Annotated in this window: 58 protein-coding genes and 6 pseudogenes (1 of these 64 running past the window's edge); 29 read left to right on the plus strand and 35 right to left on the minus strand. The window is 71.3% G+C overall.

What is annotated here, in order from left to right; all coding sequences use genetic code 11:
• The first annotated feature begins 554 nt into the window (after positions 1 to 554).
• From OG936_RS38055 to tpg, 4 genes are all read left to right on the plus strand, one after another.
• On the plus strand, positions 555 to 2,942 hold the full coding sequence (locus tag OG936_RS38055; RefSeq protein WP_331755419.1) for a Helicase associated domain protein: 2,388 nt from the start codon (positions 555 to 557) through the stop codon (positions 2,940 to 2,942).
• A 274-nt stretch (positions 2,943 to 3,216) separates the two neighbouring features.
• Positions 3,217 to 4,137: a hypothetical protein gene (locus tag OG936_RS38060; protein WP_331755194.1), complete on the plus strand. Its 921-nt coding sequence runs from the start codon at positions 3,217 to 3,219 to the stop codon at positions 4,135 to 4,137.
• A gap of 24 nt (positions 4,138 to 4,161) precedes the next feature.
• The gene (locus OG936_RS38065; RefSeq protein ID WP_331755195.1) at positions 4,162 to 4,713 is read left to right on the plus strand and encodes a hypothetical protein; all 552 of its coding nucleotides are present in this window, start codon (positions 4,162 to 4,164) and stop codon (positions 4,711 to 4,713) included.
• Between the two features lie 220 nt (positions 4,714 to 4,933).
• A complete protein-coding gene (gene tpg, locus OG936_RS38070; protein ID WP_406500272.1) occupies positions 4,934 to 5,455 on the plus strand; it encodes a telomere-protecting terminal protein Tpg in 522 nt (173 codons plus the stop codon).
• Here tpg and OG936_RS38075 read toward each other — a convergent pair.
• The 6 genes from OG936_RS38075 to OG936_RS38100 form a co-directional block, all read right to left on the minus strand.
• The gene (locus tag OG936_RS38075; protein ID WP_331755197.1) at positions 5,442 to 6,641 is read right to left on the minus strand and encodes a hypothetical protein; all 1,200 of its coding nucleotides are present in this window, start codon (positions 6,639 to 6,641) and stop codon (positions 5,442 to 5,444) included. The two genes, tpg and OG936_RS38075, sit on opposite strands and share 14 nt — an antisense overlap.
• On the minus strand, positions 6,638 to 7,381 hold the full coding sequence (locus OG936_RS38080; protein ID WP_331755198.1) for an ATP-binding protein: 744 nt from the start codon (positions 7,379 to 7,381) through the stop codon (positions 6,638 to 6,640). Before OG936_RS38080 ends, OG936_RS38075 begins: the two co-directional genes overlap by 4 nt.
• Positions 7,378 to 8,991 carry a Mu transposase C-terminal domain-containing protein gene (locus tag OG936_RS38085; protein WP_406500778.1) on the minus strand — a complete coding sequence of 538 codons (1,614 nt, stop codon included), beginning with the start codon at positions 8,989 to 8,991 and terminating at the stop codon, positions 7,378 to 7,380. The genes OG936_RS38080 and OG936_RS38085 overlap by 4 nt, the downstream gene beginning before the upstream one ends.
• 166 nt (positions 8,992 to 9,157) lie before the next feature.
• Positions 9,158 to 10,399 (minus strand): ATP-binding protein, encoded by a 1,242-nt coding sequence (locus tag OG936_RS38090; RefSeq protein WP_331755420.1) that lies wholly within the window; start codon positions 10,397 to 10,399, stop codon positions 9,158 to 9,160.
• 213 nt (positions 10,400 to 10,612) lie between these two features.
• Positions 10,613 to 10,909: a transposase gene (locus OG936_RS38095; RefSeq protein WP_331755200.1), complete on the minus strand. Its 297-nt coding sequence runs from the start codon at positions 10,907 to 10,909 to the stop codon at positions 10,613 to 10,615.
• Between the two features lie 128 nt (positions 10,910 to 11,037).
• The gene (locus OG936_RS38100; RefSeq protein WP_331755421.1) at positions 11,038 to 11,898 is read right to left on the minus strand and encodes a pentapeptide repeat-containing protein; all 861 of its coding nucleotides are present in this window, start codon (positions 11,896 to 11,898) and stop codon (positions 11,038 to 11,040) included.
• Positions 11,899 to 12,452: 554 nt separating this feature from the next.
• Between OG936_RS38100 and OG936_RS38105 the strand changes: the two genes are divergently transcribed.
• A complete protein-coding gene (locus OG936_RS38105) occupies positions 12,453 to 13,769 on the plus strand; it encodes a transposase (protein WP_331755201.1) in 1,317 nt (438 codons plus the stop codon).
• Positions 13,770 to 13,993: 224 nt separating this feature from the next.
• Positions 13,994 to 15,232: an IS110 family transposase gene (locus tag OG936_RS38110; protein ID WP_331755202.1), complete on the plus strand. Its 1,239-nt coding sequence runs from the start codon at positions 13,994 to 13,996 to the stop codon at positions 15,230 to 15,232.
• Positions 15,233 to 16,263: 1,031 nt separating this feature from the next.
• Here OG936_RS38110 and OG936_RS38115 read toward each other — a convergent pair.
• The 3 genes from OG936_RS38115 to mobF form a co-directional block, all read right to left on the minus strand.
• Positions 16,264 to 16,995 carry a hypothetical protein gene (locus OG936_RS38115; protein WP_331755203.1) on the minus strand — a complete coding sequence of 244 codons (732 nt, stop codon included), beginning with the start codon at positions 16,993 to 16,995 and terminating at the stop codon, positions 16,264 to 16,266.
• Between the two features lie 43 nt (positions 16,996 to 17,038).
• Positions 17,039 to 17,614, minus strand: coding sequence for a hypothetical protein (locus OG936_RS38120; protein WP_331755204.1), 576 nt, complete (start codon positions 17,612 to 17,614; stop codon positions 17,039 to 17,041).
• Positions 17,615 to 17,717: 103 nt separating this feature from the next.
• Positions 17,718 to 19,559, minus strand: a complete 1,842-nt coding sequence (gene mobF / locus OG936_RS38125; protein ID WP_406500815.1) for a MobF family relaxase — start codon at positions 19,557 to 19,559, stop codon at positions 17,718 to 17,720.
• 407 nt (positions 19,560 to 19,966) lie between these two features.
• Here mobF and OG936_RS38130 point away from each other — a divergent pair, with 407 nt between their 5' ends.
• Positions 19,967 to 20,272, plus strand: a complete 306-nt coding sequence (locus OG936_RS38130; RefSeq protein ID WP_331755206.1) for a hypothetical protein — start codon at positions 19,967 to 19,969, stop codon at positions 20,270 to 20,272.
• 89 nt (positions 20,273 to 20,361) lie between these two features.
• Positions 20,362 to 21,075, plus strand: coding sequence for a hypothetical protein (locus OG936_RS38135; protein ID WP_331755207.1), 714 nt, complete (start codon positions 20,362 to 20,364; stop codon positions 21,073 to 21,075).
• A 79-nt stretch (positions 21,076 to 21,154) separates the two neighbouring features.
• Here the strand turns inward: OG936_RS38135 and OG936_RS38140 are convergent, their stop codons facing one another.
• From OG936_RS38140 to OG936_RS38155, 4 genes are all read right to left on the minus strand, one after another.
• A complete protein-coding gene (locus tag OG936_RS38140) occupies positions 21,155 to 22,051 on the minus strand; it encodes a ParA family protein (RefSeq protein WP_406500816.1) in 897 nt (298 codons plus the stop codon).
• The gene (locus OG936_RS38145; protein WP_331755209.1) at positions 22,048 to 23,391 is read right to left on the minus strand and encodes a ParB/RepB/Spo0J family partition protein; all 1,344 of its coding nucleotides are present in this window, start codon (positions 23,389 to 23,391) and stop codon (positions 22,048 to 22,050) included. The genes OG936_RS38140 and OG936_RS38145 overlap by 4 nt, the downstream gene beginning before the upstream one ends.
• Positions 23,392 to 23,699: 308 nt before the next feature.
• Entirely contained in the window at positions 23,700 to 23,909 is a 210-nt protein-coding gene (locus OG936_RS38150) for a hypothetical protein (RefSeq protein WP_406500818.1), read from the minus strand.
• Between the two features lie 658 nt (positions 23,910 to 24,567).
• Positions 24,568 to 24,690 (minus strand): hypothetical protein, encoded by a 123-nt coding sequence (locus tag OG936_RS38155; protein WP_398635209.1) that lies wholly within the window; start codon positions 24,688 to 24,690, stop codon positions 24,568 to 24,570.
• Positions 24,691 to 24,791: 101 nt separating this feature from the next.
• Here OG936_RS38155 and OG936_RS38160 point away from each other — a divergent pair, with 101 nt between their 5' ends.
• Genes OG936_RS38160 through OG936_RS38175 form a run of 4 tightly spaced genes read left to right on the plus strand, consistent with a single transcriptional unit; the run spans position 24,792 to position 27,676 of the window.
• On the plus strand, positions 24,792 to 25,976 hold the full coding sequence (locus OG936_RS38160) for a pyridoxal-phosphate dependent enzyme (RefSeq protein WP_331755210.1): 1,185 nt from the start codon (positions 24,792 to 24,794) through the stop codon (positions 25,974 to 25,976).
• Positions 25,973 to 26,680 (plus strand): PAS domain-containing protein, encoded by a 708-nt coding sequence (locus OG936_RS38165; protein ID WP_331755211.1) that lies wholly within the window; start codon positions 25,973 to 25,975, stop codon positions 26,678 to 26,680. Before OG936_RS38160 ends, OG936_RS38165 begins: the two co-directional genes overlap by 4 nt.
• Before the next feature lie 49 nt (positions 26,681 to 26,729).
• Positions 26,730 to 27,209 (plus strand): RidA family protein, encoded by a 480-nt coding sequence (locus OG936_RS38170; RefSeq protein WP_331755212.1) that lies wholly within the window; start codon positions 26,730 to 26,732, stop codon positions 27,207 to 27,209.
• Positions 27,203 to 27,676 carry an asparaginase domain-containing protein gene (locus OG936_RS38175; RefSeq protein WP_331755213.1) on the plus strand — a complete coding sequence of 158 codons (474 nt, stop codon included), beginning with the start codon at positions 27,203 to 27,205 and terminating at the stop codon, positions 27,674 to 27,676. The genes OG936_RS38170 and OG936_RS38175 overlap by 7 nt, the downstream gene beginning before the upstream one ends.
• Before the next feature lie 143 nt (positions 27,677 to 27,819).
• Here OG936_RS38175 and OG936_RS38180 read toward each other — a convergent pair whose 3' ends face one another.
• From OG936_RS38180 to OG936_RS38190, 3 genes and pseudogenes are all read right to left on the minus strand, one after another.
• Positions 27,820 to 28,260: a hypothetical protein gene (locus tag OG936_RS38180; RefSeq protein ID WP_331755214.1), complete on the minus strand. Its 441-nt coding sequence runs from the start codon at positions 28,258 to 28,260 to the stop codon at positions 27,820 to 27,822.
• On the minus strand, positions 28,257 to 29,186 hold the full coding sequence (locus OG936_RS38185) for a hypothetical protein (RefSeq protein ID WP_331755215.1): 930 nt from the start codon (positions 29,184 to 29,186) through the stop codon (positions 28,257 to 28,259). The genes OG936_RS38180 and OG936_RS38185 overlap by 4 nt, the downstream gene beginning before the upstream one ends.
• A 113-nt stretch (positions 29,187 to 29,299) precedes the next feature.
• Positions 29,300 to 29,503 (minus strand): annotated as a pseudogene (locus tag OG936_RS38190) (prolyl aminopeptidase); the annotation flags it as partial.
• Here OG936_RS38190 and OG936_RS38195 point away from each other — a divergent pair.
• Positions 29,503 to 30,048 carry a transposase gene (locus OG936_RS38195; protein ID WP_331755422.1) on the plus strand — a complete coding sequence of 182 codons (546 nt, stop codon included), beginning with the start codon at positions 29,503 to 29,505 and terminating at the stop codon, positions 30,046 to 30,048. The pseudogene OG936_RS38190 and the gene OG936_RS38195 overlap by 1 nt on opposite strands.
• An 887-nt stretch (positions 30,049 to 30,935) precedes the next feature.
• Here the strand turns inward: OG936_RS38195 and OG936_RS38200 are convergent.
• Complete coding sequence (locus OG936_RS38200) at positions 30,936 to 31,736, minus strand: SAM-dependent methyltransferase (RefSeq protein ID WP_266993504.1); 801 nt, start codon at positions 31,734 to 31,736, stop codon at positions 30,936 to 30,938.
• 405 nt (positions 31,737 to 32,141) lie between these two features.
• Between OG936_RS38200 and OG936_RS38205 the strand changes: the two are divergent.
• Positions 32,142 to 32,381, plus strand: a pseudogene (locus OG936_RS38205) (IS30 family transposase); the annotation flags it as partial.
• Here the strand turns inward: OG936_RS38205 and OG936_RS38210 are convergent.
• The 6 genes from OG936_RS38210 to OG936_RS38235 form a co-directional block, all read right to left on the minus strand.
• Positions 32,329 to 33,006 carry an IS3 family transposase gene (locus OG936_RS38210; protein WP_406500882.1) on the minus strand — a complete coding sequence of 226 codons (678 nt, stop codon included), beginning with the start codon at positions 33,004 to 33,006 and terminating at the stop codon, positions 32,329 to 32,331. The pseudogene OG936_RS38205 and the gene OG936_RS38210 sit on opposite strands and share 53 nt — an antisense overlap.
• A gap of 5 nt (positions 33,007 to 33,011) precedes the next feature.
• Positions 33,012 to 33,158, minus strand: a complete 147-nt coding sequence (locus OG936_RS38215) for a hypothetical protein (protein ID WP_406500897.1) — start codon at positions 33,156 to 33,158, stop codon at positions 33,012 to 33,014.
• 119 nt (positions 33,159 to 33,277) lie between these two features.
• On the minus strand, positions 33,278 to 33,664 hold the full coding sequence (locus OG936_RS38220; RefSeq protein ID WP_331755217.1) for a DUF6009 family protein: 387 nt from the start codon (positions 33,662 to 33,664) through the stop codon (positions 33,278 to 33,280).
• A 126-nt stretch (positions 33,665 to 33,790) separates the two neighbouring features.
• Positions 33,791 to 35,359 (minus strand): phage/plasmid primase, P4 family, encoded by a 1,569-nt coding sequence (locus OG936_RS38225; protein ID WP_331755218.1) that lies wholly within the window; start codon positions 35,357 to 35,359, stop codon positions 33,791 to 33,793.
• Positions 35,356 to 36,432: a bifunctional DNA primase/polymerase gene (locus tag OG936_RS38230; protein ID WP_331755219.1), complete on the minus strand. Its 1,077-nt coding sequence runs from the start codon at positions 36,430 to 36,432 to the stop codon at positions 35,356 to 35,358. Before OG936_RS38230 ends, OG936_RS38225 begins: the two co-directional genes overlap by 4 nt.
• A 1,685-nt stretch (positions 36,433 to 38,117) precedes the next feature.
• The gene (locus tag OG936_RS38235) at positions 38,118 to 39,764 is read right to left on the minus strand and encodes a DUF2637 domain-containing protein (RefSeq protein WP_331755220.1); all 1,647 of its coding nucleotides are present in this window, start codon (positions 39,762 to 39,764) and stop codon (positions 38,118 to 38,120) included.
• 311 nt (positions 39,765 to 40,075) lie between these two features.
• On the opposite strand from OG936_RS38235, the gene OG936_RS38240 reads away from it, so the two are divergent.
• The 3 genes from OG936_RS38240 (at position 40,076) to OG936_RS38250 (ending at position 43,349) form a co-directional block, all read left to right on the plus strand.
• A complete protein-coding gene (locus OG936_RS38240) occupies positions 40,076 to 41,230 on the plus strand; it encodes a ParA family protein (protein ID WP_331755221.1) in 1,155 nt (384 codons plus the stop codon).
• Positions 41,227 to 42,627: a ParB/RepB/Spo0J family partition protein gene (locus OG936_RS38245; protein WP_406500819.1), complete on the plus strand. Its 1,401-nt coding sequence runs from the start codon at positions 41,227 to 41,229 to the stop codon at positions 42,625 to 42,627. Before OG936_RS38240 ends, OG936_RS38245 begins: the two co-directional genes overlap by 4 nt.
• 263 nt (positions 42,628 to 42,890) lie before the next feature.
• Positions 42,891 to 43,349 carry a hypothetical protein gene (locus OG936_RS38250; protein WP_331755223.1) on the plus strand — a complete coding sequence of 153 codons (459 nt, stop codon included), beginning with the start codon at positions 42,891 to 42,893 and terminating at the stop codon, positions 43,347 to 43,349.
• 115 nt (positions 43,350 to 43,464) lie between these two features.
• Here the strand turns inward: OG936_RS38250 and OG936_RS38255 are convergent, their stop codons facing one another.
• The 3 genes from OG936_RS38255 to OG936_RS38265 form a co-directional block, all read right to left on the minus strand.
• A complete protein-coding gene (locus tag OG936_RS38255) occupies positions 43,465 to 44,469 on the minus strand; it encodes a MerR family transcriptional regulator (protein WP_331755224.1) in 1,005 nt (334 codons plus the stop codon).
• Positions 44,470 to 44,472: 3 nt separating this feature from the next.
• Positions 44,473 to 45,144: a HEAT repeat domain-containing protein gene (locus OG936_RS38260; protein WP_331755225.1), complete on the minus strand. Its 672-nt coding sequence runs from the start codon at positions 45,142 to 45,144 to the stop codon at positions 44,473 to 44,475.
• A 264-nt stretch (positions 45,145 to 45,408) separates the two neighbouring features.
• Positions 45,409 to 46,017, minus strand: a complete 609-nt coding sequence (locus OG936_RS38265) for a carboxyl transferase domain-containing protein (RefSeq protein ID WP_331755226.1) — start codon at positions 46,015 to 46,017, stop codon at positions 45,409 to 45,411.
• A 169-nt stretch (positions 46,018 to 46,186) separates the two neighbouring features.
• On the opposite strand from OG936_RS38265, the gene OG936_RS38270 reads away from it, so the two are divergent.
• The 7 genes and pseudogenes from OG936_RS38270 to OG936_RS38300 all read left to right on the plus strand — a co-directional run bounded on the left by OG936_RS38270 (position 46,187) and on the right by OG936_RS38300 (position 50,115).
• On the plus strand, positions 46,187 to 46,480 hold the full coding sequence (locus OG936_RS38270; protein ID WP_331755227.1) for a hypothetical protein: 294 nt from the start codon (positions 46,187 to 46,189) through the stop codon (positions 46,478 to 46,480).
• 80 nt (positions 46,481 to 46,560) lie between these two features.
• Positions 46,561 to 46,737: a hypothetical protein gene (locus tag OG936_RS38275; RefSeq protein ID WP_331755435.1), complete on the plus strand. Its 177-nt coding sequence runs from the start codon at positions 46,561 to 46,563 to the stop codon at positions 46,735 to 46,737.
• Between the two features lie 305 nt (positions 46,738 to 47,042).
• The gene (locus OG936_RS38280; protein WP_331755228.1) at positions 47,043 to 47,282 is read left to right on the plus strand and encodes a hypothetical protein; all 240 of its coding nucleotides are present in this window, start codon (positions 47,043 to 47,045) and stop codon (positions 47,280 to 47,282) included.
• 11 nt (positions 47,283 to 47,293) lie between these two features.
• A complete protein-coding gene (locus OG936_RS38285) occupies positions 47,294 to 47,851 on the plus strand; it encodes a sigma-70 family RNA polymerase sigma factor (RefSeq protein ID WP_331755229.1) in 558 nt (185 codons plus the stop codon).
• On the plus strand, positions 47,844 to 48,500 hold the full coding sequence (locus OG936_RS38290; protein ID WP_331755230.1) for a hypothetical protein: 657 nt from the start codon (positions 47,844 to 47,846) through the stop codon (positions 48,498 to 48,500). The genes OG936_RS38285 and OG936_RS38290 overlap by 8 nt, the downstream gene beginning before the upstream one ends.
• A 36-nt stretch (positions 48,501 to 48,536) precedes the next feature.
• A pseudogene (locus OG936_RS38295) lies at positions 48,537 to 49,202 on the plus strand (zinc-binding dehydrogenase); the annotation flags it as partial.
• Between the two features lie 58 nt (positions 49,203 to 49,260).
• A complete protein-coding gene (locus OG936_RS38300; protein WP_331755231.1) occupies positions 49,261 to 50,115 on the plus strand; it encodes a class I SAM-dependent methyltransferase in 855 nt (284 codons plus the stop codon).
• 50 nt (positions 50,116 to 50,165) lie between these two features.
• On the opposite strand, the gene OG936_RS38305 is transcribed toward OG936_RS38300, so the two are convergent.
• Positions 50,166 to 50,699 carry an EF-hand domain-containing protein gene (locus OG936_RS38305; protein ID WP_331755423.1) on the minus strand — a complete coding sequence of 178 codons (534 nt, stop codon included), beginning with the start codon at positions 50,697 to 50,699 and terminating at the stop codon, positions 50,166 to 50,168.
• Between the two features lie 273 nt (positions 50,700 to 50,972).
• On the opposite strand from OG936_RS38305, the gene OG936_RS38310 reads away from it, so the two are divergent.
• The 3 genes and pseudogenes from OG936_RS38310 to OG936_RS38320 form a co-directional block, all read left to right on the plus strand.
• Positions 50,973 to 51,872, plus strand: a complete 900-nt coding sequence (locus OG936_RS38310) for a metallophosphoesterase family protein (RefSeq protein WP_406500821.1) — start codon at positions 50,973 to 50,975, stop codon at positions 51,870 to 51,872.
• A gap of 121 nt (positions 51,873 to 51,993) precedes the next feature.
• Positions 51,994 to 52,662: pseudogene (locus tag OG936_RS38315) on the plus strand (ATP-binding protein); the annotation flags it as partial.
• Positions 52,663 to 53,433: 771 nt separating this feature from the next.
• Positions 53,434 to 53,712 (plus strand): annotated as a pseudogene (locus OG936_RS38320) (helix-turn-helix transcriptional regulator); the annotation flags it as partial.
• Here OG936_RS38320 and OG936_RS38325 read toward each other — a convergent pair.
• The 6 genes and pseudogenes from OG936_RS38325 to OG936_RS38350 all read right to left on the minus strand — a co-directional run bounded on the left by OG936_RS38325 (position 53,672) and on the right by OG936_RS38350 (position 95,694).
• Entirely contained in the window at positions 53,672 to 54,910 is a 1,239-nt protein-coding gene (locus OG936_RS38325) for a cytochrome P450 (protein WP_331755234.1), read from the minus strand. The pseudogene OG936_RS38320 and the gene OG936_RS38325 overlap by 41 nt on opposite strands.
• A 169-nt stretch (positions 54,911 to 55,079) precedes the next feature.
• Positions 55,080 to 57,884 carry an AAA family ATPase gene (locus OG936_RS38330; protein ID WP_331755235.1) on the minus strand — a complete coding sequence of 935 codons (2,805 nt, stop codon included), beginning with the start codon at positions 57,882 to 57,884 and terminating at the stop codon, positions 55,080 to 55,082.
• A gap of 414 nt (positions 57,885 to 58,298) precedes the next feature.
• The gene (locus OG936_RS38335; RefSeq protein ID WP_323183773.1) at positions 58,299 to 59,087 is read right to left on the minus strand and encodes an alpha/beta fold hydrolase; all 789 of its coding nucleotides are present in this window, start codon (positions 59,085 to 59,087) and stop codon (positions 58,299 to 58,301) included.
• 264 nt (positions 59,088 to 59,351) lie between these two features.
• Entirely contained in the window at positions 59,352 to 74,390 is a 15,039-nt protein-coding gene (locus tag OG936_RS38340; protein WP_331755236.1) for a type I polyketide synthase, read from the minus strand.
• A pseudogene (locus OG936_RS38345) lies at positions 74,356 to 78,870 on the minus strand (type I polyketide synthase); the annotation flags it as partial. The gene OG936_RS38340 and the pseudogene OG936_RS38345, both read right to left, overlap by 35 nt.
• 117 nt (positions 78,871 to 78,987) lie before the next feature.
• Positions 78,988 to 95,694 (minus strand): type I polyketide synthase, encoded by a 16,707-nt coding sequence (locus OG936_RS38350; protein ID WP_406500884.1) that lies wholly within the window; start codon positions 95,692 to 95,694, stop codon positions 78,988 to 78,990.
• A gap of 260 nt (positions 95,695 to 95,954) precedes the next feature.
• Between OG936_RS38350 and OG936_RS38355 the strand changes: the two genes are divergently transcribed.
• Both OG936_RS38355 and OG936_RS38360 read left to right on the plus strand, forming a co-directional pair.
• On the plus strand, positions 95,955 to 97,169 hold the full coding sequence (locus OG936_RS38355) for a cytochrome P450 (RefSeq protein ID WP_331755239.1): 1,215 nt from the start codon (positions 95,955 to 95,957) through the stop codon (positions 97,167 to 97,169).
• Between the two features lie 141 nt (positions 97,170 to 97,310).
• Positions 97,311 to 98,042, plus strand: coding sequence for an alpha/beta hydrolase (locus OG936_RS38360; protein ID WP_331755240.1), 732 nt, complete (start codon positions 97,311 to 97,313; stop codon positions 98,040 to 98,042).
• 97 nt (positions 98,043 to 98,139) lie between these two features.
• Here the strand turns inward: OG936_RS38360 and OG936_RS38365 are convergent, their stop codons facing one another.
• On the minus strand, positions 98,140 to 99,759 hold the full coding sequence (locus OG936_RS38365; protein ID WP_331755241.1) for an IS1634 family transposase: 1,620 nt from the start codon (positions 99,757 to 99,759) through the stop codon (positions 98,140 to 98,142).
• Between the two features lie 374 nt (positions 99,760 to 100,133).
• Positions 100,134 to 115,343: the 3' portion of a type I polyketide synthase gene (locus OG936_RS38370; RefSeq protein ID WP_406500822.1), read on the minus strand. It continues 3,642 nt past the right edge of the window; the window shows 15,210 of its 18,852 coding nt (coding positions 3,643–18,852); the start codon falls outside the window, past its right edge; its stop codon occupies positions 100,134 to 100,136.

Raw genomic sequence — 115,343 nt, forward strand, 5'->3', positions numbered from 1 at the left:
GCGGCAAGCCGCTGCATAGAGTGCGAATTGCGCAAGCGCACTTCGAATTCCCCGCAAGCGGGGGAATGAATTCCGTAAACGGAATTCTGAAAGGGCGTCAATTCGCGCAAGCGCGATTCAGGGAGTCTCGCAAGCGAGACTCCTTGGGCTGGCTACGGGGTGAGGGTGCATCACGTGCGGGCCTGTGTAGCGACTGGGAATCCCAGCTGTCCCCCGCAACGAGGGTGACGGACCGTCGGTCTGATCGAGTGCCGGCCCACCGTAGTGACGGGCTCCGCTTGCGCTCCACCCGAACCACTCCCCCACCCTCGAAACCGGCCGCTCACGTTCACCAACACCTCGTCAGCATACAGGACAACCGGTTGTTTCGGGGTAAGATTCGGCCATGTATCACTCTGATGGTGAAAGTTGGGGCACGAGTGATGCATCACGTGTCATGACTGTGTACCGTATGGGACCAGACACCACATCCCCCGGGCCATACCATCGCGTCGGGATTCCCTTTCTGATTGCGCGCCACATTCCGAAAGAAGGAGCATTTCCCCGTGGTCATGATGAAAAGCGATCTGCACGCTCACCAGATTGAAACTGTTGACGCCATTAAGCGCGGCCTCGATATCCCTCCCGGAGGAATTCCGGTGAACGGCCTGCGTGGTCAGGTGATTTCCGCATGCGGCACCGGGAAGACCATCACTGCCGCTTTCGCTGCTCGCGAGATGCTGCCGAAGGGGCGCATCCTGGTGCTGGTGCCGACCCTGGATCTTCTGGCGCAGACGGTCAAGGAGTGGCACCGGGTCGGGCACAAGGGGCCGGCGGTTACGGTGTGCAGCCTCCAGGACGACCCGGAGCTGTGGAGCCTGAAGGTGCGCTCCACGACGAACCCCGTGCAGCTGGCGCTGTGGCACGGCACGGGGCCGGTCACCATCTACGCGACGTACGCCAGCCTCGGCGTCCTGGCGGAGGCGTTCAAGGGCGCCTACGGCCAGCAGCTGGCCCCGGTAGACCTCGCCGTGGTCGATGAGGCCCACAGGACAAGTGGCTCGATGGGCAAGGCGTGGGCGGACATCCACGACCAGGCCGTCATCCCGGCGCACCGCCGCCTGTACCTGACGGCCACGCCGCGGATCTGGCAGGAGCGGCCCAACTGGGAGGTCGCCGAAGGGGTCCGCGATCCGCTGCCGAAGGAGATGGCGGCGAGCATGGACGACGAACGAGTCTTCGGGCCCGTTCTCTACAAGCTCAGCTTGGCGTCGGCTGTCTCCCGCGGCTTGCTTGCGCGCTACCAGATCATCGTCCTGGAGCTCCAGGACCCGGTCGTCACCCCTGAGCGGCTGATGGGCGAGGAGCGGCGCAGCGAGGAAGTCCGCGGACAGCGGCTCGGGGCGCTCCAGGCCGCGCTCCTGCACACCATGAGCCAGCACAGCCTCCAGACGTGCATTACCTTCCACCACCGGACGATAGAGGCGCAGGCGTACGCGGAGGGTCTGGAGCGGGTGGCGGCGAAGCTGCACGCCGACCAGCCGGAGAAGTACCCCGAGCACATCTGGGCGGACTGGCTGTGCGGCGAGCACGTCCCGGAGCGCCGGCGGGAGGTCCTGGGCGGGTTCGGGTCCACGGCGCAGCGGGCTGTGCTTTCGAACTGTCGTGTCCTGGGTGAGGGTGTGGACATCAGGGCCGTGGACAGCGTCGCCCTGCTGGACCCGAAGGGCGCGCCGCACGACATCGTCCAGGCCATCGGTCGGGCGCTTCGCCAGAAGCCTGGACAAGGCAAGCTCGCCTCTCTGGTCGTGCCGGTATTTCTCCAGCCGGGAGAGAAGCCGGAGGACATGTTCACTTCGGGGTCGTATCGGCCTTTGGTGAAGGTTTTGGAAGGTCTGCGGGCTCACGATGAAGAGGCCGTCGAGTTGCTGGCTATTCCGCAGGAGCCGCAGAAGGACGTCGCGCAGCCGTCCGAGAACATTGGTGCAGCGCCCGAGGACGGTGAGGAAGAATCCCGCCTGTTGCTTCGTTTTGCGGCTCCCAGGGATCCGGTGATGGTCGCGGACTGGGTGTCCTTCAACGTGATCGACACGGAGAAGCAGGACTGGGCGCGCGGCTGGGCGTCGCTCAAGAAGTTCACCGAGCGCGAGCTTCACGCCAGAGTCCCATATGGGCACAAGGAGGGCGCGTACCCCCTTGGACAGTGGGTTGCCGAGCAGCGACGGGCCTACGGGGCGGGGCAGATGACCGGGCTTCGGGCGAAGCGGCTGGAGAAGCTGGGCATGGTCTGGAGCCTCGTGGATGAGCGGTTCCAGGAGAACCTGGAGGCCGCGAAGGCGTACTACGACCAGCACTGGACGCTGTGCGCGCCCCGGACAGCGACCGCTTTGGACCGGCCACTCGGGCAATGGCTGTCCAACCTCCGCCGCCCCGGCGCCCTGGACGAACACCCCGAATGGGAGGCGGCGCTGCGGGAGGTCGACGAGGACTGGAACCCGCAGTGGCCGGCGGACTGGCAGCGCCACTACGCCGCCGTGCGGGAGATGCTCGTGGAGGAGAGCGCGCTCGCCTACGTCGAACCCGGCGTCACCGTGCACGGCATGGACATCGGCCGATGGCTCCAGAAGCAGCGTCAGCACACCGTCTGGCAGGGGCTGATGGACGGGCAGCGTGAGCGCCTGGAGCAGCTCGGTGTCGTACCACTGCCCCCGGAGCAGAAAGCGCCCACGAAGGCGTCCAAGGGCGGCTCTGGGGCGTTCGATCGGGGTGTTGCGGCCCTGGCGCAGTACAAGGCCCGCACTGGCTCTGTGACGGTCCCGAGGGCCCACGTAGAGCAGCTGGAGGACGGCACGGAGGTCAAGCTCGGGGTATTTCTCAGTAACAGCAAGAGCAGGCGCGGGAAGCTCACCGCCGACAAGCTCCAGGCGCTCGCCGACCTCGGGCTGGAGTGGGCGGCGGCGTAGCGACGGGCGGTACAAGGTCTCCTCGGAGTGACATTGCCGGCAGCCTGCAACCGCAGCGTCTCCTGACGTGTCGTGAGCTACGAGGGCGAAGGCCGACGGCGGGCGTGCCGAGCCGACATGGATCCGATTCCGGTTCGCTGGTTCGCACCCTTTTGGCCTACTGCGCAGGTTTACGATCTGTGCAGCAGACCGTGACCGACTGTTGGTCGGACGTATAAGCATGGCTTGCTGCTGTCGGCACGAGTGAGGGGGCGCCTTGGCAACGCTGGGCCACATGAAGGAACGCACGGTCGGCTTTTACGAGGTGGTCGTCCTCAAGGATGGCGAAGCCCGACGCATCCCCGAGCTGATGGACTGGGACGGCACACTCTCGGATCTCTCACAGGCACCCGTCGCAGCCCGAACTTTCGAAGCTGATTCACAGATGGTGGGCACCATCGCCACCTACGACATGCAGGACCATCTTCTCTTGCATCGTGTGAAGGACGCCGGCGAGTGGTTGTCTGTCATGAACTTCGACACAGGATCTTTGCGCGAGCTGGAACAGTCGGCGCAGGAGGGCTACCTGGACACGTCGGTGATCTGCTTCCTGCCCTTCGGCAACGTTGTGGGGATCATGCAGGGAGGTGTGTCTGCGCCGTCGCATAAGGCGCTGGAGACGTGGCTCAACGGGATCCAGATCTTCCCTGGCAGGCAGCTGCAGATCCGCCCGGTGGTAACGCATGCAGAGGTGGAGAAACTCAAGACCGCCTCTGGCGCGAGCCGGGTAGAAGTGAAGATCATGGCCAACAAGATGGGTGCTCTGAGCAAGCGTCGCGGTGGGCTGGCCCGGACTCTCCGTGTAGCCGGGGAATCGTACGGGGAGATCAGCGTGACCATGATCATCTCTGTGCCTAAGAAGAAGGAGCTCAGGGAGCACCGCGAACATCTCCTGGCTGACCTGGAGGAGATCTCCGATGTGGTCACAGGTGCCGAGCGGGCCCGGGCCCGGCTGGTCTTCTCCGAGCCGGGCGGGCCGGAGCAGACTCGGCTCGTCGAGCTAGTAGAACACAGCATTACGGCTAAAAAACGCGTACCGGCCACAGATGGAGAAGGTAGGTCAATCCGGATCATGTCAGCGGTGGATGCCATCCTGGGAGCAGCGGCCGAACACGAGGACGTTTTGCGACTCGCAGTGGATGCCGGGGGTTCATGACCTGGGCATAGACGAGGGGGGCCTGTGGAGGTACGCGACACCATCGCGGATCGGTGGGCAGAACATCTTTGGATCGACTACCTCGTAGCAGCGCTCGTACTCTGCGCTCACATTCTGGCGATCCGCACGACCGAATCAGGAGACTGGCTGTCGTGGATCGACTCATCGCAGCGAACTGACCTGTACGCCGCCGCTGCTGGTGTGGTGTCAGCAATCGGCGGACTGAGTGCCATCGCGATCTCCATCTACACCGCGGCGAACGGGGAACGCCTACGCGCTGTCCGCCGCCACCATCAAGTCGGCCTCCGCAGAAGCTGGCGCAGCCTGCTGCGCGGCACCGCGCTGGTATGCGCCCTGCTGCTGAGCGCACTCGCACTCGACAGAGACAAGGACCCCGCATCCGCACGGTTCATCTTCGAATTCGCCATGACCTTCGCGGCACTACGCTTCTTCCGCCTCATCTGGCTGTTCGACAGGATGATGCAGGTATCAGACGCGGACTCAGCCGAGCCTGAGCCAGTAGCCACACCAGTGCGGGACCCTGACTGGCTGCGCCGGCACCAGAACACATCGTGAACAAGGTGCTCGCTGTTGCCCAGCCCGGCCGGCCTGTGGCCCCGGGCTGGGCAACAGAACCTCAGATTGAGGGCGGTAGCTGAAGTCGGCTACCGCAGTCACCAGTACGCGGAAACAGATCGGCGCGGGGACGAGAATGTGGGATTTCTGGAGCGGTAGGTAGTCGGCGCGGCGAGCGGACGGGGTCTTGGGCGAGATCAACGAAGGATTAGAGCGGGCCTTGCGTACCCGGCCTGTGCCGGTCAGTGTCCGTGCCCGTCTGGGCTTCCTGTTCAGGGCCGAGAAGGGGTCCACGAAGAGGCTGGCGGCTGCTTTGGGAGTCTCGCAGCGGACCGTGCAGCGGTGGGTCACCTCCGGCCCCGGGATGCGCCAGCCGGGCCCTGTGCAGGCGCAGGTAATCGAGGATGCCGTCCGAGCACGGTGGCAGCCCCGGATTCGCGAGCGGTTACGAGCGGATGCCGAGGCCCGCGGCTTCTCCCTGCACACCCGGGCGCGGTTCGGGTTCGCGTCCGCGGTCGGCTCCTCCGATGACCCCCGTCGGCGGCTGATCACCCAGCGGCTGTCGGGCGCGGTCGCGCGGGAGCTGTTCGCCGCCCGGGACGCCGGTGCCGGCGAGGCGCAGCAGATGGTCATCCTGGCCCGCTCGCTGGGGCATGCCTACTTCCGTGACGGAGGAGGGCGCGCCCACGGGCTCCAGGTGGCCTTCTCGGATGTCGAGTTCGCCGACTTCACCATCGGTTGACCGGGTCGGTGGTCGAGGAGATCGGGTCCGCCGCAGGCGGTGTGCGGATGTACCGGTCTACCGGCGCGGTCGGGACGGCTTTCTGGGGTCGGGACAGCAGGGTCTCGTAGCGCTCGGCTTGCCCGCGTTCCGCCCAGTCCCACACGACGCCGCCGGTGCCGGCCGGCTGCGGGAGCGGAGGCTGGGGCTGGGGTGGGCGCAGTCTGGCGTTCTCGGCGAGGCGCAGGATGTGGGGGCGTTCGTCTTGACGGGCCAGCAGTTCCCGGCTGTCAGTGAGGGCGGCGAAGGATGCCGCGGCGCGCAGGAAGGGGCGGGCCCATGCCTGGATCGGGTGGGAGGCGCAGCCGTCGGTGTAGCGGGCGGGGTCGTGGAAGGCGAGGGTGGCCGCGTCGGGGCCGAGGTCTTCGGCACGGACGGTGAGGAGTTGCTGGAACGACGCGCGGGTGAGCAGCGTGGTAGCCAAGGCGGCGGCCAACCGGGGATGCGCGGTTGCCTGGTGGATTCTGCGGGTGATCTCGCGTACGGCTGTTTCGGTGAGGGGGCGTGGCGGCGGCCGGTGCCGCCAGTCGATCGGTGCCGGCGTGCACGGGCCTGTGCAGGGCTGGGTGCTGTCGTAGGAGACGAGGCGGTCCAGGGCGGGGATGGTCATCCATCGGACTGGGGACGCGGGCGGGATCTGCGCGGAGGGCTGGGGGCTGGCTGCTGCGGGTGTGCCTTCGTAGTAGTGGCTGCGGGCGGTGTCCAGGTTGCTGGTGACGGTGTGGGGCACGGGGTGCAGGGCCTGGTGGAGCGCGGTGGTCAGGTGGGGACGGTGGCAGACCAGGGTCAGGGGGATGCCGGTGGTGTCGCGCAGGCGCAGGAGGCGCCCGAGGCGGCGGACTGTGAGCCGGTGGGCGCGCAGGACGGTGAGCCGGGCGGCGGGCAAGGCGTCGATCCAGGCTGTGGCAGCCTGCCACGCGGGCTGTCGGCCCGCGTGGAAGCGGCCCGGCAGCAACGGCGGTTTGCCCAGGGCCACGAGAAGGTCATGGGCGAGAGCGGTGTCGCTGGTGGTTCCCGGCCCCGGGTGCAGGGTGATCCGGCCGGCGGCGGGATCGTGGGCTGCCAGGGCAGTGTGGGTGTAGGCGACGTCGTCGTACCGGTCCATAACCAGCGCGACAGGCGGCGGGGTGCGGCGGGTGGCGGTCATGCGAGGCGGCTGAAAGTCCAGCGCAGCAGTTCCTGATCCACCACGGAGCGTCCCGTGCGGGCCAGGGCAGTACGGGCATGGGCTGTCAGCTGGGCCCAGGCGCGGAAGTTGCCGTGCGCGGAGTGCTGGTCGGCAAAGGCGATGTCGTCGGGGTCGGCGTCGGCCCAGAGGGGGTGGAACAGCGGGATGACCTCGAGGACCTCGGCGGGGGTGAGGCGGGTGAAGTGCTGCCAGATGAAGACGCGGGAGGAGAGCATCGGTTCGCGGCGCAGCACGGTGTGGCAGCCCTCGCCACCGACGAAGATGATAGCGAGCTGGGTTGAGGGTTCGTCCCACAGGTAGCGGAAGTATTCAAAGGCCTCGCCGTTGAGCCACTGGGCTTCGTCGACGAGGAAGGTGCGGGGGCGTTCGGCCAGGGCGGTTTTCAGCAGGCGGTCGAACTCGCTGGGGTGGCGCGGTGGTTCGCCGGCCAGATCGAGCGCGGTGAACAGTTCGTATCGCACCGCGCGGGCCGTGGGCCGGGCACGAAATGTGATCTTGCGGACGTCCTCGCCGGGTTCGAGTTCGCGCAGGCATGTATTGACCGCAAGGGTCTTGCCGAAGCCGGCGCCGCCGTGGATGCACATCATCGCTCTCGCCGCGACCGTGTCGCCGATGTTCTCCCGAGCTGTGAGCAGGGCACGGGTGGTGACCACGGACGCGTCCGGCAGGTCGACGTACTGGTAGGTGGCCGCGGTCACGAGGCGTCTCCGTCTTCGTCGGTGGTGGGACGTGCGACCCGCCCGTCCAGGCCGTCCGGGGCGGAAACGCCATCGCTCCCGGCCGGGACCGGGGCGGGCTGGCCTGGCGTGGTCAGCGCAGCCAGGGAAGCAGGGGTACGCCACCCGGCCGGAGGCGCGGCGGGCGGGATGAGGTCCGGCAGCGACAACTGCGACAGCTCGGTGTCGGTGGCCCGGGCGAGTTCGGCCTCAGCCTGCCCGGTGGTCAGCGCGCCGAGTAGCCGGGGTGCCTCCGGCTGGTTCACAGCGGCGTAGCGCTCGCGCTGGGAAGCCTCCAGGTCCTTTTTCAGGCGGCGGCTGCGGGCGGCCCGTGCCCGCCGTACGGCGCTGACCTGTTCCTTGGTGGCCTGGTCGGCCAGATCCGCGGGGCCGAGGTAGCGGCCGGTGGCCGCGTGGTAGACCTCGATGCGGTGGTCGTGGTGGGGCATGAAGCGGACCCTGACCTGGATGCCGGCCTGGCCGGTCATCCACGCGCCCACATAGTCGCGTCTGCGGAAGCGGACTCCGCGGGTTGTCAGCGTGCGGGTGCCCGCGTCTTCCAGGGTAAACGTCCACAGATCCGCGGCCGGCACGTCCCGCAGCGGGGTGGGATCGTCCTGCCACGCCTGCAGTGGGGTCCTGCCCCGCAGCGGCTCGGGGCGATGCTCGGTGTTCCACCACAGCGTCCAGGCCAGCAGCCGGGCGGTGAAGTCCTCGAAGCCGAGCAGCACCTCGTCCTTCGGACGGGAAGGCCGCTTGCCGGGGCGCGGCTGGTGGACGTAGCCGGGCAGGGCAGCCGGCAGCATCGCCTCCACCGCACGGTTCAGCCCTTCGACCGTGCCCTTGAGATGAGGGGTGTAGGCGGGCAGGTCCTGAACCGTCACGTCCAGGAGATCGAACGCGGCCGTCACCGTCCTGGACAGGAAGTCCTTGCCGCGGTCCACCCGTACCTTCTCCGGCAGGCCGCCGAAGGGGCCGTAGGGGTCCTCGCGCAGGACCGCGGAGCGCAGCGCGGCCAGCACCGACTCCCGCGACGGGTGCACCGGGGTGACGGCGACGCCGGTGATCGCGTTGGTGGCGCAGTCGGTGAACCAGGTGATCCACGGCCTGCGGGCAGTGCCGTCGACCTCGACCAGCACCGGGGCCTGCATGTGGTCGCTCTCCCACACCTGGTTACGCCAGCCCCGCGGCCGGGCCAGGAACACATCATGCTTGCGCGCCGCCCGCTCCCCTCCCGCAAGCCCGGACCGCTCCCCCGGCGTCAGATCCCGACGGATCGCGCGGTGCAGCGTCGTCAACGACGGTGCGTCTGCAGGCGGAGACTTCCGAGCAGCGCGGAGGACCAGCTCGCGATGGACCGCCCGCACGTTCCCCTTCCACAGCGCCAACAGCCCACGGACTTCAGGCGTGATCGTGAACCTCGCACCGGCCCGGGGCGGAGCGCCAGGGCTGGCGGCCGCGGCCTCATCGCTCTCAGCGGCGGCCAGCCACCGCCACACCGTGCGCTCGGACACCCCCAGCGCGTCCGCGGCGACCCGTACATGGCCTGCTGTCAGCTTTCCCCCCGCCCGCAGTGCGAGCAGCCGCCGCACCGTCGGACCGCGCAGTGCCGTCCTCGATGCCGCAGGCAATCCGCCGCCTGCGCGGACGGCATCGCTGTCCTCCATGTCAATTCCCCTCGCGCGGGTGGGACGTCGTTTTCATGCCGGGTGCCGGGAGCGTGCGATCGCCCTCCTGCCCTGTGCAGGAGCGCTCCGTTCACAGCGGTGGCGCGACCCGCTGGAACAGCCGCCGCAGCAAGACCCGGTCAACGACCGGGTCAGCGGCGGTGAGCAGCGCGTTCTGCAGGTGGGACGTCAATGCGGCCCACGTGCGGAACGTGCCGTGCGCGCACGACTGGTCGATCCACGTCAGATCCGGGGCCGGGACGGTGCGCCACAGCGGATGGAAGCCGGTCACCACGGCCGTCACTTCCGCTGCGGCCAAGCGCGGAACCTCCTGCCACGCGCCGATGCGCGATGCCAGCTGCGGCAGCCGGGACACCGCCCGCTCGGTGCCCGCCCCGCACAGCACCAGCGTGATCCGCGTGCCCGGGTGGTCCCACAGGCTCTGCAGGTACTCCAGGCACGGCACGGGCAGGCGCTGCGCCTCATCTACCACCAGCACCCGTGCCTCACCCAGAGCCCCTGCGACCGCGGTGTCGGCCAGCGCAGACGTGTGCGGGAAGCGGCCCGGCAGCGCCAGAGCGTCGAACACCGCCCGCCGCATGCCGGCCACCGACGGGCGCACCGGCACCGGCACCCACGTCACCTTCCAGCCCGCGGGCACTTCGTGGAGCGCCATCCGCACGGCTGCGGTCTTGCCCCGGCCCGGGTCGCCGAACACACACACCGCGCCCTCGGCCGCCATCGCCTGCCCGACCGCCTCGGCCACCGCCCGCACCGCCGACGTCCACACCAGTTGCGCTCCCGCCGGCAACGCCACCCCCGCCACCGCACCGCTCTCCCCCGACGGCAGGACTGCGGACGCCGCCGTCGGCACGGAGCGCGGCAGCCGGAGCGCGGCAGCCTTCGCCACGTCATCCTCACGCGGCCCGGCCAGGGCGAGGTCAGCCAGTGCCTGCCGCGTTTGCTGCTCCTCCCGCTCCCGCCGCACCACCACGCGATCCGGCAGCACCCGGCCGGCCTCCAGGTCCCGGCGCACCACCCGGTGCAACGACGCCAGCGAGGGCACCTCTCCCCCGGCATCCTTCAGGTGCCGGTGCAGCACCGACACATTCCCGCCCGCCTGCGCCAGCACCTCCCACGCCTGGTCGGACAACTCCAGCCGCGCCCGCGGCCGCCGCCCCACACGGCCCTCCGACCGCGCCGCCACCAGCCAGCGCCACACCGTCCGCACAGTCACCCCACCGACCTGGGCGCCCGCACGCACGTGCGCCGTGGTCAACGCCCCGGCCGCATCGAGCTCCAGCAACCGCGCCACCAGCACCGGCCTGGACACCCTCAACCCCGCCGTAACCTCACCCCACACGCCCGACTCCCCCACCCCACGCCCTTCCCCCGGCGGACACCGACACCGACCACCGTGCCGCCGCGCAGCCATCGAAGGATCAGAAGTGCCGTTCCCGAGACAGCGGCACGGGGCGGGGTGTACCGCCCTGTGACAGCCACAACGGCAGCAAACACCGCCCCACGTCAGTGACCTCGCCCTTCCTCAACGCCTGACCAGCGAAAACACCCCGAACTGACATACCGTCACTGACACCAACCCACTGACACCAAACCGACACATCGCACGCAGCGCGGTGAGCTCGGCGCGTTCGTCGGTGGTCAGCCGGTCATCGCGCTCGCCGGCGTCGGCCTCGGCCTGCCGGATCCAACCGCGCAGGGCCTCCGGATGCACGCCGAGATCGACGGCCAGTTTCTTGATCTGCGGCTTCGGATCGGCGGTGCGGTACATCCGTACCGCACGCTCACGCAACTCGAGCGAGTATTTCCTGGGGGCAGCCATGGTCGATGTTCCTCTCATGAGAACCATCTGACCCTCTGTCACCACACTCCGCATCTCGGGGGAACCTCACTCGGATCGCTCGCCGGGGGAGAGTCGGGCGCCGTACCGCGGGCGGGAAGCCGCCAGGGCTACCGGCGCGAGGCAGGCAGCTGCGTATCGCTGTCAGTAAGGGCTGAGTCAACCTGCTTCCTCGTCAGGTGCCTCACGTCGCTCAGGTCCGCGCCGCTCAGGTCCGCGATGCTCAGGATCGCGTTGCTCAGGTTCGCGCCGTCCAGGTCCGCGTTGCTCAGGTTCGCGCCGCTCAGGTTCGCGCCGTCCAGGTTCGCGCCGTCCAGGTTCGCGTTGCTCAGGTCCGCGTGGTTGCTCAGGTCCACGTTGCTCAGGTCCGCGCTGCGCAGGTTCGCGCCGTACAGGAACGCGTCGCTCAGGTCCGCGCCGCTCAGGTTCGCGCCGTACAGGAACGCGTCGCTCAGGTCCGCGCTGCGCAGGTCCGCGCCGCGCAGGTACACGCCGCCCAGATGCGCACCGCCCAAAGCCGCCCTTGATTTGGTTGTGGTTGCGAGGTTGATGTTGGGGAGCTTGGCGTCGTGGAGATCCAGGAGGAAGGTGTCATCCCGGCTTGTATCGCGGTTGGCGAGGACGGTGAGGGCGGCGTGGACGTCGGCCGGGATGCCCTGGTCCTTCGCGGGGCGTTTGGCGGCGTGAGTGCGGATGTAGGCGGCGAGGACGTCGGCGATGGTGGGCTGGTCGCGGCGGGAGTCCTGCATGATCCGCTGCAAGGCGTAGATGCCGCCCAGCCGCACGTCCACCTGGTCCTCACCGAGGTTTCCCACCGCCGCCGTGTACCGGTCGGTGATCTGCCCCTCCTTGGCCAGCGCCCGGTCATCCCGCGCCTGAGTGTTGGCCTGCTGGGCCTGCTCATTGGCCTGTCTGGTCTGAACGTTCGAGTACCAGAGACCCACCACCGCCACGACAGCAGCGACCACCACTGTGAACAACTCGATCCGGCGCGCCCAGTCCAGGGCCTCCGGACGTCCCCCCGGATCGGGATCGGGATCGGGAGCAGGAGCAGGAGCAGGATCGGAAGCAGGAGCGGGGGCCGGGTCGGGGTCAGGGGGAGTGGCAGGGGCCGGGTCAGGGGGAGTGGGAGTGTTCGGTGGCCGGGTGGAGCCTGCTCCCCGGCGGGTGGACGTCCGGGCAGTGAGGCGGGTGGTACGGCGTAACCGGGGGCGGCGGGCAGGCGTGGGAGGCATACCTGTATTTGATCTCAACCCCCCACGCCAGCGCAGCGATTCGGTTCTATGGGGCCGGCACGGCGGCGGCCGCCCGCTCAACCGAGCGGGCGGCCGGTTCGGCCGTAAGTCCGGCCGTGACCGTCCTGACCGCTACTTGTTGCAGCGAACCGAGGAGGCGGTGTCGTTCTCGTTGCCGGTTTTGGCCCAGACATGGACTCTGCTGCGCAATTCGCTGCGGGGGTGGGGCGGGTCCGCGATGATCGTTCCTGAGGTCGCTTCTCTGTCTTGCGGCCGTGGAGGCGGTACGGATGTCGATGCGCCCGGTGGGGCTGCCGGAGATCCCGGCGCAGACCGTGATGGTGGCTCGGGCGGCGTTCCCGAAGGGGAGTCTGGCGATACGGGTGCGGGACCGCCTGGCGGAGGTCTTCACTGATGAGCCGTTCTCCGCCGCGTTCGGGGTGCGTGGGGCACCGGGCCTGTCACCTGGGGTGTTGTCGCTGGTGACGGTGTTGCAGTTCGCCGAGGATCTGACGGATCGGCAGGCCGCGGCGATGGCGGTGCGGGCGATCGACTGGAAGTACGCGCTCGGTGCGGAGCTGACGGACACCGGATTCGACGCCAGTGTGCTGTCCAGGTTCCGGACCCGGCTCGCGGACAATGGTATGGAGCGGGTGGTCTTCGACCGGCTCTTAGAGCACTGCAAGGAGGCCGGTCTGGTGGCGGCCGGAGGCAAGCAGCGTACCGATTCCACCCATGTGATCAGTGCGGTGCGGGACTTGAACCGCCTGGAGCTGGCCGGGGAGAGCGTGCGGGCGGCCCTGGAGTCCCTGGCGGTCGCGGCCCCGGTCTGGCTGGCCGGGCAGATCGACGTCACTGAGTTCGCCGAGCGGTACGGCCCGCGGGTCGACGGCTGGCGCATGCCGCCCTCGCAGACCAGACGTGACCGTCTCGCCCAGGTCTTCGGGCAGGATGCCCTCGCCTTGTGCCGGGCGGCCTGGGCCGAGGACGCCCCGGGCTGGATCCGGGAGATCGAGGCCGTGCACCTGCTGCGGCAGGTCCTCGTGCAGACCTACATCATCCGCAGCGACACGCGGGGACGGCAGGTGATCAGGAAGCGGGACGCCGACGACGGTGTCCCGCCCGGTCAACTCCGCCTGGCCTCCCCCTACGACCGTGACGCACGGTGGGCGGCCAAGGACGATGACCTGTTCTGGATGGGCTACAAGATCCACCTCACGGAGACCTGCACCACACTCCCCGGCGTCGACGCCGTAGCAGGGGCAGGGGTGATGCCGAATCTGATCACCGACGTGTACACCACCGACGCGACCGTGCCCGATGTGAAGGCGACCGCGCCGATCCAGAAGAACCTCGCCGAGCGCGAGGTGAAGCCCGCCGAGCACTACCTAATGGGCGGTGAAGCCGGTGGATCGCTACCCGTTACCCGGCCCATGAGGTCTACAAAAAGAGTGCGACCTCCGGCTTCACCTCGTGTTCGTGGTGGTGGTGGCGGTCGGTGCCGGGGAAGTCGTCAGGCACCCCCGGGATCCGATCCCTTGGTCAAGAGCCGGCCTCCGGTCCCGTCCGCTGCCACCACGGCGACCACGCCGCATCCAGTCCGATGATCGGATCGTTGAAGTTCTTGGTCCGAGCCGTTCGCAGGGGTCACCTCTCAAAGAGCCAGGAGCCGTACGAGCTCCCTCACAGACCGAGGGCCCTGTGGATCGCTGGGGTCACGAACGGCTAATCGGATGCAGGGCCATCGAGCCCTTCCATTAGGGAGACGCGTGCCCCCGCACGGCTGCGACCAGCAGCAACCCGCCCCGACCGAGAGGACCTCAACCACACGATGAAAGTGTTCTGCGGCATCGACTGGGCCAGCGACCACCACGACGTCGCCTTGGTCGACCACGAAGGAACCCTGTTAGGCCGGGCCCGAATCGACGACGATGCCACGGGCCTGCAACAGCTCCTCGACCTGCTCACCACACACGGCGACACCGCGGAAACACCGATCCCGGTGGCCATCGAGACCTCCCGCGGGCTGCTGGTCTCCTGCCTCCGGGCAACCGGACGGCCCGTCTACGCCATCAACCCGATGGCCGCAGCACGGTATCGAGAACGTTACGCGGTCGCCCGCAAGAAGTCCGACCACCTCGACGCCATGGTCCTGGCGAACATCCTGCGCACGGACAAGGCCGCCCACCGGCCGCTGCCCGCCGACAGCGAACTCGTCCAGTCCATCGCCATCCTCGCCCGCGCCCAGCAGGACGCGGTCTGGGACCGGATCCAGGCCGCCAACAAGCTCCGCTCACACCTGCGGGAGTACTTCCCCGGATTCCTCGCCGCCTTCGCAAACGCCCGCGAAGGACTATGCCTTCCGCTCGCCCGGACCGTCCTGACCGCGGCACCCACCCCGGCCCAGGCCGCCAGACTCACCCGCAGCCAGCTGCGGTCCCTGGTGAAGAAGGCCGGCCGCAAGCGCGGTATCGACGCCGAAGCGGACCGCCTCCGCGAAGCCTTCCGCACCCCGCAGATGAGACACCTGCCCCAGGTCGAGCAAGCGATGGGCCTGCGAACCGTCGCGCTGCTGCGGCAACTCGCGGCTACCTGCGAGAGCGTCGAGGAACTCACCACCGCGACGGTGGAGTCTTTTGAGACGCACCCGGACGCCGAGATCATCATCAGCTTCCCAGGGCTCGGATCTCTCACCGGCGCCCGGGTGCTCGCCGAGATCGGCGACGACCGATCCCGCTTCACCGACGCCAAGGGCCTCAAGGCCTTCGCCGGGGCCGCACCAGTCACCCGGGCGTCAGGCAAGAGCCTGTCCGTCATGGCCCGCCGGGTCAAGAACCAACGACTCGCCGCAGCCGGCTACCTCTGGGCCTTCTCCGCCCTCTCATCACCCGGCGCACGAGCCCACTACGACCGCCGACGCGAAGCCGGAGAACGGCACACCGCCGCCCAACGCAACCTGTTCAACCGCCTGCTCGGCTGCCTCCACCACTGCCTCACCAACAACGTCCCCTACGACGAGACCACCGCCTTCCCACCCCCACAGATCCCCGTCATGGCCGTGGCCGCTTGACGGAAAACTGCATCGGATGTCTTGACCGCCATCTGGACCGAGCCCCGAATATGCGGCAGAGAGCCCCGAATGTGCGGCAGGTCACACGAAATTGGCGCGAGGGCGGGTCCGGCGGGCGCGCGCCGCATCCCGGCCGGGCGGTGCGCAGCTGCTCGGGCAGGCGGTGCGCTGGGTGGGGCGCACCGAGGATGTGGTGGTGCGCGCGCCAGGCCGTACCGGTGCGCGCACCACGGTGCGGTGACCGGGAGTGCGGTGCACCACGATGCGCACCGGTGCGGCAGCCGGGAGTGCACGACATCGTCGGTGCGCGCACCGGTGCGCACGATGCCGTGCATCGTCATCGCGCGGTGCGAACCACCGAAGCGAGTGCCGCACCGGGTGCCGGGAGGTTGAGCACTCCCCCATCGGTCAGTGCTCGCCGGAGTGGAGTCCACTCCCATCCGATGGGCACCGCGGTGGACTCCACTCCCATCCGGTTGTTCGCCACAGTGGGCTCCACTCTCCGAGTGGGCTCCACTCTCCGAGTGGGCGCCACTCCCGGCCCGGGACATCGTCGGTCCGGGCACCGGATGCGCGATGGAGTCCACCGTCCCCACTCACCTCTGGGGGCTTCGGCGCAGACGCGCAACCCGCCACGGGTTCGGCCGGCCGCCGGGGTACTGCCGAGAGCGGCGCCGGACCGGCGGCGGCTTCGGGGACTGGAACAGCGCCGCACGCAGCCGGCTCGCGTCGGCGAGCTGCTCCAGGCGCTCGCGTCGGCGAGCTGCTCCAGGCGCTCGCGTTGCTCCGGCGAAAGATGCGGTGGGGTCGGCTTGACCATCGGGGCCTCCGTGCTTATGTGGGTCGCTCCCCGCACCCTCGCCGTTCTCCGCCGCCTTCAAGGCGAGCGCTCGGGCCGCGTCCCGACAGCTGGCCCGGTGACTTCTCCGTCCGTCCCGCCGACCGGTCCCGGCCGGTTCGCGGGGGCGATCGTCTGCGCACACGCCGACGCCCACGGACATCTGGTCCGTGGGCGTCGGTGCGTACGGCGGTCAGCTCTCCAGCATGGCCTGAAGGTCGTTCAGCGTCAGCTCGTTCGTGCCGCGGTCCGCCGCACTGCTTTGCGTCCAGGCGACGATCGCCGGGTGCGCATCCTCGTACGGGGTGCCGGCGGGCGTGGTCCCTCCGTCGTTTTTGGCGACCTGGGTGAGGTAGGCGGCCAGGGCGTGCGGGCCGCCGCCGCTGTAGCCGATGTTGTAACCGTGGGCGTTCTTCTGCGGCAGGATCGACAGGAGCCCCTTGTCCGTCCGGGCCCAGAACAGGCCGCGGCCGGTGATGAAGCTGCTGAAGATGTCGTCAGGGCGCAGTTCGAGCGGGGCGTACGTCTGGTAGCTCCACTGGTCCGTGCCGCCGGTGCCCACGTGCTTGAAGTGTTCGCCCACGACGGGCAGTCCGAACTCGGGGTCGTAGAAGGCCCGGCGGCACACGCAGCCCGACCCGGAGATGGCCGACGGGCTGTCCTTGTCCTCCGTGACGCACAGGTGGAACAGGGACGGGATCTTCGTCGGCTCCACCAGCGTGCAGTGCATCGCGTTCGGCTCGCAGCGCACCAGCCTGCTCAGCCACTCCTGGAAGTGAGGTGTCACGGTCTGGGACGCCTCGATGTCCAGCTCGGCGTTCAGCGACGACGAGGCGATGCCGAGACGGGTCTCGGTGTAGAGGACGAAGTGCAGGTAGCCCTTCTCCGGATCGGTCAGGTTCAGGTCGACGGGCTCGAAGGTCAACGTGGCACTCCAATGCGGGCTGCGGGCTGCTGGGGCGGCGGGGTCAGGAGACGCGGTGTTCGGGACGCAGGGCCAGGCCGCGGTTCAGGAACTGCTCGGTGTCGTCCGGTCCGAGTCCGAGGGCGCGGGAGACGGCGGTGCCTTCGTCGTCGTGGACGAAGGCGAGCAGGATCTTGCGGCTGGCGGGGTCGGCCATGGTCCGGCGGGCGGCTTCGATGGTGTGGGCGACGCAGCCGGTGGTGCCGTCTTCGACGATGTCCCGCCGGGTGCGCTCGTCCCAGACGTTGAGCTGGAGGTTGGCGCCCTCGGTGGAGCAGTCCTCCTTGGAGTCCGCACCGAGCACGCACCGCCCGAGCATCGCGGCGTGGGCGTGGCGCTGGAGGTAGACGACCTTCTTCAGTACCTCCGCGGTGTACTTCTCCAAGTTCTTCTGGACCATCTCCCGGGGCATGATCGCGATTCCGGGATCGGAGCACCTGGCCCGGACGAGAAGGTTCGACATGTTCTCGGCGAGGCCGTCGGCCATGCTGAGCAGGCTCACCAGGTTCACGTCGCCGCGCTGGCGGGGCGGGGGTAGTTCGTCGGGGTAGCTGTCGAGGGGTTCGTGCAGGTCGGTCAAGGATCCTCCCGTGCCGGGTGCCAACGTCCCGATTCTCAGCCGGGGTCGGCGGGGCTCGTGGGTGAAGTCACAGATCGGCCACGCGCTGGCCGGTTGGCATCCGTCAGTGGTCCCGGCCCGCTCCCCTGCCCTGATCGGGCTGTGTGGTGTGGTGCTGCTGCTGGCGGGCGGGGTCGGCCGCGTCCTTGGCCGGCTGCTTCGGCTGCGGTCCGTCCGCGACGATGCGGCTGCGGGCTTCGGCGGCCTGCGTGAAGGCGGCCAGCCGGGCGAGGTTCTTCGGTGTGTGCAGCCACGTCGCGGGATCGGTCGTACGGCCCTCCAGGTACTCCTCGGGCATCGCGGCCTGCTGATGGGCCTGGATGGCGGCGGCCCGCTGCGCCGGGGTGAGAGCGGCGTCCCGGTCCGGGTGGTCGACCGTGTGCGGTGCCGCCTGGCCGTGGTTCTGGTCGTCAGCGCGCGCGGCAGCCGATGCCGTCGCGGCCGGCGCTTCGTCCCGCACGGCGGAAAGGATCCGAGCGTCGCGGATCGCGTTCTGCAGGGCGAGGCTGGCGACCCGGGCCCGCTCGTACCGGCTCGACTCCCGCGGCGGCTTGCCGCCGGTGCCGGCGATCCACCACCGGTGGGGCCAGGCAAAGTCGGCGGTGTAGGTGAGCTGGTCCGGCGCCGGGGCCCGGCGGCCCTTCTGCGGCACGGTGAGCTGACGGGAGTGCCGGGACAGGGCCGCGTCGGCGATGTAGTCGTCCAGGCCGCGTGTGAACGCACGGCCGCGCAGGGTCTCCAGCAGGTGCCGGCGGGCTTCGGCCAGGACGTGGCGGCGAGGGAAGGAGTTGCGCACGGTGAAGACGATGGCGGCGACGTCGACGGCGGCGAGCGCGGTGTCCACCCTCGGGCCGACCCGGGCCCGGATCGCCTTCCCGGCCGCACGGCACCGCTCCAGCAGCCCGTCGACCATCGCCTTGCCGAACCGCAGGATCGCGGACACACGCCACCACGCGCGCAGCTGCTCCAAGGGCTTGGGGATCTTCTTTGCCCGTCGGGTGTCCTGCGCCGCCCACCAGCCCAGGCCATTGCGGCCGCGCTCGCCGGGCAGCCGCTTGTGCTCCTTGACGTACTCGTCGGTGATGCGCTCCAGCACCGGCGCCATCTGCTCGCGGCGGGTGGAGGACCAGTCGATGAGCTCCTGGTCGACGCCGGCTATCTCCATGACCGGGCGCAGGCCCGGCGTCACCTCCCGAGGCACGGTCGCCAGCCCGAGCTCCTCGCACACCTCCGTCGTCATCGTGAGGGTGTAGAGCGTTCCGGCCGCCACCACGTGCTGGTAGAGACGGACCGTGTCCAGCGCGTACCAGGAGCCGTCCGGGCGCTGCGCCCGGTTGAGGACCAGACAGTGATCGTGGAGTAGGGGAAAGCCGTCCCTGTTGTCGAAGTGCCGCCACTTCGCGATCACCAGGGCCGGTGCCTTCGCGCGCTGACGGCCCGACGACCAACGGGTCTCTGCGACCTCATCCTCGAGCCAGCGCAGCGCGGTGGCGATGGCTCGCTCGTGCGCCCGCTCGATGACGCGCCGGGTGTGGTCGTCTCCCAGCGCCCACAGCACGATCAGGGACGCCTGCGCCCGGAAGGTGTAGTCCAGCGCGAACAAGGGGGTCGCCTTGCGTCGCTCGATCTCTTCGACCGGCTGCCCCAGGACGGTCGCCAGCCGGGCCGTCTCCGGGTCGGCGCCGTCGTCCAGGAGCTCGCGCTCGATCCGGTCGGCGTCCGGGTGCCGGAGCTGCCCGAAGACCAACTCCATCTGCCGCTCGGTCACCGTCTGCCCGGCGGTGAGCCCGAGCGCGGCCAGGCCGCGCCCCATCCACACCCCGGGCGGAAGCCCGGCCTTCTCCAGGGCGCCCTTCAGGGACTGGCCGACCGGACGACGGCCGTCCCCGAACGCGACCCCGCGCACGTAGTAGCGCCACGCATTTCGCCTCTGAACTTTCGCAACACTCAGCATCCCGGCAGCGAACACCGGCTCTGACCTGGGCAAAAGGCCGATCCCGTGAGGCGGGAGGGTTCACCGGAACTTCACGGCCGATCCCGCCGGGCGGGCATCTGCGGCGACGTCATGCCCGCCCGGCGGACACCGCCTGGGGCCAGGCAAATGCTGCGCGACAGCCAGCCCCACCCACCTCACACGCCTCAAAAGCGCCAAGTAACCGACTCCAGCGGTATCCAGCGCACCTTCACGTACCGCTCCCCCGGACGACAGCCAAGGGCGTCCCACCCGCACTCGTCACCACCGACTCCACACCCGAGCGAGACACCCACCGCCCCCGGCAACACCGGGGGCTTCGTGCTTCCTGGAGGACCGACGTGCCGACCTACGAAGCCCTGCCCCGCTTCACCACCGACCTGGACCGCCTCACCACAGAACAGCGCCGCCGCTTCCGCCGGGCCGTCACAGCCTTCGTCCACGACCTGCGCGCCGAAGGACGCTTCCGCGCCGGCCTCCGCGTCAAGCGCGTCAGCGGGTTCCCCGGAATCTACGAACTCACCTGGTCCATGGGCACCGGCCCCGCCGGACGTGCCACCTGGGAGTTTGGGCCTGAGCGCCGCCCCGGCACCCCGCACGTGATCTGGCGCCGCATCGACACCCACTCCATCCTCACCGGCCCCTGACTGCCAAGCGTGACCGTCGAAGGGGACGGTGCAGCAGCGATCATGGGTTGCCAGCATCGCGCGGACTGGCCGTAATCGTTGGGCGGGACATGAAGAACTCCACCACCCTCCTGGACCCGCTGGCCGAGGGCGCGGTGATCGCCGTGTGTGCTCTCGCCGACGCCGCCGGACCTGAGCGGTGGAGTAGCGGAGCCGTCGAGGATGCGGCCACCGCGCTGGAGGTGCTTGCCGGGGCTCTGTCCGAGCTCAGTCCGGAGGCCGCTGAGCTCCTGGAGGTCATCCCGGCCGCCGTCGCCGCGCTACGTGAACGCGTGGAGCACGCACCGTCCGTGGCCACACCATCCGGTCAGGCCGACCGCGCAGAAGACCCGGCGGTGCTGAGCACCGGCCTGCGGCGGGCTCTCACCGTGCACGACCTCGCCGGGCATCGGGTCCACCAGCTCGGACCTGCTCTGCTGACCGTCACGCTGGACGCGGCCCATGCCCAGGCCCTCGCCCTCGCCGTACTCCTCGCTGCCCGTCGTGAACTCCCCCGCCAGGCGCCCGCCGTTGAGGACGAACCTCGGTGGGGTGCGGGGCCGGCGGATACGGCCGCGGCGTCGCTCGCGCTGGCTCTGTCTGCCTACGGGTCTGGGACGTACGCCCGGGTCCTCGCCTCCGGGCAAGTCACCGCTGGCCTCACCCCGACGGCTGCCCAGCAGGTGACCGACGCGCTGAACGCCCGCCCGGCCCCGGCTGCTCCGGTGCGGCCACGGCGCCGCGGGCTCGGGCACGGCTGGAAGGGCATCGACGCAGGGCGTTGATCTCGGCGGATAGCCAAAGGGCCCGGCCACCCAGAGAGGAGTGGTCGGGCCCGCGCACCGTTTCCATTGGAAACGGCGGTCAGGTCCGGTCGGGGAATCCGATGCTGGTCATCAGCTTCCGGTAGTCGACGGCCGGCACCGAGTTGGGCAGGAGGATGGGCAGAGGACAGCAGTCGTCGTAAAGCTTCTTGGCGTCGGCGGAGTACCGGATGTAGGGCGTGAGGATGTCGCCGTACAGGGCTTCTGCGAGTGCCGTTGCCTTCCTGGCCGATGCTTCGGTGTAGCTGGCGGTCGGGGTGCCGGTGAGGATCAGGTGGTTGACCGTCGGGCGGCCGGGTACCGACCGCCTGAGGCGGTTCTTCTCCCGGACGCGGTCCAGTTCTTCGAACAGCGGGACCAGCAGCTTGACGTCCTTCGGATCGGCCCGGACCGACGGGATGACGGAGTCGTCCTCGTCGAGCATGCGGATCACGGAGTAGACCATCTTCCCGTAGCTGGCGGGGAAGTCGAGCCAGAAGACGTCGTCCTCGTCGCCTTCGTATCCGAGCAGGATCTCAGCGAACCAGTCCTGCCTGTCCGCGTCCTCGGCGATGGCCGTGTCCGCGGTGGACATCTCCTTGCAGCTGGGTACGACACGCAGGCCCGGGATGTAGGCGAAGGCGTCGTCGTCGTATCCGTCACCGATGCGGTAGCGGGCTGGCAGCGCAACCTCGTCCAGGGTCGCGGTTCCGTGGATGAGGTCGAGGACGGTCTTCCGTCCCTTCATCGCCTCTTCGTCGTAGCCGAGGATCGTGGTCGTAGACCGGTTGGCGTCGAAGTCGAAGATGGTGCCCTGGTATCCACGGAGCGCTGCTTCGGTCGCCATGGACGTGGCGCTGGTGGTCTTGGTGGAACCTCCGCACTCAAGGATGAATGCGTAGATCTTGGGGTGGCGCCGCCCCCTGGGGCGGAAACGGGGTTCGACTGTGCGCGTCACTTGGTCTCTCCTGTGCTGTCCGAGCCAAGTTCCTTCTTCTCCCACGCGGTCTCCGGGGCGTACTGCGCGTGGTCCTGGAGGAGGTGGAGGTAGCTGGCCTCTCGGCTGCCCCACGAGTGCCGACGGGCGGCGGTGCGGAGTTCGGCGGCGGCTAGGGCGCTCGCGAAGGCGGCGAGGCGCTGGAGTTCGCCGTCACCAGACTCCTGGACGGCGTTGAAGTACGAGCCGGCGTTCTGGTCGTCGATGCTGTGGCGTTCGGCTCGGCGGAGCCAGACCAGGGCGCGCTGCTGCGCGGCGGACTGCTGCTGCGGAGCGAGCAGGGCGCCGGTCATGGCTTTGAGGAGGAGATCGCTGTCGGCGGCGTCGCCGACGTCGACGGTCTCAACGAGGAGCTGGCAGGCGGCGTCCCGGGCTGCGGCTGCGGTGCTGCGGTCTCGTTCGTATTGGTCAGCCGACGGTTTGGGCTGCTCCTTCTTCGGCGCCGTCCGGGACTTGGGGGCAGCGTTTCCAGTGGAAACGGCCGTCGACTTCGGGGCCGTGCCGTTTCCAGTGGAAACGGCGTCATCACTTCCGGTCGTGTCGGAGTCGGGCGCGTCCTCGGCCTGCCGTTGCCGCGCGAGGATCTGCGCCTGCGCCTCCAGCGGACGCATGCCGCCTTGGACCAAAGTCACCGCCTCCCGCTGGTCTTCGGCGCTCATCTTCTGGAGCTTCTCCGCGGTGCTGACAGCCAGAGTGCCGTCCCTGAGCGCCGCCTGGACTGCCGGCTCCAGCGCGAGCAGCTGCACGCGCTTCCACACGGTGCCCTTGGAGATGGCCCCCTTGGCGGTCTCCCCGACCTTCTGCGCGATCTGCTCGTACGACAGCCCGCTGCTCCGCAGGGCCTCGTAGTGCTCGGCTTCCTCCAGCGGGCTGAGCTGTGCGCGGCGGAGGTTCTCGATGAGGGTGATGAGCCGGGCGTCCGCGACCTTGTCGTCCATCAGGACGCTGGGGATCTTCTCCCAGCCCAGGGACTGGACCGCGCGCCAGCGGTGCTCTCCGAAAAGGATGACGTTCGCGGCGGTGATCTTCTCCGCCGTCTCCGGATAGCGCGTGAGCCAGATGTCCGCGGGAATGTGGGCGATGTTCTGGAGGAGGCCAACTTCCTCGATCGTGGCCGCGAGCTCCGCGACGCCCGACATGGCCCGCTGGTTGAACGGGTTGGGGCAGAGGTCCTTGGGGTGAAGTTCGACGGTGTCACCGCTGCGGTCCTTGCCGCCCCGATAGAACGCCGCTTCCTTGGACGGAGCCTCGGGGGCCTGCTTGGTGCTCGTGCGCTTGGGCCTCGGAAGGTTGGCAGCCATAGATTCTCCAGGACGACATGAAAGTACGGCCAGAGACTAGCCGTTTCCAACGGAAACGCTGGTCCCCTCGCGCAGCCCGAGCAAGGGCAGTCAGGGGCCTGCCTCGCGCGGGGAATGCCGTTTTCAATGGAAACGCTGGGCCCCGTTTGCGATCTGACGAAGGGTCATGAGCGCAGCGCTTGCGCCAGCCGGCTGCCGTTTCCATTGGAAACGGCGGGCAGACAGAACCTCAGAATTCTCCCAAAACAGAAAAAGCCCTGTCCCCGGCGCGTGCCGGGGACAGGGCTTCGGTGGTGGAGAGCTGTGGGTCAGGGCGTCCGGATTGCGGGCACCCTCCGGTGGCCGGTCACGCGCTCACCCCTTCGACGGCAGCGGCCAGGAGCGCGGCGACGTCGGCCTCGTACGGGGGTGCGCAGGGCGGCGAGCATCGCGCGGAACGCGTCGACGACGGCCTGGTCCTCGGGGGTGAGGGCACCGGGCGCGTGGCCGCAGCGGCGGAAGAAGGAGGGTCGCTTCATCGGGTGAGCTCCTGTTCGTGGGTGGTGTGGGTCCAGGGGAGGGTGAGGCCGTCGTCGGCGGCGCGGGGAACGAGGTGGCCGTGGAGGTGTTCTTCGCGATGGGGCTGTCTCACGAGACGCGCGAGAAGGCTTCGCCGGCGTCACTGAATCGAGTGAGTTCGCGGCCGGCGGATTGGCGGTCCTCGGCGAGTGGGCCGACCAGTCGACCGCCCGTGGGAGCTGGAGGGGCAGGGTCGGTCCGTACGGCAGTGACAAGAAGGTCGTGGTCCAGCTTGGCGAGGACGTCGATGGAGCCGAGCGGGTGCTGATGACATGGGTACGGGGGCGGCTTGCCGAAGCGGAGTCAGGCGGCGAGCCCCGGTCCGAGGCGACCTAGAGCGACCGATATGGCGTTCGCCGATCCGCCATCCTCGAAGGTCCGTGTGATCTTGCCGGACGGGCAGGAGTTCTCTGGGAGAGCGGCTGTGGCGTGAGGTCGCTCTGCTCGTCTTCGTGCAGCTAAGCGCCGGTTTCGTTGAAGTTGGCAGGCGCTACAGGTGAGGTGGTAGCGCGGATTGCCGACGACGGTGGCTTAGGCGATCTGCTTCAAGTCCTCGGGCTGTGCATTGACGCTGCCGGCCGAGCTGCCGGTGGCCGATTCCAAACGGGAGTCCCGCAGTCAGCGCAGTCGGAGCTGCTCACGGTCCCAGCCTGGACTGCTCTGCTGGGCCTCGTCGGCTTCGGTCGGCTCACGGTCGGCGCAGTGCGTCGCTCCCCGCGAGTAGTTAGACTCTCTGTTCACATCTGGATTAGACGTCTAACATGGAAGGGAAGGGTGCCTGCTGGGCCGCGAGACCCAGCGACACGACAGCACGTCGAGCGAGTGAGAAGCCGGAACCGCCCATGAACGCCGCACAGCACTCAGCCGTCGCCCTCCCTGACCTGTACGACCGGTCCGGAAGGCGCTACTCCCTGGACGATCCCCGCTGGCGGGGCGAGGACGGCAGTCCCCTCGCCGTCAGTGCACTGCCGGGCCTGCGTCCCGAGCAGATCGACACCGCCGAACGGTCCCTGTGGCGCTACCACGCGGCCCTGCCCGTCCCGGCCGTCCGCCGGGTGAGCCTGGGGGAAGGGTGTACGCCGATGGTCCCGGTCGACTGGGCCGGCCGGCGCGTCCACTTCAAGCTGGAGTGGTTCAACCCGACCTCCAGCTTCAAGGACCGGGGCGTATCGGTGATGATGTCCCACCTCGCGGCGCACGGCGCCGAGCGCGTACTGGAGGACAGTTCGGGCAACGGCGGTTCCGCGGTGGCCGCCTACGCCGCCGCTGCCGGGATCCGCGCCAAGATCATCGTTCCCGCCGCTACCTCGGCGGCCAAGATCCTCCAGGCCCGCGCCTACGGAGCCGAGATCGAGCTCGTGGGCGGCACCCGCGACGAGGTCTCGGACGAGGCGATCCGGCAGTCGGAGCAGATCCCCTACGCCAGCCACAACTGGCACCCCATGTTCATCCAGGGCACCAAGACCATCGCCTACGAAATGTGGGAGTCGCTCGGCTTCACCGCGCCCGACAACGTAGTCCTCGTGGCCGGGGCCGGCAGCAACATCATCGGGTGCGACCTTGCGTTCGGTGAACTGCTCGACGCCGGACAGATCGACAGGCGCCCGCGCCTGTTCGTCGGGCAGCCCGAGCACTGGGCGACCATCGCCGACACGTTCAACGGCATCGACCCGGCCGGCCGCGGCGAGCGGGTGCCGACGATCGCCGAGGGCGCGTCCATCGCCCACCCGGTCCGGCTGCCCGAGGCGGTGGAGGCCGTCCGCCGCTCCGACGGCGCCGCCTACGCCGTCCCCGAGGCGGAGATTCACGCCGCGGTCCGCGCCCTGAGCGCGCGCGGCTTGTACGCCGAGCCGACCAGCAGCGTCGCCGCGGCGACCCTCGATCACTTCATCGCGACCGGGGAGATCGCTCCGGACGAGACGACCGTGGTCGTGCTCACCGGTGCGGGGCTGAAGTCCGCCGAGAAGATGGCCGCGGTGTTCGCCGGACCCGGTGACGACGCCCAGGAATCGAGCAGCACGCGATGACCCACTCCACCGGGCGACCGGATGACGAACGCACTGACCAGCCCGCCGTACCAGAAGACGAGCGCTTCGTACCGGAAGACGAGCACCTCGTGCGTGAAGCCGAGCGCATCGCAGTCGCCGTCGGCCGCATGTTTCCAGGTCTGTGCGAGGTCGTCCTGCACGATCTGCGCCGCCCCGACAACGCCATCCGCACCATCGAGAACAACCTGTCCGGACGGCAGGTCGGCGACTCCGCCACCGAACTGGGCCTGCGCCGCATCGCGGACCCTGACTATCCCAGCGTCATCCAGAACTACAGCAACCAGTTCCCCGACGGGCGCCCGGCCAAGAGCACCTCGATCGGCATCAAGAACGCCGAGGGACGGTACGTCGCGGCCCTGTGCCTGAACCTGGACGTCAGCACGCTGTCCCCGCTGGCCCTGACCCTCGCCAACCTCGTCGCCCCCGATGCCGAACACCAAGGCGAGACCCTGGATACGCTGCGCGACCGCACCGGACGCGAACTCCGCTCGGCCATCGACTCCTTCGCGGCGCAGCGCTCCAGCACACCGCGCGGCCTCAACCGTGACCAGAAACGCGAGCTGGTACGTCGGCTGCACAGCGAGGGCTTCTTCGAGACCCGGAGCTCCGCACAACTCATCGCCGACCAACTCGGCGTCTCCCGGGCGACCGTCTACAACTACACGAAGCAGCCAGACCGATGAACGCCCTTGCAACCGGCCGCGACATGCCCCATGCCCCAGGGGCGCATCCATGACCAACTCCCCGACCCACCGGACGACCACCGCTGGCAGCATCCGCCTGGCCAACAGCACCGCCCTGATCGCCCCCCTCGGCCACTATTCACACGTCGCGGTCCACAACGGCGTCGCCCACGTGTCCGGTCAGCTACCGCTCCACGCGGACGGCACCCCCGCAGCGGACGAGCCGTTCGACACCCAGGTGCGGATGGTCCTGCGCAACCTCGACAACTGCCTGGCCGCGGCCGGTACGGATCGCGGCCACCTGATCTCCGTGACCGTCTACGTCACCGACATCGCCCAGTGGCCCGAATTCGACACGATCTATGCCGAATGGCTCGGCTCGTACCGGCCCGCCCGCGCGGTCGCCGGCGTGAGCAGCCTGCACTACGGTGCCGCCATCGAGGTCCAGGCCGTCGCGGCCGTGGACACAGGCAGCGAGGGAAGACCGAGCACGCGGCGGACGCCGCCGGACCGGAGGTCTATGTGCTGACCACCGGTGGCAGCATCGACAAGATCTACACCCTCCAGGGCGAAATGGAGATCGGGCCACCCGCTGCCGGTGCATTGCTCGAATGGGCAGGCGTCACCGGCCATTCGATCGTCCCCGTCCTGACCAAGGACAGCCTCGACCTCACCTCTGCGGACCGAGACCGCCTCGCCGAACTGGTCGACGGCTGCCCGCCCAAAGCGGCCGTCGTCATCACTCACGGCACCGACACCATGCCGGAGACCGGCCGATATCTGCTCAAGCGCATCGGCCACACCGACGCTAAGACCGTCGTCCTCACCGGAGCCGTGCAGCCGGCGGCCATGAGTCATAGCGACGCCGCCTTCAACCTCGGCTCCGCGGTCCTCGCCGCCCGAACACTCCTACCTGGCGTCTACGTCGCCATGCACGGAACAGTGTTCGACGTCGCAACCGTCCGGAAGGACAAGACACGTGGACGCTTCGTCTGACCCCGCAACGGAGCTGGGAAAGGGATGCCTGGGCGTGAGGTACTCGGGTGGGTCTGTCGGACCGGTTTGTACGGTACCCACTCGGGCACGAGGCGTAGTCGCGTCGGGGTGCCAGGCCACCGCAGTGGTTGAACCGCGAGGCATCACCGCGTGGTGTGCCGTTTGAGCGGGGTGACACGGCCGCCGTTGGCGGCGAGTTCTTGGCGGAGCTGGGTGTTGTCGTGATGGAGGGCCGCGATGGCGATGGCGGCGGCTTCCAGACGTCGGTTCGTGATCATGGATTCGCGGGTCTTCTCGGCGAGTTTGCGGCGGAGCTGGGTGATCTCGTCGTCGCGGCGGGCTTCGCCTGGCGTGGTGGCGCCGTGTTCGCCGACGTGATTGTCCCACTCGGCGAGGATGGGGGTGGCCCGGTTCATGGTGGCCCGGCTGACGTGGGCTTCTCGCCGAAGATTCTCCTTGGTGAGGCGCCCGTCGGTGTGCTGGGGCTTGCCGTCGAACAGCCGGCGCATCGCGGCTCGCAGGGCCGCGGCGGTCTTCGCGGAGACACCGTCTTCTGTGAGAGCGCGGTTGTGGGGTGCGGTCACGGCGTCTCCTCGTGGATCTTCGCAAGGACGGCTTCGGTCCGTTCCAGCTCGCGGCTGATCAGCGCCTTTCGAGCGGCGGGCAGGCCAGGGGTGTCCAGGAGCTTGAGCTGGGTGCGCCGGTGCGAGTCGTAGATCGGGACGTGCTCGGGGCCGATCATGCTGTTGTGACAGCGGTCGGGTCGGCAGCGGTTTTCCAGGGGGCCGGTGTGGCCCTCGGGGACGATCGCGTTCTCCAGGCAGACGGCCCCGGCGGGGTTCGCCTCGTCGAAGAGGCAGTGGTTCAGCGTGCCGAAGCGGATCGTGATGCGGGCCTTGTGCAGGAGGCTGTCCTCGACGCGCGCGTCGCCGCCGTGGGCGGCGACCGTGGCTTCGATGTGGTCGAAGGTCTCCTTGATGCGTTCGGCGCCGGGGCCGTATCCGATGTTCTTACCCATGGTGTGATCGCCGTAAAGGTCCTTGATACGCCGGAACTTCGCGACGTCGACGGCGGACTGGAGGTGGTCGGCCCAGGCCGGATCGGAGGCGGCATAGCCGCGGGTCGATCGGTTGGCCAGGGCCCGCGTGGCGATGTGTTTCAGCTGGATTCCCAGCGCGATCTCAGAGCCGGGGAACTGATCGGTCAGCATCGCCATGGTGCGGCGGAACATGTGAGGTCGGGCCTTGCCCGGTGGGATCTCGTCCAGCCCGGACCAGGTCCGTCCGGTGTTGGCGAAGCTGATGAATTTCTCCACCATCTGCGGGCCGTGGACAGAAAAGTCGTGGAGGCGGATGGGGCCGAAGACTCGATCCGTGTGGGCGGAGATGGCCTCGGCGACCGCGATGGCCTCGGCGACCGGCTCGGTGATCCACCAGTGCTTGCGGGGAAGGCCAGGATGGTCCTTCTGCAGCGTGGAGGCGATGGCGGGCGAGTTGTAGTGCTCGACCACGCTGCCACGGATGATCGCCTGGATTACTGGCGGGAGGGGGTTATTCCGACCGTGCGCTATTCCTGTCCTCTGGCTCTCTCGTGGGGCGAGGGGGCACGGCGCAGCGGTGCCAATCATCGTCCGGTCTTGCCGAACCGCGCGATCGCCTCCAGGATCGCGTCCTGCATCGCGGGAGTGCCTGTGTGTCCGGAGTCGTCGATCACTTTCAGCTCCGCGTCTGGCCAGGCTTTGGACAACTCCCACGCGGTCTTCAATGGGCTGCCGAGGTCGAGTCGGCCGTGGATCAGCACTGCTGGGATACCGGCCAGCCGGTGTGCTGACCCCCGTTCTCCTGGACCGCTCCGCGCAGGCCAAGGCCGCCGAGGGCTTCGACAAGAACGCCTTCACCATCAACTGGAAGACCCGCCAGGTCCGCTGCCCCGCCGGGAAGACCAGTTCCCACTGGAACCCGGTGAAACAGCACGGCACCGACGCCATCGTCATCACCTTCAGTGTCCTGACCTGCCGAGACTGCCCCTTCCAGAAGCAGTGCACCACCTCGAAGACCGGGCGCCGCATGCTCACCCTGCGACCCGAGGAACTCCACGAGAACCTCGCCCGGGCCCGCGCCGAGCAGAAGACCGACACCTGGAAGAACAAGTACGCCCTGCGCGCCGGCGTCGAGGGCACCATCAACCAGGCCCTCGACATCACCGGCATTCGCCGGGCCCGCTACCGCGGCCTACCGAAAGTCCGCCTCCAACACGCCTTCTCCGCCACCGCACTCAACGTGATCAGGCTCGACGCGCACTGGACCACAGACCCCCTCGATCGTCCCCGCCACAGCAGGCTCGAACGACTCAGCTACCGACTCTCCGCCTGAACGAATTGCGCAGCAGAGTCTCCCGCACACCCAAAGCGTCCGCCGCCACCCGAACATGCCGGGTAGTGAGCTTCCCCTCCCCACGCAGAGCCAGCAGGCGGCGAACCGCCGGCCCCCGCAACGCCCGCACCGCCACAGCAGGCAAAGCAGCCGACCCGCCACCCGACCCCTCCCAGGCCAGGTCCTGCTCTTCTCGTTCCACCCGTCGATCACACCAACCACCCGCCGGCCGGTGGATCAGAACTCACGAAACTGAGACAGCACCACCCCACATGCGATAAACCCCCACGACAGCGATCCCACACCGATCTCTCACCGCCACGACAGCGACCCCACACCCCGAAACCACCACCTACCAGCATCAACACACCCAGGCCCACTGTCTCTCACACCACTACCCCAAAACCGAGAGATCGCACACAGCTCTGCGCTCCTTCTACCGAGTGCTGCCGTCCTGGGTGAACGATTCGACGCCGGAGTCGGCGCCCGGGGCACAGCCCTGAATCAGGACGCGCACATCGGTCGGCATGCCGTACGTGCCGCGCGGGGCGCGGGCCGCCGACCTGATCTCCCGCCACGGGGGGCTGCTGACCGCCGGGGCTGCTGACCGCGACCGGTCGGGCGCTGACGAGGCGACCGTCGCCCCGTCACCGCCAGGACCCTGCCGTGCCCTCGCGGACGCACTCGTACTCCAAGGGCCCGTTCACCGGTCCGATGTACGGCGTGTGGCGCACCTACCGCCCAGGCGGGACCGGGGCGGCGGCCGGTACCGCGTCGGCCTTCTTGCCGGGCAACGTCAGCACAGGGAGGCGGACGTCCGGGAGGCCGCCGCGGCGAGGGGGCAGGGGCCTTGCTGGCTGCGCACGGCCTCGGCGGAACGGAGGCAGCTACCGCTTGGCGGCCACGAATCCCCACTGGTCGACCGGTTCGCCGACGACAGGCTCTTCAGGGCGCCACAGGCTGATCGAGCCGAAGCCCGGCTCCACCAGCTCGAGTCCGTCCGCGAAGGTCCCCATGACCTCCCTGGGACGCGAGATGTACGGCATGGCGCCGCCACTGGCGTACTCGTCGGACCCGGCCTGCGTCTCCGGAGTCTCGATGGTGTCGCACAGCATCAAGTAGCTGCCCGCGGGCAGCGCGTCCAAGTAGCTGCGGAGCAGCGCCGCGGCCTCGCCCGAGTCGGCGACGTGTCCCAGCGTCGAGAGCACCATTACGGCCACCGGCCGGTCGAGGTCCAGCGTCCGGGCGGCCTCGCGCAACACTGTCTTCGCGTCCGTCAGGTCCGCGTGCACATAGTCCGTCGCCCCTTCAGGCCGGCTGGTCAGCAGGGCACGCGCGTGAGCCAGGACGATCGGGTCGTTGTCCACATACACGATGCGTGCTGTCGGCTCGACGTCCTGGGCGACCTCGTGCGTCGCGTTCGCGGTCGGCAGACCTGTGCCGAGATCCAGGAACTGGCGCACCCCGGCCTCACCGGCCAGAAAGCGCACCGCTCGCGCCTGGAATGCCCGCGAGGCGCGCGCTATCTCGATGATCTGCGGGTACAGCTCCTCCATCGTAGCCCCGAGCCGACGGTCCACCTCGTAGTTGTCCTTGCCACCCAGCCAGTAATTCCACACCCGCGCCGAATGCGGCGTGCCCGTTTCGATTCCGTCCACCGGCGTCCGGATGCCTTGCTCGTCAGTCATCGGCCCTCTTCGTGTCACACATCGGTTGCGCGGACGGCACTCGTACCGCGCATGCCCATGCTTCCTCACCAGCATCGTCCGCACCAGCCCGACAAGGGAGTAACTCCCTTGTGGGGCACGGACGCAGAACGGGGCGCACCGGTCGAGGATCACCGGGGTGAGACCGGCGCCCGGAAGAGCTCGGCAGTTCGTTCGGGCGTCACCAGGCACTCGGACCGGCCTTGGCTTGAGCCGCCCGCCGAGTGATAGGCCCTTGTGCCGGCCATTCCCTAATAAGACCTACCGAGGCTCCAACCGGCAGACTCGGTGCCTGGTAGCCGCCAGCAGGTGAGCACTCTTTGTTCCCTGGACACCGAGTCCTGTTGACAGATCGTGCCCCTGTCAAGTTCAGCGTGTTGAAGCTTTTACTTCGCGGACCCGCACAGCCCGTGGCAACGCGGCACGAACGAGAATACGAATGGGTTGCTGCGGCAGTACTTTCCGAAGGGCACGGACCTGTCCCGATGGCAGACAGACGACCTCGCAGCCGTTGCACTCGCCCTCAACAGCCGCCCCCGCAAAACCCTCGGATGGAAGACACCCGCTGAAGCCCTCAACGAACACCTACTCTTGACTCAAGAAGCCGGTGTTGCGACAACCGATTGAGTCCGGGCTGCGAGCCCGCGTCCGAGTGATGTATCAACTCGCCTTGTGAGTGCGGGAATCCGTCCCGGTCGCGCTGCCACAGCGCCATCTCCAGGGCGTCCAGGACGAGCCTGGTCTCCTTGGAGGTGGAGGCGGACCAGCCGACGATGCGCCGGGAGAAGGTGTCCACGACGAAGGCGACGTAGACGACCCCGTTCCAGGTGGCGACGTGCGTGAAGTCGGCGACCCAGCAGCGGTTGGGGGCACTGGCGACGAAGTCGCGGTCGAGGAGGTCCGGGGCCCGCTCGGCGGCCGGATCGGCGATCGTCGTGATCACCTTCCTGCCGCGGACGGCGCCGGTGATACCGATCTCGCGCATGAGGCGCTCGACAGTGCAGCGAGCCACGGCATGCCCCTGCCGGTTCAGCTCGCGCCAGATCTTCCGGGCACCGTAGACACGGTAGTTGGACGTGTAGACCTCCTGGATCCGCTCCTTGAGTTCCTCATCGCGCAGGGAACGGGCGGAAGGAGTCTCGAGGCGTTTCTTGTGGGCGTAGTACGTGGAAGGGGCAATCTTGCAGTCGTGCTCGGTGAGCGTCCTGCAGATCGGCTCGACGCCGCCGAAGCGGTCCCGGTGCTCGTCGATGAACGCTACGAGCGTGTGTGTGGCCGGTCGAGCTCGGCCGCGAAGAAACTTGCCGCGGCCTTCAGGATCTCGTTGGCCCGCGGCCCGCCCGTCCGGCTCGCCGGCACGACGGCGGAGACGGCGGTCTCCACGGTGGTGGGCACGGTTTCCACGGGCGGCTCCCTCGCACGGTTCTGGCTCCAGGTAAGGCAACTTACCCGGAGCCAGAAGATCAAGCAGACTGTGGCCCCTGGCGTTTCTGTCCACCCCCCTGGCCAGCCTTGGCTAAGGCTCAGGTGCTGGTGGCTGATATCGCTGCGGCGGGGCCGCCTTGGGAGCGGGGGGTTTTATCGCCCACGCGCTTGGGTTCGATGGTGCGGGGATCGACGGCTTCGCCCGGGGCGCCTTCGTGGTAGGGCCCGTCGGGGTTGGCGTCGCGGTCGTGCGGGAGGAGGAAGAAGACGCGGCGGAGCTGAAGGCCGCTGTCGGGGTCGGCTTCTGCGTGGGCGTCGAGTTCGGTGTAGCCGACCATGCGGCCGTCGCGTTCGTAGCGGGGCTTGCCGCGGCGGCGGGCGGTCTTGTCGAGGGCCTGGCGTACGTAGTCGAGGTCGTCGGGGTTCTCCAGCCACACCACGGCGTTCTCGTGACGGAGATCGCTCTCGTTCAGCAGCGAGCTCATGGCTGCAGCCCCTTTTCGTTGTCGACGGCCAGTTGCGGGCCGAGGTGGATGTGGTGAGCACGATCCTTGGCCGGGGCACCGTGTCCATGGTAAGCCGGGTTGGCGGGTGTGTGTCGGGCGCTCTGGTCAGGCATGGTCGGCCTGGGGTTCGTCGTCGGTGAGAAGTCCGAGGCCGGGGTAGTACTTCTTGCCGCTCGACTTCATCATGTCGGCGGGTGAGGCGAGGGAGAGTTCCTGGCGTACGCGGGTGGCGAAGGCGCGGGCGGTGGCGGGGCGGATGCCTTCGCCGGCGCTGCACCAGCTGCTGTAGGTGGCATACAGCAGGCCCTGTTCAACGCGGAGGTCGCCCGGCGTGCGTTCGGCGGCGCGGTCGCCATTGTCGGTGGTGCAGCATTCGGTGAGGAAGCGGCCGATGTGGTCTTCAGTGGTGGCGTAGGCCTCGGTGGCGGTGCGGACGGTCGCGGGTCCAGTGAGAGGGTCGCGGGTGTCGAGGTAGAGCTGGGCGCCTTCGATGAGCCACTGCAGGATGCCGGGGCCTTCGCTCTGGACGAGTTCCTTGGCCAGGTTGTCGATCTTGCGGGCGGCGGGGACGACGCGTTCGAAGGGGATCAGGCGGATCCGGCGCCAGAAGGCGTGGCCGCCGGTACCGACTTCAGGACGGTGGTTGCCGAGCAGCCAGAGTTTGTGGGTGGGGTTGAAGCTGAAGAAGTCCTGGCGCATGCGGCGGGCCATGATGCGGTCGCCGCCGGTCAGGAGCTTGACCCGGGACTCGTCGAACTTGTCGTTGGGCTTCAGTTCGGAGCACACGACGATGCGCCGGCCGTGGAGTTCGGTGAGTTCGGTGGAGTGCTCGGAGAACTTGCCCTTCTCCATGAGGAAACCGGGCGGGGCAGCCTGGGCGTAGTCGCCGAGGATCTGGGTCATGACATCAAGCAGGACGGACTTGCCGTTGGCGCCGGTGCCGTAGAGGAAGGGCAGGACCTGGGCGCCGACGTCGCCTGTGACGGAGTAGCCGAGGAGCAGGTGGAGAAAGTGGATGGTCTCCTCGCCCTTGGCGTCGACGCCGAAGGTGTCGTGGAGGAAGCGGTGCCAGCGAGGGGTGGGCATCGTCTCGGGGGCGACGCTGGTGGCCCGGGAGTGCATGTCGGCTTCGGGGTCGGGCTTGTGGAGATGGCCGGTGTGGAGGTCGACGACGCCGGCCGGGGTGCACAGGGCGTAAGGGTCACCGTCCAGAACGTCGGGGTCCAGAGCGAGTGCCGGGGAGGCTTTGGCCTGGGTGAGCATGGCCTTGATGCCCGGGGTCGACATGGAGCGTCGGCGGTGGGAAGCGAGGTCGCGGTCGGTGAACTGGCCGGTCGGGTCGGTGGCGGGCATCTGCTCGGCCAGATCACCTGCCGCCCATACTGCGGCCTTCTCGCCTCCGGTGCGCTTCCAGCGGTACTGGTCCCAGTGGTACCAGCCAAGGCCTTCGACGTGGCGGAACTGGTCGCCGAACATCACCGCGAACAGTTTGGCGTTTCCGCGGTCGGTGAGCAGTCCAGGAAGCTGGCCCGACTGCGTTGGTGGCTCGTAGACGGCCGCGGTGGCGGTTCTCTGTTGGGCGGGCAGGCTGGGGTGTGCCGCCTGGACTTCGAGATCGAGCATCTGCTGCGCTGCAGCAGTGGCGTCGAAGCGTGGGCTGTCGGCGCTGCTCATGGGCGTCCTTTGAAATGGAGCGGCCGGCTCGCGCCGGCGGCCAGGGCAGAAGTGATGACGGCGAGGCTGTGACGTCCGCGATGCGGACGAGCGGCATTGGCGGCCGCGGTCAGCAGGTCGCGTGCCTGGCTTTCGGTGAGGTGACCGGAGGCGATCAGGCCGCCGGCGGTGTAGGCGGCGCGGTTGAGTTTCTCGGTGAAGGCGGTGCCCTCAGTGGCGGCAGCGCAGTCCTTCACCTGGTCGAGCAGCGGTTCCAGGAGCCGGTTGGCACGCTGATGGGCTGGTCGAAGGGCGCCGGAGCGTGGTGGCGGAACCGGGGCAGGTTCATTGTCGACCGGGTGGCCTGTGCGCTGGAGTTCGGTGGCGAGCCAGTCGGGCAGCATTGCGGGGAGCCGGGCTGCGCCGACCGGGCTGTATGTGCCGGCGGAGGTGCGGGTGGAGGGGGCCACGATGTAGCCGCCAGTGGACCGGACATCGACTTGCCAAGCGAGGGCGACTTTTGGGCTGGAGCCCACCGAGGAGCGGTAGCGCGGGCCTTCAGGGGGGGTCCGGTACCAGACGTGCAAACCGCCTGACGGAGTTCGCACGCGCAGGGTGGAGTCGTCGTCTGCTGGGCTCTGCTGGCTGCGGAGCGCAGCCAGCAGAGCGAGGGTGTCGAACCCAGAGGCAAGGCCTGCCAGGTTGACGCTCTCGTGGATCGGGATGCCTGGCAGGAGCCGGTTCCTGTCGGGGAATTCAGCGCTGTGAGCGTCGATGTCGAGGACGACAAGGCCTGCGGGGCCGCAGGAGACTCCGACTCCGAGCGTGGGGTGCCTGCCCCACCAGGCGTCCAGGAGAGCAAGGTTCGTGGTCGCTGCGTGAAAGCCGTGGCACCACCGGCCTGCAGATCGGCAGGGACAGTCCTGAGGGCGGTGAGGCTCGTTACGGCACGTCGGGCAGTTGGCGGCCGGGGTCTTGCGGCCCGGGGCCAGTGGGTGCACTGGCCAGCCGTTTCCGGCGCACCAGCAGGCAACGTCGTAGGGACTCGCAGTTCCTGAGGAGCGGGGAACGCTGGTCTCGCTGTGACGCGGCACGCTGATCGTCCTTGCCGAGGGGCCAGTAGCCCGTTTCAGTCCCTCAGGTAAAAGACCAGGTCAACAGCATTGCTACTGCCAGGCGAGGGACCGAAGGGACCGAGTTTTCCAATGAGGTCAGAGCCTACATCAGCCGCCCGGGCTGGGCTGGGACCGTTTCCCAACTTGGGTCCCTTCAGTCCCTTCGCCACCTGGGAAGTTTTGGAGTGCCTACTCCTTGGACAAAGCAGCTGATCAGGTCGGCCAGCCGGGCGTGTCGTGTCCTGGCGGGGGCGGGGGCGGGGGACTGACAGGGACTGAAGGTTTCGGACACATCTTGGTCCCTGTTCAGTCCCTCACGAAAAACCGCAGGTCACAGGCGTTTTGAGGCTCGACTGAGGGACTGAAGGGACTGAAAGTTGCAGTTATGAACTGCTCACGATGGAAGACCTCTGTCTCACGCGTCCGCATATACGCGCACCCGTGATGACTGGAACAAGGATTTTCGGTCCCTTCAGTCCCTTCAGTCCCCTGCTTACACAGAGCAGATCCCTCTGAGCTGCGCTTTTGTCGAGGGACTGAACCAGGGACTGAACCAGGGACTCAACGAGACCGATCCCCGCACAGACAGCTCTGAAGCGTGGAGACGGGAGCCCGGGAAGGCAGGCCCTGTTTCTCAGCGCAGTGAAAACGATGCCGCCGGGGTGAGGCAGGCGAGATGCTCTTCCCGCAGGGCGCTACTCCGCGGACCGTCTTCGCCTGGGGCGGGGGAGTGCGGGGAGTAGCTTCGTGGCTTGCGGGGAACTGGTGTACCGCCTTCGGCGGGTCGGTCATCGGAGGCACCGAGAAACGGCGTCCAGGTTGACAACGCCGGTCTGGACGCCGCCGGAGCCCAGGTCTGTGGCGGCGACGAGGGCCGCGGTGACAAGCCGCTACCAGGCATGGACGTCGTCGTACGCGTGAGGCCGTGCCTGTGGCGGGATTCCACCAGGGCCTTCGCTCAGTCCCGCCCGAAAACGGCCCGCCCAGGAGTCGGGGCGGCGCCCGCCGCCCCGACTCCTGGGCTCCTCGACCTGGACAAGCCCGTGTGCCGCTACTACGCGGGGCACAGCGTGATCCGGTTCATCGCCCCCTTACTCGCCTCCTGGCGAGGGCAGCTTGCCGGCGCGGCGGGCGCTGGTCTGGCTGACGATCCGCCCCGCCTCCGTGCTGCCCGCCTCCGTGCTGCCCGCGGCAGCTCCCTGACCGCGCACGCCCCCGCTGCCGGATCCGCGCCCGACGTGGACTGCCGACTGGGCACGTGTGTCAGACGATGCCGTGCCCACACACGTCCGAGTGGCCAGTCGGGGCTTCTCCTCACCTCCATGTCTGGGGGACGTTGGCGGTGTATGCGAAAGATCATCTGTCTGGCTGCCAGAGCGGCTGCCCTGCTCGTGTCGCATCTTGGACGAGCGGGAACCATCCGCGAGCTCTGCGGCCGGTCATGGTGAGGGGTGACCGATGTGCGGCTGGTCGGTCATGACCGACCAGCCGATGAGGCGCGGATCGGTCATCGGTCACGATCGGCGGGATCGGTCACCAGGCCCGTCGGCCGGTCGGTCACCGATGACCGGTCACCGGGGGATCGGTCACCGGCCGACGGGGGCGGACATGATGGTGGCCGACGACCGGGCACGGTCGTCGGCCACGCGTGGAAGGCGAGTCGGTCAGTGGCTGACCGACCGGAGGTGCGCCCGGCCCTGCTGCCGACGTTGCCCTTCGAGGTATTCGGCAGCGGCGTTCACACGCCGCTGGCCGGTCTTCGGGGACAGCCCGAGACGGCGGGCCACTTCGGCACCGGAGAGCTTCTGCCCCGCTTCCTCGGCCTCGGCCAGCCACTCGGCGACGGTCACGATCTGTTGCTGCACCGGGGCCACGTCCGGCTCGTCGGTCTGTTGCTCGGGCACCCGCGCGGCGGCCGCTCCGGTGTCGGTGACCGTGACCTCCCATGCGGCCGGCTCACTGACGGGAGCTTCCGCCGTCCTTGCCGAGGGGACATTGAGAGTGGTCTGCTGCGGCACTCTCCCGCCGGTACCGAGGTCGCCCGCCACCGAGGCGGTCAGCACCGGGACCGGGTCGATGGCGTCGGGCTGCGAAGCAGCAGGCGGCTCGGCCAAGGTTGTCGAGGCGAAGGATCGGCGGCCCGCCGAAGCGTCAGCACCTGCGCCTCGGCCACCGATTTTTTCGTCCCTGACGGCATTCAGCGCGATGTCCTTGGCCGGCTCCTCTTGCTCATCCGCCGACACGGGCGTCTGCGGAGCCTGCATCTTGAAGTCCTGCAGGATGGGCCGGAGCTGTCCCTCCGTAAGCACGCCGCCAGTGACGGGATCGACGACGCTGTACTGGGCTAGGAACAGTCCGAACTGCCTGGCGTTCGGCAGTTCTCCGAACTGGGTCAGGTATCCCTGGACGGCCTCGCTGTAGTCGATATCAGGGAGAACGGGCTCGTCCGCTACGAAGGGTGCGGCACCAGCGGACTCAGGCGAGGGCGTCGGCTCCGCATGAGGTGCACCAGCTGCCCCCATCTCGCCGCCGTCCAGAGCACGCTGGTGCTCACCCACCAGCTCGACCTGAGGATGGACCGCTTCGACGACTGCCTGGGTGGGGGCGGGGGGTAGCAGGGCCGGTTCGATGCCTGCGGCGGCGAGGCCGGTCGGACCGGTGTCGGCCAGTGGGACGCCGTACTTTGCCAGGCGTAGTGGCATCAGGGATTCGATGGGTGCTTTGCGGCGCCAGTTGCGGCCGAAGCGGGCTTGGAGGCGGGCCTGGTAGATGAGCCGGTCCTGTTCGAGTTTGATGACCTGTTCGTAGGACCGGAGTTCCCAGAGTTTCATGCGCCGCCAGAGCTTGAATGTCGGTACGGGGGAGAGCAGCCAGCGGGTGAGCCGTACGCCTTCCATGTGTTTGTCGGCGGTGATGTCGGCGATCCGGCCCACGGCGTGCCGGGCGGCCTCGACGGAGACGACGAACAGCACGGGGATGACCGCGTGCATGCCGACGCCGAGCGGGTCGGGCCAGGCTGCGGCGCCGTTGAAGGCGATCGTCGCTGCGGTCAGCAGCCAGGCCGTCTGGCGCAGCAGCGGGAAGGGGATGCGCATCCAGGTCAGCAGCAGGTCCAGGGCGAGCAGGACACAGATGCCCGCGTCGATGCCGATCGGGAAGACCAGCGAGAAGTTCCCGAAGCCCTTCTGCAGCGCGAGCTCGCGCACCGCCGCGTACGAGCCCGCGAAACCGATCGCGGCGATGAGCACCGCACCGGCGACCACGAGCCCGATGAGTATTCGGTGGGTGCGTGTCAGCTGCATCGCGGCCACCCGCGTTCCCCTCCCCGTTGCTCTGGTCCGATGTCCTGCAATGGCTTCTGAATGATCTTCACACTCTCATGCCCCTCAACCTCGGGTACGGAATCTCGATCGCATCTCGCGGAGGTCGACGACGGACGTGTTCCTCCCGAACCCGACCGGGGCGGTCATTCCGCGACGATGGCAGGACGGCCCTCAAGGGGGGAAGGCTTTATCCCCATTGCGCCCCATAGGGTACGAGACGCATTGGTTCGGAATCGTTGCCGCGCAACGACACGCACCGCTTGCACACCCCAACGCTCGCTGGTGAGTAAGGTAACCACATGACCGCCCCATACGATCCCGAAGATCGGGAAAAGGTAGTCGCCAAGCTACCAGCCGCGCTACGGCAGGAACTCAAGGTTCGCGCTGCCGAGTTGGGCGTGGACATCAAGGATGCTGTCACTGAAGGCGTCCACGCCTGGCGCTCCGAGACAACTCCCCGGCCCCTTGTCGACACATCGGGAGGCAGTTCGTTCTCCACGTACCTGCCCACAGGTTTGTACGGGCAGTTCAAGACGGACTGCAAGGACCGTGGCATCCCGTTCAACCAGGGGATCGCGCAGTCGATCCGGCTGTGGCTGGACGCGCATCCCTCTCCTCGCCGCGTGCCCCGCTCCACCGGAGCCCGCCGCATCATCTTCGGTAACCAGAAGGGCGGCGTGGGCAAGACCTCCACCTCAGCCGGGACCGCGCAAGCCCTTGCCGAGGCAGGGCAGCGGGTACTCCTGGTCGACTTCGATCCCCAAGGCCACCTGACGCGTCAACTCGGCTACCCGATGCTGGACATCGACGACCCGAGTCTTGCCAAGTTCATGCTGGGGGAGGGGAAGGGCGAACTGCGCAACTTGCTCGTCCCGATAGAGGAAGGCAGCTTCGGCGGCCGGCTCTTCCTGCTGCCGGCATGCAAGGACGCTTTCCTCCTCGACGCCAAGCTCGCCACGAGCCGGAGCGTGCGGATCAAGGAGACCGCCCTGGAGAAGGCCATGGAAGCGCTGGAGGCGGAATTCGACTTCATCGTCGTGGACTGCCCGCCGAGCCTCGGCTACACCATGGACACCGCGCTGTACTACTCACGCACCAGGGAGGGTGAAGAGCCGGACACCTCCGGCATCTACATCCCCGTCCTGGCCGAAGACTCCTCCGCTGACGCCTACGACATGCTGTATGACCAGATCCTGGACCTCGTCGAGGACATGAGCATCGAGATCGCCTTGCTCGGCTTCATCGTGAACCTTTACGACAGTCGTAAGGGTTACATCGCGACCTCGTCCCTGGACCAGTGGAAAGAGATCGGTGAACCCCCGGTCGTAGCCGTCCTTCCCGAGCTGAAGGAACAGCGGGAGGCCGTACGACTCAAGCAACCCCTGCTCACCTACGCGCCGGAATGCGATCAGGCCGAGGTGATGCGGAATCTCGCACGGAGGATCATCCGATGAGCGTTGCCGACCGACTGGGTACCGGTTCATCGTTCGGCGGGGTGCCTCGCGGCCGCAGCGCGCGGGGGCGAGCCAAGGCCGTGACCCAGGGAGATGTGCCCGCATACGAGCTTGTCCGTCTCCACCTGGACGAGGTCTCGCCCACGCCGCTCAACCCGCGTCGCAACTTCGGCACGGACGAAGAGAAGACACGGTTCGGCGAGGAGCTGCGCGCCGCGCAACTCGCGGCGTGCGTCGCCGTCAGCCGGGACGTATACCTGGCCCTGTGGCCGGAGCACATGTCTCGGATCGGGTCAGCAAACTACGTTCTGGTCAACGGGGAGCGCCGATTCCGAAGCGCTCACCACGTGGGCCTTGAGGCCTTGGACTTCGTCGTGCGCGACGACCTCGCCGTCTCGAAGGAAGAGTTCGTCAACCACCTCCTCAAAGAGAACCTTGAGCGGGAGGACTTCGACGTTGTCGAGCGCGCCCGCGGCGTGCAGGAGATGGTGACGGTCTGCAGCAGCGACTCCGCAAAGGGAGCCCAGGCGCGCGCCGCTGAGCGACTCAACAAGGACCGATCGTGGGTCACCAACCAGCTGGCACTTCTTCTCCTTCCGGATGAGATCCAACGCATGCTGAGCTCTGGTGACATGCCTGAGCGAGACGGCCGCGTCATGGCTCGCCACCTCAAGGACCACTCCGGCCTCGGAGCAGCTGAACTCATCGCGTACTTGAAGCACACCAAGGCGCGTGAGGCCGAGGAACGCGAGACCCGCAAGGCGATACTGAAAGCCGCGAAGAACTCTGCGCCAGGCTCGGACTCGCTATCCGTGTTGTCCGCGGACAACACAGTGCCATCTGGACCCTCGACGTTCGCGGGCGAGACCACAGCACAGGACGATGCCCCTACCGGCTCGTTGTTGTCCGCGGACAACAAAGGCGCCAGCTTGTCCGAGCTCGGGCCGTTGTTGTCCGCGGACAACACAGTGCCATCTGGACCCTCGACGTTCGCGGGCGAGACCACAGCACAGGACGATGCCCCTGCCAGCTCGTTGTTGTCCGCGGACAACAAAAGCGCCAGCTTGTCCGAGCTCGGGCAGGACACGCTCCACACGTTGTCCGCGGACAACAGCAGCGGGCTCGGAGGCGCAATCGAAGCGAAGTCAGCACCTCGGCCGCCGGCAGATGACACAAGCGGACCCTTGACGGGCCTAGAGACGGATACGCCCCCCGCGTTGTCCGCGGACAACAGCAAGCGTCCCTCTACCCCGCTTCCTCATCAGTCACGAGGCCTCGACCTTGGGTCGTTGCCATGGGACGACCCCGTGTGGTTCGCCGAGCAACTGCGCACCTACATGTCCGCCGACAACCGAAACAAGCTCGCTTCGCTCCTCCACGCGAGGAACGAAAGCTGACCTTCTCTGTTCCAACCGCAGTGGCGTCCAGCCAGTTTTCTGCTGGACGCCACTCTCATGTCCGAGCAGCCCGGCTGGGGCTTTCATCAGTACCCACGCATCGATTGTGTACGGCGCACTGCCGCTATCAAGAGACTGCAGTACACCCGCTACTGATCAACGCAGTCGCTGTAGCTGGGACGGTGATGGACGGGGCGATACCGCACTGGGCCCGCGCGGTGTGATGAACTGCCGTCCGTTCACCGTGGGCCAAGAGGGGAGACATGACCGCCGACGCGCCGGTCCGGCAACCGCCTGATCCCGTAAACGCCGCAGCAACGCAGGCCGAACAGGAGCGTCAGCAAGCACGCCGTCTCGGCGCGTGGTCGATCGCGTGGACGCTCCTGACCCTGGTGATCTGGGGATGGTTCGCCTTCCTGACGCTCGCCGACTACGGCCCCGAGTCCGGGGACAGGCCCATGTGCCGAGGCCCGCTGGTCGGCCCGTCGTCCGAGGACATCCTGTGCCGCGACCCGCTGCGCCAGTGGCCCGCGCTGCTGGGCCTCCTCGCGCTGGCGGTCATGGTGACCGCTTCTGCGGCGGCGACAACGGTGTACGCCAAAGTCGTCTCCCGCCTGGCACGCCGCGACGGGCCCGGCGTGCCAGGCGCAGGACTGACGGCCGACGGGCGGTGCAGTCACCCACGCGATCGGCCAACTGAGCGGCTCAGTCGGCCCCGGTAGCGCCCGAGTTGGCCCGGTTGAGCGTTGCGGTTGGCCCGCCAGATGGGTTGGGCGCTGCTGACCGGGGCATTTCCGGGGTCGGTCCGCGTACGCGGCACCCCAGGAGAGAGAGCCGTCACCGTGTGTCGCGTAGCTGGAGAAGGTACGTCGCAGTCAGCGCAACGGCACGCTCCCCGTCATGCGACAGCTCCACGAGGGCACGTGAGGCCGTCGTCCCCGGGATGCCCGCCAACGCCTGGGTCAGCCGTCCGCGTGCAGGCGCTTTGGTGGTGTCGTGGGCGAGGCGGTCGACGAGCCCGGTCGCGATCTGGCCCGCCGTCGCCTTGTCACTCGCCAGCACGCTCAGTGCATCGGCTGCATCGGTGTCGTTCCTTCCCTCCACGATCATGTCGATGAGCGTCGGAACCGCATTGACCACTCCACGTGTCCCGAGAGCCAAAGCCGCATACCCGCGGACCACGACGTCGGGGTTCGCGAGAGCGTCCCGCAGCTGCGCGGAAGCCTCATCACCGGGCATCTCGGCGAGGGACTGAACAGCACGTTCCCGCACCGCGGCCACCGGTGAGCCGAGGCCCTTCGCCAGCAGCGCCGGGCCGCCGTCGCCCGATCGCGCCAGCGCCCATCGAAGAGCCCCGGCGACGTTCGGCTCCGTCTCGCTCAGTGCCGCCTCGACCAGGGCCTCCACCGGCACCGGAACCTCGTCGACCGAGGAAAGGGCCGCGCGCTGGCGCGCGTTGGCGCTCTTCGCCCCCAGTGCCTGGAGGAGCGCAACGACCTGGAGGACGTCCTCCCAGTCGGCGGGGTCCGTGGCATCGATCCGGCGCAGCCGCGTGAGCAGCTCGGTCTCCGCCTCGATGCGTTCGCGCGTCTGACGGATGAGGTCGCCGACGAGAGCCGAGGGCGTGAAGCCGGGATCTTCGAGCGCGCGCCCGATCTCACGCAGCGACAGCCCCAGCGACCGCAGGCTCTCGATATGGAAGATCCGCCGGAGGTCCTTCCCGGAGTACTCCCGATAGCCGGAGCCCGTACGGCCCGAAGGCCGCACCAGGCCGAGCGACTCGTAATGCCTGAGCATGCGGGCACTGACCCCGGACCGTCGTGCCACCTCACCGATCAACACGTCCTATCGTCCCTCCTGACCGGACCCGCCGAGGGCCACGATGCGCTTGGCCTCCTCGATCGCGCACTCGAATCCGGCGTCCGGCTCACGCAGTAGCCGTTGTGTGGCGAGCGCGTGCGCGCACACGCGCGGGTCAGGGGCCGTCGTCGCAGCACGCAGAGCCGGCACAATCACTTCACCCAGCGCGACCAGCGCCCGGCTGAGACTCAGCTGCGTCTCCCGCTCACCGCGCCCGAGCTGCGTCGCCAACACCGTGGCCAACGCGGACGCCTCGCCTTCCGGCACGAGCACTACCGCGGCCCGCCAGGCGCTCCGCGCCACCTCGTCGTCGGCGTCGGACAGCAGCGCCCGTGTGATCGACGGCCACGCCTGCCGGTCCCCGATCTTGGACAGCGTGTGCAGCGCCTGGCTCCGTGCCTGCGCATGCTCCGAGCGGACTTCGCGGAGCAGCTCGGGAAGCGTCATGGACACCGGGTGGCGGGTGAGCGCCCAGGTCAGCATGTCGCGGACGAAAAACTCGGGCTCGATCGCGCATCGCTCGATGAGCTTGTCGACGAAGCTCGGGTCAGGCGTCGTGCCGACCGCCAGAGCCGCCCGCAGTCGCACGGACGAACGGCTGTCCTCCAGCCCCTGGAGCGCTCGTATCGCATCCATGTCCTGTCTCGTGATCGTCATCGAGACCACCTCCTTGGCAAGCAGTGAAGGCCCTGTCACCGTGTCAAGGTCAAACAGGGCCCGCTGCTCGATCACCAGTCACCTGCTGCGTCCCGAGCGTGCCCTTGAGCATCGTCCATCGTGAAGTTGCCGACCATGTGGCTGGTGTGCGCGGGGGGCGGGGGTACTCGTGCCGGCCGCGGGTGCATGACGTGGGCCGCACGGGCCTTCGCGTGGAGCCTGCGGTAGTCGGCTCCACGCACTTCCTCAGCGACGTCCCGCTTCCTACAGCGGGATGTTGCTGTGTTTGCGGGGCGGCAGTGTCACACGCTTGTTACGCAGCGCCTTGAGTGCGCGCAGGACGGTCAGCCGGGTCTCCGACGGCAGGATGACGTCATCAAGGCTGCCGCGTTCGGCCGCCATGTAGGGGGTCAGCACCGTCTCCTCGTACTGCTCGATCAGCTCCTCGCGCAGCTCGCCGGGATCTTCGGCGACCAGTAGGTCAGGGGTGAGCCAGGTGCGTGGCTCACGGAACTTCCAACCCGCCAGATCGTGCTCGGATGCCTCAGCACCGTCCGGGAGGCTGGCGGCCACCCAGCCACTGCGGAGCTTCTCCTGGAACTCCTGGAGGGTGACCAGGCCCCAGCAGTCGATGAGCCCGTCGGTATAGATGAACATGGCTCCGGCGCGGTAGCGCTCCACCGTCCGGCGCGAGACGCCCAGGCGCTCCGCCAGGGACTTGGTGGACCCCTTCGCCCGCGTGAGGAGGACTTTCACCTGAGACTTTACGGATTTCGGCGCGGGCCGGGTGAAGACCTTCCGCTCCGCCCGCGCGAGGACCTCCAGGACCTTGCCACGGCGCGGGGCCGGCTGCTGCTGTCCGTGATCGCTCATGCCTCCGGGGACCACGGATCACCTGCGGACAGATTCCGAAGTCCGCGCAGGTGGCGACGGGCGCTGTCGGCGGTGCGACTTTGACCGCTAGTTGGCGGATTTGAGCGATAGTTGGCGAGCCCAGACCCGTGGGCCGCCGCAGGACACGCTGGGGCACTTTGGAGACGTTATGGATTTGCTTGCGATCCTCGATGAGGCGGTGGCCGCTCTCAAGGCTCCTCTGGGAGAGGACGACCGAAGCCAGGGCTGGACCGATGATCTCCGGAGAGAGGTTCAGGAAGAGATTTCGATCAGCCGTTCAGTACTGCGCCGCCACGGATCCGGCATGGTGCGGTACCTACGTCCGCGCCTTGACGAGTGGATGAAAAGCGAGGAGATACGGCCGGGACGCCTCCAGCACCTGGTGTCGGATGTGCAGCGGCGGCTCGTGGACGCTCGCAGCCTGAAGCCAGCACACGGCTGAACAGCAACCAACCGCGGGGTACCCCAGTTGAATGACCAGATCGCTCGGAGGCCCACTTCGGCACCACATCAACACAGGAGATGCAGTGGCCCCATCGCGCCGTCGCGCCGCCGTCCTGGGCGGACCCGGCCATCGCGGAAGCGGTAGACCGGCAGAACCAGGCGATGCGTGAGCTGTCCCGCCGTGCGTTCCCCGAGCCCGAAGTCGTCCCCTATGCGACATCCCGCGAGTTCCCCGAACCTCCACGGAGCTGGTGATCCTGTGGCCAGGGGGTTCTTCCTCAGTCGCGACCACCACAGAGAAGCGACCCCCGGCAGGGAAAGTACCGGGGGTCGCTTCTGCGTCCTGAGCGTACGGGCCCACAGGGCCTTCTGAAATGTTCAGTGTGGCGCAACGTTGTTGTCAGTGGCTCAGGCCCCCGCGGACAGCGCCGGGGTTTTTTTCTGCGTCCAGCCAAGACGGGAAAGAACCCCTCTGACCAGGCATTGTCACGCGGTGCCCCTGCTTTTGCTTTAAGAGGCAGACGCGGAGCACACGGCACCGCCATTGTGGAGGAGTTCGGATGGACCCTGCTGCGGTCGTAACGGCGGTGACTATGGCACTGGGGTACCTCGTAAGGCTGCTCTACCGCTTGATCAAGGAGTGGTCGGAGGTCCGTAAAGCAGAGCTGGCCCAGAACGGGCTGTCGGAGCGGGTTCGATCGCTGCCGGCCGGAAGCAGGCTGGTGGAGAAGGACGGTGACCGACAGGTCGAGATCACGGTCGGAGGGCAAGGCCGGCCGAAGTGGAGCGAACTGACGTGACAGAACTACCGGTGACCACCACGACGGCCGGCGGCCAACGGAGAAAGAGACCCAGTGCGTTACCGCGGGACGACTTCGATGCCCTGTATATCGAGGAGATGCGGGGGGTCACCGTGCACCTTATGTACCGGGGCGCTACGCCCTACGAAGCCGCTGACGCTGCACATGAGGCGTTCATCGAACTGCTTCCTGACCGATGGCGGACGATCCAGTATCCGGCGGCCTATCTCCGGAAGGTCGCTTGGACGAAATACCTCCGCCAGCAACACCACCTGGAGTCGCCCAGGGATTCGGTACCTGACCGGCCGGGTGGTACGTGCCCGATCGCCGAGGTGATCCTGACTGACACTCAACAGCGGATCGTGAACGCGATCCAGCAGCTGTCGCCAGCGCAGCGGGAGGTCCTCGCGTGGCAGTTTGATGAGTTCGAGTACTGCGAGATCGCGGAGTTCACGAGCAAGACCGAGACGGCCCTGCGCACAAATGCCAAGCGGGGAAGGGCAATGCTGAAGAAGCTTCTATTGGTCGAAGGAGTCGGACAGAACGAGGGAGGCGCTTCGGGTGAGTGACCGGCTGGACAACCACGGTGAGGCCGATGACATCCTTGACGATTTTCTCCTTGCACACGTTGGCGAGCTGCGAAACACGATCGGCCACGCCCTCAACGTCCAGGCCGGGCTGGCGAACCTCCAAGCGCTGAGGCGTAAGGATGACGCTCACGTATATCAGGTCAGGCCTGTGGTAGTGAGTTCCGTCGAGGTCAAGGAGTCGGGTGAACCGGGCAGCGTGGCCGAGGGCCACGCGGTTCGAGAGCTTCTTACCACCCTGACGAAGGAGCGGCGCCAGGTCCGTGTATTCAGGGAGAGGATCGAAGCCCTTGAGGTCCGTCAGGAGGTCGGCAAGCTTCGCCTCACGCGCGCAGTCAGGCAGCTGCGCTTCTACGGCTCTTACCTAGGAACTGTCACAAAGGACTTCATGAACCCGGTCTCGGTGGACAAGGACCGGGTTCTCACGCAGTTCCGAGTGCATGAGAGGAGTCTCAAGACCATCAGGAGGCAGCTCGAGGCGCTGGTCGCCGATACGGAGGGTCGGCAACAACGGAAATGGAAGCTTCTGGTCCTCCTCATGGAGGAGCGTGAGGAGGCGCTGCTGGAGCTATATACGACCATCCAGCGGATCTTCGATAATTCCGACTTCTTGCAAGAGGTGGGCCCCTGACTCGACGTTGGGCATATCGGGGTACTACGGCAATGGTTGGTAATAGCGGGCAACGCCGTCCGGGTCGACCCGGCACTGCCGCTCGAACTGCTCGGCCCGCTCGGCTGCTCCGTCCTCACCGGCGCCGGAGCCGTGCTGAACACCTTCCGCGCCGGTCCCGGCGACACCCTCGTCGTCCTCGGCGCGGGAGGCGTGGGCCTGGCCGCGGTGATGGCGGCCGGCGCCGCCGGCGTACGGACCGTGGCCGTCGACGGGAATCCGGCGCGACTGGCCCTGGCCGAACGGTACGGCGCGATCCCCCTGCCCGCCACGACGGCCGGTCTGGCCGAGCGCATCCGACGGCGGACCGACGGCGGCGCCCAGTACGTCCTGGACACCACCGCCTTGGCCCCGCTGATCAACGACGCACTCCGCGCACTGCGCCCCACCGGCCTGCTCGGCCTCGTGGCACGCCTCCGCACCGCGCTGCCGCTCGAACCGGACACGCTCGACCGGGGCCGCGGCATCCGGCACATCTGCGAAGGGGACGCCGTACCGGGACTGCTCATACCCCGGCTGATCGGCCTGTGGCAGGCCGGCCGCCTCCCGTTCGACGAACTGATCCGCACCTATCCGCTGGCCGACATCGACGAGGCCGAACGCGACTGCGACGCCGGACGCGTGGTCAAGCCCGTCCTGCTGCCGGAAAGAGGAGACCGATGACCGAACGACCACCGCCCGCGACCCCCGCCGTCCCGACACGGACGGCGGGGACTCGGGCGTGGGACTGACCGCCCTCCTGGTCGCCGCCGCACGGGCGATCGAGACCCACCGCCACGACAGCCTGGCCCGGGACGTCCACGCGGAACACTTCGTGCGCGCGGCCGGGGCCTGCGCGGACTCGCCGGTGCGCATCGAGCAGGTCCCGGACGGGGACGGCGATCCGTTGTGGGGGAGGTTCGCCCGCTACTTCGGCCTGCGGACGAGGGTCCTCGACGACTTCGTCGCCCGGTCGGTCGGTGCGGACGCCCGCCAGGTGGTGCTGCTGGGAGCGGGGCTGGACACCCGCGCCTTCCGGCTGGACCTGCCGTCCCACTGCGTCGTCTTCGAGGTCGACAGGGCGGGCGTGCTGGACTTCAAGCAGCGGGTGCTCACGGAACTCGCGGCCGCCCCCAAGGCGAAGCGCGTCCCCGTACCGGTCGACCTGCGCGCCGACTGGGTCACCGCGCTGACCTCCGCCGGCTTCGACCCGGCCGCCCCGAGCGTCTGGCTGGCCGAGGGACTGCTCTTCTACCTGCCGGGCCCCGCCGAGACGTACCTCGTCGACGCCGTGGACCGGCTCACCGTCCCGGGCAGCGCCCTGGCCTTCGAGGCCAAGCTGGAGAAGGACCTGCTGGCGTACCGCGACAGCGCGATCTACACGGCGACGCGGCAACGGATCGGCATCGACCTGCTCGACCTCTTCGACAAGGGGCCGCGCCCGGACTCGGCGGGCGACCTGGCGGCCAAGGGCTGGTCCACCGCGATGCACACGCCCTTCGACTTCACCCGCCGGCTGGGACGCAGTCCCCTTCCCGAGCCGGACGAAGCGCTGGAGGGGAACCGCTGGGTCTTCGCGCACAAGCCCCGGGCCTGACGTCGCCACGGGACGGACGGCCGCCGCGGCCGTCCGTCCCCCCGGCCGTGTCAGACGGCCCGGACGGCCACCAACTGGTCACCCGGGATCCCGGCCAGGTCCGGCGCGTAGTCATCCTTGATGCCGGAGGCCCAGGTGGCCACGGTGACGCGGTCGTCGGCGTCCGGGCCGAACGCGTCGAAGAGCGCGTGGATCTTCGCCTCGGCGAAGCCGATCGCCGTCATCAGCGACACGAAGAGCGGACGCTCGATCAGGCCGTCCCCGTCCGGGTCGCCGAGGGCGGAGAGCGCCCGGGCGAACTCCTCGACCGTGGGCCCGAAGCGCTCGGGGTCGAGCACGAACGGACGGAACTCCTCGACGCTGATCACACCGTCGCCGTTGGCGTCCAGCTCCGTGGCCAGCGTCGTCCACCAGCGGCGGAACGAGGCCCGCAGGGCCTCCTTGGCGCCGTCGTCCGAAGCGACCGCCGCCTGAAGAACACGTCCCGTCATCAGGTCGAAGTCCTCGGAGTCGAGGACTCCGTTGCCGTTGGCGTCGAAGAGGGAGAAGAGCAGCTCGGCCCGCTCTGCAGCCTCGGTTCGCATGTCCGTCACCTGTCTCCTGCGGTCCGTCGATCCCGGACCTGGCTCGATGAGTGCTCCCTGCACAACCGCACCGGCGGCGGAACGTGACGGTCCGTCCGCCTCCGGCACCGGCAGGAGTGAAGAAGTCCGCGAGGCGCCCCGGGCGCCCGCGGCCGTGCCGAACGCTCCGGGCCCTGCCGGGCGTAGGGGTGCTGGCTTCCCGCTAGGGGTGTGCCGGATGCCTGCCGGTCGGTAGCGTCGGTCGCCCGGCCGTGTGCCGGTGACACGGACACGATGTGCCGCGGGCGGCCGTCGTGGGAGCGCGGGAGGTTACAGGTGGCCGGGTCCGAGGTCCGCCGGCTGCTGGCGATCAGCGATCTGCACGTGGTGTACGCCGAGAACCGTGCCCTCGTCGAGGGGCTGCGTCCGCAGAACGAAGGCGACTGGCTCGTCGTCGCGGGCGACGTCGGCGAGTACGTCGCCGACGTCGAATGGGCCCTCGACCTGCTGCGGCGTCGCTTCGCCAAGGTGATCTGGGCGCCCGGCAACCACGAACTCTGGATGCCCCGCGACGACGTGGTGCAACTGCGCGGCGAGGCGCGCTATCAGCATCTGGTGGCGCTGTGCCGCCGCCTCGGTGTGGTGACCCCCGAGGACCCGTACCCCGTGTGGGACGCCGGAGGCGATCCGGTCCTGATCGCGCCCCTGTTCGTCGGCTACGACTACAGCTGGCGGCCGGCCGGTGCCCGTACCAGGGACGAGGCGCTGGCCATGGCGGAGGAGCGGGGCGTCGTCTGCACCGATGAGTTCTTCCTCCACCCCGACCCGCACGCGCGCCGCGACGACTGGTGCCGGGCCCGCGCCGCGTCGACGAAGCGGCGGCTCGACGCGGAGCGCGACGGGCTGCCCACCGTGCTGGTCAACCACTATCCGCTGGTGAGGGAGCCGACCAGGATCCTCCGGCACCCCGAGTTCGCCCTGTGGTGCGGAACCGACCTGACCGCCGACTGGCACATGCGCTACGAGGCCCGCACCGTCGTCTACGGCCACCTCCACATCCCCCGGACCACCTGGCACGACGGCGTGCGGTTCGAGGAGGTGTCGGTCGGCTACCCGCGTGAATGGCGACGCCGCTCCGGCCCGCCCGCCCGGCTCCGCCCGGTGCTGCCCGCACCGGTCGCCCAGCCCTCCTGACAACACCCGGGCCGGGCGGCTCCACCGGCCGCCTTGATGCCGCGCCCACCGCCCGGGAGACCCTCCGCCGGGCCGCGCCCCGGCCAGGGCCCCGACCGCCGTTGTCGCGCGACGCGAACAGATGAAAGACTTGGCAAAGACCGGACGGGGAAGATCGACAGAAGGGCCGACGCGGCAACGGCGCGTGACGCGCTGCCGTGCGCCGGCCGGTGAACAGGCTGACCAACGGGGACACCGCGCGACGAGGCATCCGGTCTCGGAGCCGCGGGTGGAGAGGCTGACGCGCACAGTGCTCGTGCAACGCGAGGAACAACTGGCCGGACTGCGGGGGATGTACCGCGCCTGCCGGGAGCAGGGACGGGGCCAAGTGGCCCTTCTGAGCGGGCCCGTGGGCAGTGGCAAGACCGAGGTGCTGGAGGTCTTCGGCGAGTGGGCGGCCATGGTGGGCGGGCAGGTGCTGCGCGCCGCCGGATCCCGCGCCGAGCGCGACATTCCCCTGGGCGTGATCTGGCAGCTCCTGCACAGCGCCCCGCTGGAACCCGAGGCCCTCGCCCAGGCCGACGAACTCATCGGCACCGCCTTCGACCGCCTCACCCGGACCGCAGGGATCGTCGAGCAACTGCCCCCGGGCGACGACCTCTGGGGACGGGCCCTGCACGCCGTGTTCACCTCGCTGACCGGCCTGGGGGACGAGGTCCCCGTGGCCGTCGCCGTGGACGACCTCCACCACGTGGACGCGGCCTCGCTCCACTGCCTGCTGTACGTGGTCCGGCGGTTCCGTCGGGTACCCGTCATGATCGTGCTGGCCGAGACCACCACGCTGCGCCCGGCCCATCCCCTGTTAAGGGCGGAGCTGTTCAGCCAGCCCTTCTTCCGGCGCTACACCCTGCCGCTGCTCACCGCCGACGCCGTCGCCCGACTCGTCCCGCGCGACGCCGACTGCCGGGGCGGAACCTCGGCGCGCGAGACGGCCAGCGGCCTCCTCGGCGTCACCGGCGGCAATCCGCTCCTGCTGCGCGCCCTCCTGGACGAAAGCGCCAGTGGTACGGGACGGGACAGCACGTACGGGCCGGTGCCCGGCGACGCCTTCGACCAGGCGGTGCTGCGCTGCCTGTACCGGCACGAGCCCGTCGTCCGTCAGGTGGCGCGCGCCGTGGCCGTACTCGACCGGAGGGCGTCCGCCGAACTGATCGGCCGCCTCCTCGGCATCCCGCCGGACTTCACCGCACAGGCGATGCGGCTGCTGCGCGGCGCCGGCCTCACCGAGGCGGGACGCTTCCGCCATCCGCGGATCCTGGACCTGATCGTCTCCGACATGACGGCCGAGGAGCGGCAGCGGCTGCACCGACTGGCCGGAGAGACGCTCGACGAACGGGGCGCGGCGGCCGGCGAGGTCGCCCGGCACCGCCGTGCCGCCGCCTGGACCGATGCCCTGTGGAGGGCGCCCACGCCGTCGGAGGCCGCCGACGAGCCGGTGTCCCACGACCGGTCCGGCCCGGCCCCGGAGCCGACCCGCCACACCGGGCGGCCGCCGGGGGACGGTGACGGGGACGGCGACGTGCTCAGCGAGGCGGAGCGGCGCGTCGCCGAGCTGGCCGCCCTGGGGCACACCAACCGGCAGATCTCCCGCCGGCTGTTCATCACCGTGAGCACGGTCGAACAGCATCTGACCAGGGTGTACCGGAAGCTCGACGTCAAGCGGCGGACCGACCTGGCCGAGCGGCTGAACGCCTGCCGCGGCCGCCCGCAGGAGCCGACCCGGGAGCATGCCCCGGGCCCGCTCGCCCCACCGCCCCGGATCAGCGGGCCGCCACCGGGAACTCCGCCATCCCGCGGATGATGAACGAGCTGCCGCGCCGTATCCGGCCCGCCCGGCGCAGCCCCGGCATCCGGGTGGCCAGCGCCCGGAACGCGATCTCCGCCTCCAGCTTCGCCAGGTTGGCGCCCATGCAGTAGTGGATGCCCGCGGAGAACGCCAAGGTGTCGGCGCCGACGCTGCGCGTGATGTCGAAGGTGTTCGGGTCGGGGAAGACCTTCGGGTCGCGGTTGGCCCCACCGACCATGATCGCCAGCTCACCGTCGACGGGCAGCGTGCAGCCGGCCAGCTCAAGCCGCTCGTGCACGATGCGCCGGTACTGCTGGACCGGCGGGTCGAAGCGCAGGGTCTCCTCGGCCACTCCGGCCGCGAGCTCGGGCCGCTCGACCAGGAGCCGCCACTGCTCGGGGTGGGACAGCAGCGCGAGGACACCGTTGCCGATCAGGTTGACGGTGGTCTCACTGCCCGCCAGCGGCACGAAGGTCACCATCGGCACCAGCTCCGCCATGGTCATGGTGCCCTCGTCGACCAGCCCCAGCAGGCGCGTGATCATGTCGTCCCGCGGATCGGCCTTGCGCTGCGCGATGACGTCGACGAGAAGGTCCGTGATCTCCCGGATCGCCGTCTCGGTGCTCTGCGTCTGCTCGTAGGTGACCACACCCTCCAGCAGGGGCGTCATCCGGCGGCTGATGCGGTGGAAGTCGTCACGATGACCGTCCGGGATCCCGACGAGGTCGGCGATCAGCGCGACGGGCAGCCGTTGCGCGAAGGCCGTCATCAGGTCGAACGGACCGGCCTCGGCGAGGATCTCGTCGATCAGCCGGTCGCAGATCTCCTCGATACGGGTCCGCCAGCCCTCGGCCATGCGCGGGTTGAGGGTGGGCGTCGCGATACGGCGCAGCCTCGTGTGGTCGGGCGGATCGGCGCCGAGCATCGAGTTGTCGAAGCCGATGAACTCCGGGAGCCGCTCCCCGCTCGCCTTCCGGACCCCGAAGCGCCGGTCCCGCAGGATCTGGTTGGCGAGCGCGTGGTCCGCCGTCACCCAGGCGCCGATGGAGCTCTGGTGGAGAGGACCCCGGGCCCGGATCTCCTCGAAGTGGGGATACGGACTCTCCGGCACGCTCAGCACCTTGGCGTACGGGTCGCCCCGCTCGGCCTGGACGCGGATGAAGTCATGGAAGAAGGCGAGCTGCGCCCGCAGCTGTCGTTCGCTCGGCCGCATCGGTGCCCGCTCCTAACCCCGTCCTGCCATGGCGTCCCGCTTCGAGAACGTAATGACGGCCGCCCCCTACCGGACACCCCTAACTCCGACCCGGTCGTCCGCCGTCCCCCCGCCCCGTCGGCCGGCATCCGGCTGGCCGACGGGGCCGTGACGGGGGACGGGGGAGGGTTCAGGGAGGGGTGCCCGCACAGGAGAGCAGGCTGGTCGGCAGATCCGAGCGGCTGTTGATCCGCAACTTGCGGTAGACCCGGGTCAGATGCTGCTCGACGGTGCTCACCGTGACGAACAGCTTCCTGGAGATCTCCCGGTTGGTGCACCCCTGCGCCGCGAGCGAGGCGACCCGGCGCTCGGCGTCGCTGAGGTCCACGATGGCCGGATCGTCCGCCGGCGAGACCTCTCCCGGGGAGACGTCCGCCGGGCCCGTCTCCGAGGGGGGACCCTGCCGCTGCCCCGGCAGGGCCACCATCATCTGGCCGGTGAACTGCTCCGCCCGGCGGCCGATCACCTGGGCGTGGGAGTACTCGCCGAGGGCGTGCTGGGCGTGGCTGAGCGCCGCCAGGGTCTCGGCCAGCTCCAACCGGTCCCCGGAGGCCTGCAGCAGATCGACCGCCTCCCGCAGGATCGGGGGCCGGCTGCGCAGCTCGCTGGAGGCGGCGAGCACCCGCAGCGTGATGCCCCGAGTGCGGGCGTTCTGGGTGCCCAGCCGCGCCGTCTGGTCGGCGGCCAGGGTGCCCGCGGACAGCCCGCCCGCCAGCCGGGCCGCGGCGAGGTCGGTGCGCCACGGCACCAGTCCCGGAAGATCCGAGCCCCAGCGGCGCATCAGGTCGCCGCAGGCCTCGAAGTCCTCCATCGCGGCCTCGTGTCTGCCGCAGGCGAGGTAGTAGTGGCCGCGGGCACGCCGGTAGTGCAGTCCGACGGTGGTCTGGAACATGGCGTCCGGCACCGCCATGTTCAGATGGCTGAGGGCCTGTTCGTTCTCGCCCGCCCGGGTGGCGGTCATGATCAGGACGGACAGCGGGATGCCGATCAGAATGCCCAGACCCCTGGGCAGAATCTGCCGCAGACACGTGCGGGCACAACGCTCCGCCGCGGCCAGGTCGCCCTGACGGTAACTCACCATCGCCCGCAGCCCGTAGAGCACGGCCCGCCAGGCGGGCGCCGACCGCCGTCGTGCCTCGTCGAGCAGACGGTCGCACCAGGACGCCGCCGCGTCCAGACAGTCCGCGAAGAGCAGCGTCTCGAGGGCGATCATGATGGGGTAGAGGGTGTGGTCCTCCAGGCGGCAGCTGTGCAGCAGCGCCTTGGCGTCGGCCACGACGGTGTCGGTGTACCCGGACGTGTACACGGTGTGGACGATGCCCGCCGCCAGGGACTTGGGCTCGGCCGCGGTGACGGACCGCGCCGACGAGGCGGCCGGCGGCTCCTTCACCGGCTCGACCACTCCCGGGTACCAGTAGGCCAGCGCCATGCGGGCGTTGTACAGCGGAACCGAGGGGCCGCCGGGGCTCCCCGATCCGGCCGACGCCTCGACCCGGGTCAGCACCGCCTCCGCCTCGGCGGGCCGGCCGTACCACTCCAGCGGGGCGACCAGCCTCAGCGCGTCCTCGGAGGGAAGCTGCCCGGACCGGAAGGCGTCCAGAAGCCTGTCCACATGGTGCTCCGCGAAGACGGGGTCGAGCCGCCACTTCGCACGCACCAGCAGAGCGTCGATGCCCACGCGTGAACAGGGTTCGGCCTTCACGCGGGTGGCCAGCCGCAGGCAGTCGAGGGCCAGGCCGCTGTCGTCCTGCGCCAGCGCCTGCTCGGCCGCCTTCAGCAGTACCGGCACCGACCCGGGCGGCGTGGGCCGGCGTGCGGCCACCCAGTGCCGCGCCACACGCACCGGCGCGGCGCCGGCCCGGTCCAGCAGTCCGGCGAGCCGGGCGTGCAGCGCGACGCGCTCCCGCGGCTCCATCAGCTCCAGCACCACGTCGCGGGAACGCCGGTGACGCAGATGGCCGTCGGCGATCAGACCCGCCTCCGTGGCGGCCTTCACGGCCCACTCGGTGGCCGACGTCGTCCAGTCCAGGAGTTCGGCCAGGAAGGCGACGGGCACCGCCTCGTCCAGCGCGGCGACGGCGCGCACCACCGGCAGCAGGCTCGGGTCGCTGCGCATCAGGCAGTTCAGCACCGCCTGCCCGAAGACGTGCCCGGAGGCAGGGAGCGACGTCTCGGGGTGACCGGCCTGCCGGCGCACCTGCGCAGCCCGCAGCTCCTCGACGAGCGCCATGAGCAGCAGAGGGCTGCCGCCGGTCGCCTCGTACAGGCTCGCCGGGGTGTTGTCCCGGAGGTCGACGGCCTCGGCCCGCAGTACCGCGGCGACGCCCACCGGGGACAGCATGTTGAGGCGGATGAGCTGGCGGTGCGGCTGGCTGAGCAGCTCGGCCCAGATCATCGGCCGCGCCGGCCGGACGGTGGTGTTGTCGTTGAGCACGACGAGGACGGGCGCGTGGTCGATACGGCGCACCAGATAGCGCAGACACTCCAGGGAGTCCGCGTCCACGAAGTGGGCGTCGTCGACCCCGATCAGCAGCGGCGCCCGTTGGGCCGCGGCCAGGATGATGCCGGTCAGGCCGTGCAGGACCGCCACGTCGACCTGGGCCCGCGACTCGTCGTCGCTGTCCTGCAGCATCGAGGTGAGCGCGCCGGCCTCCAGCAGCCGCTGGGCGCGGGCGGCCTCCTCGCCCCGCAGGTCCAGGCCGGCGAAGATCTGGGTCATCGCCCCCATCGGATTGGTCTGCTCGGCCTGGGACCCGGTGGCGCCCACGTGGGCGCCACCGGCGACGGCCGCCTCGCGCACCAGACTGCGCAGGAGTTCGGTCTTGCCGACCCCTACCGGGCCGCGGATGACCACCGACCCTCCGGTGCCGCGGACGCAAGCGGCGAGAGACGCGCGCAGTACCGCGAGTTCGGCATCCCATTCGACACGGACCATGGACACTCTCCCCGTGAGCTCACCTGTGGCCACCGGTCTTTCCTCCGCACCCCACGCATGGTGGTGGTGGCCCGCGCAATCACCGCGGCTCGATGCCGCGGTCCGCAGGGTGCGAGGTATGGAGTGCTGTGAAACGCGCCCACTTCGATACGTTCGGAAAGTATCGGGAACGCGCCCTTTCCTGAGGGTCCCGCAAGGTGAAACCGCGGTGAATCCGGAATTTCACCGGGAGGCGAATGCTTCTTCCCCGGCAGTTCCGGTCAGCACCGCCGTTTCCGGACAGTGTCGGCGGTTCCGGACGGGACCGCCGCGCACCGTACGGCCATTGCCCTCGCGGCCGATTCCAGCCGAATCCGGCCGGCGGCCGCCGCCCGGCCGCAGGGCACGCGGCCGTCACCGCCCGGCCAGGGTCCGCTAGCGACCGGTTCGGGCCGGGTCCCCGGGAGGCGACAGGGACTGCAACTGGTCCAGCATGGTCTTCAGCAGGCGGGACTGATGCGCCGTGAGGAAGAAGTGGCCGCCGTCGAAGACGTGGAAGTCGAACGCGGCGCTGGTGTGGTCCTGCCAGGCCCGCGCCTCCTCGACCGTGACCTTCGGGTCGTCGTCGCCCACGAAGGCGGTGATCGGACAGCTCAGCGGGGCGCCGGGCACGTACCTGTAGGTTTCCGCCGCCCGGTAGTCGGAACGCGTGGCGGGCAGGATCATGCGCAGCATCTCCTCGTCGCCGAGGATGTTTCCGGCGGTGCCCTGCAGACGCTGCAGTTCCTTGATGAACTCCGGGTCGGAGGCCAGGTGGTTGCGCTCGTCCCGCGGCATGGACGGGGCTCGCCGCCCCGAGGCGAACAGCCAGGCCGGAACGATGCCCCGCTCCTGCTCCAGCATGCGCGCCAGTTCGAAGCCGACCGTCGCGCCCATGCTGTGCCCGAAGAGCGCGAGCGGCTTGTCGAGAACCCCGTCGAGTGCGCCGAGGATCGCCCGCGCGAGGGAGGGCAGATCGTCGATGTTCGGTTCCGAACGCCGGTCCTGACGGCCCGGGTACTGCACGGCCAGGACCTCGACGGCCGGCGAAAGGGCGCGGGAGACCGGGAAGTAGAAGCTGGCGGACCCTCCGGCGTGTGGCAGGCACAGCAGCCTGACGGCGCTGTCCGGTGCCGGATGATACCGGCGGATCCACAAACCGGTGTCGTCCTGCGCAGTCGTCATTCCCGACCCCTTCGTGTGGCGTTCGTCATTCGCGCGCACCGAGACTTTCGTGCCCGAACGGCGCATTCGTGTGTGGGTTTTGAAGGATCGAAAGAGATTTTGCGGGGGTGTGATCCGGCCAGCAACCCCTACACCCGCCGCTTGCCCCTAGAGCCAGAATACGGGTTGACCTGGCCGGTGTCATCGATGTAATCCGTTCACCGGCCCGGCGCCCCCGGGCCGGTGAACGGCCTGCGAACTCCGGGAAATCCCGGAGTCACGGCCTCAGCCGCCGAGCTCCTCGTCGATCAGCGCGAAGATGTTATCGGCCGTGGCGGTCTCCAGGTCCGCGCCGTCGATCCCGGCGGGTCGCCGGTCCCCGCCCTGGATCCGCTCCAGCATGACCTCCAGCCGCGAGCGGACCGACGCCCGCTCACCCACCGTCAGCCCGGACTCCCCGGACGTCACTTCGGCGAGCCCGGCCTCCATCCGTGCCAGCTCGTCCAGCAGGACCTCGGCCGGCGTCCTGTCCGGCGGCACGAGTTCGTCCAGCAGCCGCGCGGCGAGCGCGGCCGGAGTCGGGTGGTCGAAGACGAGCGTGGCCGGCAGCCGCAGCCCGGTCACGGCATTGAGCCGGTTGCGCAGTTCGACCGCGGTGAGCGAGTCGAACCCGAGGTCCTTGAACGGGCGGTCCGCCCCGATCGCGTCGGACGAGGCGTGCCCGAGCACCACGGCGGACGAGGCGACGACCAGGTCGAGCACCACCGGGTCCCGCTGGGCAGCGGGCATCCCGGCGAGCCGGTCCGCGAGCGACGGCCCGGACCGGGCGGCCGTGCCGGCGGCGTGCCGCACCGGACGGCGCAGCAGCCCCCGCACCAGCGGAGGGATCTCGGCGTCCGCGGAACGCGGCGCGTTGAGATCCAGGTTGATCGGTATCAGGTGTGCTGTGGGGCGGTTGAGGGCGGTGTCGAAGAGGGCGAGTCCTTGTGCGGTGGACAGGGTGGTGCCTGCGGTGGTGGCGCGGGTCCGGTCGGTGTGGGCGAGTGCGCCGGTCATGGTGCTGGCTTGTTCCCACATGCCCCAGGCGAGGGAGAGGCCGGGCAGGCCGTGTGCGCGGCGGCGGGTGGCGAGGGCGTCGAGGTAGGCGTTGGCGGCGGCGTAGTTGGCCTGTCCGGGGGTGCCGAACGTTGCCGATGCGGAGGAGTAGAGGACGAACATGGCGAGGTCGGTGTCGCGGGTGAGTTCGTCGAGGTTGGTTGCGGCGGTGGCCTTGGCGCGCAGGACGGTGTCCAGGCGTTCCTGGGTCAGCGCGGTGACGATGCCGTCGTCGAGGATGCCGGCGGCGTGGACGACGCCGGTGAGCGGGGTCTCGGTGGGGATGGCGTCGAGGACGGTGGCGAGGGCGTCGCGGTCGGCGGCGTCGCACGCCACGATGCTTGCCTGCGCGCCGAGTTCGGCCAGTTCCTCGATGAGAGCGGCTGCGCCGGGGGCGTCGGGGCCCTGGCGGGACAGCAGGAGCAGGTTGCGGACGCCGTGTTCGGTGGCGAGGTGGCGGGCGAGGAGTCCGCCGAGGGTTCCGGTGCCGCCGGTGATCAGTACGGTGCCGTCGGGGTTGGGGCGGACGGGGAGGGAGAGGACGTTCTTGCCGGTGTGCTTGGCCTGGGCCATGTGCCGCCAGGCGGTGACGGCTTCGCGTGCGTCCCAGACGGTCAACGGCAGCGGTGCGAGCACACCCGCCTCGAACAGGGCGACGACCTCGGTCAGGATGCGGCCCATACCCTCGGGACCCGCATCCGACAGGTCGAACGGGTAGTACGGGACGTCGAGGCCGGCCCGGATGTCGGTCTTGCCCATCTCGACGAACCGGCCGCCGGGGGCCAGTAGCCTGAGGGAGGCGTCGAGGAATTCGCCGGCAAGGGAGTTGAGAACGACGTCGACGCCCCGGTCACGGGTGGCGGTGCGTAGCTGCTTCTCGAAGTCGAGGTCGCGGGAGGACGCGATGCGTGAGGGGTCGACTCCGCCTGCGATGACGGTGGGCCACTTGGCGGGGCTGGCGGTGGCATACACCTCCAGGCCCCAGTGACGGGCCAGTTGGACGGCGGCCATGCCGACACCACCGGCGGCCGCGTGGATCAGCACGGATTCACCGGCCTTGACCTGGGCCAGGTCCCGCAGTCCGTACCAGGCCGTCGCGAACACCAGCGGCACCGCTGCCGCCTGCGCCCACGACCAGCCCTCGGGCACCCGGACCACCAGACGGCGGTCGGTGACGGCGTCGGTGGCGAATCCGCCGTCGAAGAATCCGAAGACCCGGTCACCGACGGCGAGGTCGTCGACGCCGGGACCGGTCTCGACGACCACGCCGGCCGCCTCGGAGCCCATGGTTCCGGGTTCCGGATACATGCCCAGGCCCAGGAGCACGTCCCGGAAGTTCACACCCGCGGCACGGATCTCGACCCGCACCTGGCCGGGGCCCGGCTTCCGCACGTCGGCGGCGGCGACGTGGAGGGACTCCAGGGTCCCGTCGGTGCCGGGCAGAAGACGCCAGTTGTGGTCCGGCAGTACCAGTCCGCTGCGTCCGGCGCGCATCAGGCGGGGCGCCAGCAGCGCCCCCTGCCGGATGGCGACCTGCGGCTCGTCGAGACCGGTGAGCAGGGCGAGGTCGAGCTGGTCGTCGGTGGCCGGGTCGGTGTCGACGAGCACGATGCGGTCCGGGTGCTCCGACTGCGCCGAGCGCACCAGACCCCACACCGCCGAGCCGACCACGTCCGCGATCGCACCGGTCTCGGCAGGCATGGCCCCTTGGGTGACCACTGCGAGGCGTGCGTGCTCGGGGTGTTCCTTGCTCAGCCACTCCTGCACTCCGCGCAGGACCTCGCCGAGGACCTGCTCCACCGGGCCGTCACCGGCCGGCAGCACCGTCCACGCCGTGTTGCCGGAGGCGCTGCCGGGCGGGAGGGCGACCCACTCGACCGCGAAGAGCGCGTCGTCCGCCGCGTGCCCGGCCGCCGACAACTGCTCCGCCGACACCGCGCGCGACACCAGCGAACGGACCACCGCGACTGGTGCACCGGTCCCGTCGGCCGCCTGCACGGTGAGGCCCTCGCCGTCGGGACGGAGCGCCACCCGCAGGGTGGTCGCGCCGACCGCGAACAGTTCCACGCCCGACCACGCGAACGGCAGCCGGGGCCCACTTGCTTCAGCGTCGGCGCTCGGGACCAGCCCGGAGGGGTGCAGTGCCGCGTCGAAGAGGGCGGGGTGGATACCGAACCCGTCCACCGACTCCGCGAATGTGACCTCGGCGTAGACACCGGAAGCGTCCCGCCAGGCCGCCTGGACGCCCTGGAACGCCGGACCGTAGCCGAAGCCCGCACCGGCCAGCGACGCGTAGAACCCGTCGACGTCCACCGCCTCCGCACCCTGCGGAGGCCACACACTCAGCTCGAAACCCGCCCCCGAAGCAGCCTGCTCCGCCAGCGAACCGGACGCGTGCAGCGTCCATTCGTCCGCGCCTTCGGGGCGAGCGTGGAGGTGGACGGGGCGGTCGCCCGAGGGATCGGGTTCCTCGATCCGGATCTGGACCTGGACGCCGCCGCTCTCGGGCAGCACCAGCGGGGCGCGCAGGACCAGTTCACGGAGCAGACCGCAGTCGACCTCCTGGCCGGCGCGCAGCGCCATCTCCACCAGTGCGGTGCCGGGCACCACGACACGGCCGAGCACGAGGTGGTCGGCCAGCCACGGCTGCGCGTCCACCGAGAGACGGCCGGTGAGGAGTACGCCGTCCGCGTCGGCGAGGGCCACCACGGAGCCGAGCAGCGCGTGCTCGGCGCCCTGGATGCCCAGTGCGCCCGCGTCCGCGCCGAGTATGCCCGGCTGCGGCCAGTAGCGTTCGCGCTGGAAGGGGTAGGTGGGCAGGTCGACCGTCCGGCCGCCCCAGTCGGCGAACACGGCGCGCCAGTCGATGTCGGTGCCGGAGGCCCACAGGCGGCTGATCGCGGTGAGGGCGGTGTCGGTCTCGTCGCGGTCCTTGCGCAGGACGGGGACGAACTCGGCGTCGGTGACGGTGTCCTGGGCCATGCCGGACAGGACGCCGTCGGGGCCGAGTTCGAGGTAGCGGGTGACGCCCATGGTGTGGAGGGTGGCGGCGCCGTCGGCGAAGCGGACGGGCTGGCGGACCTGGTTCAGCCAGTACTCCGGCTGCTGCATGGCACCCGGTTCGGCAACGGCTCCGGTCAGGTTCGAGACCACCGGGATGCGGGCGGCACGGTACGTGAGGCCGTTCAGGACGGTCGCGAGCTCGTCCAGCATCGGTTGCATCAGGGCCGAGTGGAAGGCGTGCGACACCGACAGGACGTTGAACCGCAGGCCACGGACCGCGCAGTAGGCGGCGTAGCGCTCGATGGCCTCGGCGGTGCCGGAGAGGACGACGGAGTTCGGGCCGTTGACGGCGGCGATGTCGAGGCCGGATTCGGCGACTTCGGCTTCGGTGGCCTGGACGGCGAGCATGCCGCCGCCCGTGGGCAGGGCCTGCATCAGGCGGCCGCGTTCGGCGACCAGGGTGCAGGCGTCGTCGAGGTCGAGGATGCCCGCGACGTGCGCGGCGCTGATCTCGCCCAGCGAGTGACCGAGGAGCACGTCCGGGCTCACCCCCCACGACTCGACGAGGCGGAACAGGGCGACTTCGAGGGCGAAGAGGCCGGCCTGTGCCCACATCGTGCGGTCGAGGTCGGTGCCGTCGGTCAGGACCTCCCGGAGCGGGCGCTCCAGCCGGACGTCGAGCCGGGCGCACACCGCGTCGAACGCTTCCGCGAAGACGGGGAACGCCTCGTACAGCCCCAGGCCCATACCGGCACGCTGCGAGCCCTGGCCGGTGAACAGGAACGCCAGTCGGCCGTCGCCGGCGACCCCGGCCGCGAGCACGTCCCCGTCGGACAGGACCACGCGGTGTTCCAGCGCGGCCCGGGTGGTCGCCAGCGACCAGCCGACGTCCAACGGGTCCAGCTCCGGCCGCCCCGCCACGAACGATGTCAGCCGCTCCACCTGCGCCCGCAACGCGGTCTCGGACTTCGCCGACACCGGCCACGGCACCGGCCCCGTTCCGCGAGCGGCCCCGGCGCCGGCCCCGCGGGCCGGCTCCGGGTCCGGCGCCTGCTCAAGGACGACGTGCGCGTTGGTGCCACTGATGCCGAACGAGGACACCGCCGCGCGGCGCGGACGATGGGACTCCGGCCAGGGACGCGCCTCGGTCAGCAGTTCCACCGCGCCCGTCGACCAGTCCACCTGCGGGGACGGCTCGTCGACGTGCAGTGTGGCCGGGAGCACGCTGTGGCGCATGGCCATGATCATTTTGATGATGCCGGCGATACCGGCGGCGGCCTGGGTGTGGCCGATGTTGGACTTGATGGAGCCGAGCCAGAGCGGCTCGCCGGCCTCGCCGCGGTCTTGGCCGTAGGTGGCGAGCAGGGCCCCTGCTTCGATCGGGTCGCCGAGCCGGGTGCCGGTGCCGTGTGCCTCGACGACATCGACATCGGCACCGGTGAGCTGGGCGTTGGCGAGGGCCTGGCGGATCACGCGTTGTTGGGAGGGGCCGTTGGGGGCGGTGAGGCCGTTGGAGGCGCCGTCCTGGTTGACGGCGCTGCCCTGGACGACTGCCAGAACGTGGTGGCCGTTGCGGCGGGCGTCGGACAGCCGTTCGACGAGGAGGAGGCCGACGCCTTCGGCCCAGCCGGTGCCGTCGGCGGCGGCGGCGAAGGACTTGCAGCGGCCGTCGGAGGCGAGGCCGTCCTGGCGGTCGAACTCGGCGAATGCGCCGGGGGTGACCATGACGGTGACGCCGCCGGCGAGGGCCATGTCGCATTCGCCGGTTCGCAGGGCCTGGGCGGCGAGGTGGAGGGCGACGAGGGAGGAGGAGCAGGCGGTGTCGATGGTGAGGGCCGGGCCTTCGAGGCCGAAGACGTAGGCGAGTCGGCCGGAGATGACGCTGCTGGCGGTTCCGGTGAGCAGGTGTCCCTCGGCGCCGGTGACTTGGGTGCCGTAGCCGGAGGGGGAGGCGCCGGCGAACACGCCGACGTTGTGGCCCTTCAGGGAGCGGGGGTTGATGCCTGCGGTTTCGAGGGTTTCCCACGCGGTTTCCAGCAGGAGGCGCTGCTGGGGGTCCATGGCGAGGGCTTCACGCGGTGAGATGCCGAACAGGGCGGCGTCGAACTCGTCGGCGTCGTGGACGAAACCGCCCACCGAAGCGCTTGAATCGAGCAGGGCGGTGGGCCAGCCGCGGTCGTCGGGGAACGGGGTGACGCCGTCCGCCCCGCCCGCTACCAGGTTCCACAGCTCCTCCGGGGAGGTGACGCCTCCGGGGTAGCGGCAGGCCATGCCCACGATCGCGACCGGTTCGTCGAGGATGGCACCCGCGACTGCGGGGGTGTTCTGTGCGGTGTCGCCTGCCAGGTGGGACAGGAGGTGGTCGGTGAGGGCGGTCGGGTTGGGGTGGTCGAAGACGAGGGTGGCGGGGAGCGTCAGGCCGGTCTCGGTGGTCAGCAGGTTGCGCAGTTCGACCGCCATCAGCGAGTCGAAGCCCAGATCGCGGAACGCCCGCCCGGGCTCGACCGCGTCCGCACCCGTGTGCCCGAGCACCGCGGCGGCCCGCTCACGCACCAGATCCAGCACGAATCGGGCCCGTTCCCCGGCAGGGACGTCCAGGAGTCGCTGCCGCAGTCCCTGCGCGGCACCACCGTCCGGCGTGCCTGCGAGCGCCTCCGCAGCTTCCGGAAGCTCGGAGAACAAGGCGCTGGGACGGGACGAGGTGAACGCCGGGGAGAACACCGACCAGTCCAGGTCGACGACCGTCAGACCGCTGTCGTTCCGGTCGATCGCCTCCGCCAGGGCACGGACAGCCAACACCGGGTCCATCGGCGCCAGCCCACGCCGACGCAGGCTCCTGCCGGCTTCCGGGTCCATGGCCATGCCGGCTCCGGCCCAGGGGCCCCAGGAGATGGATGTGCCGGGAAGTCCGCGGTCATGGCGGTGCTGGACCCAGGCGTCGAGGAAGGCGTTGCCGGCCGCGTAGGCGGCCTGGCCGCCGCTGCCCCAGGTCGCGGCGATCGAGGAGAACACCACGAACAGGTCGAGCGGCAGATCTGCGGTCAGCTCGTCGAGGTATCTCGTGCCGTCGACCTTGGCCCGCAGTACGGCGTCGAACGCTTCCGGGGTGGCTGCCTCAAGCCATTGCGGGACGTCGACCCCGGCCGCGTGGACGATGCCGGTCAGCGGCAGGTCGGCGGGCACGTCGGCGAGGACGGTGGCGAGGGCGTCGCGGTCGGCGACGTCGCAGGCCGTGACCGTGACCTGCGCCCCCAGCCCGGACAGCTCCTCGACCAGACCCTCGGGCGCGGCACCGCCGCGGCTGGTCAGCAGCAGATGCGGCACACCCCGGCCCGCGAGCCAGCGCGCGACCTCGGCACCCAGACCACCGGTGCCACCGGTGACGAGCACGGTCCCCGACGGCCGCCAGCCCTCACCGACCACCACGGCCGGCACCGCACGCGCCACACGACGGCCGTACACACCCGCCCCGCGGATCGCGACCTGATCCTCACCACCACCGGCCAGGATGCCGGCGAGGCGGGCACCCGCCCGCTCGTCCAGGACCTCGGGCAGGTCAACGAGACCGCCCCAGCGCTGCGGCAGCTCCAGCGCCGCGACCCGGCCCATGCCCCACACCGCCGCCAGGTCCGGATCAGTCAGCCGGTCCGAGCCGCCCACCGACACCGCGCCCCGGGTCAGCACCCACAACGGTGCGTTCACCCCGGCCAGTGCCTGGACCACGGACAGTGTCTCCACCCACCCCGACGGGGCCAGGACGACACCCGCCAGGTCGGGCAGTCCCGGCACCTCACCGGCCGGAACGCTGACCACCGTCGCACCCGCCGCCGACAGGGCCGCGGACACCGCCGGATCCTCGGCGCCGACAACCGCCCACACCCCCGACAGCACTCCCGCCTGCGGCAGGCCGTCGAGCGGCTTCCACATGACGCGGTAACGCCACGAGTCGAGCGTCGAACGCTCCCGGTGACGCCGCCGCCACTCCGCCAGAGCCGGCAGGGCCGACTCCAGACCGGCGAGCTCGGACAGGTCCTCGCGTTCCACCGCGTCCCAGAACGCGGCATCGACCAGATCCCCACCACCGCCCGCAGCGGCCACCGCCGACAGCTCCGGCCAGAACCGCTCCCGCTGGAAGGCATACGTCGGCAGATCCACCACCCGACCGCCCCAACCGGCGAACACCACAGACCAGCCGACCTCGACACCACAGGCCCACAGACGGCTCACAGCAGTCAGGGCGGTGCCGGCCTCGTCCCGGTCCTTGCGCAGCACAGGGATGAACTCGGCGTCGCTGACGGTCTCCTGGGCCATGCCCGACAGCACACCGTCCGGACCCAGCTCCACATACCGCGTCACGCCCATCGCGTCGAGCGCCGCCACACCGTCCGCGAACCGCACCGCCTGCCGCACCTGACGCAGCCAGTACCCCGGGTCCTGCATGGCACCCCGCTCGGCCACCGCACCCGTCACGTTCGACACGACAGGAATCCGCGCCGGGTGGAAGGTCAGACCGTCCAGCACCGCCGCGAACTCGTCCAGCATCGGCTCCATCAGCGCCGAGTGGAACGCGTGCGACACCGACAGCACCCGGACCCGCAGGCCACGCTCCGCGCATGCGGCGGCATACCGCTCGACAGCCTCGACCGCGCCCGACAGGACGACGGAGTTCGGGCCGTTGACGGCCGCGACGTCGAGACCGGAGTCTGCGACATCCGCCTCCGTCGCCTGGACAGCGAGCATGCCGCCACCCGCGGGCAGCGCCTGCATCAGCCGGCCCCGCTCCGCCACCAGCACGCACGCATCGTCCAGGTCGAGGATCCCCGCGACATGCGCGGCGCTGATCTCACCCAGCGAGTGACCAAGGAGCACGTCGGGGGTGATGCCCCACGATTCGACGACGCGGTACAGGGCGACTTCGAGCGCGAACAGCCCCGCCTGCGCCCAGCCGGTCCGGTCGAGGTCGACGCCGTCGGTCAGAACCTCCCGCAGCGGGCGCTCCAGCCGGACGTCCATCCGAGCGCACACCGCGTCGAAGGCTTCGGCGAAGACGGGGAACGCCTCGTACAGCCCCAGGCCCATACCCGCACGCTGCGACCCCTGCCCCGTGAACAGGAACGCGGTCCGCCCCTCGGCCGCCACGCCCTCGGCGAGCGTCCCGCCCCCCGCCAGCACCGCACGATGCTCCAGCCCGGCACGGGTCGTCGCCAGCGACCACCCCACATCCACCGGATCCAGCTCCGGCCGCTCCGCCACGAACGACCTCAGCCGCTCCACCTGAGCCCGCAACGCAGCGTCCGACTTCGCCGACACCACCCACGGCACCGGCCCAGGCGCTTGCCGGGTCGCAGCAACCGGAACGGTCTCCGATGGTGGAGCCTGCTCCAGGATCACATGCGCGTTCGTGCCGCTGATGCCGAACGACGACACCGCCGCCCGCCGCGGACGCTCCACCTCGGGCCAGGCCCGGGACTCCGTCAGCAGTTCGACCGCGCCCGCGGACCAGTCCACCTGCTGCGACGGCTCGTCGACGTGCAGCGTCGCGGGCAGCACGCCGTGCCGCAACGCCATGACCATCTTGATCACGCCCGCGACACCTGCGGCGGCCTGGGCATGGCCGATGTTCGACTTCACCGAGCCCAGCCACAACGGGCCGGCCTCGTCACGCTCCCGGCCGTAGGTCGCCAGCAGCGCCTCCGCCTCGATCGGGTCCCCGAGACGGGTGCCCGTCCCGTGCGCCTCGACCACGTCGACGTCCGCGCCCGTCAGCCGGGCGCCTGCCAGTGCCTGGCGGATCACCCGCTGCTGCGCGGGGCCGTTCGGCGCCGTCAGGCCGTTGGAGGCGCCGTCCTGGTTGATCGCGCTGCCCCGCACCACCGCCAGTACCTGGTGTCCATTGCGGACGGCGTCCGACAGACGCTCGACCAGCAGGACGCCGACGCCCTCGGACCAGCCCGTGCCGTCGGCGGCCGCGGCGAACGACTTGCACCGGCCGTCGTCGGCCAGTCCGAGTTGCCGGGAGAACTCCGCGAACGCGGTCGGGGTGGACATCACCGTCGCCCCGCCGACCAGGGCGAGGTCGCACTCTCCGCGTTGCAGGGTCTGGGCGGCGAGATGCAGGGCCACCAGGGACGACGAGCAGGCCGTGTCCACCGTCACCGCCGGGCCCTCCAGGCCGAAGGTGTACGCGATGCGGCCGGAGAGGACCGATGCCGAGTTGCCGGTGCCACGATGGCCTTCGGTGTCCTGCTCCCCGCCGGCGAGGATGCCGACGTAGTCCTGGCCGCTGGTGCCGACGAACACGCCGGTCCGGCTGCCGTGCACGGCGCGGGGCGAGATGCCGGCGCGCTCGAACACCTCCCAGGACACTTCGAGGAGCAGCCGCTGCTGCGGGTCCATCGCGAAGGCCTCGCGCGGGGAGACGGCGAACAGGCCGTTGTCGAAGTGTGCCGCGCCGTTCACGAAGCCGCCTGCCCAGGAGGCCCCGGCGGCCGCGGCCGGGTCGGCCTGCGGCCAGCCCCGGTCGGTGGGCAGGCCGGTCACCGCGTCCACACCGTCGGCGACCAGCCGCCACAGGTCCTCGGGTGAGGCGACCATGCCCGGGTACCGGCAGCCCATCGCGACGATGGCGACGGGCTCGTCGCCGGTGACGGCCGCCGGGGCGGCCGGTTCGTCGCCGAACGGCCGGGTGCCGAGGATCTCGGTGCGCAGCCGGGTGGCGAGGGCCTGGGGCGTGGGGTGGTCGAAGACCAGTCCCGACGGCAGGGCGAGTCCCGTCTCCGCGGTGAGACGGTTGCGGAGCTCGACCGCGGTGAGCGAGTCGAAGCCGAGGTTCTTGAACGGGGCGTCCGCCGCGATGTCGGTCTGGCCCCGGTAGCCCAGGACGGCCGCGATCTGGTGCCGGACGAGGTCCAGCAGGAAGCGGAGCTGCTCGGCCTCCGGCTGGGCGGCCAGGGTCCGCGCGAGTGGGGACGTGTCACCCGGCGTGGCCGCGGTGGCCGCTTCGAGGGCGGGCCGGGCTTCGGGGATGTCGTCGATCAGCGGGCGTGCCCGGCCGGCGGTGAAGGCCGGGGCGAACACCGCCCATTCCACGTCCGCCACGGTCACGCAGGTGTCGTCGGCCTGGAGGGCCTGTCCCAGAGCCGCCACGGCCAGCTCCGGGGCCATCACGCGCAGCCCGCGACGGCGGAGCAGTGCCGCCATCTCCGCTCCGCCGGCCATTCCGGCACCGGCCCAGGCACCCCAGGACACCGCCGTTGCCGTCACCCCCCGGGCCCGCCGGTTGACCGCCAGCGCGTCCAGATAGGCGTTCGCCGCGGCGTAGGCAGACTGCCCGCCGCTGCCCCAGACGCCGGCGATCGACGAGAACAGGACGAAGAAGTCCAGCGGCGAGTCGCCCAGCACCTCGTCCAGGCACATCGCGCCGTCGACCTTGGCGGCCACGACCCGCGTGAAGTCCTCGACGTCCGAGGTGTCGAGGGGAGTCACATCGCCTGCGCCGGCGGCGTGCACGACTCCCGAGAGTGTCGATCCGTCCGGAACCTGTGCCAGGGTGTGCCGTACGAACTCCCGGTCGGTGACGTCACCGGCCAGCACGGATGCGCTCGTTCCCAGCTCCGCCAGCTCGGCGACGAGCGTGTCGGCCCCGGGCGCTCCGGGTCCCTGCCGGGACAGGAGGATCAGGTGCTCGACGCCGGACCTCGCCAGCCAGCGCGCCACCTCGGTGCCGAGCGCGCCGGTGCCGCCCGTGACGAGAACGGTTCCCCGGCCACGCCACTCGCCTTCCGGTCCAGTGGCGCCGAAGCCGTCGGCGGCACCGGCCCGCACCAGCCGCCGGGCGTACACCCCCGGGCCACGGACGGCGACCTGGTCCTCGGCGCCCGACGCCAGGACGGAGACGAGTCGTGAGCCCGCGGTGTCGTCGAGCGTGCCGGGCAGGTCGATCAGGCCGCCCCACAGCGCGGGCAGTTCCAGTCCGACCACCCGGCCCAGACCCCACACCTGTGCCTGCGCCGGGTGTTCCAGCCGGTCCGACCGGCCGACGCCGACCGCGCCGGAGGTCACCGTCCACAGCGGTGCCGTGATGTCGAGAGCGCTCATGGCCTTCACCAGCGCGACCGTCAGCGCGGCTCCCACGGGCAGGACCGTCCCGGGCAGGGGCCGGTCGGCGAGGCCGGTCAGCGAGAGCACTCCGGACGGCCGCACACCGCCGAGGAGTTCGCGGAGGCGGTCGGCGAGCCGTGCGTGGTCGGTGTCCTCCGCGTCGACGGGAAGTTCGACCACCTGTGCTCCGGCGGCGCGCAGCCGGGCGCCGAAGTCGTCGGCGGGACCTGAGGTGACGAGGAGCCAGGTTCCGTCGAGCGATCCGCCGGAGGGCAGGTCCAGAGGCTTCCAGACGATCCGGTAGCGCCACGAGTCGAGCGTGGACCGCTCCCGACGCTGCCGCCACCACGCCGACAGCGCGGGCAACGCCGACTCCAGGCCCGCGAGTTGCTCCAGGTCCTCCCGCTCGACCGCGTCCCAGAACGCGGCGTCCGCGGGCTGCCCGCCGACCGCGTGCGTGGCGTCCTTGGGCCAGTACCGCTCGTGCTGGAAGGCGTAGGTGGGCAGGTCGACCGCCCGGCCGTCCAGCACGGCGGTCCAGTCGATGTCGCCGCCGGAGGTCCAGAGCCGGCTGAGGGCGGTGAGGGCGGTGTGGGTCTCGTCGCGGTCCTTGCGCAGGACGGGGACGAACCGGGCGCCGGGGGCGGAGTCCTGAGCCATGCCGGACAGGACGCCGTCGGGGCCGAGTTCGAGGTAGCGGGTCACGCCCAGGGCTTCGAGGGCCGTGACGCCGTCGGCGAAACGCACGGGCTGCCGTACCTGCCGAAGCCAGTACTCCGGATCCTGCATCAGCCCTGCTTCGGCAACGGCACCCGTCAGGTTGGAGACGACCGGGATGCGGGCCGGGTGGAACGTCAACCGGCGGAGAACCGTGCCGAGTTCGTTCAGCATCGGTTCCATCAGGGCGGAGTGGAAGGCGTGCGACACCGAGAGGACGTTGAACCGCAGTCCGCGCTCGGCGCACTGGGCCGCGTAGTGTGCGATGGCGTCCGCGTCGCCGGAGAGGACGACGGAGTTCGGGCCGTTGACGGCGGCGATGTCGAGGCCGGAGTCGGCGACTTCGGCTTCGGTGGCCTGGACGGCGAGCATGCCGCCGCCCGTGGGCAGGGCCTGCATGAGGCGGCCGCGTTCGGCGACCAGGGTGCAGGCGTCGTCGAGGTCGAGGATGCCCGCGACGTGTGCGGCGCTGATCTCCCCGAGGGAGTGGCCGAGGAGCACGTCCGGGGTCACCCCCCAGGACTCCACGAGCCGGTACAGGGCGACTTCGAGGGCGAAGAGCCCCGCCTGTGCCCAGACAGTGTGGTCCAGGTCGGTGCCGTCGGTGAGGACTTCCCGCAGCGGGCGTTCCAGCCGGGGATCGAGGCGGGCGCACACCGCGTCGAAGGCTTCGGCGTAGACCGGGAACGCCTCGTACAGCCCCAGGCCCATACCGGCACGCTGCGAACCCTGCCCCGCGAACAGGAACGCGGTCTTTCCTTCGCCCGCCACGCCCTCGGCGAGGGTCGTGTCCCCGCCGAGCACCGCACGGTGCTCCAGCGCGGCGCGCCTGGTCGCCAGCGACCAGCCCACGTCCACCGGGTCCAGCCCGGGACGCTCCGCCACGAACGACGTCAGCCGCTCCACCTGAGCCCGCAACGCGGTCTCGGACTTCGCCGACACCGGCCACGGCACCGGCCCGGGGCGCACCACCGAAGGCCCGGCGGATGCCACGGGCTCTGACTCCGGTGCCTGCTCCACGATCACATGCGCGTTGGTGCCGCTGATGCCGAACGACGACACACCTGCGCGCCGCGGGCGCTCCACCTCGGGCCAGGCACGGGACTCCGTCAGCAGTTCCACCGCGCCCGCCGACCAGTCCACCTGCGGCGACGGGGCGTCGACATGAAGCGTCGCCGGCAGCACACCGTGCCGCATCGCCATGACCATCTTGATCACGCCCGCGACACCTGCCGCGGACTGGGTGTGACCGATGTTGGACTTGATCGAGCCGAGCCACAGCGGATCGCCGGTCTCGCCCCGTTCCCTGCCGTAGGTGGCGAGCAGTGCCTGCGCCTCGATCGGGTCGCCGAGCCGGGTGCCCGTCCCGTGCGCCTCGACCACGTCCACGTCCGCGCCGGTGAGCCGGGCGTTGGCGAGCGCCTGGCGGATGACCCGTTGCTGCGACGGCCCGTTCGGCGCCGTCAGGCCGTTGGACGCGCCGTCCTGGTTGATGGCGCTTCCCCGCACCACCGCCAGCACCTGATGTCCGTTGCGCCGGGCGTCGGAGAGCCGTTCCAGCAGCACCAGGCCGACGCCCTCGGCCCAGCCCGTCCCGTCGGCGGCCGCGGCGAACGACTTGCAGCGGCCGTCGGCGGCCAGGCCCTGCTCGACGCTGAAGGCACCGAACACGTCGGGGGTGGCGATGACGGTGACGCCGCCCGCCAGGGCCAGCGAGCACTCGCCGGCGCGCAGCGCCTGGCACGCCAGGTGCAGGGCGACCAGGGACGAGGAGCAGGCGGTGTCCACGGTGACGGCTGGGCCGACCAGGCCGAACGTGTAGGAGACGCGGCCGGACAGGACGCTCGTCGCGCCGCCGGCCAAGGCGTACGCCTGCCCGGCGTCGGACGGCTGGAGGCCGATTCCGTAGCCGGACGGGGCCGCGCCGACGAAGACGCCCGTGCGGCTGCCCTTCAGCCGGGGCGGCAGGATCCCGGCGTGCTCGAACGCTTCCCAGGAGGTCTCCAGCAGGAGACGCTGCTGGGGGTCCATGGCCAGGGCCTCGCGCGGGGAGATGTCGAAGAAGCCGGGGTCGAACCGGGCGACGCCGTCGAGGAATCCGCCCGACGCCGACTCGTCCGCCGCGTCGGCGGCGTCCAGGCGCCACCCGCGGTCGGAGGGGAACGGGGTCACGGCGTCCCCGCCGGCATCCACCAGACCCCAGAGCTCTTCCGGCGACCGGACGCCCCCGGGGTAGCGGCAGGCCATGGACACGATCGCGATGGGCTCGCGTGACGCCGCGGTGAGTTCGCGGTTCTCCGCCCGCAGCCGCTCCGTCTCCTTCAGAGAAGTACGCAGCGCCTGGACGTAGTCCTCCATGGAGGCGGCGGCCATTTCAAGCTCCTCGATCTGCTCGATCTGTCTGTCCATCCGACTCCGGACCACCGCCGAGAGCGAGCCTGAGCAGGCTCTCGCCGTCCATCGAGTCGATCGAATCCTGAATGTCCTGGCCCGGCTCCGGGTCCTCCGGGGCCGTCCCGTCGTTCGCACCGTCCTCCGCGGCGAGCCGCAGCAGCGGGGCGAGGAGACCGGCGTCGGCCAGGCGGGACAGCGGGATCCCCCGCAGTGCCCGCCGGATCTCCGCGGCGCGTTCCTCGTCGATCTCGCCGACGCTGTCCGGGAACATCTCGGCCCGCAGCAGGCCGGCGACGGCCCGCGCGCTCGGGTGGTCGAACAGCAGCGTCGCGGGCAGCCGCAGACCGGTCTCGGCGGCCAGCCGGTCGCGCAGTTCAACGGCGCTGAGAGAGTCGAAGCCGAGGTCGCGGAAGGCCTTGTCGGCGGTCACCGCCTCGGGCGACGGGTAGCCCAGTACGTCGGCGGCGTGCCGCTGCACGACACCGACGAGGGCCGCCTCCCGCTCGTCGCCGGTCAGGGTCGAGAGCCGGTCGCGCAGGCGGGCGGCGAGCGCGCCGTCCACCTCCGCGGAGGCCGCCGTCAGCGCGGTGACTTCGGGGATGTCGTGGATCAGCGGGCGTTCCCGGCTGGCGCTGAAGGAAGGCAGGAACGCCGCCCAGTCGACGTCGGCGACCGTCACGCACGCGTCGCCGGCGAGCAGCGCGGGGCCGAGCCGCCGGACCGCCGCGCCGGGCGCCATCGCCCGCAGACCGCGGCGCCGCAGATATTCCGACGCGCCGGCGTCCGCCGCCATGCCCTCGCCCGCCCACGGCCCCCAGGACACCGACGTGGCGACGGCGCCTCGCGCGCGCCGGTTGGCCGCCAGCGCGTCCAGGTAGGCGTTCGCGGCCGCGTAGGCGCCCTGTCCGCCACTGCCCCAGACTCCGGCGATCGAGGAGAACAGCACGAAGAAGTCCAGGGGCACGTCCCCCAGCGCCTCGTCGAGCAGGCGCGCGCCCTCGGCTTTCGCGGCCATCACCCGGGCGAAATCCTCCGGGCCCGAAGTGCCCAGCGGGGTCGGGTCGCCCACACCGGCCGCGTGGACCACCCCGGAGGGGCGGTACCGCTCGACGACCGACCGCACGAACGCACGGTCCCCGATGTCGCCCGCGACGACCGACACCGCCGTCCCGGCGCCCTCCAGCTCGGCCACCAGCCGGTCGGCGCCCGGCGCCGCCGACCCACGCCGTGAGACCAGGACCAGCCGCTCGGCTCCGGACCGGGCCAGCCAGAGGGCGACTTCGCGTCCCAGCCCTCCCGTGCCTCCGGTGACCAGCACGGTCCCGTGGCCCTGCCACTCTCCCGCCGGTGTGCCGCCGGCCCGCACCAGCCGCCGGACGAACGCGCCGGCCGGACGCAGCGCCACCTGGTCCTCGACGCCGGAGCCCAGGATCTCGGCGAGACGCTCGGCCGATGCGGTGTCACCGACGTCGACGAGACCGCCCCACATCTCGGGGAGTTCGAGCCCCGCCACCCGGCCGAGGCCCCACACCTGCGCCTGGTCGGTGTCGACCGTCTCACCGGCGTCGACGGCGACCCCGCCGGAGGTGATCCACCAGACGGGGGCCCGGACCTCGCGGTGCCGCAACGCCTCCACGGTGGCCAGCACGCTCGCGACCGACGCGGGCGGGACAGCACTTCCGGGGCCGCCGTCGGCGGTCAGCCCGGCGAAGGAGAGCACACCGGCGGGCTCGGCACCGTCCGCGCACGCCTCGGCGACGCGCTCCCGGAGGTCCGCGGCCTCCGCCCGTACCGTCACGACATGCGCGCCGGCGTCGGTGAGCGCGCGTACGCACCGTTCGGCCACATCGTGGTGTTTCGTGGTGTCCGGCAGCAGTGCCAGCCAGGTGCCGCCCGGAGCCGCCGCGGAGAGGGCGGGTCCCGCGGGCTTCCACTCCACGGCGTAACGCCACGAATCCGCCGCGGTGTGCGGAGAGGGCTGTGGCCAGTACTGCTCGTGCTGGAAGGCGTAGGTGGGCAGGTCGACCGCCCGGCCGTCCAGTACGGCCGTCCAGTCGATGTCGCCGCCGGAGGTCCAGAGCCGGCTGAGGGCGGTGATGGCGGTGTGGGTCTCGTCGCGGTCCTTGCGCAGGACGGGGACGAACGTGGCGCCGGGGGCGGCCTCTCGGGCCATGGCGGACAGGACGCCGTCGGGGCCGAGTTCGAGGGAGCGGGTGACGCCCATGGTGTGGAGGGTGGTGACGCCGTCGGCGAAGCGGACCGGCCGGCGGACCTGGTTCAGCCAGTACGCGGGCTGCTGCATGGCGCCCGGCTCGGCCACGTCTCCGGTGAGGTTGGAGACGACCGGGATGCGGGCCGGGTGGAACGTCAACCGGCGGAGAACCGTGCCGAGTTCGTTCAGCATCGGTTCCATCAGGGCGGAGTGGAAGGCGTGCGACACCGAGAGGACGTTGAACCGCAGTCCGCGCTCGGCGCACTGGGCCGCGTAGTGTGCGATGGCGTCCGCGTCGCCGGAGAGGACGACGGAGTTCGGGCCGTTGACGGCGGCGATGTCGAGGCCGGAGTCGGCGACTTCGGCTTCGGTGGCCTGGACGGCGAGCATGCCGCCGCCCGTGGGCAGGGCCTGCATGAGGCGGCCGCGTTCGGCGACCAGGGTGCAGGCGTCGTCGAGGTCGAGGATGCCCGCGACGTGTGCGGCGCTGATCTCCCCGAGGGAGTGGCCGAGGAGCACGTCCGGGGTCACGCCCCAGGACTCCACGAGCCGGTACAGGGCGACTTCGAGGGCGAAGAGGCCGGCCTGTGCCCAGACGGTGTGGTCCAGGTCGGTGCCGTCGGTGAGGACTTCCCGCAGCGGGCGTTCCAGCCGGGGATCGAGGCGGGCGCACACCGCGTCGAAGGCTTCGGCGTAGACCGGGAACGCCTCGTACAGCCCCAGGCCCATGCCCGCGCGCTGCGAACCCTGCCCCGCGAACAGGAACGCGGTCTTTCCTTCGCCCGCCACGCCCTCGGCGAGGGTCGTGTCCCCGGCGAGCACCGCACGGTGCTCCAGCGCGGCGCGCCTGGTCGCCAGCGACCAGCCCACGTCCACCGGGTCCAGCCCGGGACGCTCCGCCACGAACGACGTCAGCCGCTCCACCTGAGCCCGCAACGCGGTCTCGGACTTCGCCGACACCGGCCACGGCACCGGCCCGGGGCGCACCACCGAAGGCCCGGCGGATGCCACGGGCTCTGACTCCGGTGCCTGCTCCAGGATGACGTGGGCGTTGGTGCCGCTGATGCCGAACGACGACACCGCCGCGCGCCGCGGGCGGTCCGATGCGGGCCAGGGGCGCGCGTCGTCGAGCAGTTCCACCGCGCCCGCCGACCAGTCCACCTGGGGCGACGGGGCGTCCACGTGCAGCGTCGCCGGCAGCACACCGTGCCGCATCGCCATGACCATCTTGATCACGCCCGCGACACCGGCGGCCGCCTGGGTGTGACCGATGTTGGACTTCACCGACCCCAGCCGCAACGGATCGGCGTCGCCCCGTTCCTGGCCGTAGGTGGCGAGCAGTGCCTGCGCCTCGATCGGGTCGCCGAGACGGGTGCCCGTCCCGTGCGCCTCCACCACGTCCACGTCCGCGCCGGTCAGGCGGGCGTTCGCCAGGGCGTCGCGGATCACCCGTTGCTGCGACGGCCCGTTCGGCGCCGTCAGCCCGCTCGACGCGCCGTCCTGGTTCACCGCGCTGCCCCGCACCACCGCGAGGATCCGGTGGCCGTTGCGCCGCGCGTCCGAGAGCCGCTCCACGAGCAGCATGCCGACGCCTTCCGACCAGCCCATGCCGTCGGCCGCGGCGGCGAACGACTTGCAGCGGCCGTCCGGAGCGAGGCCCTGGTCGACGCCGAACGCCCCGAACACCTCGGGGGTGGCCATCACGGTGACACCGCCGGCGATCGCCAGATCGCACTCACCGGCCCGCAGCGCCTGGCACGCCAGGTGCAGCGTCACCAGCGAGGAGGAGCAGGCGGTGTCGACGGTGACCGCGGGGCCCTCCAGCCCGAAGGAGTAGGCGACGCGGCCGGAGGCGGCGCTCCCCGCGGTGCCGGTGGCCAGGTACGCCTCGCTGCCGGGCGGCATCTCGGCCGAGCCGACCAGATAGTCGTGGTACATCTGGCCGATGTAGACGCCGGTGCGGCTGCCGCGCAGCGTCGCGGGGTCGACGCCGGCGGACTCCATCACCTCCCAGGAGGTTTCCAGCAGCAGGCGTTGCTGGGGGTCGGTGGCCAGGGCCTCGCGCGGGGACATGGCGAAGAACGCCGCGTCGAACCGGCCGGCGTCGTGCAGGAATCCTGCCTCGCGGGGGCCGTCGGCCGGCAGCCGGCCGAGGTCCCAGCCGCGGTTCTCCGGGAAGCCGGACAGGCCGTCGCCGCGCGTGTCGACGAGGTGCCACAGGCCGTCCGGTGAGGCGACGTCGCCGGGGTACCGGCAGGACATGCCGACGATCGCGACCGGCTCGCGTACGCGTTCGTCCAGTTCGCGGAGGTCCCTTCGGGCCTCGCGCAGGTCGGCGGTCGCCTGCCGCAGGTATCGCAGCATCTCTTCGGTGGTGGTCATGCTCGCGCTCCCGGCGGTTCAGTCGGACTCGTCGAGGATCTGGAACAGCTCCTCGGCGGTCGCCGTTTCGAGGCTGACGGCGTCATCGGGCCGCTGCCGTCCGTCGTTCCACCCGGCGAGCAGCTCCCGCAGCCGGCTGCCGACCGTGGCACGGTCGGCGTCGTCGGGGGACACGGCGGCCAGGACCTCCGCCAGCCGGCCGAGTTCCTCCAGGGCGCGCGCGGACGGGGCCACCGGCTCCGGCAGCAGTTCGGCGCGGAGGTACCGGGCGAGGGCGATCGGCGTGGGGTGGTCGAACACCAGAGTGGCCGGCAGGCGCAGCCCGGTCAGGGCCGCGAGCCGGTTGCGGAGTTCGACGCCGGTGAGGGAGTCGACGCCGGTTTCGAGGAAGCCCCGGTCGGGCCGGACCGCCTCACCACCGGAGTGGCCCAGGACGACGGCGAGTTGGGTGCGGACGAGGTCGAGGACCGCCTTGTGGCCCTCGGCGTCGCCGAGGTCGGCGAGGCGGCGGCGCAGCTCCGCCCCGTCGTCGCCGGTGGCGACGGCGGAGGGGCGGCCGGGCCGGACGAGCTCCCGCAGCAGCGGCGGCGCCGTCTCGGAACGGATGCGCAGCGCACCGGTGTCGAGGAGCATCGGGACGGCGACCGCGGTGGCGGAGCCGAGCGCGGCGTCGAACAGCGCCATGCCGTCCCGCGTGGACATCGGCGTCACACCGAGCCGTTCGACGCGCCGGACGTCGGCGTCGGTGAGCCCGCTGGTCATGCCGCTCGCCTCGGCCCACGGGCCCCACGCCATGGACACCGCCGTCAGCCCGCGGGCCCGGCGGTGGTGGGCGAGGGCGTCCACGAACGCGTTCGCGGCGGCGTAGTTGGCCTGCCCCGCGGCGCCGAACGTCGCCGAGGCCGAGGAGAAGAGCACGAACGCGGACAGCTCCAGGTCCCGGGTCAGATCGTGCAGATGCCACGCGCCGTTCGCCTTGGCGTGCAGCACCCGGTCGAGCCGGGCGTCGTCGAGGCCGGTGACCAGGCCGTCGTCGAGTGCCCCGGCCGCGTGCACCACGATGCGCAGCGGCCGGTCGGCCGGGACGGTCCGCAACAGGTCGGCGACCTCGTTCCGTTCGCCGATGTCGCAGGCCACGACCGTGGCCTCGCAGCCGAGGGCGGCGAGGTCGGCCACGAGGCCGTCCGCACCCGGTGCCTTCGGGCCGCGCCTGCTGGTCAGCACGAGCCGGCGGACGCCGTGTTCGGCGGCCAGATGCCGGGCGAGCGCCGAGCCGATGGTGCCGGTGCCGCCGGTGATCAGCGCCGTGCCACCGGCGTCGAGGGACGTCTCCGCCGGCCGCTCGGCCCGCGCCAGGCGCGGCGCGTACAACCGGCCGGCGCGCACCGCCACCTGCGGTTCCGGGCAGCTCAGTGCCTCGGCGAGCACGTCGGGCGAGACGGGGCCGTCGAGGTCGACCAGGACGAACCGGCCGGGGTGTTCGGCCTGTGCGGAGCGGATCAGCCCCCAGGCCGCGGCTCCCGCGAGATCACCGAAGTCCGTGTCCGTGTCCGTGTCAGTGTCGACGTCGGCCGCCACGGCGCCCCGGGTGACGATCACGAGGCGGGCGTCCGCGCGTCGCTCGTCGGCGAGCCACCGGCGCACGAGCCGGAGCGCGTCGCGCGGCACGCCGGCCGGCTCCGCGGACCCGTCCGCTGTGGCCAGGGACGCGAGGACGACGCCCGCACCGGCCTCGTCGCCGAAGCCGGAGCCGTCGGAGCCACCGGAGCCGTCGGTGTCGTCGGCCCGGTGGACCGGCGCCCCGGCCGCCAGGAGCCCGGCGTGGAGGTCCAGCGGGTCGGGGCCGTACACCGTCCAGGACGGCACGGGGGGCGCCGGGACGCCCCCCACCTCCGCCCAGCCGACCTGGAACAGCGCGTTGCGGGACGGGTGCCCCGCGCCGAAACCGTCCGGCACGGGCCGGGAGACGATCGAGTCCGCCGTGGCGACCGGCGCGCCGTCGGTGCCGGCGACGGTCACACCGATGCCGCCCGTCCCGCCCAGGGTCAGCCGGACCCGCAGGGCCCGCACGCCGTGCCGCAGAAGCCGCACACCGCGCCAGGCGAACGGCAGTTCCGCCCGGACCGGTTCGCTTCCCCCGCCCAGCGACCGCAGCATGCCGATGCCGTGCAGCGCCGCGTCCAGAAGAGCCGGGTGGACGGCGAAGCCGTCGGCCTCCGGGCCGTCCGGGAGAGCGACCTCCGCGTACACCGCTCCGTCACGGTGCCAGGCGGCACGCATGCCCTGGAACGCGGGCCCGTAGCTGTAGCCGAGGGCCGCGAGGTCGTCGTAGAAGCCTCCGAGGTCGATCTCGGCCGCTCCGGCCGGGGGCCACTGCGCCAGACCCTCGGGCTCCGCCGCCACGGGCGCGGCGGGCGCGACGGTGGCGGTGGCGTGCAGCACCCAGTCGCCGTCGGCGTCGCCCAAGTCCGGTGAGCCGTCGTCAGGCCGGGACCAGACGCCCACGGACCGCCGCCCGGTGTCGTCCGGCGGCCGGACGACGGCCTGGACGCGCACGGCGTCCGTGTCGGACAGCACCAGCGGCGTCTCGAGGGTGAGTTCCTCGACGAACGGGCAGCCGGCCCGGCCGCCCGCGGTGACCGCGAGATCGACGAAGGCGGTACCGGGCACCAGGACGGTGCCGAGGACGGCGTGGTCGGCGAGCCACGGGTGGGTCCGGGTCGACATCCGGCCGGTCAGCAGGAGGGTGTCGGTGCCCGCCACCGGAGCGGCGGCGGTGAGCACCGGATGCGCGGTGGCGTCCAGCCCGGCGCCGGACGGGTCCGTCCCGGACACCGTCACCGGCGAGCTCATCCAGTACCGGTCGGACTGGAACGCGTAGGTGGGCAGATCGACGGCGCGTGCGCCGCGGCCGCCCAGCACCTTGCGCCAGTCGACACGGATGCCGGACACGTGCGCCTGGGCGGCGGAGGCGAGCATACGGGCCGCGTCGCCTTGCCCGGAGCGCAGCGAGGAGACGGGCTGCGGCCACGGGACGCCGTCGTCGCCGATGTCCTCGAGCGTCTCCTGGATGCCCATGGCCTGCAGGGGGTGCGGACCGACCTCGACGAAATGCCGGTAGCCCTGGGCGGCGAGAGAGCGCACGGCGGGCTCGAACCCGACGCAGCGGCGCAGATTGTCGAACCAGTACGCGCCGTCCAGCGTGGCCCCCTCGACCCAGCCGCCGGTCACGCTGGAGAAGAACGGGACCGCCCCCGTCCGCGGCCGGATGTCCGCCAGCGCCTCCCGCAGAGGGCCGGCGAGCCCGTCCACATGGTGCGAGTGCGACGCGTAGCCGATCCGGACCGGCTTGACGCGGATCTCCTCCATGGCACACGCCGCGGCGAACTCCGCGAGCGCGTCCCGGTCGCCGCTGACGACGTTCGTGCCGGGCGCGTTGCGCACGGCGAGACAGAGGCGGCCCTCCCACGCGGCGAGCCGCTTCTCGATCTCCACGGCCGGCAGCGACACCGACAGCATGCCGCCGCGGCCGACGACGCTCGCGAGGAGGTCGGCGCGCAGGGCGACCACCTGTGCCGCGTCGTCCAGGGAGAGCGCCCCGGCGACGTACGCGGCGGCGATCTCGCCCTGCGAATGGCCGACCACGGCGTCGGGTTCGACGCCCCAGGAGCGCCACATCGCGGCCAGCGAGACCATCACGGTGAACAGCGAGATCTGGACGACGTCGTCGCGCTCCAGCGAGGCCGCGCCGTCGGCGCCGCGCAGGACGTCGAGCACGGACCAGTCGGTGTGACGGGCGAACGCCTCGTCGCACGCGGCGGCCGTCTCAGCGAACACGGCGTCGGATTCCAGCAGCGGGCCGCCCATACCGGCCCACTGCGACCCCTGGCCGGGGAAGACGAACGCGGTGCGGCCCTCGACGGCCCGGCCGAGGACCGCACCGGCGGGGAGTTCCCCGGCTGCCAGGGCGGCCAAGGCGTCGCGGTCGCCCGGGAGCAGCACCGCACGGTGCTCGAACGCGGTCCGGGTGGTGGCCAGCGACCAGGCGACGTCGCCCGCCTCCGGCGCGGGCCCGCGCCCGAGGTGGTCGTGCAGCCGTCGGGCCTGCTCCCGCAGGGCCCGCTCGCTGCGCCCGGACAGCAGCCACGGCAGCGCGGCCGGTGCCCCGGCGCCGGTGGCGGAGGACGTCGCGTCGGGCGCCTCGCCGGTCGTGTCGTGGGGCGGAGTGGGCGGTGCCCCGCCGGTCGCGTCGTGCGGCGGCGCGGGCTGCGCCTCGCCGGCCGTCGCGCGGGGCGGTGCGTCGGGTGCCTCGTCGCCGTCGTCGTGCGCCGGTGCGAGCGGTGCCTGTTCGAGGACGGCGTGGGCGTTGGTGCCACTGCCGCCGAAGGAGGACACAGCGGCTCGGCGGATCCGGCCGGTCTCCGGCCAGGGCCGCGCCTCGGTGAGCAGCGCCACCGACCCCTCGGACCAGTCCACGTGCGGGGTGGGCTCGTCGACGTGCAGGGTCGGCGGCAGGACGCTGTGCCGCAGCGCCATCACGGTCTTGATCACTCCGGCGATGCCCGCGGCGCTCTGGGAGTGGCCGATGTTCGACTTGACCGAGCCGAGCCACAGCGGGTTCTCCGCGGAGTGTCCCGGCCCGTAGACGGACAGCAGGGCTTGGGCCTCGATGGGGTCGCCGAGCGGGGTGCCGGTGCCGTGCGCCTCCACGAGGTCGACGTCGCCGGCGTCCAGCCGGGCGCCGGCGAGGGCGGCGGCGATGACGCGGCGCTGGGAGGGGCCGTTGGGCGCGGTCAGTCCGTTGCTGGCGCCGTCCTGGTTGACGGCGGAACCGGCGACCACGGCCAGGATGTTCCGGCCTTCGGCCAGGGCGGTGCTGAGGCGCTGCACGGCGACGACTCCGACGCCCTCGCTCCAGCCGGTGCCGTCGGCCGCGGCGGCGAACGGCTTGCAGCGGCCGTCGGGCGCCAGGCCGCGCTGGCGGCTGAACTCGGTGAAGGACACCGGCGTGGGCAGGACGGTGACACCGCCGGCCAGGGCCAGGTCGCACTCGCCCTGCCGGAGCGACTGGCAGGCGAGGTGCAGCGCGACCAGTGACGAGGAGCAGGCGGTGTCGACGGTGACGGCCGGGCCCTCCAGGCCGAGGCTGTAGGACAGGCGCCCGGACACCGCGGCCGTTCCCGTTCCGGCGAGGAAGAATCCCTCGGCGGCGCCGAGCGCGTCGGCGTCGCCCAGCCCGTAGCCCTGGAACGAGGTGCCGACGAACACGCCGGTGCGGCTGCCGGTCAGCCCCGCAGGGTCGACGCGGGTGCGCTCCAGCGCCTCCCAGGCGGTCTCCAGCAGCACCCGCTGCTGCGGGTCCATCGCCATCGCCTCTCGGGGGCTGATGCCGAAGAACTCGGCGTCGAAGTCGCCCGCGCCGTCCAGGAAGCCGCCCTCGCGGACGTACGAACTGCCGGGCCGCGACAAGTCGGGGTCGTAGAGGGCGTCGAGGTCCCAGCCCCGGTCGTCGGGGAACGGGGTGATCGCGTCACGGCCGTGGACGACGAGGTCCCACAGGTCCTCCGGCGAGCGCACCCCGCCGGGGAACCGGCAGCCCATGCCGACGATGGCGACGGGCTCGTCGGCGGACCCGGCCGCGGCCCCCGCCTCCGCCGCGGTACCGGCCGCGGGCGTACCGGCGGGCGCGGACGCGCCGAGCAGTTCGTCGCCGAGGAAGCCCGCCAGCGCGTTCGGCGTCGGATGGTCGAAGGCGATGGTGGTGGGCAGCCGCAGGCCGGTCGCGGCGCGCAGCCGGTTGCGGATGTCGACGGCGGTCAGGGAGTCGAACCCGAGCTCCCGGAAGGCGCGGCCCGGTTCGATGTCGGCCGGACCCGTGTGGCCCAGCGCGGCGGCGGCCTCGGTGCGCACCAGGGTCAGCAGGAACGGCCGGCGTTCGCCCGCGGGCAGCACGGCGAGCTGACGGCCGAGACCGGAGCCCGCCTCGTCGCCGCCGGAGCCGTCGCCGCCGTCGGCGACGGCCAGGGCCCGCGCCGCTTCCGGGATCTCGCCGATCAGCGGACGGGGACGGGCCGCGGTGTAGCCGGGGACGAAGCGGGCCCAGTCCATGTCGGTGACGGTGAGCAGCGTCTCGTCGTGGGTGAGGGCCTGTCCGAGGGCGACGAGGGCGAGCTGAGGCGGCATCAGCCGCAGACCGCGCCGTCCGAGGAGCTCGATCGCCTCGGCGTCCGCCATACCGCCGCCGTCCCAGCCGCCCCACGACACCGACGTGGCCGTCCGGCCCTGCCGGCGGCGCCGCAGCGCCAGCGCGTCGAGATGGGCGTTGGCGGCCGCGTAGGCCGCCTGGCCGGCGCCGCCCCAGACGGCGGCGCCCGATGAGAAGAGGACGAACGCGTCGAGGCCGTCGCCGAGGAGTTCGTCGAGATGACGCGCGCCGTCGGCCTTCGCGGCGATCACCTGGGCGACCTCTTCGGCCGTGGTGTCCAGGACGGACGCGGACCGGGTCACCCCGGCGGCGTGGATGACGGTGGTCACGGGCGGGCCGTCGTCGAGCCCGGCGAGCAGCGCCCGCAGCGCCTCGCGGTCGCCGACGTCGCAGGCCTCGATCAGCACCTCGGTGCCGGCCGCCGTCAGTTCCGCGGCCAGCTCCGCGGCGCCCGGCGCCTGCGGTCCGCTGCGGCTGGTCAGGACGATACGGGGCGCGCCCAGCCCGGCCAGCCAGCGGGCGACGTGCGCGCCGAGAGCGCCGGTGCCGCCGGTGACCAGCGCGGTGCCGGTCGGCCGCCACGGTTCGGTGCGGGGAGCGTGGCCCAGCGGCGCGCGCACCAGGCGGCGGGTGAAGACCCCGGCGGGGCGTACGGCGACCTGGTCCTCGCCGTTCTCACCGGCCAGGACCTCGGCCAGACGGTCGGCGGCCCGGTCGTCGAGCTCGGCCGGCAGGTCCACCAGACCGCCCCAGCGGGCGGGCAGTTCCAGCCCGGCGGCCAGCCCGAGGCCCCACAGCCCCGACTGGGCCGGGTCCGGCGCCGGGTCGGCCTCGCCGACGCACACCGCGCCGCGGGTCGCCGCCCACAGGGGCGCGGCCACGCCGAGGTCCTCGGCCGCCCGGACCAGCGCGAGCGTGGTGGCGACACCGCTCGCCACGCCACCGGGGCCGGGGCGGGTGTCGAGGCCGAGCAGGGACAGCAGCCCGGCGACACGGGCGCCCGCCGGGCCGGGGCCCGCGCCGTCGGCGGCCCGGGCCACGGCGTCCGCGAGGCCGGCGGCCAGACCCTCGCCGTACGGGTCGTCGTCGGAGACGGTCACCGTCAGGACCTGGGTGACGCCCCGTTCGGCGAGCGCCCCGGAGATCCGGCGGGCGACACCGCCGGGGTCGTGGGCCGGGGCGACGAGGAGCCAGACGCCCGACAGCACCGGCCGCGGAAGCCGGGTGGTGCGCCGCCACCGGATCCGGTAGCGCCAGCGGTCCACGGTGGACCGGTCACCGCGCTCGGCACGCCACGCCGACAGGACGGGCAGCACGGACGCGGCGCCCTCCAGCAGCTCGCGCCGCTGCGGGTCGGACACGTCGAGCGCGTCGGCGAGCGCCAGCGGATCGCCGCCCGCGACCGCGTCCCAGAACGCCTCGTCGGCCGGGTCGGCGACGCCGGGACCCGCCGTCGCCACGGCCGGCGCGGCGGGCTCCAGCCAGAACCGCCGCCGCTGGAACGGGTATCCGGGCAGCTCGGGGAGGGCGGCCGAGGCGCCCGGCGCGGGCAGGACGGCGTCCCAGTCGGGGGCGAGGCCTCGGGCGAACGCGGTCGCCACCGCCTCCCGGAAGCGGCCCGGACCGCCGTTGTCGCGGCGCAGCGTCGTGACGACGACCGTGTCGTCGGCGCCCTCGGCGTCGGCGACGTCCTCGACGTTCGCGGTCAGCGACGGATACGGGCTGGGCTCGACAAAGGCGCGGAAGCCGTCGCGCAGCATGGCGGCGACGGCCGGGGCGAATCGCACCGGCAGCCGCATGTTCCGGTACCAGTGCTCCGCGTCCAGGGCGGCGCCGTCGACCGGGCCGCCGTCGACGGCCGAGTAGAGCGGGACGGCCGCGGCCCGCGGGGCGATCCCGTCGAACGCGGCGAGCGCCTCGTCGCGGAGCCGTTCGACCTCGGGGGAGTGGGCGGCGCCGGTGATCGGCATCCGGCGGGCGGCGATCCCGTCGGCGGCCAGCGCCGCGGCGAGCTCCCCGACCGCCTCGAGGTCGCCCGACACCACGGTGGCCCGGGGGCCGTTGACGGCGGCGAGGTGCAGCCGGCCCGGCCACCGAGCCATCCGCTCGGCGAGTTCACCGGCGGGCAGGGTCACCGTCAGCATCGCGCCGGCGCTGTCCAGGGAGGCGAGCAGCCGGCTGCGGGCCACGACGATCCGCGCCGCGTCCGGCAGGGTCAGGGCCCCCGCGGCGCAGGCCGCCGCGATCTCGCCCTGCGAATGCCCGACCACGGCCTCCGGCACGATGCCGTGCGCCCGCCACAGCGCGGTCAGGGACATCATCATCGCGAACAGGGCCGGCTGGACGACGTCCAGCCGCTCCAGCGACGGGGCCCCCTCGACGCCCCGCAGGACGTCCTCGGCCGACCAGCCGGCGTGCTCCGCGATCGCCGCCGAGCACTCGCTCAGCGCGTCACGGAACACCGGTGCGGTACGCAGCAGTTCCGAGGCCATCCCCGGCCACTGCGAGCCCTGCCCGGGGAAGACGAACGCGACCGGGCCGTCCGGTCCCGCCTCGTCCCTGACGAGGCCCCGGACACCGCGGCCCGCGGCCAGGGCATCCAACTGGTCGAGGTAGCGCGCCGGATCGGGTCCGAGCAGGACGGCGCGGTGGCGGAACGCGGTCCGGCCGGTGGCCAGGGCACGGGCCACCTCCGGGACGGACTCCGGGGCGGCGAGGCCGGGCCGCTCGACGAGCCGTTCGCGCAGCCGCGCCGCCTGGGCGCGCAGCGCCGGTTCCGTCCGGCCGGACAGCACCCACGGCACCGGCGATTCGGCGACCACGGGCGCGGTGGCCGGAGCGTCGGCCGTCCGGGGCGCCGGCTCGGCCGGAGCCTCCTCCAGGACGACGTGGGCGTTGGTGCCGCTCATGCCGAACGACGACACACCGGCCCGGCGCACGACGCCGTCGCGCGGCCACGGCACCGGCTCGGTGAGCAGCCGCATCGCCCCGGACGACCAGTCGACGTGCGGCGTCGCCTCCGCGGCGTGCAGCGTCGCCGGGAGCACCTCGTGGCGCAGGGCCTGCACCATCTTGATGACGCCGGCGACCCCGGCGGCGCACTGGGAGTGGCCGATGTTGGACTTCACGGAGCCGACCCACAGCGGGCGCCCGGCGGGCCGCTCCTGCCCGTACACGGCAAGCAGGGCCCCGCCCTCGATCGGGTCGCCGAGCGCGGTTCCGGTGCCGTGCGCCTCGACGGCGTCGACCTCGTGGGGCTCCAGGCCGGCACTGCGCAGCGCCCGGCGGATGACCCGCTGCTGGGCCGGACCGCTCGGTGCGGTCAGGCCGTTGCTGGCGCCGTCGTGGTTGACCGCGGAGCCGCGCAGCACCGCCAGCACACGGTGGCCGTTGCGCCGGGCGTCGGAGAGCCGCTCGGTCAGGAGCATCCCGGCGCCCTCGCTCCAGCCGGTGCCGTCGGCGTCGGCGGAGAACACCTTGCACCGGCCGTCGGCGGCCAGCGCGCCGCCCTGGCTGCCGTCCGTGAACATGCTCGGCGTGGTCATGACGGTGACACCGCCGACCAGGGCCATCGAGCACTCACCGCGGCGCAGCGCCTCGGCGGCCATGTGCATGGCCACCAGCGAGGACGAACAGGCGGTGTCGACCGTGAGGGTGGGGCCCTCCAGGCCGAGCACGTAGGAGACCCGGCCGGAGGCGACGCTCGTCGACGTGCCCAGCAGCAGATGCGCGCCCGTCCCCTCGGGGATGTCCAGCGGGCCCGTGCCGTAGCCGGTCGACGCCGCGCCCACGAAGACACCGGTGGGGCTGCCGGCGAGCGAGCCGGGGGCGATCCCGGCGTGCTCGACCGCCTCCCAGGCGGTCTCCAGCAGCAGCCGCTGCTGCGGGTCCATGGCGAGGGCCTCACGCGGGCCGATGCCGAAGAACTCGGCGTCGAAGTCCGCCATGCCGTCGACGAACCCGCCCTCGAAGGTCCGGCTGAGACCGGCCCCGGCGCTGTCGGCCGCGTAGACGGAGTCGAGCCGCCAGCCGCGGTCGTCGGGGAACGGAGCGATGGCGTCGACGCCCTCGCTGACGATCCGCCACAACGCGTCGGGGGTGTCGGCGGAGCCGGGCAGCCGGCAGCTCATCCCGATGATCGCGATCGGATCGTTGGCCGGCGCGGGCGCGTCCGCCGTCCCGGGGACGTCGGCCGTCTCCTCGCGGTCGCCCACCACGGCCCGGCCGAGCATCGCTGCCAGCAGGCGGGGCGTCGGGTGGTCGAAGACCAGGGTGGCCGGCAGCCGCAGCCCGGTGGCCGCGGCCAGCCGGTTGCGGAGTTCGACGGCGGTCAGCGAGTCGAAGCCGAGTTCCTTGAACGCCCGCCCCTCCTCGACCGCCCGCGGGCCGGAGAAGCCGAGGACTGCGGCGGCGGCCGAACGGACCAGGTCGAGCAGGAACCGGGCACGGTCCTGCGGGGCGAGCGCGGCGAGCCGGTCGGCCCAGGCGCCGCGCTCCACCGGCGCGGCATCGCCGACCGTGCGCCGGGCACCGGGACGGACCAGACCGGTCAGCATCGGCGGCAGCGAACCGGCGGCGGTCAGGGCCGCGGTGTCCAGCCCGGTCGCCACCAGGGCCGCGTGCGGCGCGGCCAGCGCGGTGTCGAGGAGGGCGAGTCCGTGGCCGGCGGCCAGCAGCGGGAAGCCGGAGCGGGCGACGCGGTCGCGGTCCACCCGGGTGAGCCGGGCGGCCATGCCGGCGGTGCCGTCCCAGGCGCCCCAGGCCAGCGACAGCGCGGGCAGACCGGCGGCGTGCCGGTGCTGGGCCAGGGCGTCGAGGAAGGCGTTGGCCGCGGCGTAGTTGCCCTGACCGGGAGCGCCGAGGGTCCCGGCGACCGAGGAGAACAGCACGAAGGCCGCTAGGTCATGACGACGGGTCAGTTCGTGCAGATGGAACGCGGCGTCCGCCTTGGGCCCCAGCACGGTGTCCAGCCGCTCCGGCGTCAGCGCCCCGACGGTCCCGTCGTCGAGCACACCGGCGGTGTGGAACACACCGGTCAGCGGACGGCCGGCCGGTATCGCGCCGAGCACGGCGCCGAGCGCGTCGCGGTCGGCCACGTCGCAGGCCACGATCTCGACGTCGGCGCCCAGCCCGGCCAGTTCGGCAGCCAGTTCCCCCGCGCCCGGCGCGTCCGGACCGCTCCGGCTGAGCAGCACGAGACGGCGCACACCGTGGGCGGTGACGAGATGCCGGGCCAGCAGTGCGCCCAGACCGCCGGTGCCCCCGGTGACCAGGACGGTGCCGTCGGGGTCGAGCGCCCGCGGGACGGTGAGGACCACCTTGCCGATGTGCCGGGCCTGGCTGACGTGACGGAACGCGTCCGGCGCCTGCGGCAGGGCGAACGCCCGCACCGGCGGCAGCCGCAGCGCCCCGGTCCGCAACAGCTCCAGCAGCTCGGCCAGGATCTCCCTGATACGCGCGGGGCCCGCCTCCACCAGGTCGAACGCCCGGTAGCGGACGCCCGGATGGGCGGCGGCGACCTCGTCGGCGTCCCGGATGTCGTTCTTGCCCATCTCGACGAACCTGCCGCCACGCGGCAGGAGCCGCAGCGAGGCGTCGACGAACTCGCCCGCGAGCGCGTCGAGGACGACGTCCACCCCGCGCCCGGAGGTGACGGCGGCGAAGCTGTCCTCGAAACCGAGGTCCCGGGACGAGGCGATGTGGTCGTCGGGGACACCCATGGCCCGTACCGCGTCCCACTTGCCCGGGGAGGCGGTGGCGAACACCTCGGCGCCGAGGTGCCGGGCGAGCTGGACGGCGGCGGTGCCCACACCGCCCGCGGCGGCGTGCACCAGGACCGCCTCGCCGGCTTTCAGCCCGCCCAGGTCGACCAGACCGTAGTAGGCGGTGGCGTAGGCGATCGGCACCGCGGCCGCCTCCGCGAACGTCATGTCCGCGGGCATCGGTGCCAGCAGCCGGTGATCGGTCACCGCGACCGGCCCGAACGCGCCGGTGCACACACCCATGACCCGGTCGCCGGGCGCCAGGCCCGAGACCTCCGGCCCCGTCTCCAGGACGACGCCCGCGGCCTCGCCGCCGAGCTCCACCTCGCCCGGGTACATGCCCAGCGCGTACAGCACGTCGCGGAAGTTCAGCCCCGCGGCCCGCACGGCGAAACGCACCTGTCCCGGACCGAGCGGCTCCGCCGGCTCCGCGGGCGCGAGCCAGAGTCCGTCCAGGGTGCCGGGCTCCCGCGTGGCGAGCCGCCACGACGCCGCCGCCGGCACGGGCAGACCGGACGGATGCGCGGCCCGCACCAGCCGGGCGGCGAAGGCCGCCCCCGCCCGCACGGCGATCTGCGGCTCGCCCGCCTCCACCGCGGCCGTGACGGCCTGCCAGGGCACACCGTCGCCGTCGGTGTCCACCAGCACGAAGCGGCCGGGTTCCTCGGACTGCGCGGCCCGCACCAGACCCCACACCGCGGCGGCGGCCGGATCGGGGGCCCGGTCGCCGGGGGCGGCGAACACCGCGTCGCGGGTGAGGACGACCAGCCGCGCATCGGCGCACCGCTCGTCGGCCAGCCACTGCTGGAGCGCGTCCAGCACCCGCCCGGTCAGCGCCCGCGCCCGGGCCGGCCCGGCGGCGGCATCCGCCGCCGGGCCGTCGGCGCGCAGCACCACGGTCCGCGGCAGCGGGCCGTCGGGGAGCAGCGGGGCCGGCCCGAAGGCGTCCACGGCCACGCCGGACGGCGCCGTACCGGGGGCCCGGCCGGCGGCGAGCGGGGTCCATTCGAGACGGCAGAGACCGTCCGCCTCGTCGGCGGCCCCGGGCGGCGCTGCCACGGGGCGGACGACCAGCCGGTCGACCGAGAGGACCGGCTCGCCGTCGTGGTCCGCGGCCGCGACGGCGACGCCGCCGCCGTCGAGCGGTGTCAGCCGGACCCGCAGCGCCGCGGCGCCGGACGCCCGCAGAGTGACGCCCGTGAAGGAGAACGGGATCCCCGCCGTGCCCGGAGCGGACGGGCCGGCTCCGGCCGCGGCCTGGAGAGCGGCGTCGAGCAGCGCCGGATGGATGCCGTAGGCACGCGCCCGGGGTTCCTCGGACTCCGCGAGGGACACCTCGGCGAACACCTCGCCGCCGAGCCGCCACAGGCTCCGGACGCCGCGGAAGGCCGGGCCGTACTCCAGTCCGGCGGCCTCCAGCAGCTCGTACACGCCCTCCACCGGCACGTCCTCGCCGGCCGGCGGCCACTGCCGCGCCCAGTCGCCGTCCGGGCCCCGGCCCGCGGGCGGCTCCGGGGCCAGGACACCGCTCGCATGCCGGGTCCAGGGGCGCTCGGGCCACCCCTCGTCCGCGGGGGCGCCGGGCCGCGCGTACACGGTCACGTCCCGCCGCCCGGCCCCGTCGGCGGCGCCGACCGCGACCTGCACCTGCACGCCGCCCCGCTCGGGCAGCACCAGCGGCGTCTCGAGCACCAGCTCCTCGACGCCGCCGCAACCGGCCTGGTCGCCCGCGCGGACCGCGAGTTCCACGAACGCGGTGCCCGGCAGCACGGTGCGCCCCAGGACCACGTGGTCGGCCGACCACTGCGGCCGGCCGGGCGAGAGCCACCCGAAGAACAGCAGTTCGTCGCCGTCGGCGACGGAGACACCGGCGCCCAGCAGCGGGTGCCGGGTGGCGCCGAGCCCGGCCGCCGTCACGTCGCCGGGCGCCCACGACAGCCGCGGCCAGTAGTGCTCCGTCTCGAAGGCATAGGTGGGCAGCGCCACCGGCAGGCCGGTCACACCGGGGAGCACGGCCGTCCAGTCGGGGGTCACACCGTACGCGTGCAGCTCGGCCAGGGCCGCTGTCGCGGCGGCCGGCTCGCCGAGGGAACGCCGCAACGCCGCCACCACGACGGCGGGTTCGTCACGGTGCGCGAGCGACTCGCCGGCCATGGCGGCGAGGACACCGTCCGGTCCGAGTTCGAGGTACCGGTCCACACCGTGCCCGTCGAGCCAGGCGACACCGTCCCCGAACCGCACCGCCTCACGGACCTGGCGGACCCAGTGGTCGGGGTCGGCGAGCTCCTCGGGCCCGGCCACCGCGCCGGTGACGTTGGAGACGACCGGGACGGTGGGGGACCCGTACGTCAGCCCGGCGGCGATCGCGCGGAACTCGTCGAGCATCGGGTCCATGTGGGCGGAGTGGAAGGCGTGGGACACCCGCAGGGGCCGGGTCCGCACCCCCTGCTCCACCCAGTGGGCGGCCAGCCGGACGACGGCGTCGCGGTCGCCGGAGACGACCACGTCGGCCGGCCCGTTGACGGCGGCGACGACGACGGCCCCGGGGGCGTGCGCGGCGAGCGTCGTACGGACCTCGTCCTCGCCGGCCCGGACCGCGAGCATCGCGCCGTCCCCGGCCATCCGCTGCATGAGCCGGCCCCGGGCGGCGACGAGCGCACAGGCGTCCGGCAGCGACCACACCCCGGCCACATGGGCCGCGGCGAGTTCACCGACGGAGTGGCCCAGCAGGTAGTCGGGGGCGACACCCCAGTGCGTGAACAGCCGGTGGAGCGCGACCTCGATCGCGAACAGCCCCGGCTGGGCGTACTCGGTGCGGTCCAGCAGCCCGGCCGCGGACGAATCCGGCTCCGCGAACAGCACCTCGCGCAACGGGCGTTCCAGGTGCGGGTCCATCGCCGCGCACACCTCGTCCAGCGCCCGCGCGAACACCGGCTCCACGGCGTACAGTTCGCGGCCCATACCGGCCCGCTGCGCACCCTGACCGGTGAACAGCATCGCGAGCTTCCCCGCCGGACGGCTCCCGCGGGCCACCCCGTACCGCACCCGGGGGCTCTGGGCGCCCTGTTCGACGGCGGCCAGGGCGTCGAGCAGCTCCTCGCGGCCGCCCGCGGTCACCACGGCCCGGTGCGGCAGCGCCGCGCGGGTCGTCGCCAGGGCGTGGGCGAGGCCGGTGAGATCGAGCCCGGGGTCGGACGCCACCCGCGCCCGCAGCCGGGCGGCCTGCCCGGGCAGCGCGGACGCCGACCTCGCGCTCACCGGGAACGGCAGCGGCACACCGGCCGGCCGGCGCGCCGCCGGGGCCGCGTCCTGCTCCGGCCGGGGCTCCGCCGGGGGTGCCTGCTCCAGGATCAGATGGGCGTTGGTGCCGCTCAGCCCGAACGAGGAGACGCCCGCCCGGCGCGGTTCGCCGGTCTCCGGCCAGTCGCGGGCCTCGGTGAGCAGCCGGGCGGAGCCGGCGCTCCAGTCGACGTGCCCGGTGGGCTCGTCGACGTGCAGGGTCCGCGGCAGGACGCCGTGACGCAGCGCCTGCACCATCTTGATCACCGACGCGACGCCGGCGGCGGCCTGCGTGTGGCCGATGTTGGACTTGACCGAGCCGATCCACAACGGCCGGCCCGCGGACCGGTCCTGACCGTACGCCGCGATCAGCGACTGGGCCTCGATCGGATCGCCGAGGTTCGTGCCGGTGCCGTGCGCCTCCACGGCGTCGACCTGACCGGGCGCCAGACGGGCGTCCGCCAGGGCCTGCAGCGTCACCCGCTGCTGCGAGGGCCCGTTGGGCGCGGTCAGCCCGTTGGACGCGCCGTCCTGGTTCACCGCCGAACCGCGCACCACCGCGAGCACCGGGTGGTTCAGCCGGAGCGCGTCGGACAGCCGCTCCACCACCAGGACACCGACACCCTCGGACCAGCCGGTGCCGTCGGCCGCCGCCGCGAAGGACTTGCACCGGCCGTCGGCGGCCAGCCCGCCCTGCCGGCTGAACTCGGAGAACACACCGGGCGTCGCCATCACGGTCACACCGCCGACGAGCGCCAGGGTGCTCTCGCCCCGCCGCAGCGACTGGCACGCCAGGTGCAGGGCGACGAGCGACGACGAGCAGGCGGTGTCCACGGTGACCGCGGGACCCTCCAGGCCCAGGGAGTAGGCCACCCGGCCGGAGATCACGGCGGTCGCGCCACCGGTCAGCAGATAGCCCTGGTTGTCCTGTTCGGCGCCGGCCAGCAGCGAGGTGTAGTGCTGGTCGTTGGCACCGACGAACACACCGGTGCGGCTGCCGCGCAGCGACGACGGATCGATACCCGCGGCCTCCACGGCCTCCCAGGACGTCTGCAGCAGCAGCCGCTGCTGCGGGTCCATGGCGAGGGCCTCACGCGGCGAGATGTCGAAGAACCCCGCGTCGAACCGGGTGGCGTCACCGACGAATCCGCCCTCCCGGACGAAACCGCCGCCGTCGCGGCCGTCGTCGTGACCGCCTTCGCCGGCGGAGCCGGTGTCCTGGCCGCGGCCGTCCTCGCCGAGCAGTCCGGACTGCTGCCAGCCGCGGTCCTCGGGGAACGGGCCGACGGCGTCGGCACCCGCCGACACGAGCCGCCACAGCTCCTCCGGCGTGGACACCCCGCCGGGAAAACGGCAGGCCATGCCGACGACGGCGATCGGCTCCCGATTTCCTTTCTCGGCCTCGCGCAACCGCTGCCTGGTCCGGTGCAGATCCGTGGTGACCAGTTTCAGATATTCGCGCAGCGTTCCGTCGTCCACCATCTGAAGGAAACCCCATTTCCGTGGGCGACGCAGCGGCCGACTGTCGCTTACCCGGGGCCCCGTGAGTTAGACCCCTGTGCGGGGGAGGCTAGCCACCCGAGCATGCGGGGACCAACCCCTGCCTGCTGGTCAGGACCCCATCGAGCGGTAAGGGGGGACATGCGCACAGAACTCTAGGGGGACTTGTAGGGGTTGACGCCCCCCGTCTTCCCCATACGCTTTTTCCGCTGCTACCGATCGGATTGGCTGGGCGACAAGTGGACAATCCCCGAGGTCTTTTCGACCTGACCGACCCGGCCCTCATGAACGACCGGTACGCCTATTATCGAAGGCTGCGGGAAAAAGAGCCGATCCATCATTCACCGCACGGTTTCTGGACACTCGCCCGCTATGCCGACGTCGACGTCTTCCTGCGCGCTCCGCAGACATCGGCGGCCACTCCCCAGGACCCCCTGTTCGTCGCCCTGCGAGGCGGCCGGGACGCCCCCGCGATGCGCAGCATGCAGCGGTGGATGGTGGTCAAGGACGGCGCCGAGCACCGGCGGCTGCGCCGCCTGGTGGCCCGGGCACTCACCCCCAACGCCGTCGAGCGGCTGCGCCCGGAGATCCACCGGATCGTCAGCGGCCTGATCGACGACATGGGCGAGGGCGAGATCGACCTGATCGGCGGGCTCGCCACACCGCTGCCGATCGCCGTCGTCTGCGGGCTGCTCGGCATCCCGGTCGAGGACGCCCAGCGCTGCCTGGAGTGGACGAACGCCATCGCCAACATCGTCGACCCCCTCATCACCCCCCAGATGCGCATCGCAATGAACCGGGCCGAACCCCAGTTCAGCGCCTACGTCCGGGAACAGATGGAGCTCCGGCGCAGCCACCCCGGCGACGACGTCCTCTCCCTGCTGATGCGGAAGGACGCCGACGGCGACGGGCTGAGCGACGAGGACGTCATTGCCCAGGTGCTGCTGCTGTTCAACGCCGGCCACGAGACCACGGTCAACGTCATCGGGAACGCGCTCCACGCGCTGCTCACGCACCCGGACCAGTTGCGCATCCTGCGGGAGCACCCCGAACTCATCGAGCCCGCCTTCGAGGAACTCGCCCGCTTCAACGCCACGGTGCAGATCATCGCTCGGCAGCTCAGCGGCGACCTGGTCCTCGACGGCACCGTCATCCCCGCGGGCTCCTCGGTACTGGGCATCACCGGGTCCGCGCACCGCGACCCGGCCAGGTTCGAGGACCCGGACCGGCTGGACGTGCGTCGTACCGGGGTGCGGTCGCTCGCCTTCGGCTCGGGCCCGCACGCCTGCATAGCCGCCATGCTGGGCAAGGCGGAGGTCTCCATCGCCCTCACCGAACTCCTGCGGCGGTACGAGACCATCGAGTTCGCCACGGACGACCTCCAGTGGCACACCCGCTTCAGCTTCGTTCTCGGACTCAGGAGCCTCCCGCTGCGGGTCACGTACCGCCGCTAGATCCGTACTTCGCAGGTAGTTCGTTCAGGTCTGTAGTTGGCCAGTCTGAGCGTCCCCGTTGGACAGCACTTTCGCGTCTCAGTGCCGGGGATGGCCCCGCCGGTAGAGTCGCTCCGAGGAGAGCGCTGATCTGGGGGACTAATGACGGCAGCGGATGCACCGCCCATCGTCTTGGTACACGGGACGCGGTTCAGCGCGGGACAGTGGAGCCCGCAGCTCACCGCACTTCAAGAGGACTTCCCGGTAGCCGCCGTTGACCTACCAGGCCACGGCGCCCGCTCTGCTCAACCATGGAGCCTGAACGCGGCGACGGAGATCATCGCTTCCGCGGTGGACTCGCTCGACCGCGGGCCGGCTCTGGTCGTCGGGCACTCGCTCGGCGGATACGCCTCACTGGAGTTCGCGCGGCGCTGCCCGGAGCAGCTGCGCGGGCTGGTCCTTGCGGGGGCCAGCGCCTCAACTTGTGGCCCGTGGGCAACGCCGTATCGGTGGGTCGCCGGGCTCGTCCCTCGCATGCCGGCGGATCGGTTGGCCCGGTGGAACGACCGGTTGCTGCGCCGGCTCTATCCTCCCGAGGTGGTGGAGGCGACCATCCGCTCTGGCTACGCCTTCCACACTCTGCCGGCCGCCTGGGGCGAGGTGCTGGGCCGCTTCGATGCGGGTGCGATGCGTCATGTGGCGGCTCCCGTGCTCATCCTGAACGGCGAGAAGGACACCGTCTTCCGGTCCGGCGAGATGGACTTCGTCCGCGCGCATCCGCACGCCCGCGTCGAGTTGATCCCGCGGGCAGGACATCTCGCGAACTTTGACGATCCAGATGCTTTCACCGAAGCCGTCCGCCGCTTCGCCCGGCATCTACCTGTTCGCAGCTGAGTGCGCCAGAGTCAGGTCCACCAGGGCTGCCCGAGCGCAGTGCGACCGCGAACGCGCAGGCTGGCCACATCGCGTGCTCACTGGCCAACGGTGGTGTTCAGGTTTCTGGCCAGCGGGGGTGTGTGGGTTCCAGGCCGAGGAGGTCGAGGAGGTGGAGCTGGATGCCTCGGGTGATGGCGATGACGGGTGGGTCGGTGGCGCTGCCGACCCGTAGTCGCAGGTCGGACAGGTGGTAGAGGATCATCCGGCCGGTGGGCCGCACTTTCTGGCTGCCCGGATACAGCCCCTGCATCTTCTGCTCGCCTCCCAGTGCTCTGCGGACCTGGCGTTCGATGAGGCAGAACAGCAGCAGGGCCAGGCAGATCACGGTGATCAGTGCGGCGACGCGTTTGTTGTCCTGCACGAAGATGGGGGTGACGGCCAGCGGGCCCTTGAAGTCGCCGTATCGGCGCTCGACCGTGCCCTGGCCTTTGTGGCGGCGTAGTACTTCGCTGGGATCGGCCTGTTCGGGGGTGAGGGTGGTCAGCAGCGCGTACCAGCCGTCGACGGCGGCCTCGGCCTGGAGCACGTCCTGGTCGAAGTGCCAGGACAGGGCGGGCCGTCCGGTTTCGTCCGTGGTGATCTGGGTGCACAGGCAGCCGGAGACCCGGCGGGTGCGGGTGATCACGCCGAGGCGTACGGCAATCTTCTCGGCGGTGTTGTAGTAGCGGCCGCCGGCCGAGTGCTGGAGCTTGTCGAGGTCCTCGCGGGCCTTGGCCAGGCGTTTCTCGCGGGCCCGCTGCTGGCCTTTGGCGTTGCCGGTGGAGTGCACCAGGATCCGGCGTACCTCGAGCGGGGGATCGTTCTTGCGGGGCCCGGTCAGCAGGTGGATGTCCTCCAGGACCCGGTAGGTCTCGCGTTCTGCGGCGGGGGTGTCCTCGTCGCGGGCCGGGGTGTAGTCCACGACGGTGGCCGCATCGAGGTCGAGGGCGGCGTAGACGGCGTCGTCGACCTTGGAAGCGGGGGCCGGGGCGATGAAATCGGTCCCGGCCTTGATCAGGGCAGCCACGTTGCCGTAGGAGATCAGCTTGGAGTCGGCGATCAGCAAGAACTCCTTCGGTCCGGCCATCGCGCGCAGAGCGTTCATGGTGCCGGTGATCTGGGAGATCTCCGCGGCTCCGCCGTCGATGACGCGGGACAGCAGCGGGATGCCGCCGTCGCCGGTCACCGCCAGGCCGGTCTGGATCTGCTTGAGGTCGTAGCGGCGGTCCTTGGGATGGCCGTGCTTGATGCGGGGATACTCCTCGTCCTGATCGTCGGCCGGGTAGGCACCATAGAGCGACATGGATGTCATGTCCCAGTGGAACGTGGACACATCGATGCCGAGCTCGCCGATCGCCCGGGCCCCGACGCTGTCGGTGAGCTCCCTCAGGTGCGGGGCGATGGCGTCCAGGGCCCGGCCCAGACGGTCGTCGTTGAGCAGCTCCGCCTCCATCCCGAAGACTTCCTCCACGGCCCACTCCCGGGCCCAGCGATCCACCCGCCACAAGGGTGCGGGCGCGGTCAGCCGGTTGGCCACCAGCACCTCGATGACCTGGCCGTGTGTCACATGGGCGATGTCGCGGCCCGGGCACAGCCGGTCTACGGTCCCGGCCACATCAAGCCGGCGCAGAAACTCGGCAGCGACAGGCAGAGCGCCCAGACGCTTTTCCACCACGGCGCTGACCACACATTCCATGCGCGGGCGCACCGTCCGTAGCCGCGGGGACCGGGAAGACTTCGTCACACCCCGGTCAACACGACGACCCCCCGACCGGACACGGCCAGGCAGCAACTCCACCCGACTCAGCCACCCGCGAAGTACGGAGCTAGACGGCCGGTCCGCCCCGCGCGTCCCCGATGCGGATGCGGATGCGGATGCGGATGCGGATGCGGATGCCGATGCACGGCCCGGCACCGTCCGTCTCCTCCGCGTCCGGCCCACTGCTGCCGCACGGCCCGCGACGACCGGCCCGTCGCCGCCGCGCGGTCCGCGTGGACCCGCCACCGCCGTCGCGCGGTGGCCGATGCCCGGCCGGCCGGCGGTGGGCCGGGGCCCACCGCCGGCCTCGCTCAGCCGAGTTCCTCCAGCCACCTGCTGACCGCCAGCGCGGTCGTCCCGCCGTGCTCGCGCATGACCGTGAAGTGGTTGCCGGGCACGTCGACAGCCGTGTGGGGCAGGTCCCACGACGCCCGCCAGTCCCTCTCGTGGTTCCACTCCGCGATCGGGTCCGACGCCCGCAGCACGAGTGTCGGGGCCTGGATGTCCCGGGGCTGGAAGTACGTGAACATCCCGCCGTACCAGGCCTGCGCGGTGAGCCGGGTGTCGTCCATGGGCACGTACAGGTCCTCGCGCTGGAACATGCCGTCGTTGAACTCCTCCTTCCACTCCTCGTACACCGGCTGGTCCAGCGGATAGGTGTCGACGAGGACGACACCGGCCGCCACGACGCCCATCTGCTCCAGCCGGTAGGCCAGCGCGTGGGCGAGCAGGCCGCCGCCCGAGTGCCCGACGATCACGAACGGGTCGTCGCCCACGACGTCCAGCAGGGCCTTCGCCTGCCAGGCCAGCGCCGTGTCCGGATCGGACGCGAGCAGTTCGCCGTCCCGATAGCCGGGCACCGGCAGGGCGATGACATCGCGCTCCCCGCGGAACGACGAGGCGAACCGGGCGAACTCGTGGGGCCCGGCCACGGCGGAGGTGCCGCACTGGCCGACGATGCGCACCCGTCCCTCACCGCGGGCGAGGAAGACCGGATCGGGCGCCACCTCGAGTTCGTCGGGGTCCTCGAACTTCGGGCGGAAGCCCGCGGCCTCCCTGAGGAACTCCATGAACCTGGCCAAGGAGCCCTCCTGCGACGCCTCCTGCAGCAGCGACCGCAGGATCCCACCGCCACGCGGCCCGGCGTCGGTGCCCGCCCCCGCGTCGTCGGCGTCGGGGCCGAGCAGAGTGTGCAGCACATGCGCGGCCAGCGCGGCCGGAGTCGCGTGATCGAACACGACCGTACTGCTCAGTGCCGCACCGGTGACGACCTGCAGCGCGTTGCGCAGCTCGATCGCCGTCAGCGAGCTCATGCCCAACTCGAGGAACTCGCGGTCCGGTTCGACGCTCTCCACGTCCGGATAGGCGAGCACGGCTGCCGTGTGCGCCCGGACCAGGTCCACGGCCGCCAGGTGCCGCTCGGCACGCGGCAGCCTCTCCAGCCGCTCACGGAGATCCTCGGGACCGGCGCCGCCGCCGGCCGCCGAGCCGATGCCGCGCAGGCGGCGTACCTCCGGCAGGTCGTCGAGCAGGCGCCGGGCACGGTCACGCGTGTACGCGGCGGCGAACGGGGCCCAGTCGACATCGGCGACGACGACACCGGACCCGGCCGGCAGCCGTCCGAGCACCCCGGTCGCGATCTCCGGCGGCATCGCTCGCAGACTGCTCTGCCGCAGCCACTCCAGCTCGTCCGCATCACCGCCCGCGAGGTCCGTCCACGGCCCCCAGGCCACCGAGGCGGCGGAAGCTCCTCCCGCCCGCCGGTACGCGGCCAGGGCGTCGAGGTAGGCCCCGGTCGCCGAACGGGCCACCTGCCGGGCGTCTCCCCAGACTCCGTCGGCCGAGGTCAGCAGCACGAACGCGGCCAGATCGAGACCGGCGGTCAGCTCGTGCAGATGCAGGGCCCCGGCGACGACACGGTCGATCGCACCGAACCCGGCCGGTGTCAGGGCCGACGGCTCGCAGTCCGAGGCGATCTCGGGCGCGTACACGACAGCGGCCAGCGGCCGCTCGCCGGGAATCTCCGCGAGTACCCGGGCCAGCGCGGCACGGTCCGCCGGGTCGCAGTCCACGACCGTGACCCGCGCGCCACGCCCGGTCAGATCGGCGACCAGCTCGGTCACACCGCGACCCGCCGCGCCCTCGCGTCCGGTGAGCAGCAGATGCCGCACCCCCTGGTCGGCGAGCCAACGCGCCGTTCCCGCCCCGGTCCCGCCGGTCCCGCCGGTCACCAGGACCGTGCCGGACTCGGGCCAGCGGACCGGCTCGCCGTCGGTCATGGGATCCGGCACGTCCGGCACCAGCCGCGGTACCCGCAACTGGCCGTTACGTACGGCCAGTTGCTCGTGTCCCGACAGCAGCGCGGCGGTGAACACCGGCCAGTGACGGGCCGCCGGCTCCTCGGGCAGGTCGATCACACCGCCCCAGCGGGCCGGGCCGGCGCGGTCGACCGCCCGCCCGAGACCCCACAGGAGCGCCTGCGCCGGATCGCGGACCGGGTCGGACGCGCCGGTCGACACCGCGCCCGAGGTGACACACCACAGCGGGGCGTCGACACCGGCGTCCCGGAGTGCCTGAAGCAGCTCCAGCGTCCCCTCGAAGCCCGCGGCCCGGGCCCGCATCCCCCCGGTGCCCGCCCCTTCGGCGTGCCCGCCGAGCGCCGTCAGCGACACCACCCCGGCGAGCCCGTCGGATTCGGCGAGCACGTGCTTGAGCCGCTCCACGAGACCGTGCCGTGTCATGTGCGACCCGTCGACGGGCAGGCGCAGCACGGTCGCACCGGCGTCGGCCAGGGCGGCGGCGAACCCGGCCCCCGGGTCGTCCGCCCGCGTGACGAGAAGCCAGGTACCGGGGGAGCCCGCGGGGACGGGCAGATCGGCGACCGGCTTCCACACGACCCGGTACCGCCACGAGTCGAGCAGCGAACGCTGCTGCCGGCGCTGCCGCCACGCGGACAGGGCGGGCAGCGCGGATTCGAGTCCGGGCAGCTCCGCCAGATCCCCGCGCTCCACGGCGTCCCAGAACGCGGCGTCCACCACATCGCCGGCGGCCGTCACCGGCGGCTCCGGCCAGTACCGTTCGCGCTGGAAGGCGTACGTCGGGAGCGGGGTGCGACGGCCGGTGAGCACGGCGGGCCAGTCGACGTCGACGCCGGCCTTCCACGCCTCGCCCAGGGAGGCCAGCAGCCGGCGCGGCCCGCCCTCGCCACGCCGCAGTGTGCCGAGCACCGCGGCCTGCACGTCCGCCGCGTCGAGGGTCTCCTGGACGCCGACCGTGAGAACCGGGTGCGGGCTCACCTCGATGAAGGTACGCATCCCCTGCTCCAGCAGATTGCGGACCGTGTCCTCGAACTCGACAGGGGAGCGCAGGTTGTCGTACCAGTACTGCGCGTCCAGGCGGCTCTCCAGCAGACGGCCGGTGAGCGTGGAGAACATCGTCACCGTGCCGTCACCGGCCGGGGACAGCCCCGCCAGGTCCGTCAGGACACGCTCCCGCAGCTCCTCCATCCACACGGAGTGCGAGGCGTAGCCCATGACGATCGGTCGCGCACGGATCCCCCGCCGCTCGCACTCGGCCGTCAGTTCCTCAAGGGCACCGTTCTCCCCGGACACGACGGTGGACGAGGGGCCGTTCACGGCCCCGATCGACACTCCCGCCCTGCCCGACACCAGATCCGCGACGGCCTCCCTGCCCGCTGCCAGCGACACCATCCCGCCGCGGCCGGCCACCGAGGCCAGGATCCGCGACCGCAGCGCCGCCACCCGCGCACCGTCGTCCAACGACAGCCGTCCCGCCACACACGCCGCGGCGATCTCTCCCTGCGAGTGACCCACCACCACGGACGGCACCACACCCGCCGCCCGCCACACCTCCGCCAGGGCGACCATCACCGCCCACAGCACCGGCTGGATCACGTCCACCGGCTCCAGGTCCCCGTCCCGCAGCAGGACGTCGCTCAGCGACCAGTCCACATACGGGGCGAGCGCGGTCTCGCACTCGGCCATCCGCTCCCGGAAGACCGGCGAGGTCTCCCACAACTCCCGTGCCATGCCCACCCACTGGGGGCCTCCGCCCGGGAACACGAACACCACGCCGCCCGAGGAACCCACGGCACCCGCGGACACCGCACCGACCCCCGAGGCGACCCCGGACAGACCGGCCAGCAACTCCTCCGGGCCCTCGCCCACGACCACGGCACGATGCTTGAGCGCGGCCCGGCCCGTCGCGAGCGACCAACCCACGTCCGCGATGTCCGCCGCCTCCGCCGCCTCCGCCGCGTCCGCCGCGTCCGCCGCGTCCTGGGCGGGCTGTTCGGCCACGAACGACCGCAACCGCTCCGCCTGTGCCCGCAACGCCTCAGCGGACCTCGCCGACACCACCCACGCCGACACACCCGCACCCGGCGACAGCACACCGGGACCGCCGGGCACACCCGGACCCGCCTGCTCCGGGACCTCGTCCGGCTCCGGTGCCTGCTCCAGGATCACGTGGGCGTTCGTCCCGGACATCCCGAAGGAGGACACCGCCGCACGCCGGGGACGATCACCGGCCTCGGGCCAGGGACGCGACTCGGTCAGCAGTTCCACCGCACCGGCGGACCAGTCCACCTGCGGCGACGGCTCGTCGACGTGCAGCGTGGCGGGCAGCACGCCGTGCCGCATGGCCATGATCATCTTGATCACGCCCGCGACACCCGCGGCGGCCTGCGTGTGACCGATGTTGGACTTCACCGAGCCCAGCCACAACGGACCCGCCTCGTCACGGCCCTGGCCGTACGTGGCCAGCAGCGCCCCTGCCTCGATCGGGTCACCCAGCCGCGTCCCGGTGCCGTGGGCCTCCACCGTGTCGATGTCGGCGCCGGTCAGCCGGGCGTCCGCCAGCGCCTGCTGGATCACCCGCTGCTGGGACGGCCCGTTCGGCGCCGTCAGACCGTTGGACGCGCCGTCCTGGTTGATCGCACTGCCGCGCACGACCGCCAGCACCTGATGCCCATGACGCCGGGCGTCGGAGAGCCGCTCCAGCATCACCAGACCGACGCCCTCGGCCCAGCCGGTCCCGTCGGCCGCGGCGGCGAACGACTTGCACCGGCCGTCCGTCGCGAGCCCGTCCTGCCGGTCGAACTCGATGAACGCGCCCGGCGTCGCCATCACGGTCACACCACCGGCCAACGCCATGTCGCACTCGCCACCCCGCAGGGCCCGGGCGGCCAGGTGCATCGCCACCAGCGACGACGAACACGCCGTGTCCACCGTCACCGCCGGGCCCTCCAGGCCGAACGTGTAGGAGAGACGGCCGGAGATGACGCTGCCCGCGGTACCGGTCAGCAGATGGCCTTCCGCACCCGGCACCCCCGCGGCTCCGTATCCGGACGAGGACGCGCCGGCGAACACCCCGACGCTGCGGCCCCGCAGTGACTGCGGGTCCATTCCCGCCGACTCGAACGTCTCCCATGCGGCCTCCAGCAGCAGCCGCTGCTGCGGGTCCATCGCCAGCGCCTCACGCGGCGAGATCCCGAAGAGGCCCGCGTCGAACTCGACCGCGTCATGGACGAACCCGCCCAGGCCGCCCGCGAACCCGGACACCTCCACCGGCCAGCCGCGGTCCGCCGGGAACACCGACATTCCGTCCGCCCCGCCGGCGACCAGGTCCCACAGCTCGTCCGGCGACGTCACACCGCCGGGATAGCGGCAGGCCATACCCACGATCGCCAACGGTTCGTCGGCCGCGTCCGTCCGCGTCCACGCCGGTTCCGCGAGCCGGTCGGCACCGAGGAGCTGGGCCTGGAGGTACTCCGCCAGCACCTGCGACGTGGGGTAGTCGAACGCCAGCGTCGCGGGCAGGGCGAGCCCGGTTTCCGTGGCCAGCAGATTGCGCAGTTCGACCGCCATCAGCGAGTCGAAGCCCAGATCACGGAACGCCCGCCCGGGTTCGACCGCCTGCGCGGCGGAGTGCCCCAGCACGCTCGAAGCCTGCTCCCGCACCAGGGCCAGCAGCATCTCCTGCCGCCGGACCTCGGAAACGGCCATCAGCTTCTCGCGCAGCGGCGACTCCGCGCCGGGAGCGCCGCCCGGGGCGGTGTCGGCCAGGGCGGCCGCCTCGGGCAGGTCGCCGAGCAGCGCACTGCGCCGTGCCGAGGTGAAGGCGGGCAGGAAGGTGGGCCAGTCGACGTCGGCCACCGTCAGCGTGCCCGGTCCCGAGTCGATCGCCTGGGCCAGTGCCCGCATCGCGAGCTCCGGATCCATCGTGTGCAGCCCACGCCGACGCAGGTACTCCTCCGTCTCGCCCTCGGTGGCCATGCCCACCTCGGCCCAGGGGCCCCAGGCCAGGGATGTGCCGGGGAGTCCGCGGTCGTGGCGGTGCTGGATCCAGGCGTCGAGGAAGGCGTTGCCGGCCGCGTAGGCGGCCTGGCCGCCGCTGCCCCAGGTGGCGGCGATCGACGAGAAGACGACGAAGAGGTCGATCGGCAGGTGGGCGGTGAGCTCGTCGAGATGCGCCGTGCCGGTGACCTTGCTCGCGAGCACCTCCCCCACGGCGTCCAGACGGGTGAGGTCCAGCTTCTCGGGAGTCCCGATGCCGGCGGCGTGCACGATGCCGGTCAGTGGTGTGTGAGTGGGGATGCGGGCGATGACTTCGGCGAGGGTGTCGCGGTCGGTGACGTCGCAGGCGGCGACGGTGACCTGGGTGCCGAGGCGGGCGAGTTCTTCGGTCAGGCCGTCGGGGGCGTTGCCGCTGCGGCTGGTGAGGACCAGGTGGGGGGTGCCGCGGTGGGCGAGCCAGCGGGCCACGACGGTGCCGAGGGCGCCGGTGCCGCCGGTGATCAGGACGGTCCCGGTGGGGGTCCACGGGGTGGTGGGCGGTGTGGTGGTCGGGGCGTGCAGGACGCGCCGGCCGTGGAGCCCGGAGTCGCGGACGGCGACCTGGTCCTCGCGGCCGTCGGCGAGGACGCCGACGAGGCGTGCTGCCGTGTTCGTGTCGGTTGTGGGGTGGGTGTCGGTTGTTGCGGGGAGGTCGATGAGGCCGCCCCAGACGTGGGGTGCTTCGAGTGCGGCGACGCGGCCCATGCCCCAGATGGTGGCCTGGGCCGGGTTGGTCAGCGGGTCCGATGCCGTGGTGGACACGGCGCCGCGGGTGGTCACCCACAGGGGGGCGGTGAGGTGGGTGTCGGTGAGTGCCTGGAGCAGGGTCAGCACGCCGGCGAGGGGTGCGGGGATGCCGTCGTGTGCGGGCTGGTTGGTGAGGGTGTCGGCGAGGAGCAGGATGCCGGACAGGTCGGGGGCCTGGGCGGCGAGGTGTTCGAGTGCCGCTTTCCGTTCGTGGCGTGTGGCCGTGGCGTTGTCGTGGGGGGTGTCGAGGGGGAGGGTGAGGACGGTGGCACCGGCTCCGGTGAGAGCGGCCGTGATGGTGGCGGTGGTGGTGGTGGGGTCGCCGGTGGTGGCGAGGATCCATGTGCCGGTGAGGGTGGGTGTGGTGGGGAGGGTGGTGAGGGGTTTCCAGGCGACCTGGTAGCGCCAGGAGTCGATCACGGAGCGTTCGCGTCGGCGGCGTCGCCAGGTGGCGAGCACGGGCAGGACCTGGCCCAGGGAGGCCGGGGGTTCGGTGAGTTCGAGTTCGGTGGCCAGTTGCTGGAGGTCTTCGCGTTCGACCGCGTCCCAGAATCCGGTTTCGGCCACCTCGCCGCTGGTGGGTGCGGCGATCGGCTCGGGCCAGTACCGCTGTCGCTGGAAGGGGTAGGTGGGCAGGTCGACCGTCCGGCCGCCCCAGCCGGCGAACACCGCGCGCCAGTCGATGTCGGTGCCGGAGGCCCACAGGCGGCTGATCGTGGTGAGGGCGGTGTCGGTCTCGTCGCGGTCCTTGCGCAGAACAGGGACGAACACGGCACCGGTGGCGGTGGCGGTGTCCTGGGCCATGCCCGACAGGACACCGTCGGGGCCGAGTTCGAGGTAGCGGGTCACGCCCATGGTCTGGAGGGCGGTGACGCCGTCGGCGAAGCGGACCGTGCCGCGGACCTGGTTCAGCCAGTACGCGGGCTGCTGCATGGCACCGGGTTCGGCAACGGCTCCGGTGAGGTTCGAGACCACCGGGATGTGTGCGGGGTGGAACGTCAGGCTGTTCAGGACGTTCGCGAACTCGTCCAGCATCGGTTCCATCAGGGCCGAGTGGAAGGCGTGCGACACCGACAGGACGTTGAAACGCAGTCCGCGCTCGGCGCATTCGACGGCGTAGCGCTCCACAGCGTCCAGGTCACCCGAGAGCACAACGGAGTTGGGGCCGTTCACCGCCGCGACGTCCAGACCGGACTCGGCGACCTCGGCCTCCGTCGCCTGGACAGCGAGCATCCCGCCACCCGCGGGCAGCGCCTGCATCAGCCGGCCCCGCTCGGCCACCAGCACGCACGCGTCGTCCAGGTCGAGGATCCCCGCGACATGCGCCGCACTGATCTCACCCAGCGAGTGCCCCAGCAGCACATCCGGGGTCACGCCCCAGGACTCCACCAGCCGGAACAGGCCGACTTCGAGCGCGAACAGCCCCGCCTGAGCCCACATCGTGCGGTCGAGGTCGGCGCCGTCGGTCAGAACCTCCCGCAGCGGGCGCTCCAGCCGGACATCAAGTCGGGCGCAGACGGCGTCGAAGGCTTCGGCGAAGACGGGGAACGCCTCGTAGAGCCCCAGGCCCATGCCCGCGCGCTGGGAGCCCTGGCCGGTGAACAGGAACGCGGTCTTGCCTTCGCCCGTGGTGCCTGTGGCGAGCACGTCCCCATCGGCGGCCAGGACGGTGCGGTGTTCCAACGCTGCCCGGCTGGTCGCGAGCGACCAGGCCACGTCGACCGGGTCCAGTTCGGGCTGGTCGGCGACGAAGGTCCGCAGGCTTGCGATCTGTGCGCGTAGGGCGGTGTCGGACTTGGCCGAGACGAGCCACGGCACCGGTCCGGGGCGCGTTGCCGACGGTTCGGCGACTGCCACCGGCTCGGGCGCGGGTGCCTGTTCGAGGATGATGTGGGCGTTGGTGCCGCTGATGCCGAACGAGGAGACCGCAGCGCGGCGCGGACGGTCCACCGCAGGCCACGCGCGCTGCTCGGTGAGCAGCTCCACCGCACCGGCGGTCCAGTCGACCTGGGTCGACGGTTCGTCGATGTGGAGGGTTGCGGGCATCAGGCCGTGGCGCAGGGCCATGACCATCTTGATGACGCCGGCGACGCCGGCGGCGGCCTGGGTGTGGGCGATGTTGGACTTGACCGAGCCGATCCACAAAGGCTCGTGACCGGCGCGGTCTTGGCCGTAGGTCGCCAGCAGCGCCTGGGCCTCGATCGGGTCGCCGAGGCGCGTGCCGGTGCCGTGGGCCTCGACCACGTCGATGTCCGCACCGGTCAGGTCGGCGTTGGCCAGCGCCTGGCTGATGACCCGCTGCTGCGAGGGCCCGTTCGGCGCCGACAGGCCGTTGCTGGCGCCGTCCTGGTTGATGGCGCTGCCCCGCACGACAGCGAGCACGCGGTGTCCGCGACGTTCTGCGTCGGAGAGGCGTTCGACGAGGAGCAGGCCGACGCCTTCGCCCCAGCCCATGCCGTCGGAGGAATCGGCGAACGACTTGCAGCGGCCGTCGGAGGCCAGCCCGCCCTGGCGGTCGAACTCGGCGAACACGCCGGGGTTGGCCATGACGGTCACGCCGCCGGCGAGCGCCATGTCGCATTCACCGGTCCGCAGCGCCTGCGCGGCAAGGTGCAGGGCGACGAGGGAGGAGGAGCAGGCGGTGTCGACGGTGACGGCGGGGCCTTCGAGGCCGAAGGCGTAGGAGACGCGTCCGGACATGACGCTGGTGGCGTTGCCGGTGAGCAGGTGTCCTTCGGCGCCTTGGGGGATCTGGGTTCCGGTGCCGTAGCCGGAGGTGGTGCCGCCGACGAACACGCCTGTGGCGGTGCCTGCGAGCGAGCGGGGATCAACTCCCGCCGCTTCGAAGGCCTCCCACGTGGTTTCCAGCAGCAGTCGTTGCTGGGGGTCCATGGCGAGGGCTTCGCGGGGGCTGATGCCGAACAGGTCGGCGTCGAACTCGTCGGCGTGGTCGAGGAACGCGCCCCGGCCGGCGATGCCCGCGGGCCAGCCACGGTCGGTGGGGAACGGCCCCACCGCGTCGCCCGCGTCGGCGACCAGGTCCCACAGGGACTGGGCGGAGGTCACCGAGCCGGGGAAGCGGCAGGCCATGCCGACGATGGCAACCGGCTCGTCGACGCCGCCGGCGGCTGCCACCGCCCGGGCCTGCGACGCTGTGCCGGGGGCGATGTCCGAGAGTTCGGTGAGGAGGAAGTCGGTCAGGACGAGGGGTGTGGGGTGGTCGAAGACGAGGGTGGCCGGCAGCCTGAGTCCGGTGACCGACTGGAGACGGTTGCGGACCTCGACTGCCATCAGGGAGTCGAATCCGAGGTCGCGGAAGGCCCGGCCGGCTTCCACGGACTCCCCGTCCGCGTGCCCGAGGACGGCCGCGGCGTGGGTGCGCACGACGTCCAGCACCACCTGCCGGCGCTGCGCGGCCGCTGTCCCTGCGAGCTGCTGCCGCAGGTCGGCTGCTCCGCCGTCCTCCTCGAACGATGACGACGTGTCCGGGGTGGTGGCTTCGGGGAGGTCGGCGAGGAGTTGGCTGGGGCGGATGGCGGTGAACGAGGCCCTAAAGGTGGGCCAGTCGATGTCGGCGACGGTCAGTCCCGACTCCCCGGCGTCGACGGCTGCCGCGAGGGTGCGCATGGCGAGTTCGGGGTTCATCGGGGCCATGCCGCGTCGGCGCAGGAGCTGCTGGGTCTCACCCTGGACGGCCATACCGGCACCGTCCCAGGGGCCCCAGGCCACGGATGTGGCGGGCAGGCCGCGTTCACGGCGCTCGGCGGCCCAGGCGTCGAGGAACGCGTTCGCCGCGGCGTAGGCGCCCTGACCCGCACCACCCCACACTGCGGCGCCGGAAGAGAAGACGACGAACAGGTCGAGCGGAAGATCCGCGGTCAGGGCCTCCAGGTGTGCGACCCCGTCGATCTTCGCGCCGATCACCGCCGCGGTCGTGTCCCGGTCGGCGGCCTCCAGCATCTGCGTGTCTCCGACACCGGCCGCATGCACCACACCGGTGAGCGGAACATCTGACGGAACACCGGCGATGACCTCGGCCAGCGCATCCCGGTCGGTCATGTCACAGGATGCGACCGTCACCCGTGCACCCAGTGCGGCGAGTTCCTCGACCAGACCGTCCGGGGCGGTCCCTCGGCGGCTGGTCAGCACCAGATGCGGCACACCCCGCCCCGCCAGCCACCGCGCAACCTCAGCGCCCAGCGCCCCGGTACCACCCGTGACCAGCACCGTGCCCGACGGGTCCCAGTGACCCTCCGGCACAACTGTCGCCGCTGCCCGGACCAGCCGCCGGGCGTAGACACCGGAGCCACGCACAGCCGCCTGATCCTCACCAGCACCAGCACCGTCGGCGAGAATCGCGGCCAGGCGGCCGGACGCCTTCGCGTCCAGGGTCTCGGGCAGGTCGATCATGCCGCCCCAGCGCTGCGGGAACTCCAGCGCCGCGACCCGGCCCAGACCCCACACCGCGGCCTGCACCGGATCCAGCACCCGGTCCGACGCACCGACAGCGACCGCACCCCGCGTGAGCACCCACAACGGCGCGTCCACCCCGGCATCACCCAGCGCCTGCAACAGCACCGTCACCCGGGTGAGTTCATCCGCCACCACATCAGCAGTGCGGTCGGCCGAAGCCGCGCCAGCCGCCAGCACCACACCGCACACATCCGGCACGGCAGCAACCGCCGCAGCCAAGCCCGCACGGTCCACGACCTCATCCACCGACAGGCCCGCCACCACGGCACCCGCGCCGGTCAACGCCCCGGCCACGTCCGCAGCACTGTCGCCCACCACCAGCCAGGTACCCGACAGCAGTGCGGCAGAGGCCGTTTCGAGAGGCTTCCACACCACCTGGTAGCGCCAGGTGTCGATCACGGACCGCTGCCGGCGTTCCCGGCGCCACGAGGCGAGTGCCGGAACCACCGACCCCAGCAACTGCGGGGCCTCCGACAGCTGGAGCGTGCCCGCGAGTTCATCGAGGTCACCACGCTCCACGGCATCCCAGAACCGCGACTCGACCGCGTCCACCGCCCCGCCCGCAGCCTGAACCGGCAGCGACGGGACGTCCAGCCAGTACCGCTCATGCTGGAAGGCGTAGGTCGGCAAAGCGACATGCCGGCCAGTGAGCACCGCCCGCCAGTTGACGTCCACGCCGGTGGCCCATGCCTCACCGAGGCTGGTCAGCAGGCGGCGCATGCCACCCTCACCGCGTCGCAGGGTACCCAGTGCCGTGGCGTCGGCCCCGGTCGCGTCGATCGTCTCCTCGATGCCCACCGTGAGCACCGGGTGGGCGCTGACCTCGACGAACGTGCGCATCCCCTGTCCGAGGAGGGCACGGACCGCGGTCTCGAACTCGACCGTGGAGCGCAGGTTGTCGAACCAGTACCGGGCGTCCAATCCACCGTCGACGGTCTCGCCGGTCAGGGTGGACATCATCGGAACCGTGCCGGTGGCCGGAGTCAGCCCGGCCAGGTCGGCCAGGATCCGCTCCCGGAGCCGGTCCATCTCCGGCGAGTGCGACGCGTAGTCCACCGGAACGCGGCGCGTGCGGATGCCCTGGCGTTCGCACTCGGCCATGAACGCATCCAGCGCTCCGTCGTCGCCGGAGACGACAGTGGACGACGGACCGTTCACCGCGGCCACCGACACCGTGCCCGGCATCAGGCCCTCGACCGCTTCCCGGCCGGCAGCCACGGACACCATGCCCCCACCACCGGCCACCGCCACCAAAGCCTGCGACCGCAAGGCCACCACCCGCGCCGCATCGTCCAGCGACAACCAGCCCGCCACACACGCCGCAGCGATCTCACCCTGCGAATGACCCACCACCGCGGACGGCACCACACCCGCCGAACGCCACACCTCCGCCAGGGACACCATCACCGCCCACAGCACCGGCTGGACCACATCCACCCGGTCCACATCACCGTCCCGCAACAACACATCGGTCAACGACCAGTCCACAAACGGAGCCAGTGCGGTCCCGCACTCCTTCAGCCGCTCCCGGAACACCGGCGAGGCATCCCACAACTCCCGCGCCATGCCCACCCACTGCGAGCCCTGACCCGGGAACACGAACACCACACCACCGGCACCCGCAACAGCCGACGTGGCCACGGACAGCCCGGCCAGCAACTCCTCCCGGCCCTCCCCCACGACCACCGCACGATGCTCCAACGCAGCCCGCGTCGTCGCCAGCGACCAGCCCACGTCCACCGGGTCCAGCTCCGGCCGCTCCGCGACGAACGAGGTCAGCCGCTCCACCTGCGCCCGCAACGCGGCCTCGGACTTCGCCGACACCACCCACGCCGACACACCCGGAACAGAGGTGTCTGCAACCGAAGCCTCCGGCTGCGGGGCCTGTTCCAGAATCACGTGCGCGTTCGTGCCCGACATGCCGAACGACGACACACCCGCACGCCGCGGACGCTCCACCGCAGGCCAGTCCCGGGACTCCGTCAGCAACTCCACCGCACCCGCCGACCAGTCCACCTCCGCCGACGGCTCGTCCACATGCAACGTCGCCGGCAGCACACCGTGCCGCAGCGCCATCACCATCTTGATCACACCCGCGATGCCTGCAGCGGACTGGGCGTGGCCGATGTTCGACTTCACCGACCCCAGCCACAACGGCTCGCCGCCCTCACCGCGTTCGCGGCCGTAGGTCGCCAGCAGGGCACCTGCCTCGATCGGGTCACCGAGACGCGTCCCGGTGCCGTGTGCCTCGACCACGTCCACGTCCGCGCCGGTGAGCCGGGCGTTGGCGAGCGCCTGACGGATGACCCGCTGCTGCGACGGACCGTTCGGCGCCGTCAGACCGTTCGACGCACCGTCCTGATTGATCGCACTGCCCCGCACCACCGCCAGCACCTGGTGCCCGTTGCGCTCCGCGTCCGACAACCGCTCCAGCATCACCAGGCCGACGCCTTCGGACCATCCGGTGCCGTCGGCGGCCGAGGAGAACGCCTTGCACCGGCCGTCGCCGGCCAGCCCGTCCTGCCGGTCGAACTCGATGAACGCGCCCGGTGTGGCCATCACCGTCACACCACCGGCCAGTGCCATGTCGCATTCGCCCGTGTGCAGTGCCTGGGTGGCCAGGTGCAGGGCCACCAGAGACGACGAACACGCCGTGTCCACCGTGACCGCCGGGCCCTCCAGGCCGAAGGTGTAGGAGAGGCGGCCGGAGATGACGCTGCCGGCGGTACCCGTGATCAGGTGACCTTCGGCTCCAGGGATCCCTGCCGCGCCGTAGCCGGACGAGGCGGCGCCGGCGAACACGCCCACGTTCCGGCCGCGCAGCGACCGCGGGTCCATTCCGGCCGACTCGAACGTCTCCCACGCGGCCTCCAGCAGCAGCCGCTGCTGCGGGTCCATCGCCAGCGCCTCACGCGGCGAGATCCCGAACAACGCGGCGTCGAAGTCGGCCACGCCGGGCATGAAGCCGCCCAGTTCGACGATGCCGCTGGGTACGTCGGTGGGCCAGCCGCGGTCGAGGGGGAACGGCGAGATGCCGTCCTGCCCGTCGGCGACCAGCCGCCACAGCTCCTCCGGGGAGGTCACGCCGCCGGGGTACCGGCACGCCATGCCGACGATCGCCAGTGGCTCCCCGGGATCGGCGTGTGCGGACGGGGACGTCGTCGTGGGGGAGTGGTCGGCCTCGCCGAGCAGCTGACCGATGAGGTACTGCGCCAGCGCCAGCGGCACCGGATAGTCGAACACCAGGGTCGCGGGAAGCCTCAGCCCGGTCCGTTCGACCAGGAGGTCGCGCAGCTCCACCGCGGTGAGCGACGTGAACCCCAGGTCCTTGAACGCCCGTCCCGGGTCGACCGCCTGGGGGTCGGGGTACTGCAGGACGTTCGCGACCACGGTCTGCACCAGGTCGAGGAGGATCCGCTGGTGCTCGGCGACGGGGAAGCCGGCGAGCACGTCACGGAGGCCGGCGCCGCCGGCGCCCGAACCGCCGCCGGTGTCGGCTCCGGGGTTCGCCGCCTCCGCGGCCTCCGGGAGGTCGGACAGCAGCGGACTCGGCCGCAGCAGGGTGAACGCCGCGGCGAACCGGGTCCAGTTCACGTCCGCGACGGTCACGCAGGTGTGCTCCTGCTCGATCGCCTGCGCCAGCGCACGCACGGCCAGCTCCGGGCTCATCGGCGACAGCCCCTGCCGGCGCAGCAGGTCCCCGGCTTCGCCCTGGACCGCCATACCGGCCTCGGCCCACGGCCCCCAGGCGATCGACGTGCCCGGCAGACCCCGGTCACGGCGGCTCTGCGCCCATGCGTCCAGGAACGCGTTGCCGGCCGCGTAGGCGCCCTGACCGCCGCCGCCCCAGGTCGCGGCGATGGACGAGAAGACCACGAACTGGTCGAGCGGCAGCTCCCGGGTGAGCTCGTCCAGCAGCACCGTTCCGTCGACCTTGCTCCGCAT

Origin of the sequence: Streptomyces sp. NBC_00846 (assembly GCF_045207325.1) — a bacterium.
In the GTDB taxonomy this organism is placed as follows: domain Bacteria; phylum Actinomycetota; class Actinomycetes; order Streptomycetales; family Streptomycetaceae; genus Streptomyces.

Bases quoted from the DNA above. Each gene is read 5' to 3' on its own strand.
- OG936_RS38225 (WP_331755218.1), bottom strand. From the start codon at position 35,359: ATGAGCAGCGCCGACAGCCCACGCTTCGACGCCACTGCTGCAGCGCAG.
- OG936_RS38060 (WP_331755194.1), top strand. From the start codon at position 3,217: ATGAAGGAACGCACGGTCGGCTTTTACGAGGTGGTCGTCCTCAAGGAT.
- OG936_RS38135 (WP_331755207.1), top strand. From the start codon at position 20,362: ATGAAGAACTCCACCACCCTCCTGGACCCGCTGGCCGAGGGCGCGGTG.
- OG936_RS38110 (WP_331755202.1), top strand. From the start codon at position 13,994: ATGAAAGTGTTCTGCGGCATCGACTGGGCCAGCGACCACCACGACGTC.
- OG936_RS38220 (WP_331755217.1), bottom strand. From the start codon at position 33,664: ATGAGCTCGCTGCTGAACGAGAGCGATCTCCGTCACGAGAACGCCGTG.
- OG936_RS38170 (WP_331755212.1), top strand. From the start codon at position 26,730: ATGACCAACTCCCCGACCCACCGGACGACCACCGCTGGCAGCATCCGC.
- OG936_RS38200 (WP_266993504.1), bottom strand. From the start codon at position 31,736: ATGACTGACGAGCAAGGCATCCGGACGCCGGTGGACGGAATCGAAACG.
- OG936_RS38275 (WP_331755435.1), top strand. From the start codon at position 46,561: ATGCAGTGGCCCCATCGCGCCGTCGCGCCGCCGTCCTGGGCGGACCCG.
- OG936_RS38270 (WP_331755227.1), top strand. From the start codon at position 46,187: ATGGATTTGCTTGCGATCCTCGATGAGGCGGTGGCCGCTCTCAAGGCT.
- OG936_RS38260 (WP_331755225.1), bottom strand. From the start codon at position 45,144: ATGACGATCACGAGACAGGACATGGATGCGATACGAGCGCTCCAGGGG.
- OG936_RS38335 (WP_323183773.1), bottom strand. From the start codon at position 59,087: ATGACGACTGCGCAGGACGACACCGGTTTGTGGATCCGCCGGTATCAT.
- OG936_RS38240 (WP_331755221.1), top strand. From the start codon at position 40,076: ATGACCGCCCCATACGATCCCGAAGATCGGGAAAAGGTAGTCGCCAAG.
- OG936_RS38365 (WP_331755241.1), bottom strand. From the start codon at position 99,759: ATGGAATGTGTGGTCAGCGCCGTGGTGGAAAAGCGTCTGGGCGCTCTG.
- OG936_RS38150 (WP_406500818.1), bottom strand. From the start codon at position 23,909: ATGAAGCGACCCTCCTTCTTCCGCCGCTGCGGCCACGCGCCCGGTGCC.
- OG936_RS38145 (WP_331755209.1), bottom strand. From the start codon at position 23,391: ATGGCTGCCAACCTTCCGAGGCCCAAGCGCACGAGCACCAAGCAGGCC.
- OG936_RS38325 (WP_331755234.1), bottom strand. From the start codon at position 54,910: ATGCGGCCGAGCGAACGACAGCTGCGGGCGCAGCTCGCCTTCTTCCAT.
- OG936_RS38330 (WP_331755235.1), bottom strand. From the start codon at position 57,884: ATGGTCCGTGTCGAATGGGATGCCGAACTCGCGGTACTGCGCGCGTCT.
- OG936_RS38340 (WP_331755236.1), bottom strand. From the start codon at position 74,390: ATGGACAGACAGATCGAGCAGATCGAGGAGCTTGAAATGGCCGCCGCC.
- OG936_RS38250 (WP_331755223.1), top strand. From the start codon at position 42,891: ATGACCGCCGACGCGCCGGTCCGGCAACCGCCTGATCCCGTAAACGCC.
- OG936_RS38105 (WP_331755201.1), top strand. From the start codon at position 12,453: ATGTCGATGCGCCCGGTGGGGCTGCCGGAGATCCCGGCGCAGACCGTG.
- OG936_RS38160 (WP_331755210.1), top strand. From the start codon at position 24,792: ATGAACGCCGCACAGCACTCAGCCGTCGCCCTCCCTGACCTGTACGAC.
- OG936_RS38055 (WP_331755419.1), top strand. From the start codon at position 555: ATGAAAAGCGATCTGCACGCTCACCAGATTGAAACTGTTGACGCCATT.
- OG936_RS38280 (WP_331755228.1), top strand. From the start codon at position 47,043: ATGGACCCTGCTGCGGTCGTAACGGCGGTGACTATGGCACTGGGGTAC.
- OG936_RS38075 (WP_331755197.1), bottom strand. From the start codon at position 6,641: ATGACCGCCACCCGCCGCACCCCGCCGCCTGTCGCGCTGGTTATGGAC.
- OG936_RS38360 (WP_331755240.1), top strand. From the start codon at position 97,311: ATGACGGCAGCGGATGCACCGCCCATCGTCTTGGTACACGGGACGCGG.
- OG936_RS38095 (WP_331755200.1), bottom strand. From the start codon at position 10,909: ATGGCTGCCCCCAGGAAATACTCGCTCGAGTTGCGTGAGCGTGCGGTA.
- OG936_RS38305 (WP_331755423.1), bottom strand. From the start codon at position 50,699: ATGCGAACCGAGGCTGCAGAGCGGGCCGAGCTGCTCTTCTCCCTCTTC.
- OG936_RS38265 (WP_331755226.1), bottom strand. From the start codon at position 46,017: ATGAGCGATCACGGACAGCAGCAGCCGGCCCCGCGCCGTGGCAAGGTC.
- OG936_RS38165 (WP_331755211.1), top strand. From the start codon at position 25,973: ATGACCCACTCCACCGGGCGACCGGATGACGAACGCACTGACCAGCCC.
- OG936_RS38245 (WP_406500819.1), top strand. From the start codon at position 41,227: ATGAGCGTTGCCGACCGACTGGGTACCGGTTCATCGTTCGGCGGGGTG.
- OG936_RS38310 (WP_406500821.1), top strand. From the start codon at position 50,973: ATGTGCCGCGGGCGGCCGTCGTGGGAGCGCGGGAGGTTACAGGTGGCC.